This is a genomic window from Deinococcus taeanensis, assembly GCF_020229735.1.
Taxonomy (GTDB): Bacteria; Deinococcota; Deinococci; order Deinococcales; family Deinococcaceae; genus Deinococcus; species Deinococcus taeanensis.
In genome coordinates this window covers 1,505,002-1,618,113 of record NZ_CP083455.1, presented here as the reverse complement: position 1 = coordinate 1,618,113, position 113,112 = coordinate 1,505,002, and the positions used below count along the sequence as shown (strand labels likewise).

The window sequence follows — 113,112 nt, the reverse complement described above, 5'->3', positions numbered from 1 at the left end:
GCCAGGGCGTCCAGGGCCGCGATCAGTGGTCCCTGGCGCGGCTGGGCCGCCAGCCACGCGCTGAGGGCCTGCGGGTCGGCGCCCTGCGTGGCCGTGCCCAGCAGCGCGGCGTCCGGCACGGCGGGCGCTGCGCCACGCAGGGCGCCGATCAGGGCCGGCAGCACCCGCGTGGCCGGGCGGGAATCTAGGGGCAATAACGTCTGCGCGCCCGCCTGGGCGGCAAGCAGCGCAGCGACAAGAGCAGGAGCACGCATCTCCCGCACCCTAAGCGCCCAGCGTGAGGGACCGCTGGGTGTTTCATGGGTCGCAACGGCACTGTTGCCGTTCATGCCACCTGTCCCGGCGTGCGCGGCGTAGCCTGGGCGGCATGACCTTTACCGACCTGTGGCGACTCGCCTGGCGCGGCCTGACCCGCCGGCGGGTGCGCACCCTCCTGACCGCGCTGGGCATTACCGTGGCGGTGGCCAGCATGGTGATCTTCCTGTCCCTGGGCGAGGGGATCCGCAAGGTGTTCACCAGCGAGCTGGGCGGCATCGGCCCGGACATCCAGGTGAGCCTCACGCCGCTGTCACAGGGCATGGCCATGCACCCCAACCTGCCGCAGAGCACGGTCGCTGACCTGCAGAAACTCGCGCCGGACCTGGGCATCGAGTCGGTCACGCCGGTCGTGATGGCCGTGCGCGGCGGCCTGGACCCCACCCAGAGTGTCGTGCTGTACGGCCTGCCCGCCGCGGAGGGCATCGGCGCGGTGTTCCCGAATGTCACGGTCACGCAGGGCCGCGCCCTGCAGGGTACCGACGAGCAGACGGGCGGCGTGGTGGTCGGCGCCAAAGCCGCGCAGAACCTGAAGCTGAAGATCGGCAGCCGCCTGAACCTGAACCGCCGCAGCCGCGTGAACGTGGTGGGCGTGCTGGCCCCCGAGTCCGGGCTGGTGGACAACTTCATCTTCGTGCCGCTGTCCACCCTGCAGCGCAGTGAGGGCGCCGAGGACCGCGTGTCCCTGGTCGCCGTGAAACTACAGAATCCGCGCGAGGCCCGCGCCGCCGCCACCCGCATCAGCGAGCGCCTGAACCTGGAGGCGGCCACGCAGTCGGACTTTCTGAGTTTCATTGAGCGGGCCCTGCGGATCAGCGACGCGGTGCGGTTCGGCATCTCTCTGATCGCCCTGATCGTGGGCGGCCTGGCCGTGGCGAACACCGTGATGATGGGCGTCTTCGAACGCACCCGCGAGTTCGGCACCCTGCGGGCCATCGGCGCCCGGCCGGCCTTCGTACGCGCCCTGGTGCTCACCGAGTCGCTGCTGCTTTCCCTGGTGGGCGGCGTGGGCGGCGTGCTGCTGGGGCTGCTGGGCATCGTGGTCGTGAACGTGTACACCCAGAACCTCGCCGGAATCGACGCGGCGGCCCTCACGCCGCGCCTGACCCTGCTGGCCCTGGGCATCAGTTTCCTGCTGGGCCTGCTGTCCGGCCTGCTTCCCGCCCGGAACGCCGGGCGGATCAGCATCACCGACGCGCTGGGAAGGATCTGACGTGAGCGCCGCACCGACCCTCAGCGTGCACAGCCTGTCCCGCGTGTACCCCAGCGGCGACGGGCAGGTGCAGGCCCTCGCTCCTTTCACCCATACCTTCCCCCCAGGCCTGACCGCGGTCGTGGGACCCTCCGGCAGCGGCAAAAGTACCCTGCTGAACCTCCTGGCCGGCTTCGATACACCCACCACCGGGCACGTGCAGGTCGGAACCACCAACCTGACCGCACTGAGTGAAACGCAGCGCGCCGACCTGCGGCTGGCCCGCTACGGCTTCGTATTCCAGAACCACAACCTCGTGAACATCCTCAGCGCGCAGGAGAACGTGGAGTTTCCCCTCTCACTCGCCGGGCGTTCCCTGCGTGAGCGGCAGGGCCGCGCGCAGGAACTGCTGGCCCTGGTGGGTCTGGACCGCCGCGCGACGCACCTGCCCGGTCAGCTGTCCGGAGGGGAAGCGCAGCGGGTCGCCATTGCGCGCGCCCTGGCCGGAAACCCCGCGATCCTCCTGGCCGACGAACCCACCGGGAACCTCGACACCCGCACTGGGGAACGCGTGCTGGCGCTGCTGCGCGGCGCCGCTGACGAGGGACGCACCGTGATCCTGATCACCCACGACCGCGACGTGGCGGCGCAGGCCGACCATCACCTGAACGTGAAAGATGGTGTGGTAACCCCCAGCTGACCCTGACACGAGCGCCAGCCCAGAGCAGGGCAGCGCAGCGGCAGGGCCGGATTCCTTCAACCCGGCCCTGCCGCTGTCCGTTCCGTTTTTTAGGGCGCGGTTCCGACGCGGCTTTCATCGTCCCGCAGCCACAGGACGCGGCCCTGCACGTCCCGCAGGCGGACCACCACCTGCACCGGCTCCCCTGGCTGCACCCCCGGCGCGCCGCGGCCCCACGCACTTCCCTCGGCACCCTGCGCCGCCAGCGGCGACTTCCACAGCCCGCCCCCACTCACCACGAACACGCCGTCCAGGCGAAGGGCCGGCAGCGGCTCACGCGCGGCGTTCAGGCGAACCTTCACCCCGAACCCCCCGGTGCCCGCCGCTGAGGTCGTGTCCAGGGTCACCACCTGCCCGCGCACGTTCAGCGCGGTCGGGGCACTCAGCAGGTCCCCCACCAGCGGCGCCGGCGGCGCCTGCACGCCGCACGCCGCGAGCAGAGGCAGCAAGCACAGGACCCGTTTCATGCCCCCAGGGTACCGGACGGCTGCATGGGACACATGAACGCCGGACCCCACCCTCATCTGGCGGGCCACGCCGCTCACCAGCCCAGGTCCGGCGCGGTCACGACGCGGTCGGCCGGCTGGTCCGTCTGCAGCGTGTACGTCAAGGTGTACGTGCCGGGAATCACGCGAGAAAGCACGATACTGTCTCCTTCCACCCGCGGCGTGACGTTCGCCAGGCTGGGCCCCTGCACCTGCAGCGGTCCGCGCGTGCTGCCCGCCGGAAGCGGGTCGGTCAGGCGGACGTTTTCCAGCGTGCTGTCCACCGTCAGCACCAGGGTGACCACGAACCCCTGCACGCCAGCGTCCACAGTCTTGTTCAGGCTGGCGCGCGCGCCGCCCTGCACCGTGCGGGTCACGTTGGCGCCGCCAGGGTTGCGCACGCGCGCCTGCCCGGTCGTGCGCAGCCCGGTCGGGTCCAGGACCGCTTCGGCCGTGTCGGTGCGGCACACCCGCACCGGCACCTTCAGGCGCAGCACCTGCCCCTGCCCGAACTCCCCCGGCAACTCCAGCGGGTAGTCGGTGGTCCAGCCGCTCGGAAGGTTCAGGCTCAGGCGACCCGGCAGGCGGTAAGGGAAGTCCGTTTTCGCCTGGGCGGTCAGCAGGGTCACGTCACACATGTTCAGCACGTCCGGCGCCGTCAGCAGGCTCACTTCGCTCTGCACGCGGTACTCGATGGTCACGCGGCCCGACCCGCCGTCCGGCACGCGGCCCGGCAGCGGCGCCGCGACCGTGCTGCCCGGAACGGCCGACGGCGTCACCGGGTACTCCCCGGGGGTGAGGGGCACCGTGGCCGGCGTGTTCAGGGACCGGCCGGCCACCTGGAACGGCACCCCGGTCAGGGGAATACGCTGCCCGCCGTACACGGCCACGGCGTCTACCAGAAGCTGCCCCTCGGGCGGACGTGCCACGAACCGGACCTTCGTGAAGCCCGGCTGGTAGCGCACCTCGGTGGCGGAGACGACGTTCCCCGTGCCCTGAATGAGTGCGCTGCTGACCGGCACGTACCCGGCCGGCAACTGCGGGCGCACCACCGAGTCACCCACCAGCGCGTACGACGCGCCCGGCACCGGACGGCCCTGCGGGTCCACGACGTCCACGAGCAGCTGGTTGGCGAGTTTTGCCCCTTCAGGCGGCGCGAAGCCCCCCACGCGCCCCGTGACCGGCTGGTCATTCACGCGGAACGAGAAGCGGATGGCGTTGCTGTACTGCCGCGTGGTGCCCAGAACCCGGATGAACAGCTGCCACTCGCCCACCATCTCCGGCGTGATCCGGAAGGTGTCGGCGGCGGTCTTGCCGTTGTCACTGGGCGTGAGGTTCACGCGCTGCCCGCCCGGCAGGACCGCCCACAGTTCCGCCTCCTGCGGGCCGTCCACGTCGTAGTTCAGGAGGCCGAGTGTCTTGCCGGTCCAGTCCGCCGGGACGGTCACCCGGGCGGCGAGGAGCGGTCCCTCGTCCGAGGCGCGGGCGTTCACGCTGAAGTCACTCGTCTCCAGCGAGAAGGGCGGCGCGACCCGCAGCGCGAACGCGTTCTTGCCGTTTCCTTTGCTGGTGACCTTCAGGGTGTACGTCCCGGCGGCCAGACCGCCGCTGAACAGGCCCTCCCAGGTGTGCTCGCGGTTCAGGCCGTAGCGGCGCTCCGCGACCGGGCCGCCCGGGCCGGTGAGGGTGAACGTCGTCTCGAACGGTTCGTTCTTGGCGTACAGTTCATCCCCGAAGTACCCGTCGGCCCGCCGGCCATCCACGTAATCGGCGAGGTTGAACGTCGGCGAGAACACCTCCAGCCCCAGCGGCTTGCCCGCGTCCTGCGCGGAGACGCGAATCACGTACGTTTCCTGCGTCTGCGGCCAGCGGTCCCCCACCGACACCAGCGGCAGCGTGCCGCCGGTCTGCGCGGCGGCCGGAGCGGCGAGCAGCAGCAGGCCGCCCAGCAGAAGCAGGCGAAGGGACGCAGGGCGGGCAGGCAACACGGAAACTGGCATGACTGCCTCAGAGCATACAGGCCGCCGCTCCTGACGGTTCAGCTGGACACCCGCCGCGCACCCGGCCCGCTGCGGGGGTAGCATCCGCCCGTGACCCTCGCCGCCCGCGCCCGCGCCCTGATTCACCCGGACCACCTGCACGCCAACCTCACCGCGCTGGCCGCGCGCAGCGGCACGCCCCTGCTGCTCCCTGTAAAGGCCGGCGCGTATGGGCACGGGTTGCCTCAGATCGTGCCGCTGGCTGCCGCGCATCCCGACGTGTGGGGGCTGGCGGTCGCCACGCCCCGCGAAGCGCAGGTCGTGGCCGCCCTGGCCCCCGGCCGGCCCGTACTGCTGCTCACGCCGCCCACCCCGCCGGAGGTGGCGGTCCTCGCGGACCTGGGCGTGCGCATACCGGTCGCGTCCCTGGCCGAGGCGGACGCTCTGCCTGCGCATGCCCGCGCGCACCTGAAGGTGGACACCGGCATGAACCGGCTCGGCGCCCGGCCTGAGGAGGCTGTAGAGGTTGGGGTGCGCCTCGCTGAGCGGGGGCAGCTTGAGGGCGTCTACACGCACTTCGCCACGGCGGACGAACCGGACCTGAGATTCGCTCATGAGCAGCTGCGCCGGTTTCAGGCGGTCCTGGACGCCCTGCCCGCCACGCCCGAGCCGGTCCTGGCGCACGCGGCGAACGGCGGCGCAATCCTCTCCTTCGGCGCGCTGCCCGGCATGCGGCTCGCCCGGCCTGGCCTCGCGTCCTACGGCTACGTGCCGGCGCACCTTCGCGGCGTGCTGCCGCTGCGGCCAGTCATGACCCTGGAGGCACAGGTGACGCACCTGCACACCGCGCTCGCCGGGGAGACCGTCAGTTACAACGGCCTGTGGCGCGCCCCGCAGGACACGCAGGTGGCCACGATCGGTATCGGGTACGCCGACGGGTACCCCCGCAACGCCACCCGCCGCGCCCAGGTCCTCGTGAACGGCGAGCGGCGTCCCGTCCTGGGCCGCATCTGCATGGACCAGCTGATGGTGGACGTCACCGGCCTGAACGTGAGCCGCGGCGACTGGGTGACTCTCTGGCAGCCGGACACCCTCACCGTGACCGATGTGGCTGCCTGGGGGGACACCATCGAGTACGAGGTGCTTACCGGTCTGGGCGACCGTGTGGAACGGGTCCTGGCGCCCTGACATGGACAGACCCGGGGCCAGGGGGCAGTGTCGTCCCCTGGCCCCGCCGCGTTCAGAAGAACCGGCTGACGTCCCGCACAACCACAAAGGCCATCAGCAGCATCACGAACGCGAAACCCGCGAAATTGATCGCCTGCTCCTGCTGGAACGTCAGCGGCCGGCCGCGCAGGGCGCCCACCAGCACCAGCAGGATGCGCCCGCCGTCCAGGCCCGGAATGGGAATCAGATTGAAGAACGCCAGAGACAGGTTCAGCAGGATCGCGACCTGCACCAGCGCCCAGGGGCTGACCGCCGCCGCACGTGAAACGATCTCGGCCGTGCCGATCGGCCCGCTCACGCCCTCGTCCCGGGAGAGATCCAGCGTGAAGAACCGCTGGAACAGGCCCGCAAACGAGCGGAGCACCTGAGGCACCGCCTCACCTGTGACCTGCCAGGAGCGCACGAACGCCGGGCCGACCCCCACGGGCTGCACGTCCGGGCCGTACCGGATGCCCAGCAGCTGCTGCCTGCCGTTCACGACGGGTGTCCAGCCGAACCGCACGTCGCGCGTCTCACCAGCGCGGTCCACCGTGAAGGTGTGCGGGCCAGGCCGCGTCAGGACAGCGCGCACACTCTCCCACCCGGCGACCGTCTGGCCGTTCACCTGCGCCGCGTCCGGAATGTCCGTGCCGTCAATGGCAGTAATCACGTCTCCCACCTGCAGTCCCAGCGTCTGCGCGCGGGACCCGGCCACCACCTCCTCAATGCGCGCCCGGTCCGGGACGGCCACCCCCTGCGTACTGAAAGTCAGCGTCATCAGGGCGATGGCGAGAAGCAGGTTCATGACCGGTCCGGCCAGCAGCACCGCCACCTTCCCCCAGGCGGGCAGCGCCGCGAACCCCCGTGTAGGCTGGCGGTACCCGCCCTGCCCGTCCTCTTCAGGCGTCATGCCGTCAATCTCCACGTACCCGCCGATGGGCAGCAGACTCAGGCGCCACTCGGTGCCCCGCCAGTCGCGCCGCACCAGCACAGGCCCCATGCCCACACTGAACGAGTTCACGCGCACACCCTGCCAGCGGGCCAGCGCGTAGTGCGCCAGTTCGTGCAGGAACGTCGCAGCGCCGATGATCAGGACCGTCCACAGCAGGCCCAGCGGCGTCAGGGCCGCCGCGATGCCCTGCACGATGTTCATGCCCCCACCCCCAGAGACGCCAGTTCACGCGCCCGGGTCCGCGCCCAGGCGTCGGTGCTGCTCAGCGCGTCCCAGGTCAGGACGCCGGCGGGCGTCTCATCCAGCACGCGTTCCAGCAGACGCGGAATCTCCAGGAACCCGATCTGCCCGGCCAGGAAGGCCTCCACCGCAACTTCGTCCGCGGCGTTCAGGGCCACCGGGAGCAGCCCGCCCGCGTTTCCGGCCCGGTAGGCGAGACCCAGGCACGGGAAGCGGTTCAGGTCCGGTGCGAGGAACTCCCACGTGCCGCGCATCGGCCACCCCAGGTGCGCCCCGACCTCACGGCCGCGCCGCGCGCCGCGCACGTCCCCGGGATGCCGCATGCCGCCCGGCGCCGCATCAATGGCGTACGCAATAGGCAGGCGCATGTCCGCCGGGCCGAACTGCGCTTTGAGGCTGCCGTCCCGGAACCGCACCGCCGCATGAATCAGGCTCTGCGGGTGAACCACCACCCCCACCTGCGACAGCGGCAGTCCGTACAGGCTGGCGCACTCCATGACCTCCAGCCCCTTGTTCATCAGGGTCGCACTATCCACCGTGACTTTCGGGCCCATGCTCCACGACGGGTGCCTCAGGGCCTGCTCGGGCGTCACGCCACCCAGGTCCACTGGCCCTTCCCGGAACGGCCCGCCCGACGCCGTGAGGATCACCTCTGCAACGTCCCCCATGTGTTCCCCCGTCAGACACTGGTACACGCCGGTGTGCTCGGAATCCACCGGCACCACCCGCCCCCCGCCCGCGGCGGCGGCGTCCCACATCAGGTGAGCGGCGGTCACCATGGCTTCCTTGGTGGCGAGCGCCACAGCCTGCCCGGCCTCCAGTGCCGCGCGTGTGGGCGACAGACCGATCAGGCCGCTCATGGCATTCACCACCACATCCGTGGGCTGCGCGGCCACCTCGGCCGGGTCAGCAATGACCCGCACGTGGCCGAACCGGGCGCGCGCTGCCCCGAGCACCTCCTCGTGAACGCTGACCAGGGCCGGGCGGAACTCCCGCACCTGCGCCTCCAGGCGGTCCAGGTTGCGCCCGGCGGCCAGCGCCGTGACCTGCCACCCGCGTTCGCGCGCCACATCCAGTGCCTGCGTGCCGATACTGCCCGTGCTGCCCAGCACGGCGAGGCGCTGCACCCCGCCGCCCGCGCCGCTCTCCGTGTGGTGCGCCGAAAGACTCATCACTGCGCATGCTAGTGGACTGTCCGTGACAAGTGCGCGGGACCGCCCACGGTTCACGCAGGCAGGGCACGCAGAAGCTGGTCCCTGCGTGCCCTGCCTGCACCTGTTAACGCGTGAAGACGCTGATGTTCAGGAACAGGTACGTGGCCGGCACCGCAAACAGCAGACTGTCGATGCGGTCCAGAAAGCCCCCGTGCCCGGGCAGACTCGTACCACTGTCCTTGGTGCGCAGCGCCCGCTTGATCAGGCTCTCGGCCAGGTCGCCGAGCTGACTGGCGCTGGCCACCAGAATCGAGTACAGCAGCGCCTCGAACGGCGTCCAGATGTGGGTCAGGGTGGTCAGCCCCAGGACGATCAGAAAACTGAACGCCAGGCCGCCCACGGCGCCTTCCACCGTCTTCCCGGGACTGACCTCGGGCGCCAGTTTGCGCCGCCCGAAGAAGTACCCCACGAAGTACCCGCCGATATCCGCCGCAAAGGTCGCCAGCAGCGGCAGCGCAAAGTACAGCAGGCCGCTGTGCTCGTCCGGACTGTACCGCAGCATCAGGAAGTACCCCAGCAGCCACGGCACATACAGCAGCCCGAACATGGAGTACACGATGCGCTCCAGCGGCCGCTCCCCGGGACGGATAACCTCCACGACCAGGATGTACCCCAGCGCCACGGTCAGCACCGCCTCCCGCCACGACCCGCCCGGCCAGGGGGTCTGCGGCCACATGGGCAGGCTCGCGACCATCAGGGCCGCGGCGAAAACGCCCAGGCTGACGCGGCGCACGTCAATGTCGTTGCGGTCCAGCATGCGGATGTACTCGTACAGCGCCATGATCGCCACCAGGATCAGGGCGGGCAGCATGGCCCACCAGCCGATCCAGACAATCACGCTGAGAATCACGAAGCCCACCACACTCGTCAGGATGCGGCTGCTCAGTGACTCCACGCGCCCTCCCTTCGGGCCGGAACCCGGGGGGAAAGTGGAATGTGCCGCCGGCGAGTCCGGCGGTCACAGGCAGGGAAGGCGGAGGCAGCCCGCCTCACCCGAGGATTTCCTGCTCCTTCTTGTGGAAGGTCGTGTCCACCTTCGCAATGAACTCATCAGTGATCTTCTGCACCTCGGCTTCGCCGCGCTTGATCTCGTCATCACCGATGCCCTCGACCTTCTTCACCTCATCGAGCGAGTGCTTGCGGATGTTACGAATCGCAATGCGGGCGTCCTCGGAGTAGCTCTTGGCGTTCTTCACGAGGTCCCGGCGGCGCTCCTCGGTCAGCATGGGCAGACTGATGAAAATCGTGTCGCCCTTGTTGTTCGGGTTCAGGCCCAGGTCACTGTCGCGGATGGCTTTCTCAATGGGATTCAGCGCGCCGCGGTCCCAGGGCGTGATGACCAGCGTGCGGGCGTCCGGCGTGGTGATGCTCGCCACCTGATCAATCGGCATGGTGCTGCCGTAGTACTCCACCACGATCTTCTTCAGAATGCCCGGGTTGGCGCGGCCGGTGCGCAGCACCGAGAGGTTGTTTTCCAGCGCTTCGATGGCCTTGCCCATCTTCTCGCGGGTGTCGGCCTGGATGGATTTCATGTCAGCCATGGGAAAGTCTCCTTCGGGGAAAGTGGGCCTAGTCTACCTGATGAGCTGCGCCGCTCCCTCAGCTCTGAATCAGCGTGCCGACCCGTTCGCCCAGCAGCAGGCGGCGCAGATTGCCGGCCTGGAACAGATCAAACACCACGATCGGCAGGTTCTTGTCCATGCACAGGGTCAGCGCGGTGGCGTCCATGACTTCCAGGCGCTGCTCGACCACCTGCAGGTGCGTGGCCTGAGCAATGAACTTCGCGTCGGGATTCTTGCGCGGATCGCTGTCGTACACGCCGTCCACCTTGTTCTTTGCCATCAGGACGACGTCCGCGCCGATCTCCAGGGCGCGCAGGGTGCTCGTGGTGTCCGTCGTGAAGAACGGCGCGCCGTTCCCCCCGCCGAAAATCACGACGCGGCCCTTTTCCAGGTGCCGCATGGCGCGCCGGCGGATGTACGGCTCGGCCACCGCGGCCATCTGAATGGCGCTCATGACGCGGGTGGGCCGGCCGGCGCTTTCCATGGCGTCCTGCAGGGCCATGGCGTTCATCACGGTGCCCAGCATGCCGATGTAGTCGGCCGTGGCGGGGTCCATGCCCTGACCGTTGCGCGCGCCGCGCCATAAGTTCCCGCCACCAATCACCACGGCAAGTTCCACGTCGGTGCCGTCGAGCGCTTCCGTGATCCGCCGGGCGAGCGCCGCGGTCGTCTCGGGGCTGATGCCGAAGCCCGACTCACTGGCCAGGAACTCACCAGAAAGTTTCAGGAGTACACGCTTGAACATGATTACCTCGGTGTGGGGCCGGTACGCCGCGCGCACGGCCGGAAAGAAGGAGAGACGCAGGGAAAACCGGCAGCCGATCGGGCGGCTGCCGGGGAGGGAAGAAAGGGGCCGCGCGTGGAAAGGGCCCCGTGAGGGGCCCCGGGGTGCTTTACGCGCCGATCTCGAAACGCACGAAGCGCTTCACCGTCGCGCCGCCCAGGTACTTGGCGACGCTCAGGCTGTTGTCCTTCACGAAAGCCTGCTCGGGCAGCACCTTCTCGGAGTAGAACTTGCCGATCTGACCTTCGACGATCTTCTCCACGATCTGCTGCGGCTTGCCTTCGTTCAGCGCCTTGTTCGTCAGGATCTCGCGTTCCTTCTCGATGTCGCTGCTGTTCACTTCATCGCGCGTCAGGAACTGAGGACGCTCGGCGGCGACGTGCAGAGCCACGTCTTTCGCCTGGGCTTCCGTGCCGCCGTCGAGGTCGACCAGCACGCCAATCTTGCCGTTGCTGTGCACGTACCCGGCGACCGTGCTGCCCTCAACGAAGGCCACGCGGTTCAGCACGAGGTTCTCGCCGATCTTGCCGGCAGCGGCCGCCACGGTCGTGCCGACCGTTTCGCCGCTCGGCAGCGTGAAGTTCCGGAATTCCTCAACGTCGTTGGTGCCGGCGCTCAGGGCCGCCTGGGCCAGTTCGGCCACCAGCGCCTGGAAGTCACTGTTGCGGGCCACGAAGTCGGTTTCGCTGTTCACTTCGACAATGGCGGCCCTGCTGCCGTCCACGACGAAACGCACGAGGCCTTCCTTGGCTTCGCGGTCCGCTTTCTTGGCGGCCTTCACGATGCCACGCTCGCGCAGCAGCGCAACAGCCTTCTCCTCGTCGTTTCCGGCGTCCGCGAGGGCCTTCTTGACGTCCATCATGCCTGCGCCCGTAAGTTCACGGAGTTTCTTGATCGATTCCAGCATGTTCATGCCTCCTGTCGGCGGTGGTGGGGGTGAGCAGGGAAAAAGGGAGCGTCCTCAGGCGGCGCGCGCCGGACACTCCCTTCAATCCGGCAAGACTGGGTTTAGTTGTCGCTCTGCTCGGCGGTGGCGTCGGTCTGCTCGGCCTCTTCGGCCGCGCCGACGTCCTCGCCGCCACCACGCGCCTCGACGAGCAGGTCGCCGATGCGGTGGGTGATCAGCTGGATGCTGCGGATCGCGTCGTCGTTCCCGGGCACGATGTAGTCGATCACGTCAGGATCGCTGTCGGTATCGGCCAGGGCAATCACGGGAATCCCCAGCTTGTTCGCTTCCTGCACGGCGATGACTTCCTTGGTGGGGTCCACCACGAAAATCGCGTCGGGCAGACGGGTCATCTTGCGGATGCCACCCACGAAGCGCTGCAGACGCTCGCGCTCAGCGGCGAGCTTGATGCGCTCGGCCTTCAGACGGTCATTGATGCGGCCGGACTCGAACAGTTCGTCGAGTTCGTTCAGGCGGTCAATGCGGGTGCGCATGGTCTTGAAGTTCGTGAGCATCCCACCGAGCCAGCGGCTGGTGACGAAGGGCATGCCCGTGCGGCGCGCCTCGAGCTCCACGATCTCCTGAGCCTGCTTCTTGGTGCCGACGAACAGGATGACGCCGCCACGCTCGGAGAGTTCCTTGATGAAGTCGAAGCTGCGGTCCACCTGCTTGAGGGTCTTCTGCAGGTCGATGATGAAAATGCCGTTGCGCTCGGCAAAGATGAACCGCTTGAACCGGGGGTTCCAGCGCTTGGTTTCATGACCGAAGTGAACTCCGGCTTCCAGCAGCTGCTTCATGCTGATGTAGGACATGGTGACTCCTGAGCGTTGAAAGTGGGAAAAGTTTGCCGTCCTCGTGCCAGCCCGGCGTCAGCATCCCCAACGGGCAGTGACGCATGTTCAGGGCCAGGCCGCAGCGCGACGCTCGAGCGCGCAGGGCAGGATCACGGGGGCACCCAAACGACAACTATACGTCATTTCGCACTCCGGTGGGAGAGGGCCAGCGCAGCCGCCGCCACCTGAAGAGTCTGCTCCGCCTGCACAGGCTGCCCGTCCTCCAGGTGCCACGCCGCAGACAACCCCGCGTACGCCCCCACCCACGCCAGCAGCCGCCCGGCCTCCAACCCCGCTGTCCGGGCAATCACTCCCGCCTGCCGCTCCAGCCGCCCCGGGCGCAGCGCGTCCTCCAGGCCGGGATTGCACAGCATGTTCGCGAAATCAAAAGTGCGCTCCCCCAGTAGACCCTTCGGATCAATCAAGAGCCAGCCACGCTCCGCGCTTCGCAGCACGTTGCCGTGGTGAAGGTCCCCGTGCAGTGGCCACACGTCCCGCTGGTCACCCAGCAGCCCCTGCGCCGCGGCCCACGCGTCCGCGAACGTGCCGCCATGCCCGGCCGCCCCGGCCAGAGCCCTGAACCACGCCCTCAGCGGCAGCATGCCCGGCTCCTCCGGCCGCGGCCGGTGCACCCCCGCCGCCGCGCCGCACAGCACACGCGTCGCTTCATCATCCTGCCCGGAGGCCACCAGCGCCGCCAGACTCCCCGCCCCCTCCAGCCGCTCCATCAGCAGCGCCCGGCCCGCATGCCGGTACACCCGCGCCGCGCCCACCCCGCCCAGCCAGACCATCAGGGCATTCCCGCGCTCCTCCTCCACGCTGCGCGCCACCTTCAGCATCGCCGGGCGCCCCTCCCACCAGACCGGCAGCAAATCACTGCTGTGCGTGCAGCGCCGCTCCCCGTCCGGCGTGAGCGCCCACCGCGCCACATACCCCTCCAGATCCATGCGTCAGTCTGCACCGAAAGGGGGACGCACCCCGCCACACGATTGGCCCTACACTTGGCCCTTATGGACTGGTTCTACGCCCTCGTTTACGGCATCGTCGAAGGAATCACCGAGTTCCTGCCGATCAGCTCCACCGGGCACCTGATCCTCACCGGCAACCTGATGGGCGTGCCCTGGACCAAAGACGTCAAGGACACGTTCGAAGTGGTCATCCAGGGCGGCGCGATCCTCGCCGTGCTCGCCTACTACTGGAAGGACTTCCTGCAGATCCGCCACATCGGCCGCGACCAGACGCAGCAGACCCTCTGGCTGGGCGTTCTCGTCGCCTGCATTCCCGCCGTCATCCTCGGCCTCCTGTTCGGGGACACCATCAAAGCGCACCTGTTCCGCCCCAGTGTCGTCGCCTGGGCCCTCATCGTGGGCGGCATCCTGATGTGGCTCATCGAAAGCCGCCGGGTCACGCCGAGCGTGCACGCCATCGAAACCATCGGGGTGCGCCGCTCCTTCATGATCGGCGCGCTGCAATGCCTCGCGCTCCTGTGGCCCGGCTTCTCCCGCTCCGCCAGCTCCATCCTCGGCGGCATGGTCCTCGGCCTCGACCGCCCCACCGCCACCCGCTTCAGCTTCTACCTGGGCGTCCCCACCCTGGGCGGCGCCGCCCTGCTGGACTTCATCAAAAGCCGCGACATCCTGGCCGAGATCGGCGTGCTCAACGTGCTGCTGGGCGCCGCCGTCAGCTTCGCCGTGGCCTACCTCTCCATCGGGTGGCTGCTGAGGTTCGTGTCCACCAACAACTTCAAACCCTTCGCCATCTACCGCGTGATCGTCGGCCTCATTATCCTCACCCTGATCGCCACCGGCGTCCTCAACAACGGCAACCTCGCCTGACCCCACCCCACGGCGGGCGGCCCGGCCAGGCTGGGGCCGCCCGCCGCCTGTCTGCCAGAATCACCGTGTGGCACCCCCCACCCTCTACCGCCCGTTCATGACCGGAACGTACGCCGTCAACGCCGGCCTGTACCGCCTCGGCCACCAACCCATCCCGTGGCTGGACCCACCCGCACCCGAACACCACACCTTCACCCTGGACGACACGTACCCCGCCTTCATCGCCAGCAAGGCCGCCGCCCACCAGCGCGCCCCCCACCAGTACATGGGCGAAGCCGCCCTCACCCCCAACCTGCGCGAAGCGGCCCTGACCCACGTGGCCTGCACCCTCGCCACGAACAGCGCCGGCCTCATCACCTGGGACGGCCACACCCTCCGCAACGGCCTCCTGGGCTGGCAGGCCACCCTGCACCCCCGCTGGAACGCCCTGGACCACCTCCAGCGCTTCCCGGCCCCCCACGCACACCTCGTGCAGCACCTCACCCCCCTGCACGCCCTGGACTTCCTCGGCCTGAACATGCAAGAGGACCTCGCCCTCATCGCCCGCGACCCCCACACCCAGGCGGACTGGCTGGCCGCCACGCACGTCCTGAGTCCACAGCACTGGGACCCGCGCGACAAACTCGGGCGGAACTTCACCCACGTCCACGCGCCCATCCCTGGCAGCGCCCCCATGAACGCCACCGCGCCACGCCTCATGGACGCCGTCATCGACCGAGGCCCGTTCATCCGCTTCGCCTGGGGGCTCAGCATGACTGACCGGCTCGACCACCACCCCGCTGCGCCCCCCGACGCTGACCGCCACCCGCACACCCGCTTCGACCCCCACCACGCCTACCTGCGGGTGGAACGGCAGACCCTCACCGGCTTCCCGGACGCACACGGCGCCCTCTTCACCATCCGGCCCCTCACGCATCCCCTCACCCAGGCCGTGCAGACCCCCCACCACGCCCACGCCCTCGCGACCGCCATCCGCTCCATGACCCCCCAGCAGACCGAATACAAGGGATTAACCCACCTGCAAGACGACCTGCTGCGCTGGCTGGACAGCCGCAGCCTACACTGACCCCGTGAGCCACCGCCCCGCCCTGGCCCTGCTGCTCGCCGCCCTCCTGGCCGCCTGCGACACCCCCGCACCCCAGACGCAACCCAGCACCACCCCCCCACCCTCGTCACGCACAGCCCCAGCCCCCACCACCCGCAACGAGCGCAACACCATCGCAAGACAGGCTCTGCCCCGCGAAGGTCAGCAGATCCTCCAGCAGATCAGCCGGGGCGGCCCCTTCCGCTACGCGAAAGACGGCAGCACCTTCGGCAACCGCGAACGCCACCTCCCCCGGCAACCCAGCGGCTACTACCGCGAGTACACCGTTCCCACCCCCGGCGAAACCGACCGGGGCGCACGGCGCATCATCTGCGGCGGGCAACCCACCACCAGCCTGAACGACTGCTACTACACCGCCGACCACTACAACACGTTCCGGAGGATCCAGCCGTGATCCAGATCTTCAACGAACCACCGCAGGGCCTCCAGACCGCACCGAAAGAACCACGAATCATCGCCGCCGGGTACCAGATCACCCTGAGGGAAATTGACTTCGGTACCATCCACGACAAGGAATCGCTCATGCTCGCCTTTCTCAAGGGCCTGGGCCTCCGCGACACCTTCGGCCGCAACTGGGACGCCCTGTACGACGTCCTGACTGACCCCAACCAGACCCGACCACGCTACGCTCTTATTCTCTGCGACTACGCCCACTTCAAAAAACGCCACCCTCACCTCGCCCATGACGTCGAACAGGTCCTGCTGGACGCCCAGCACACTGCAGCTCAACAGGAGCGGCAACTCTGGCTGCTCCTTGAAGAACCCGACCACGATCTTAAGGGCTAGTGAAATACAGGTGGTACCTCTTGGCAAGGACAAAGCCCAGGTGACATTGCGGTCCCTGAGCCCCGAAGCTGAACGTTTATTGACGCGAGGTGACGATCACCTGTCCACCTGGGTAGAACTCCACTACACCTGTGGTGAGATCCTGAATCAGGAAGCTGTTCCGGTAAGTGCCTTCCTTCCCAAATGCAATGTTTCGAGTTGTGAATACGCTGCCAGCATTGACTTCTGGATTGATGCCAATCAGTGAGGGAGTTTCATCGGCGATTCCTGCATCGTTGGAGCTGTACCACAAGTCCAACACTCGAACCACGTTTACATTCGTGTTGTAGGTGGGTACACCGGTTACTGGATCCGGCCCGATATACCAGTTCGCGGTCGTCGGCGTGAGCTTGCTCCCGCCGTTATCCTCAATGTACGTGTGGTTTGACATCAGGTTTGCAATCCCTGCCTTGCTGCGGTCGACCACGACGTTCATCTCCTTGATGTTCGCGTGACCGGCCTGGTCGGTTGCTGTGACGCGTAAGACGTAGTTCCCGTTCTCAACGAAAGGTTGGCCGTCCATCAGGACTCCAGTGTTGAAAACCCGATAGAACAGACCGGCGCGCCCAATTGGGATGTTGTAGTTATATGCGTCGGTGTTGCATGTCTGGGTGGGAAGCTTGGTAAGCGCGTCGCAGACGAACTGCAGTTGTACCTGGCGGATCGCATCGCTGTCACTCACCTGGATGGCCACTGCACTTTTCCGAGTCAGAACTGGGCGCAGTGTGGCCTGTGGGTCGAAGAAGGAGGGCAGCAGGATGTTCAACGCGGGTGCCTCGCCGACCGAGGACTGATTGTTCACGGCGCTGGTGGCAGTCAGGTTGCGCGTGATCGTTTCATTCGCGAGTTTCACGTTCGCGCTTGCCCGCAGGGTATAGCCCGCGTTCAGGTACTGCGTGGCGTTGAAATCAACCGTGGTGGTCGCTTCCCACAGACCCTGGTTCGTGGGGACGATCGGGGCCGTCTGGGTTGTCACGACCGCGCCACGCGAGTCGATGATATCCAGCGTCATGGTGGCGGGCTGGAATGTAAACGCCGTGTTGTTCTGACGGAATTGCACCTTGACCTGTGTCGGGCCGCTGACGTTCGCGCCGTTGGTGGGTGAGACGACCGTGATGGTCGGGGCGACGCTGTTGGCGATCTGCACAGTCTTCACGGCGCTCTGCCCGCGCTTGTCGGTGCTGTCCACGACGAAGAGCTGCAGTTTCAGCGTGCCGTCCGGGTATTTGGTAGTGTCAATGTTGAAGGTGGCGTTCTCAGCCGTGCTGGTGAACGTGTTGGTGTCCACGATGCCCTTGGCATCAGTGATCTGCAGGATCATCTGTTTCACGCTGACGCCGGGGGCCACGCCTGCCGAAGCGGTGACGCTGAGAACGTTGCTGTACGGTTCGGCGTCGGTGTTGTTGATGAGCAGGACCGGGACGGGCGCGGCGGTCTCGGTGTTGGTCTGGGCGTAGTTGACCGTGAACGTCTGACTGACGCTGTTGCCGACGGCGTCGGTGCTGACGATCGTGTAAATGGCCGGACCAGCGTTGTTGTTCTTCAGATCAAAGGTCAGGGTACCCTGGTCGCGCGCGACCAGGGTGGTGCCGTTGTATACGCTGATGGTCGGGCTGCTGGTATTGTCCGTCGAAGTGACGGTCAGGATGGCGCTCTGATTCACGAGTCGGTCCAGGGTGGCGCCATTGGTGACGCCCGTCCCGTCAACCTTCACGCTCGTCAGCGAGGGGCGCTGGGCATCAACTATAAACTGGGCGGTGGCTGTGCCGGTCTTTCCGCTGTTGTCAGTAGCAGTGACTGTCAGCGTGTACGTTCCGGCGGGCAGGCTGGGCAGGTTCAGGCTCGTCACGGCCTTGATGTCCGCGCTGGCCAGCGTGCCCTGGGCGACGGTAGTGCCGCCCTGTGTGACGACCCATTTGACACCGGTGATCGTGCCGTCCTGATCGGCAAGGGTGAGGCGGAACTGAGCCACTGGCCCGGTCAGGGTTGTGCTGCTCAGGGTGCTTCCGCTGGCGGACATGATGTTCACGGTCGGTGCGCCGCTGCCAGCTCCGGTGCCGCCACCAGTGGTGCCTCCGGGGGTGGTGGGGACGTTGGGACCGCAGGCGGCCAGCAGGAGGGTGGTGGTGAGGGCCAGGGCCGGGATTCGTGTTCTGGTCATGGTGAGCGCTCCGGGGTTCACTTGGTGTTGCACGTGACCTGAATGGGGGCGTTGGTCACGGTGATGGGGGTGATGACTCTGTTCAGGTCGTTGTAGCCCGTGAAGGTGACGTTCATGCGCAGTGTGGGGCACATATCATCTGGGAAGGCCGAGACGAAGGTGTTTTGTGCTTCTCTCGAAATGGCGTCAACCAGGAGGGGAAGCTGGCCGAGCTGCACGGTACGGGCGTAGGGAACCTTGTTGACGAAGTCGCACTGGTCGGTGGTGTAGTCGACGGCCGTACCGTTCTTGCAGGCGTATCCGCCGGCAACGCGGGCGCTGAAGGACCGGGAGTACTGCCCTTCGGTTCCGGCGAACTGGGTCCCCGCGCTGTCCATGACCTTGACCTCGTAGCCGGTCAGGGTCATGCCCAGGCTGGACGGGGCGACATTGAAGTTAACGGTGGGCTGGGTCGTGGTGGTCAGCACACTGATGGAAGTCGGGTTGCCCGACGCGTCGTACGTCACGGTCGCGTCAACCTTGATATCGGCGCCGTTGATGCTGGGGGTCATGCCGACCTGAGGAGTGGCCGTGTTGGTGCACGCAGCCAGCAGGAGGGGGAGAGTGATCAGGGCAAATCGTTTCATGCGGGGTCCTCCGGGGTGGGAGCGTCTTTAAGGTGTGGGTTGAGGATGTAGAACGCGAGTCGTTTCATGCCGGCGAGGAAGTCGACGTTCTCCACGATCACGCCGCGCCACTCGTCGCTGACGTCCTGGTGGCCTGGGCGGTCGATGGTGCGGGGCTGGATGACGGTGGGAGCGAAGTTCAGGATGCCTTTGAGGCCTGCGTCTGCCAGTGCCTGCGCGGCGTCTTGGGCGCGTTCGGGGGGAACAGCGAGGAAACCCATGTCGACGGGGTTGGTGCGTGTGAAGTCCTGAAGGGCGTCAAGGTGCTGCACGGTGAGGCCGCGGACCTGCTGCCCGATGAGGGTGGGGTTCACATCGAACAGGCCGACGTACTGGAACTGGTAGTCGCTGGCGCCGGGGTAGTTGGCAATGGCCTGGCCGAGCCGGCCGACGCCGACGATCACGACGTTCCAGGTGCGGTTCAGGCCCAGCACGCGCACAAGTTCCCGTTTCAGGATGGGCACGGTGTAACCCATGCCGCGCGTGCCGAACCGGCCGAAGTACGCGAGGTCCTTGCGGACCTGGAAGGCACTGACGCCGGCACGTTCGGCCAGGTCGTTGCTGCTGGTGCGGCTGACGTCCTGCAGTTCGAGCTGTTCGAGAATGCGCAGGTACGTGACGAGGCGGCTGATGGCGGCGGTGGGAATTTCAGCCATCAACGAACCCGGAAGTGAGGCAGACCGTTGGCGTCGAGGCGCGCTTCAGTGCGGCTGAGGGGGTCGCCGGTGTACGGGCCGACGAGCACCGTGACCTTGCGGCCTTCGGGGGCATTCACGGTCGGCGCGTAGCCCAGATCGCGAAGCTGCTGGACGAGGTTCTGGGCGCTTTCCAGGCGGTCGAACGCCCCTACCTGCAGGTACGTCGGACCGTCGGCGGCGGGGCTGGGGGTGCTGGCGGTGGTGTCGGCAGGTGCTGCGGGCTCGGTGGCTGCCGGGGCGCTCGGGCTGGATGGAGAAGTAGAAGCGGCTGCAGCCGGAGTGGAGGTGCCGGTCAGGGAGCGGCCGCGTGGCGGGTAGAGGAGAGCGCCAGGGTAGGCACGCTGTACGTCGGCGAGGGCCTGACGAGCAGCCGCTTCGTCCGTGAAGGGCCCGATCTGCGCGACGACTTCACTGCCAAGGTCGATGGGGTACACGGTGTAGCCGAGGCCGCTGACGCTGGCGGTGCCGCTGCGGGCGGCGTCCTCGCTGCGGAAGCTGCCGAGACTGATGCGGTAGTCACTGCGTAGGGGGACGCGCTGTTCGCTGGCGGCAACGGCGCCGCCGCTGCGGGGAGTGACCTGTGCAGTGTCCGTGGCGGGGGTGGTGTTGTCGGTGGCCTTGTCAGCGGGGTCGGTGCTGGCCGGGTCGCTGGTGGCCTGTGTGGTGGTGCTGGTGTCGGTCGAGGGCGCGGGGTCGCTCAGAGCGGGGTCCGGTGCGCCGATGGGTGCGGCGGCGATGACGGGCGCTTCTTCGGTGGTGGGTTCAGCTGCCGTGGCGGTGCTGGCCGGGGACTCGGCTGCGGCCTCCGCACTTCCGGTGGGTGCGGCCGTCATGGGCGCTGTGTCGGTGGTGCTCTCCGCGGCAGTGTTGACGCTGGGCGCCGCGGGAATGTCGGTGGCCTCTGCGCTTCCGGTTGGGCTGGGAGCGGGGGTGGCGGTGGGCGCAGGGCGCAGGATGAGCGCGCCGAAGCCTCCCAGGAGCAGCACGACGAGCGTGCCGATCATCAGGTCCGGCCAGCGGCGGGGTCGGGCGGCGCCGCTCATTTCAGGGCCCCCTGGGCGCGGGCGTTGCCGAGTGTCGCCGCTGTTTTCAGAGCGGTGCGCCCCTCGGCTTCACGGCCCTGGGCGCGCTGCGTGAGACCCAGCAGGTACCACGCCTCGGCGTTCTTCGGATTTTCGCTGACGAGGCCGCGCAGCACGGCTTCAGCTTCGGGGTAGCGGGCACTGGCGAGCAGGGCGCTGCTGAGGTTCAGGCGGGCGGTGGGCGTGGGGTTGAGTTTCACGCTCTCACCGAGCGCGGTGGCCGCGGCCGGGTAGTCCTTGGCGGCGTAGGCGCTCAGGCCGAGCCACAGGACCGTGTCGGCGCTCGGAGCGCGGGTGTGGCTGGATTGCAGCGCGGCGCGTGCCTGGGCGTACCGGCCCTGGCGGTACGCGGCGACGCCCTGCACGAACAGCGCGCGGGCGAGCGTGGCGTCATCGGGGCGCAGGGTGAGGGTCAGCGCGGCGTCGCGCTGCGCGTCAGCGTTCTGCCCGAGGGTGAGGCGCACGGCGGCCAGAGCGGCGCGGTACGAGGCGGTCTGGGGGGCGAGCTTCACGGCGTTCAGGTACGCGGTGAGCGCTCCGGGGCGGTCGTTGCGCAGCACGCGGAGTTCGCCTTCACGGGCGAATGCGGCGGCGTTTTTGGGGTCCTGGCGGGTGGCGGCCTGCGCGGCGAACACGGCAGCGCGGGTGTCACCGGTCTGTTCGAGGATGCTGGCCTTGCGCAGCAGGAGGGTGGCGCGGCCTTCGCCGGTCTGCGCGCGGCTGGTGGCGGCGTCAAGTTCGCGCAGCGCCCGGTCGGGCAGGCTCTGGCCGACGTAGATGTCGGCCAGGAGGAGCGCGGCGTCCACACGGCCGGGCGCCTGTTGCAGCAGGGTGTACACGCCGGGGAGGGCGGCGGCGCCCTGGCCGCTGAGGGTGCGGGCCTGCGCGAGGCGGTACTGCACGTCCGGATCCTTCGGGTCCAGGGCATTCAGGGCGGTAAGCGTGCCGGTCAGGCCGGTGAAGTCGGCCTTGCGGGTCTGCTCGGCGGCCAGAGCTTCAAGGACCTGCCGCGAGGCCGCTGGGCTGGCCTGGTCTTTCATCAGCGTGGCTGCCTGCGTGAAGAGGCGCAGCGCCTCGTCGTGGTTGCCCTGGCGCGCGGCGATCACGCCGAGGTTGTAGGGACCTTCGAAGCGGGTGGGGGCCAGCGCCGTGAACTGCGTGAGTTCAAAGGTGGCGCCGCGCAGGTCGTTCTGGGCGACCAGGGTGAGCGCCAGGCCGAAGTGCGGGTCGGGGTTGGTGTAGTTCTGCGTGATCAGCGCTTCGAACAGCGTGCGGGCCTGCGTGAGGTTGTTCGCCTGGTACGCGGCGCGGGCCTGGGCCAGCTGGGCCTGCTGTTCGGCGGTGAGGGGGGTGACCACGGGGGCTGGCGTGCCGCTGGTGGGCGTGGTGGGGTCGGTGGCGCCCTGCGCGGCAGGGACCGTGACGTTGGGCAGTGCGGGGGTGCCGGTGGACTGCAGGGTGTTCTGAATGCCGATGGTGCTGACCGTTTCGATCATGGTCTGCGCCGCCCCGTGTGAGGCGAGGGTCAGCGTGAGCCCCAGCAGAACGGTACGTGTGTGTTGCGTCACCTTAGTGGCCTCCTGATGTGCGGAAACGTCTGTAGCCTAGCATTTAGCTCTCTCGTAACCCTTACTCATCTGTCGGAGGCTCAGGCAGGGGCCACGCCGGTGGTGGCGCCGGGGCGTTTCAGGGCCAGCTGGCCGCACGCGGCCCCTGCGTCCCGGCCGCGGGACCGCCGGACGCTCACGTCGACGCCCCGCGTTTCCAGCAGGTCGTAGAACGCCTGGATCTGCTCCTCGGTGCTGCTTTCAAACCCTGAGCCGGTCCAGGCATTCATGGGAATCAGGTTCACGTGGCTGACCAGGCCGCGCAGCAGTTCGGCAAGCAGTTCCGCCTGCCACAGGTGATCGTTGATGTCGCGCAGCATCGTGTACTCCATGGTGATGCGCCGGCCGGTCACCTCCTGGTACTCGCGGGCGGCCGCCATGATTTCCTCGATCGAATTGACGTTGCCGGTCGGGATGATCTTCCGGCGGGTGTCCTCATCGGGGGCGTGCAGGCTGATGGCCAGCTTGATGCCCAGGTCGTCCTCGGCCGCCAGGCGGCGGATGCCCTTGGCAATGCCCACCGTGGAGAGCGTCACGCGGCGTTTGCTCATGCCGAGGGCCTGCGGGTGCAGCAGGATGCGGGCGGCCAGCATGGTGTGGTCATAGTTCAGCATGGCTTCGCCCATGCCCATGAACACCAGGTTGCGGATCTCGCGCGGGGCGACGCCCTCGCCGCCGGCCACGGCCAGCACCTGCCCGACAATCTCGCCGGGCGTGAGGTTCCGGCCGAAGCCCATGGCTCCGGTGGCGCAGAACGCGCAGCGGGCCGGGCACCCGACCATGGTGGACACGCAGATGGTCTTGCGGTCCAGGTACGGCATGTAGACCGCTTCCATCTGCCGGCCGTCGTGCAGGGTGAACAGGTACTTCACGCTGCCGTCGGAGCTGCGCACGGTCTCGATGAGTCTGAACGGGTTCAGGGTGTAGCGCGCGGTGAGGTCCTGCCGGGTGGCGGCAGGCAGGTTGGTCATGGCGTCGAAGGTACCGACGCCCTGTTCGAACACCCATTCAAGCAGCTGACGGCGCCGGAACCCGTCAAGCGGATAGGCGTCTGGGTGAAGGTCGAGTAGAAGCTCCATGACGTCAGTCTACGGGCCGCCGCCGGCGTCTTCCGTGAGGCTGTCGCCTTCTGACGGCGCGGCCCTCAGGGGGTGTCGGGTGTGGCGGGGCCACCCACCCAGACGTCTGTGCCGCCGGTCGTGCGGGCGTACTGGGCGCTCAGGCGGGCGGGCTGTCCGGGGCGGCGCTGGGCGGCGCGGATCAGGGTGGCGCCCTCCGGCAGGTGGTTGAGGTGGTCAAGCACGCCGGTCAGGCAGGCGAGCATGTTGCTGCTCGCGGCGTCTTCCGAGAAGCCTTTCAGGGGTCCGAAGGCGCGGAAGCTGACCTCCGCGCGGGCCGGGCCGCCCGGGGTGAACAGGATCAGGCCGGTCGTGCCGGTGGCCCGGTTCACGGCGCTGATGGCCGCGTCATCCGGGGTGAAGGCGTCCAGGGCGGGCAGGTCGGCAACTTCCGCCACGAGGTTCGTGCGGTTCGTGGCGGCCACCCAGGCCGTTCCGGAGGTCAGGCCGAGAGGGGAGAGGTCCGCGTGGACGGCCTGCACGGTCACCAGGCCCTGACGCAGCAGCCACTCTCCGCCGCACAGCTGCGCCGGTTGCACTTCTGCGCCGGTCTGCGGGTCACCCTGGGTGACCTCAACCACGTCCAGCAGGAGGCCCGTTTCCTGCAGGGCGCTGAGGGCGGCAATGGCGGCGCTGTCACTGCTGCCTTTCTCGCCGTGCGGCGTGAAGACCCTCAGGGTCACGCTGGCCGGGTCGCTGGCCTGCACGAACACGCTCAGAGGCGTTCCGGCCTGCCTGGCGCGGTCCTGCTCGTCGCCGGGATTCAGGAACACGGTCACGGGTTTGCCACCGGCCCCCCGGTCTGCAAAGGCCCGGTAGCGGAGGGGCAGGGTCCGGGTGGCCGCATCGGGAGGAGTCATGGGGTCATTTTCCGGGACCGGCAGGAGCAGATCATGTGGTGGTCCGCACAGGGCACCTCACCCCCTGAAGTGGTCCGGTGCGTGCCGCGCAGGGTCAGGGCGGTGCTGGTTCCGGCGTCAGGCACTGACCCACTCCCGGAGCAGCTGCTCGAGGTGCGCGTCGTCCAGCTCGCCGTGCTCGGCGAGGGCCTTGATGTGATCAGTGACGCGCCGCAGGGCGTCCTCCCCGTAATGCAGCCCCAGTTCGCGGGCTTTGTACGCAATGGCGTGCTTGCCGGTCACCTTGCTCGCCGCCTGAATGCGGCGGCCCACGCCGAACACGCCGGGTGGGATGGCCTCGTAGGCCCCGGGGTTCAGGTAGATGGCCTTCAGGTGCATGCCGGCCTTGTGGTTGTACGCGAATTCGCCGGTCAGGTAGTTGTTCCACGGAATGGGCAGTCCCACCATGCGGGCGATCATGGCGTCCAGTTCGGGCAGCAGGTCCAGGTTGTATTTGTCGATCAGGCCCTGTGGGTCGAACGTGAACATGCGTGCCAGGAACCCGCCCAGAGGCGTGATGCCGTTGCGCTCCCCGATTCCGAGGATGGTGGTGTCGATGTGCGTGGCGCCGGCCTCCACCGCCTCGTAGGCGTTGCTGACCGCGCAGCCGGTGTCGTTGTGCCCGTGAAATTCAATGCCGCATTCGGCGTGAATGACCTTGCGGACCTCACGCACGAGGGTGTACACCTGCCGCGGCGTGGCGACCCCCACCGTGTCCGCCAGTCCGACGCGGTGAACGCCCAGGTCCGACACGGCGCGGTACACGGCCATCAGGTCGGCTTCCTCCGAACGGAAGGTGTCCTCGGCGCTGAAGCGGATCTGCAGGTCCGGATGGTGGGTCTTGATCCAGCTGATCACCTCCTGCGCCGCCTCGATGATCTGCCCGATGTTCTTGCCGTGGCTGAACTCGCGCAGGAACGAGCTGGTGCCGAACAGCAGGTCCAGGCCGTCCACGCCGGTGTCCACGGCGCGCTGCACGTCGTCCATGTGGCAGCGGACGTGCGTGAGGAACTTGGCCTTCAGGCCCAGTCCGGTGAGCCGGCGGATGTCGGCGTGCGTCTGGGCGCTGACCATCGGGGTGGTCACCTCAATGAACTCGGCGCCGAACGCGTCGAGGGCCCGGGCGATTTCAATCTTGTCGTCCGTTTTGAAGTTCCCGCGTGCGAACTGTTCGCCCTCCCGCAGGGTGGAGTCGATGATCGCCCACGCTGTTGCGGGGATCAGGGGGGCGGTCTGGTCGGGGGTCACGCTGGGGTCCTGGGTCATGAAGGCTGCCTCTTGTGCGGCATTCTGGCGCGCTGCTTGATAGATGTCAAGAAAAAATGAAAAATAGGTGCCAAATGAAAACATCAGCTGCCTATGGTCTGCCCGCTCTGACGGCTGGGCCAGATGGCCGATGTTGCCCTGACCGCCCGGGTGTAGGGTGGGGGTCATGTCTGCCGTGCACGCCTCTTCCCCGCCTCCATCTGAATCGATCAAGAGCCCGGCCCGTGAAATCGCCGCCATCGCGGTGCCCGTCAGTCTCGAAATGGTGATTCAGCTGGTCCTGACCTTCGTCAACCAGATTATCGTGGGCACCCTGGGCGCCGTCGCGGTCGCCGCAGTCGGACTCAGCGGCAGCCTCGGCTTCCTGTTCTTCATCACCCTGGGCGCCCTCGGCAGCGGCACCAGCATCCTCGTCGCCCGGCGCCACGGTGCCGGCGACCGCGCCGGCGTGAACCAGACCCTCACCACCAGCCTCCTGACCAGCCTGCTGCTCGCCGCCGTCCTGACCCTCCCCATCGTTCTGGGCGCCAGCTCACTGCTGCGCCTCGCGGGCGGTGAACCCCGCGTCACCCTCGCTGCGATTCCCTACATGCAGGTCAGCATGCTTGCCCTGATCCCTGGCACCCTCGCCTGGATGCTCAGCGGCGCCCTGCGTTCCCTCGGGCACGCCCGCACGCCCCTGGTCGCCACGGTCATTACCGTGATCGTCGAAAGTCTCACCGCGTACGGCCTGGTCTTCGGGGTCGGTCCACTCCCGCAGATGGGCGTGGTGGGCGCCGCGTGGGCCCTGGTGATCGCCAACCTGCTGAAACTCACGCTGCTGGCCGCGCAGATCTACGGGCCGCGTCACCTCGCCGCCCTGGCCCTCCCGGCCCGCGACAGCTGGCGCGCGATTGCCGGCCCCCTCCTGAGCATCAGCGCGCCCATTGCTTTCACCGAATTTGCCTGGAGTCTGGGCGGCTTCCTGTACGCCACCGTGTACGCCCGCGTCGGGACCGCCGCGCTCGCCGCCAGTCAGATCGTCGGAACGCTCGAAGGGATCTTCATCGTCGGCTCCTTCGGTCTGATGAGTGCCGCCACCGTGTTCATCGGCCGGGCACTGGGCGCTGGCGACCCGAACAGCGCGCGCCTGTGGCTTGCCCGCATCAGCCGCACCGGCCTCGTCACCGGCGTGGGCTTCGGCCTGCTGTTCGCGGCCAGCGCCTTCCTGGTGCCCGGTCTGTTCCCCCGTGTGGGCAGCGACGTGCACCACATCGCGCTGATTGGCATCCTGATCAGCGCGGTCACCCAGGTCGTGAAGGTCCGCAACATGATCATCGGCGGCGGGGTGCTGCCCGGCGCCGCCGACGGCAAGGGCGTCATTCTCGGGGACGTCGTGGGCGCCTTCGTGGTGGGCCTTCCCCTGGCCATCGGGCTGGGCCTGTACTCCCCGCTGGGTGTGTGGGGGGTGTTCCTGGCCCGCAGCGCCGAGGAGATCGCCAAGGTCATGATCTTCGAGTGGCGCCGCCGCCGCATCAACTGGGAGCGCCTCGCCCAGGAGCAGGCCGGGCAGACGCCGCAGGTCACCCACTGAGCGGCCACCCGGACGCCCCCGGTTCCACGGCGGGCGTACCATGGCGCGCATGACCACGCCCGCAGACCCGCACGCCCCGCGCCTCCTGACCTGCGACGTGCTGTACACCGGTATGGGCGGCGCGCAGAGTCCCGGCGCGGTGGTCGTGGTCGGCCGCACCGTGGCCGCCACCGGGCACCCGGACGCGCTGCGCGCCGCGTACCCGCACGCCACCCACGCCGGGCATCACGCCGTGATCGCTCCGCCCCCCGTGAACGCCCATACGCACCTGGACATGAGCACCTACGAATTCCAGGCCCTGCCTTACTTCCGCTGGCTGCCGGAAGTCGTGATCGCGCAGCGCGACCGGCGCGGCGCCCCCGCGGCGCAGGCAGGGGCACAGACGCTCGCCGCGCTGGGGGCGGGCGGCGTGGGCGACATCGTGTACATGCACACCCCGGACGTCATGGACACCCTGCTGGCCCGCGAGGACCTGCAGGGTGTTCTGTACTACGAGGCGCTCGGCGCCCTGCCTGAACGCGCCGACGAAACCTTCCGGCTCGTGCGCGAGCGGCTCGACCGCTGGCGCACGCTGGAGCGCCCCGGTGGGCCACGTGTGGGCCTCTCCCCGCACACGCCGTACACCGTCAGTCACCGCCTGATGCGCCTGCTCACCGAGTACGCCGCCGGTGAGGGCCTCCCGGTGCAGATTCATGTGGCCGAACATCCCGCCGAACTCGAACTGTTCGCCACCGGCGGCGGGCCACTCTGGACGCACCGTCTGCCCGTCTACTACCCGGCCACCTTCGAGTCCGTGATCGGCCGGCCACCAGAGCCCGAGCTGACCCCGGTGCGCTACCTCGACGACCTGGGCGCCCTGCGCGGCGCCCCCACGCTGGTGCACGTGGTGAACGTCACCCGTAATGACATCGCCCGCGTGGCCCGCGCCGGGAGTGCAGTCGTGACCTGCCCCCGCAGCAACCATCACCTGGAGTGCGGCGTGTTTCCCTGGGCCGCTTTCGCGGCGGCCGGCGTGGAGGTCGCGGTGGGCACCGACTCGGTGGCCAGCGGCGGAAGTCTGGACGTGCGCGACGAGGTGGCCTTCGCCCGCACCGTTCATGAGCGCCTGGATCCACGTGTGGTGGTGCGCGCGGCCGTAAAAGGCGGCCACCGCGTGCTGGGCACCCGCGCGCCCTTCATCCGGCGGGGTGAGGCCTGGAGTGACACCTACCTCTGGTAACGGTGTTGTGCCCCACGGAGGGTCGCCGCGCAGTGAGAATGCGCGGCGACCCTGGACCCTGACAGCTTAGGAACTCGTCGTGGCGGTGCAGGTGCCCATGGCTGTGGTCCCGGCACTTCTCAGGGTCAGGCGGCCGTTGTACGGCATGGACAGCAGCGTCTCGATCTGGCAGGAGTACACCCCGCCGTTCTCGGCGATCCAGTCGAACCGCAGCGTGCGGCGCGACGGGTCAAAGGTCGCGACCGTGAAACCCGCGCGGCCGCTGGAGAAGGCGTCCGCCTGGTCGCGGCCGTTCACGCTGGCGTTACCGTCGGGCACGTCGAAAAGATCCGGAATGTTCACGGTGGTTGTCACGGTGCGTCCGTCGATAGGGCCGCTCACCGTCCAGGTCTGCCCGACCGTAAGCGGGCCGGCGCGCCGGGGGGCGGGGCCGTCACTTTCTGCGTTCGCCAGCAGGGACGCAACGGGCCCGCAGGCCCCCAGCAGGGGCAGCAGGAGCAGGGCGGGCAGCACTTTCAGGTTCATGCGGGCAGGATAAGGGCCGCGCATGAGCGCCCTGCAGTCGTCCTTCACCTGCCCTGGAGCGCGCGTTCATGCTCCCTGAGCCGCGATCACTCAAGTTGCTTATGCGCGCCTCACTGAAATCACGCCGATGCCGCGCCGCGCCGCGCGTTATACTCGCTTGTCATGTTCCGTGTCCTGAACAAAATGTTCGATAACAACCAGCGCGACGTGGCGCACATCATCAAAACGATTGTGCAGCCCGTCAACGCGCTGGAAGAAGAAACCAAGCAGGTCGAGGACCTCGCCGCCGCTTTCATGGAGCTTCGCCGCCGCGTCACGGAGGGCGGCGAGTCCCTCGACGACGTCATCGTGCCCGCCTTCGCTCTCATCCGCGAAGCAGGCCGCCGCTCCATCGGGAAACGCCACTACGACGTTCAGCTGATCGGCGGGTACGCCCTGCACAAGGGCCGCATCGCCGAAATGCGCACCGGTGAGGGCAAGACCCTCGTGGCCACGCTCGCCCTTGCCCTCAACGCCCTTCAGGCGCGCGGCTGTCACCTCGTCACGGTCAACGACTACCTCGCCCGCGTCGGCATGGAGGAGATGGGGCTGCTGTACCGCACCCTGGGGCTCACCGTCGGCCTCGCCAGCCGCGAACTGCAACCCCACCAGAAGCAGGCCGCGTACGCCTGCGACATCACGTACGTCACCAACAGCGAACTTGGCTTCGATTACCTCCGCGACAACATGGCGCAGAGCCGCGAGGCGCTCTCCCTGCGCGCCGATCACCCGCTGAACTACGCCATCGTCGACGAGGTCGACTCGATCCTCATCGACGAGGCCCGCACGCCACTGATCATCAGCGGCGCCGCCGAGAAGGCCACCGACCTGTACTACGTGTACGCCAAACTCATCCGGCGCCTTCAGAAAGGCGAACCGGCCGAACCGGGCGTCCGCACCGAACCCACCGGCGATTACACCATCGACGAGAAGGGCAAGCAGGTGCACCTCACCGAAGGCGGCATCAGCAAGATCGAACGCCTGCTGTCCCTCAGCGACCTGTACAGCCCCGAGAACATGGACAAGGCCCACATGATCACCCAGGCCATCCGCGCCCGCGAGTTGTACCAGCGCGAGAAGGACTACATCGTGAATGCCGAGGGCGAAGTGGTGATCATCGACGAGTTCACCGGCCGCTCCATGCCCGGCCGCCGCTACGGCGAAGGCCTGCACCAGGCCATCGAGGCGAAAGAAGGCGTGAAGATCGAAAACGAGAACCAGACGCTCGCCACGATCACCTACCAGAACTTCTTCCGCCTGTACAACAAGTTCGCCGGCATGACCGGCACCGCCAAGACCGAGGAGAAGGAATTCCTCGACATCTACGGCAGTGACGTGCTCGTGATTCCCACCAACAAGCCCATCCTGCGCAAGGACGCCGAGGACCTCGTGTACCGCACCCGCAACGGCAAGTACAACGCCGTCGTGGAGGAAGTGCGCGAGATGCACGCCACCGGCCGCCCTGTCCTGATCGGCACGGCCAGCATCGTCACCAGTGAGCAGCTCAGCGACCTGCTCACGCAGGCCGGCATTCAGCACAGCGTCCTGAACGCCAAGTTCGAAGCGCAGGAAGCCAGCATCGTCGCGCAGGCCGGCCGGTCCGGCACCGTCACGATCGCCACCAACATGGCCGGCCGCGGCACGGACATCATGCTCGGCGGGAACGCTGAATTTATTCTCGGGGAAGCCATCGAGCAGAACTTCGGCATCAGCCGCTTCGCCCCCGAAGCGGAGGACTTCATCAAGGCCGTCAGCCGTCAGGATGCAAGCGCCGCGCAGACCGGCATGCTCATCCCCGGCATGACCGAGGCCTTCGCGCAGCAGGCCCTGCAACTTCAGGCGGACATCCTCGCCGACCGCGCCCGGGTCAAGGAACTCGGCGGGCTGCACATCATCGGCACCGAACGCCACGAATCCCGCCGCATCGACAACCAGCTGCGCGGCCGCGCCGGCCGCCAGGGCGACCCCGGCAGCAGCCGCTTCTACGTGTCCTTCGAAGACGACCTGCTGCGCCTGTTCGCCAACGACCGCGTGGTTGCCATGATGGACCGCCTCGGCATGGACGACACCCAGCCCATCGAAGCGAAGATGGTCACCGGCGCCATCGAGAAAGCCCAGGCGCGCGTGGAGGACCGCAACTTCAGCACCCGTAAACAGCTGCTGGAGTTCGACAACGTCATGAGCAAGCAGCGTGACACCATCTACGCCCAGCGCCGCGAAGTGCTGCTCGGGCCGGACCAGGACGTCGAGGAAAGCACCGAAGGCATGATTGCCGACTTTGTGGACGCCCAGCTTGCCACTTACCTCCCCGTCGACCAGCCTCACGAAACGTGGGATATCGAGGGCCTGCGCGCCGCCATCACCGACGCCGTGCCGCCGCTTGAAAGCTTCGACTTCGAGGCGCTGCGCACCCTGAGCCCCGCCGCAGCGCAGGACACCCTGCTGGCCGCCGTGGCCGACGCCTTCGATGCACGCCGCGATGAACTGAGCCCCACCATGCTCAACAGCCTCTCCCGCTACGTGCTGCTCCAGGTCGTCGACCAGCACTGGAAGGAGCATCTGCACTCCATGGACGTCCTGCGGCAGGGGATCGGCCTGCGCGGCTACGGACAGCGTGATCCGTTCACCGAGTACAAGTTCGAGGCCACGAACATGTTCAACGAAATGATCGACAACCTCAAAGCGGACGTCACCAAGTTTATCTTCCGGATGCAGTTCGGCCAGACGGCCTGAGCGGACCGAAATCACAGGCGCGTTCCCGGAGTGGGTACGCGCCTGTTCGCTGGTGATTTACACCGGCATTCCTTGAGCCTCGTTCGGGAGTCGCGCGCCTCCCGGCCCAATACGGGCGAGGTCGCCAGTGCCCTCAGGCGGGCAGGGCCCTAACGGTACAGACCCACCACCACGTAGTTCTCTCCAACGGTCGACGGCACGGTGTTCATGGGGGCCATGAAGTACCAGACGTCGTCCACCTCGGCGCCCAGCGTTCTGGGGACGGGGCCCGACGAGGTGGCGTCCATGACCTCGACCAGCCAGTCTGCGTCCACGGCAATAATGGCCTGAATGGTCCATTCCTGCCCACGCTCACCCGTCGCCAGCGCAAAATCCTGCTCCGTGAGGCTGGCGAAGTCGAAGTTCACCACGGTGCCCTTGGGCTGCAGCACGGCCGTCTTTCCATTGAAGGACTGGGCTTCATAGCAGGGCACGTCGATCACCCCGGCCTTCGGGACGGTGGTGCTGGAGATCCGGTAGAAGACGGGGTACATACCGCTGAGGGTACCTTCCCGGAACCGGCACGGCGGGAAGCATGAACCAAACCTCACCGTCAGGGTGAGGGCCCCTGCGGACAGGGGGCCGTTCAGATGAGGAACTGACCGTTCTCCTGCACAACCTCACCGTCCAGGCTGAGGCGGCCGCCCTGGCGCAGGTCGGTGATCAGGTCCCAGTGCACTGCGCTGGCGTTCACGCCGCCGGTCTCAGGGTAGCTTTTGCCGATGGCGAGGTGCACGGTCCCGCCGATCTTCTCGTCAAAGAGGATGTTGCCGGTGGGCACCTGAATCCCCCCGTTCGTGCCGATGCCCAGTTCCCCGAGGCGCCGCGCGCCGGGGTCGGTGTTCAGCGCCGCCTGCAGGGCGCTTTCGCCTTCGTCTGCGCTGGCGTTCACGACCGCGCCGTTCCGGAATTCCAGGCGGGCGCCGCGCACCATCTGGCCCTGGTACTCGGCCGGAACGGTGAACGTCACGGTGCCGCTGGCGCTGTCCTCCAGGGGGCCGGTGAAGACCTCGCCACTGGGCATGTTGCGTTTTCCGTCGCTGTTCGCCCAGGTGCGGCCGCCCACACGCAGGGTCAGGTCCGTGCCGGGCGCCTCGATGCGGACCACGTCCGCCCGGGTCAGACGTTCGATCAGGCGGGCCTGCGTGGCGCGCACCTCACCCCACGCGGCCACCGGGTCGGCGCGGTCCAGGAACATGGCGCGCATCACGAAATCCTCGAACTGCGCCTGGGTCATGCCGGCCTGCGCGGCGGCGTGCACGGTGGGGTAGAGGGTCAGGCTCCATTTTTTCCGGGCGCGCGCAGCGGCAATCGGCGCCTGCGCGGCCAGCATCCGGGCGCGCCGGGCGGCGTCTGCGCCCTGCGGGACTTCCGGCGTAAGGATGCGCAGGCTGCCGTCCAGGGCTTCCACGTCTGCAAGATCGGCGGGATGAATGGCGTCCAGAACGGCGTCACTTGCCAGCGCCGCAAAGTCGTCGAGTTGCCCGGGGTACTCCATGCGCACGGTGGGCCGGGCGCCGCGGGTGAGCAGGGCACGGGTCACCTCGCGGATGAGGGGCGCCGCACTCTGTCCGCCAGCCACGAGGAGCCGCTCGCCGGGCGCGGCACCCAGGCAGTAATCGGCCAGCAGGGCCGCGTGGAGGTCCGGGGCGTAGGGAATCAGGGAGTTCGTCTGCACGTCCGCGAGCGTAGCACCGGGCAGGGGCGGTATTCTCGCCGGATATGACGGTGCCTGTCCCTGCCGCGCTTGACCCCCTGAACACCGCTGTGCTCACGATCACCTGCCCGGACCGGGGGGGATCGTGGCGGCAGTGTCGCAGTTTCTGCACAATCACGGCGCGAACATCATTCACAGTGATCAGCACAGCACGGACCCTTCGGGCGGAACGTTCTTCATGCGGATGGAGTTTCACCTGGCGGGCCTGGATCTGGCGCGCGATCAGTTCGAGCGGGCGTTCGGGAACGTGGTGGCCGGTCCGTTTGGCATGGCGTGGCGCGTGAGCTACACCACGCAGCCTAAACGGATGGCGCTGCTGGTCAGCCGGTACGACCACTGTTTCCTGGATCTGCTGTGGCGCAAGCGGCGCGGTGAACTTGGTGTGGAGATCCCGCTGATCATCAGCAACCATGAGGACCTGCGGCGGGACGCGGAGATGTTCGGGATTCCGTACCACGTGGTGCCGGTCACGCGGGAGAACAAGGCGGAGGCGGAGGCGGAGCAGGTGCGTCTGATGCTGGAGGCGAACGTGGAGTTCGCGGTGCTGGCCCGGTACATGCAGATTCTGAGCGGCGAGTTCCTGCGGTCGTTCGGGCGGCCAGTGATTAACATTCATCATTCGTTCCTGCCGGCCTTTGTGGGGGCCAATCCCTACCGCGCGGCGTTTAACCGGGGGGTCAAGCTGATCGGGGCGACCAGTCATTACGTCACGGAGGAACTCGACGCCGGTCCGATCATCGCGCAGGACGTGATTCCAGTCACCCACCGTGAGACGCCGGACTCGCTGATGAGGCTGGGGCGGGATGTGGAACGTCAGGTGCTGGCGCGCGCCGTGAAGGCCCATGTGGAGGACCGCGTGCTGGTGTACGGCAACAAGACCGTGGTGTTCTGAGCGGTCAGCCGGGCGGGGTGGGCAACGCTTGAGCTGACCGATCGGTCAGGGGTAGGCTGGGCCGTATGGCGACCCTGTACCTCACCCTGCTCACCTTTCACAACCTCAACCGGTGGCTGATTCTCCTCGCGGGAGTCTGGGCCCTGGTCCGCACCATTCCAGGCGCCTCGGGCGGCCGGACCTTCACGCCCGCCGACCGCCGCCCTGTGGCGATGTTCATGGGCACACTGCACCTGCAGGTGGTCCTGGGCCTGCTGCTGTTCGCGTTCATGGGCATGCAGAACATTCCCCTGTTCGCGGGCGCACCCCGCAGCAGCTTCCAGTGGGAACACCTGGGGCTGGGGGCTCTCGCCGCCGTCTTCGGCACTCTTGCGAGCGTTCAGAGCCGGAAGGCACCCACCGACCCCGCGAAATTCCGCGCCGCAACCCTCTGGACGGCCCTGTCACTTGTCGTGATTCTGCTCGCCATTCCGTGGTGGCGGCCGCTGCTGCGCGTCTTCACTCAGTAGGCCCCACGGAGGAAACCCGGGTCGTTCACCTGCACCTGGGCTTTCGTTCTGAGGTCAGTGGGCTTGCTGCCCGCAGATGCAGGGGGCGTCCAGGCATCTGCCCCTGACCCCCCCCTGCACGCCTGAGCTTCAGCGGCCAGGTTCGATAATGACCTTGCCGGTCGTGCGCCTGTTCAGCAGATCCTCGAACGCCTGAACGCTCTGGGCGAGGGCGTAGGTGGGCCCCACCTGTGGAACGACCCGGCCGCTGGCCACCAGCTCGCCCAGCACGCGCGCAGCTTCGGCGGTGACGGTCGCGTCTGTCATCAGGCTGGTGAGCCACAGGCCCGTGACCGTCAGGTTCCGTTTCATGAGTTCCACCGGGCGCAGGTTCGCCTGCTCACGGCTGGCGTTCCCGATAACAATGATCCGGCCCCGGCTGGCGGCCATCTCCAGACTCTCCTGGAACCGTTTGCCGCCCACAACCTCCAGAATCAGGGGGACGCCCCGGCCGCCGGCGGCGTCACGGACTTTCTTCACGCGGTCCGGATCGTCCTGCAGCAGCGTCACGTCCGCGCCCAGGCGTCGGGCGATGTCCAGTTTCTCCTCCGTGCTGGCCAGAGCAATCACGTTCAGGCCGAGCGCGCTGGCAAGCTGGATGCTCGCGGTGCCCAGTGCGCCGGCGGCAGCCTGCACGAGGACCCATTCGCCGCTCTCGCCGCGCCCCAGGGTCTGCAGGGCGTGGTACGCCGTGAAGTAAGACACCGGAAAGGCCGCGGCCTGCGCGCCTGTGAGGGTCTGCGGCACGGGAACCAGGCCCGCGGCATTCACGGTGGCGTAGCGGGCCAGGGCGCCGCTGCCCCCGAGCGCCGCAACGCGCTGCCCAACCTGCACGCCGCTTACGCCTTCGCCCAGGGCGTCCACGATACCGGCGAATTCCATGCCGGGTGTGTAGGGCACGCGGGTGCGGGTCAGGTACTCTCCGGCGACCGCCAGGGCGTCCGCGAAGTTGATGCCCACCGCTTCAACCTCGATGCGGACCTCACCGGGACCCGGGCTCGGTACGGCCACGTCCTGGAGCTGCATCACGTCGGGCGGGCCGAGTCGGTCCACGCGGATGGCCTTCATGGTGTCGGTCATGCCGGGCAGCATACCCTGTGTTCCTCAGAAAGTGAACGTCAACGTACATCTTGAACGTGAACGTGTTTGACCCCCCCGGGCTTTCGTGGAAAGCTGGGGGCCGCAAACGCAATTCAACCCGCCTGACAGAGGAGGCCCCTATGAGCATCGTCGAACAGTCCCGCCATGATGACGTTCTCGTCCTGACCATCAACAACCCGCCCGTGAACGCATTCTCCCCCGGCGTCCCCGAGGGCCTGAAGGCCGGCCTGGACGCCGCGGCCGCCGACAACACCGTGCGGGCCGTCGTGATCATCGGCGGAGGCCGGACCTTCATTGCCGGGGCCGACATCCGCACGTTCAACCTGCCCCGCGAGCAGGCGCCCGACCTGCGCGGCACCATCGAGAAGCTCGACGCCTTCCCGAAACCCACCGTGGCGGCCATTCACGGCACCGCGCTGGGCGGCGGTCTGGAACTCGCCCTGGCCTGCGCGTACCGCGTGGCCGTCCCGGCCGCGCAGCTGGGCCTGCCCGAGGTGAAACTGGGCGTCCTGCCCGGCGCGGGCGGCACGCAGCGCCTGCCGCGCGTAGTGGGTGCCCGCAAGGCGCTGGACATGATGCTCAGCGGCACGCCCATCGGCGCAGCGGAGGGCGCGCAGCTGGGCCTGATCGACCGCCTCGTGGACGGCCCCCTGCTGGAGGGCGCCGTGACGTTCGCGCGCGAGGTGGCCGGCACCCGGCCTCTGCCGCGCATCAGTGATCGCAGCGTCACCGACGGCAGCCCTGAGGTGTTCACGGCTGCCCGGCAGGCCATTCAGAAAACCCACCGGGGCCAGCTGTCCCCGGCTCTCATCATTGATCTGGCCGAGATGGCGGCCACCGCGCCGTTCCAGGACGGCTGGACAGCCGAAGCGACGAAGTTCATGCAGGCCAAGGACTCGCCGCAGTCGCGTGGTCTGCGGCACATCTTCTTCGCTGAACGCGAGAGCGCCAAGATCGCGGGCCTGAGCAGGGACACCCCCACCACCGAGATCCGCTCGGCAGGCATCATCGGGGCGGGCACCATGGGCGGCGGCATCGCCATGAACTTCCTGAACGTCGGTATTCCCGTCACGATCGTGGAAACCGCCCAGGACGCCCTGGACCGCGGTCTGGCGGTGATCCGCCGCAACTACGAGAACAGCGCGAAAAAGGGGCGCATGAGCATGGAGGATGTCGAGACCCGCATGGGACTCCTGACGCCCACCCTGGACATGCACGACCTCCGGGACGCCGACATCATCATCGAGGCAGTGTTCGAGAATATGGACGTGAAGAAGGACATCTTCACGCGCCTGGACGCCATCGCCAAGGACGGCGCCATTCTCGCCTCGAACACCAGCACCCTGGACGTGAACGAGATCGCCAGCGTCACGGGGCGCCCTGAGAGTGTCATCGGACTGCACTTCTTCAGCCCCGCCAACGTCATGAAGCTGCTGGAAATCGTCCGGGCCGCCAAGACCAGTGACACGGTGCTGGCGACCAGCATGGCGCTCGCCAGGCGGATCAGGAAGGTGGGCGTGGTGGTCGGCGTCTGTGACGGTTTCGTCGGCAACCGCATGGTGCACCGGTACGGTGACGAGGCCCGCCGGATCGTGGAGGAAGGCGCCCGGCCCGAGGACGTGGACGCCGCCATGAACGCCCTGGGCCTCCCCATGGGCCCCTTCCAGATGAGCGACATGGCCGGCCTGGACATCGGGTACGCCATCCGCCAGCATCAGGCGAAGGTGCGCGGCCAGCCGCAGCCGGACGGGTGGCTGGACCGCATCGTGCAAGCCGGCCGCAAGGGCCAGAAGACGAACGGCGGAATCTACGACTACGACGAGAACCGCCGGCCCCGCCCGAACGCCGACATGCAGCGGCTCATCGAAACCTACCGCGCCGAGAAGGGCATCACGCCACGCGAAATCACCCAGGATGAGATCACGCGCCGCCTCACCGCCTCCCTGGTGAACGAGGGCGCGAAAATTCTGGAAGAAGGCATCGCCCAGCGTGCCGGGGACATCGACGTGATCTACATCTATGGGTACGGATTCCCCGCGTACCACGGCGGCCCCATGCAGTACGCCAGCGAGCAGGGCCTGCCCAGTGTGGTGGCCGACCTGGAACGCTACGGTCAGACGCCCGCGCCGCTGCTCAAACGCCTGGCCGACGAGGGACTGACCTTCGCCGATTACGACGCGCGTCGCCTGCAGGCCTGACGCCGCCGGCCGGGTCAACCCCGGCCCGGCACGCTCAGTTCGCACCCCCGGCGGCCCCCGCCGCCAAGGAGTTCCCTATGCGTGAAGCTGTCATTGTTTCTACTGCCCGCACCCCCATCGGCAAGGCGTACCGCGGAGCGTTCAACGCCACGCCCTCACCCACGCTCGCTGCGCACGCTATTCGCGCCGCCGTGGAGCGCGCGGGCGTGGAAGCCGGCGAGATTGACGACTGCGTGATCGGCGCGGCCATGCAGCAGGGCGTGCAGACCACCATAGGCCGCAACGCCGCGCTGCGGGCCGGACTGGGCGTCGGGGTGGCCGGCATGTCCATCGACCGGCAGTGCGCTTCGGGCCTGATGTCCATCGCCACGGCCGCCAAGCAGATCATCGTGGACCGCATGGACGTCTGCGTGGCGGGCGGCGTGGAGAGCATCTCGCTGGTGCAGACCAAGGAGATGCGGGTCGGGCCTGACCCGGAACTGCTGTCCATGCATAACGGCGTGTACATGCCCATGATTGACACGGCCGAGGTGGTCGGGCAGCGCTACTCGGTCAGCCGGGAACGCTGCGACGAGTATGCGTTTCGTTCGCAGCAGCGCACCGCCCGCGCGCAGGCACAGGGTCTGTTCGATGATGAGATCATTCCGGTCACGACCCGCATGGCCGTGACGGACAAGGAAACGGGCGAGGTGACCATGCGTGAGATCACCATCACGCGTGACGAGGGCAATCGTCCGGACACCACGCTGGAGGGGTTGCAGTCCCTGAAGGCCGTGCGTGGTGAAGGCAACCAGATCACGGCCGGGAACGCCAGTCAGCTGTCGGACGGCGCTTCGGCGTGCGTGGTGATGGAGGCCGGCCTGGCAGAACGCCGCGGCCTGAAACCGCTGGGCCGGTACCTGGGGATGGCGGTGGCCGGCACGGATCCGGACGAGATGGGAATCGGCCCGGTGTACGCGGTGCCGAAACTGCTGTCCCGCTTCGGACTGGACACGGAGGACATCGGCCTGTGGGAACTGAACGAGGCGTTCGCGGTGCAGGTGCTGTACTGCCAGGACCGCCTGGGGATTCCGGATGAGCGCCTGAACGTGAACGGCGGCGCGATTTCGCTGGGCCACCCGTACGGCATGAGTGGCGCGCGGCTGGTGGGGCACGCCCTGATTGAGGGGCGGCGCCGCGGCGTGAAGTACGTGGTGGCGACCATGTGTGTGGGCGGCGGAATGGGCGCGGCGGGGCTCTTCGAGGTGCTGTAAGCCGGGCAACAGAGCGGGTCGAGGGGGCGGGTGGGGGAGACCTGACCCGCCTCCTGTGCGGCCAGGCGCCGGAGAACGGGTGTCGGCTCATCACAATCACTTAACATCAAACGATTAAACTGAGGACATGACCCCACCTCTCATCCCCCACGGCCTGCACCACGTCACCGCCGTCACCGCCAACGCCCGCGAGAACCTCCGCTACTACACCGACACGCTCGGCCTGCGCCTCGTCAAGAAAACCGTCAACCAGGACGACGTCACCGCCTACCACCTCTTCTACGCCGACCGCAACGGCACGCCCGGCAGCGACCTCACCTTCTTCGAGTGGCCCGTTCCCCGCGAGGAACCCGGCAACCACTCCATCAGCCGCACCAGCCTCCGCATCCCTGAGGGCACCCTCGAGTGGTGGCACGAGCACCTCAGCGCCAGCGGCCGCGCCCCGCAGCGCGTCACCCGCGCCGGCCGCGCCCACCTCGACTTCACCGACCCTGAAGGCCAGCGCCTCAGCCTCGTCGAAGGCGGCCCTCAGGGCACCCCCTGGGAACACAGCCCCATCCCGGCTGACAAGCAGATCCACGGCCTGGGCCCCAGCGAACTCACCCTGCCCAACCTGTTCCCCACCACCCGCGTCCTTGAACGCGCCTACCACCTCACCCCCAGCGGCACGTACCCCGACCCGGAACAACCCGCGCGCATCATTCACGTGTACCAGATGGGTGAGGGCGGCCCACACGCAGAACTGCACCTGCGGATCGACCCCGCCCTGCCTGCCGCCCGGCCCGGCGCAGGCGGCGTTCACCACCTTGCCCTGCGCGTCCAGGATGACCAGTACCACGCCTGGAATGACCACCTGAGCGGCCTGGGCCTGCGCACCAGCGGCGAAGTGGACCGGCACTGGTTCCACAGCATCTACTACCGCGAACCCCAGGGCGTTCTGATTGAACTCGCCACCGACGGCCCCGGCTTCGCCGTGGACGAACACCCCGACCACCTGGGCGAGACGCTGGTTCTCGCGCCCTTCCTCGAACCGCGCCGCACACAGATCGAAGCGGGCCTCACGCCCCTGAAATAACGCCCGAAATGGCATGAACCGGGGCGGCCCCCAGCATCTTCTGGGGGCCGCCCCGGTTCACGCCTGCAACGCGTCAGGAACTGCGCAGCGCGGGCTCCTGGGACACGCCGCCGGGTCCCTCCCCATCCTCCGGCAGCCGGTCATCATGACGCACGCTCTTGTACCAGCCCCGCTGCCCGGTAAAATGCCGCCAGTACGCCATCGGCAGGCTCAGCAGCAGCACAAACGAGTACACCGGCAGGCTCAGCAGCGTGTACGGCACCGCTGTCCAGGGCAGCTGCCGCTCCAGCGTGTACCGCACCGCCCAGTTCAGCTGAAACGCCAGGGGCAGCACCGTGAGCAGCGCCCCCACAGCGCCCGGCAGCGCCAGCCCTTCCCAGCCGAACACCCGGCGCAACCCCTGACTGACGATACTGGACAGCAGAATCACGTTCAGCCACGGCGCCAGAATGAAGTAGCTGAAATCCAGCCGGGTCACCACGGACCCCGGCCGCTGCCACAGGCGCGGCAGGTACGACAGGCACTCCATCGCCCCCTGCGTCCACCGCACGCGCTGCCGGATGAACCCCGGCAGTTCCACCATGCCCTGCTGTCCCACCTGCGCCGTCAGGTATGCCACCCGGTGGGCGGGGGCGTGCAGCCGCACCTCCACCGCACTCGCGAAATCCTCCAGCAGCACGTGCGGCCACGGGCTCACGCCACGCGCCAGCTGGTCCTGCACGTAACTGGCCCGCATGCACTGCCCGTTCCCCGTCAGGGACGCCGTGCCTCCCCGGTGCCGGTAGCGCTGGATATGCCCGGTGATGAACGCCTCCAGGTCCTGCTGGAACAGCATCATCCGCTGCACGACACCAAACCATCCTGGTCCTGAACCGGTCTGCCGGAACCGCATCCAGCCCTGCGCCGCCATGACGTTCGGATCGTGGAAGGCGCCGCGCACCTGACGCGGAAACTCCGGCCCGATCCGTCCGTCCGCGTCCAGCACCACCATCACGTCCTGCTCCGGGTGCTGGAAGAACCCCTCAGTCAGGAGCCGCTGCACCGCCCAGTTCATCGCGCTGGCCTTGTTCTGCCGCGCTTCGGGCAGCGTCCGCCGCAGCAGCACCACCATCGGATCGCGCTCCGCGAACGCCGCGACGATCTGCGCCGTGCGGTCATCACTCGCGTCGTCAATCACGACGACCCGCGCGGCAGGCACGGTGGCGCGCAGGTTCTCCAGCGTCGCGTGAATCACCTGCGCCTCGTTCAGCGCCGGAATCAGGAAGGTCATGCCCACCCCGTGCTCCTGCTCGGGCGGGGTCGGGCGCGGCTGCGTGGCCGCCGCAAACTGCTGCGCAACATACAGGGAGAACACCACCAGCGCGGCGGCATCAACAGCACTCAGAACAGTCGACAAGATTCACCTCAGGACCGGCGCCGTCGTGGCGTCCGGCATAACCCTGCCACTATGCCCTGTTTCCCCCATAAACGCCACTCATGAAGGCCCCGTCACCGGGGGAAGTGAACGCCGCCCCCCTTGCCAGTAAGGGAGCGGCGCAGTGGCGGGAGATTACACGGAGCAATCGGCAATCGGGAGCGCCTGGACGCTCTTACGGACCGGGCTGACCGTGCCGTCCGAGGACGCCGCCTGCACGTCAACGAACGTCGCGCCCTTCACGGTGAAGGTGTTCACAGGCGTCACCGTGATTGCCTGCGCGCCCAGCATGGGTGTGCCCACACGCTGGGGGGCCGTGCCTGCGCCCACCGTGAACTCGTACGTGGATGGATGCGCGGAGTACGCGTCGCCCAGCGGGTTGGAGTACACCGTGCGGGTGGTACCGGTATCCCGGCCAACCAGGCGCACCCCGACCGTGCTGATCGTGCCTTCCCAGTCCAGGGTCACGCTGAGCCGGGTGCTGAGGTTGTCACAGATGATGGACGTGCCTGCCGGATAGGTGGTGCCCGTGGAGCTGTCCGTATAGGCGGTGGGCAGCGTGTACTGGCTCTGGTAGGCGAGCAGCTGGAAGTTGCGCACGGGGTCCGTGGTCCCGACAACCACCGAGCTGCTGCAACCTGCAAGAACACCGGTCAGGCCGAGGGCGGCGAGCATTCTCTTTTTCATACCTCTCACTGTGCCCGCCGAACCTGACCCTTTCGTGACGCGCCCTTAAGGGCGTCTGAGGAAAGAAAAACCCCCGCCGGAGCAGGGGGACAGCCGCAGAGACGTAACCGGACTCAGCGGTTCAGGGGCTGCGCCGTATTTGCCAGGGTGCAGTTCCGGTAAACCGCGATGTTGCCGGTGCTGCCCAGGTTCTTGCTGGTAATGGTGAATGCGGCGCCCGTGGTGGTGTAGACCTTCAGGTCCGCATAGAACGACCCGACACGATCAGTCGTGTTCACGGTGACCGGTTTTACGGTCCGGATGGCCGGAGGAGTGGGGGAAACCACGATACTGGCTGGCAGGTAGTCACCGGTCGCGGAGCGGAAATCGAAGACGGCCTTGTAATCGCCGTTTGCGTCGCGGACGAGTCCGCTGCCCTGAATGGTCTGCGTTTCGTCGTACTGGCTGCTGGTGGTGCCGCGCAGCGTCACGTCTACCTTGGAGATACTGCCTGCCGCCGCGAAGGTCACGACGACCTGGGTACTCGTGGCCCGGGTGGTGTCGGTGGGATTGGTGATGACATCACAGCCGACGTACTGCGCCGGGCTGGTCCCGGACAGGGTGTACTCCGTGCTGACCCCGGAGACCCGGGCATTGGCACTGCCGTCCGGCGCAGCGCCGAACGAACCGCAGCTGGTGAGGAGGCCGAGGGCACCTGTGGCGACGAGCAGCATCTGTTTCATGACTCTCACTCTGGAGCGTGAGCCTGACGGAATCGTGATGGTTTCCTGAGCGCGCTTGCACAGATCAAGAAAAGCCTCTGGTGCCAGCCCGCCTGCATGAGACACGCATGAAAGGCATGCGTTGCACAGCAACAGCACCTGACCCAGAGGGTCGGCAGGCCCCGATAAAAACCACCCCTGAACAGAAGTCAGGGGTGCGACAGGGCAAGAATGCTCAGGCTTTCGTGCAGCTGGCGTACACGTTGATGGGCGTGTCGTTCTTCACCGTGACGCTCGAACGACTGCGGGTGATGATGACCTCCGCCGTAAGGGCGGCGGTGGGGGCTGCCCCCACCGTCACGGCGCCCGTGGGACGCACGGTGGAACTGACCGTGAGGCTTTTGGAAGCAGTGCGGTCCAGCGCGATGAGGTACTGACCGTCCTGGGCGCCCTTCAGGAGGCTTCCGCCGGGCACGTCGGTGGTGCTCACAACGGTTCCGGCGCTGTCCTTGAGATTCACCTTGACGTTCTGAATGGTGCCGCTGGCGCTCAGGCCGATCACCAGCTGGCTTTTGCTGGCCGCGCCGTTGAGCTGATCGCACAGGGCAGGCGTGGCGGGCGCGCCCGTGGTGTACTCGGTGGTGACGCTCAGGAGTTTCTCGGAGCCGTCCGGGCCGCTGCTGAGGCTGCCGCAGGAGGCAAGAAGACCGGTAAGGGAAAGTGCAGCGAGGGTCACTTTATTCATGCGGCTCACTTTCGCGCTTCCTGAGGGCAGGAACATGATTGTTCCCTGAGAACCTGGAGGGCAGGTGCCCTCAGGCCATGGTGAGTGGCGTGCTCAGCGCAGCCGCCTCCGGATGCAGCGTGGGCAGTTCCGGCAGGTCGCGCCCCTCAGCGTCGATGAGGTGGCCGTACATCATGTGGGGGGTCGCGTGACTGATCCGGACACGGTACACGCCCGGCTGGTTCGCGCCGATCGCTTTGGGCACCACGGTCGGGTGGTTGCCGCGCGTGTGCCCCTCCAGGAAACTGGGGTCGTGCGCGTCGCCGCGCAGCAGCACCTCCTGAACGGTGCCCACCTTCCGGGCGTTCAGCCGGGCGCTCCAGTCCTTCTGCCGGGCGATCAGGCGGCCCAGGCGTTCGGTCTTCACCTCGCGCGGCAGGTCATCAAAATGCTTGTAGCTGGGCGTGCCGGGGCGCGCGGAGTACGCGAACATGTACGCGCTGTCGTACCCGACCTCGTCGTACAGACTGAGGGTCTCCTGGAAGTCCTCCTCAGTTTCGCCCGGGAAGCCCACGATGATGTCCGTGGCGAGAACAGCGTGCGGCAGGTGCTGGCGGATGGCGGCGATGTGCGCAAGGTACTGCTCGCGGGTGTACTCACGGGCCATGCGGCGCAGCACGCGGTTGCTGCCACTCTGAACCGGGAGGTGCACGTACTCGCAGATGGCGGGGGTGTCGGCCATGGCGGCCGCCACGTCCTCCGTGAAGTTCATGGGGTGACTCGTGGTGAACTTCACGCGCCGCACGCCGCTGCGCCCCACCAGCCGCAGCAGGTTCGCGAAGCTGGGGTAACCGCCGAGCTTCGCACCCTGGTCCACGCCGTAGGCATTCACGTTCTGGCCCAGCAGCGTGACTTCCTGAACGCCCGCGGTCAGCAGGGTGTCCAGTTCACGCAGGATGTCGTCGGGGTGACGGCTGACCTGCGGGCCGCGCGTGGTGGGAACGATGCAGTACGTGCAGTGGTGGTCGCAGCCCCGCATGATCGTCAGGTGCGCCTGCAGCTTCCCGGTGGGCGGCGGCGGAATGTGGTCGTGCAGGTCGTCCTTGAACGCCAGACCCCAGAAGCGTTCGTTGCTTTCCAGGGCCCGGCCGATGTCCAGCAGGCTGCCCGGGCCGAGCAGGACGTCCACGCCGAATTTGCGGGCCATCTGCTGCCCTTCATCGAGCTGCGCGAGGCAGCCCATCATGCCAACCACGAGGGGACGCTGCGCTTTGACTTTGCGCAGGTTGCCCAGCAGACTGCGAACCTTCTCGACCGGTTTGCCCCGCACGGCGCAGGTGTTGATCAGGATGAAGTCCGCTTCGTCAGCGCTGTCCACGATGGCCGCGCCGAAACTGACCAGCTGTGACTCCACGAGGTGCGTGTCGTACTCGTTCATCTGGCACCCGTAGGTGATCAGGTGAGCTTTCATGTGTGCCTCCACTGGGCCTGACGGATGGATTCCGGGGCCTTGATCTCGCGCCTGCACGGGGCAGACGCAACGCCGGATTGTACCGCGCCGCGGACTGCGTTCTTCAGGGAGTCCCGGCGCCCTGGGTGGGGTGCAGGGTGAGGGTGTAGCCCAGTGCCTCACGGCCCAACAGAACGGTGCGCAGGTGTCCGTCCAGGCGAGCCTGCCCGTCATGCTCGCGGTGCACGAGGTACAGGTTGGCACGAGCCGCGCCGTTCTCGTACAGATTCATGGTGAGCTCCGTACCGTCCTGAAGGCGTTTGAAGGTACCGTTCCCGGCGTACGTCTTGCGGCTTTCCAGATTCACGAGGCTGCCGCTCACGCGACCGTCGCGTTCCACCACGCTCAGCGCAAGACGGTATGGCACGCGGCCGGTGGGCCCCACACCCACGCCCTCGTACACGCCGTTCACCTGCTGTTCCAGGGCGGTGACGGGCGGGAAGTACGCGCCCCACGCGCAGCTTCCCAGCAGCGGAGCGCTCAGGAGGAAGGGGGCGAACTGAACGGGACGGAGGAGGGAGCGCATGCCTGCCAGCGTAAGCAGCGCTCATGAAGCGGGCCTGACGCCTGAGCGCCGCCGGGGAGTCCGGGCACGGCCGGGGCGGCGCGGCGGGGAGACGCCTCAGCGTTCAGCGCGCAGCGTGAACGGGTACGCTAAGCCGTTGACCCTCAGGGTGCCCGTCAGCGTCTCGCCGGTCACCGTGCCGGTGAGCAGCCCAGCCGCTTTCAGGGGCACGTTGCTCACCCCAAACCCCAGGAGACTGGCATTCAGGCGCGGCGTCTCTCCGGGGTCGATGGTGGCCGTCAGGACCGCGCCGGCTGGACCGGGGAGCTGCGTGCCGCGCAGCGCGAAGCTGTCACCACTGCTCAGGTTGCGGTACTGCCCCCGCGCGTCGTGCGTCACGGGATTGACGGTGTACGTGACGCGGACGCGCTGCGGGCGCAGCAGCACGCGCACCTCTCCTGCGTACGTGAGGGTGGGATTCGCCTGCGTGACGGGGGCGCACGCCCCCAGCAGCGTGCCCAGCGGCAGCAGCGCCGCCAGGGCGGTCCTCACGCGCGTTTCAGCGTGCCGGCCAGACCCAGCAGGCGGTCATCCTCGCCGTGCGGGGCGACCAGTTGCACGCCCACGAACGGCGTCGCCGTGGGGAGGGCCAGTGTTGGCGCGCCCAGCAGGCTGAACGGCGCGGTGAGCCGCAGCACCGCGCGCCGCAGCGTCTCCGGTCCGCCGGGCAGTGCCACCTCGTCCTGCTCCGCCAGAGGAGGCGGGGCAGGCACGGCCGGCGCGAGCAGCAGGTCGAACTGCCGGAACAGGTCGTCCAGCAGCGCGCGGTAGGCGGCGCGCCGCGCGTGCGCCGCCGTGACCTCCGCCCCGGTCAGTGCGGCGCCCTGGCGCAGGGCCGCGAGCGTGAACGGCAGGAACCCCGGGTTCTCCAGGCGCAGGGCCTCGCGGTGCACCGCCGCCGCCTCGCTCAGCACGATGGGCGTGTAGGCGTCGAGCACCTCCGGGAAGTCCACCGGGGTCACGGTCAGCCCGGCGGCCTCCAGCGTGCGGGCGTAGGCGTGCACGGCGGCGTGCACGTCCGGCGTGACCCAACCGTCCGGCAGCCACAGCCCCACGCGCAGCCCAGCCGGGGTCACCGGCGGGACCAGCGTTCCAGTCAGCGCCTCGTGGACGCGCGTGATGGTCCGCACGTCACGGGCCAGAGGCCCGGCGTGGTCGCACGTGCCGGAAAGCGGCAGCACACCGGTCGTCGGCCACGCCGGGTGATCCTTGGTGGGTTTGAAGCCCACCACGCCGCACCACGCGGCCGGCACGCGGATGCTGCCGCCGGTGTCGGTCCCCAGTGCGAAATCGACCTGCCCGAGTGCCACAGTGACGGCCGCGCCGCTGCTGCTGCCGCCCGGAACCCGCCCAGGCTGCGTGGGGTGGACGGTGCCGCCGTACCCGTTCCGGCCTGTGATGCCCAGCGCGATCTCGTGCAGGTGCGTTTTACCGGTCGCACTAGCGCCCAGCGCGAGCAGGTGAGCAACGAGGGGACTCACCCCAGGGTCCGGGACGGGCGCACGGGTGCTGGCGCCCAGCGGCCAGCCCGGGACGCCGAACAGGTCCTTCACGCTGAAGGTCAGGCCGCTCAGCGGGCCGCCCGGGCGGCCGGGCAGGGGAGAGGCCGGCCGGTACGCCCAGGCGCGCGGCGCGTCCAGGAACTCGGCAGAAGCGGACTCGGGGGTGACGTCACTCACCTGCCCAGCGTAGCGCGCCTTTCAGAACGGAATGATCGGCGCCTGCTTCCACTGTCCCTGCGACAGCGTGAACGGCCCGAAGTTCTGCAGTCCCAGCGGCCCGAAGTCCGCGGTGAACCCCCCGTCCACGCGGTACGTGACCAGCTGGCCGCGCGCCACTTTCAGGAAGGCGGCGGCGGTGTTCAGCGTGACGGGCAGGGTGATCTGCGCGACCTGCTCGGCGCTGCCGCGGGCGGGCAGGTCCACGTTCGGGAAGGTCACGTCGCCCACCGGCGCGCCGTCGATCACCAGGCTGCCGGCGAGGTTCGCCAGGCGCAGCGGCAGCGGGTTGGGGTTCGTGACCCTCAGGGTCATGGTGAGCTGGGCCACGGGCGCACGGCTGAACCCGCCGGGAAGGGTCAGGCTGGTCAGGCGCACCTGCTGCACGTCCACCTGCGGGACCTGCACAACCTGATTCAGTGGGGCGCAGGCGCTCAGGGCAAGGGCGGAAAGAGCCAGGGCCGCTGCGGGAACACGTCGCATGAGCGCAGCGTAGCCCGCGCGGCTCACGTGAACCTGACCGGACGGGGGCGGGCTGCTACGCTGCGCGCATGGCCTCCTCCTCCCGTCACGCGGCTTTCCGCTTTGCCCTGCTGGGCACGCTGCTCTCCGGCGCGGCCCACGCGGCCACCCTGAATTTCGGTGTGGCGTACGCACGGCCCGCCGAGCCGTGGACCTGGAGCACCTGGGGCACGCTGGGCGTCAGTGACCTCGACGCCCTCGGGGGGACCGTCTCGGCGGGCGTCAGCACCCGCGCCTTCACTGTGACGTACGCCCGCGGGCTGAGCCTGCCCCCTCTGGCGGCCGTGAATGCCCGCACTGCCCTCACCGTGACCGGGCAGGGCGGCGTTCACCTGGACACCCGGGTGTCCGGCAGCGCCGGTCCGGTGGCGGTGACCGGCGGCGCCGCGTTCTTCACGGTGCCGGTCACGGCGGCGGACCCGCTGGCCACGTTTGCCCTGGCACCCGCAGACCTGCGCCCCAGCGGCCGCAGTGGCGACCTGACGGTGCGTTACCGCGTGAACCGTGACCTGGTCGCGGTGCTTGGCGGTGAATTCGGCGCGCAGGATCACGCGCTGCTGGGCGTGGAGGGCCGCCGGGTTCTGACGCGCGCGCTGCCGCCAGAGGAGGAGGACGGAGAGGGCGCGCCCGCAGGGGACGCGGACCCGGCGGCGCATGAGGCCGAGGCCCCTGCCGTGGAGGGGGACCTGCCGGAGCCCACCGGACCGGAGGCGCCTGTCGAGGCCGGGCCGGCCGAACCGGAAACGGAGCCGGTGGGCACGCTGTCCTGGCGATTGGGCGCGCGCGCCGGGCGGGACATGCTGGCCGCCACAGGGGGTGTCGGGTACGCCACGCCGGCAGGACTGAGCCTGAATCTTGACGCACTGATTGGCGTGAGTGACTGGACGACCGCCGCCACCTTCGATGCCCGGCGCAGTTGGGGCGTGACCGGCAGTGTCGGCGCCCTGGACGTACTGGGTGAGGGCAGCAGCGTGCGGGTGTATGCCGCGTACGAACCGTGGCGCCTGGCCAGTGCGCCGTTACGGGCGGGCGCCGAGGCCACGCTGGTGGCCGGCCCGGGCAACGTGACCCTGAACGTGAATGGTGGCCGGACCCTGACCGGGCAAACGGGCTTCGGGGTCAGGGTCTCGTACGCGCTGCCTCTGGCGCCCAGCCCGAAGTGAACCTGACGTGAATATGACAGGAAATCTCGTCTGGGCGCATGAATAAAGCCGTGGTCAGCCGCAGGCTTCCCTTCTCATGAGTCAGGGCGTGATACTGCCGGACATGACCAGACGCCTGACCCTGACCCTTCTGGCGGCCCTTCTTCCGGCCGCCGGAGCCCAGACTGCCCAGGACATCATCGGCAAGGTGGACGCCACCCAGAAAGCCGCCCGGGATGTCACGTTCCGCCTCAGTGGCACCGCCTCCCTGGATACGTCCGCCCAGAAAGTGGACCTGACGATCAAGGCCATCCCGGCGCAGAGCCTTGCCCGCGTGCAGTTCGCCGCGCCGGACGCCCTGGCCGATAACGTCGTCGTGGCTGATAAGAACGAGATTCGGCAGTACATGTACCTCACCAACCAGATCACCGTGACCAGCGCCCAGAAGGCCGCCAGTCAGGCGGGTCTGGGTCTGGATTTCACGCAGCTGAGCAACACTGCGGACCTGCTGTCGAATTACAACGTGAAACTCGTCGGCACCACCGGTGCTGCTGGCAAGCGGCTGTACCAGCTGGAGGCCACCGCCAAGAGCGGCGGCACGGACCGCACCCGCGTGTGGATCACGGAGGCCGGCTGGCGTCCCACCCGCATTCAGCTGGTCGGCAGCAATGGCAGGACCCTGGCGGACCTGACGGTCTCGAACTACAAGGTCAACAGTGGCCTGACCGCCAGCGCGATCCGGATGCTGCCCAAGGACGCACAGATCATCAAGCAGTAACAGCCCTTCGTTTCGCCGCCTGCGCCGAACTCTGGCGCAGGCGGCTGCTGTGTGAACCACAGGGAAGTAGGTAAAGCAGAGCCCCCCGCCGGTGGGGCGGGGGGAGTCGGTGAACGCTCTGCGATCTGGTGGTCAGTTCAGGACGCGGCGGGCGCCGTCGTAGCGGCTGGCCCAGTAGGCGTTGCCGAACAGCGGCTCGATCAGGGTGCGGCCGTGGTAGCTGTTGGCGTTGGCCATCATGCCGTCGCCCATGTAGATGCCGACGTGGCTGGCGGTGCGGCCCATGGTGTTGAAGAACACGAGGTCGCCGGCGCGCAGGTCGCGGCGGCTGACGGCACTGCCAGTGTGCCACTGCTGGGCGGCGGTGCGGGGCAGGTTCACGCCGAGCTGGCGGAAAACGTTCAGGGTGAAGCCGCTGCAGTCCAGACCGCCGTTGCCCGTGGCGCCCAGCACGTAGCGGACGCCCAGGAAGCGTGTGGCGGCGGCGCGGATGAAGGAGCTGCCCTGCTGCGTGGGGGCGGTGACAGCGCGGGGCGCCGACTGGGCCGGGGCGCCTGAACCGCCAGTGCTGAGTTTCTGCCCGACCTGGATGGTGGAGCTGCCGAGTCTGTTGAGCTTCAGCAGGGTGGCGGCGTCAACACCGGTGGCGCGGGCGATGGAGTACAGCGTGTCACCGGGTTTGACGGTGTACGTGGCGGCGTGAGCCGTTGCGCTGAGGGCCAGGAGGGTCAGGAAGATTCGGGAGGCGTTCATCGACCCTTGAAGTTTAACGCATCTTTATTTATTCGCCCTTAATTCATCTGCAAACGGCACCTGTTTATGCACCCATACGGACTCTATGCGGGCTGTGTGGAGGCCTTGTGAGAGGCCCTGGTCCAGGTCTGGTCAGGATTCTCAGAAAGCCACTCACATTCAAAAGACGGAGATTTAACCTGCCTGTAACGTCAGAAGCCCCCATTGAGGGTTTTTCGTCATCCTCACAGTTCACACGGTTTCGGCTTGCCAAAAACCCCCGCGCCTCATCGGCTCAATCGTGTCAGGCGGATGGTGACGCTCGCGTTCGCTCAGCTGACCTTCTGTGCAGATAGCGCGTTTATGCATGATGATACGCACGAGACACATGTACCTCAGTTCACTCGCCTGAGTGTCCATCCAGCACGCGCACCCGACGCCTGCCCCCAGGTACTCTGGGAAGCGACATGAAGGAACTCCTGTCCACCGAGCAGATTCAGACGGGTCTGAAACACTACCGCCGCATCGCCCGACAGGACATGCTGCGCGCCAGTGAAACACCTCACCCGGACGCCTTCCTGAAACACGCCGAAAGCCGGCGCGAAATCTACACCAGGCTCGGCGCCTACGCTGACGAACACGGCCCCGACGAGGTCATCGAGCACGCCCTGGATCTCTACCGCACCCTGCCGTTCGTCACCGGCACCCCCGAACATGAATACGCCGACATCAAAGGGCAGGAAAACGCTCTGGAGAACTTCTTCCTGCTGATCGGCCTGGACCCCAAAACCCGCCGCGAAGCCCGCAGTAAACGCCCCCGCCTCACCCCCTGACGCGCCCGCAATCAGCCCGCCCCGGTCGCCCTGGGGAGCGCAGCGGTACACTGCCCGTCATGCCCCACCCCGATTTTGTCGGACTCGTGAACTCCCTCCAGGCCACGGCCGAAGCGGCGCTGGGCGACCTGAACGCCGCCACAGCCAGCGCCGCCCGCGACGGCCTGCTCGACGAACGACGTGCACGGCAGACGGCCGAACGCAGCCTGAAACTCCTGGCCATGCTCGCCGAAAAAACCCGCGGAAACCTGGACTTCACCGAGGCGGACCTCCTCACGAACGCCATCGCCAGCGTTCACGAACGCCTGCAGGCCCCCACGCCGGACACCAACTGAAGTGCGCGCCACCCTGCAGCGCGTCACCCGCGCCACCTGCACCGTGAACGGCGAGGTCACCGGCCAGACCGGACCGGGCCTGCTGGTGCTGCTGGGCGTCGCGCCCGGCGACACGGACCTTACCGCCCGCACCCTGGCCGGCAAGATTGCCCGGCTCCGGATCTTCGGCGATGACCGGGGCCGGATGAACCGCAGCGTGCAGGACATCGGCGGCGGGATCCTCAGCGTCAGCCAGTTCACGCTGTATGCCGACACCCGCAGCGGCAACCGCCCCAGTTTTACGGGCGCCGCCGCACCCGAACACGCCCGCGCCCTGTACGGCACCTTCAACGCGGCCCTGCGCGACCAGGGCCTCCCGGTGGGCGAGGGGATCTTCGGGGCACACATGGTCCTGGACCTCACGAACGACGGCCCCGTGACGCTCACCCTCGACCTCGACTGACGCCACCTGCACCCGCCCGCCGGTTTCTCACGTCCAGGTCATACCCTGAAGGCCATGACGCGCCGATTCAGCACCCTGGCCGCCCTGCTGCTCCTGGGCAGCGCAGCGGCCTACACCGTCCGGCCCGGCGATACCCTCTACTCCATCGCGCGTGCCAGCAGCACCACCGTCGACGCCCTGATCCGCCTGAACAACCTTAAGAGCACCACCCTGGAGGTCGGACAGGAACTCCAGCTCCCCCCGCAGAGGCCCACCCCTCCCGCCTCCAGCACCCCCAGCCTGCCCCCACCACTGGACGACCAGCAACTCGCCCCCACGCCTCCCACCGCCCGGATCGCCGGCGTGAACATCACCGTGCCCGCGAGCCTGCGCATGGGGGAGGCGTTCACGGTTCAGCTCAGTGGCCCCCGTGCCGCGCAGGCCACCGTCCGCTTCCCCAGTGAAGTCGGCGAGGACGTCCGCCAGCCCAACGAGATCCTGCGCCCCACCGGCGGAGCGGGCGAGTACGTGGTGCTCGGCCGCGTGGTCCTCGGCAAGACCACCCCGCTGGTGTACGAGGTGACCCTGAACGGCGAACTCGTCCGCGGCCGCATTCCGGTCATCGCGCTTGACGATCCCATCCAGCACCTGAACCTCCCGTCCAGCATCAGCAAGGTCCTCGTTGACCCGGCCCGGCAGAACGAGGACGCACTGGTCGAAAAGGCGTACGCCCGGCGCACCCCGCAGGCCTGGACGCGGCCCTTCGCCCCTGCACTCAAAGGCGTCACGCCCAGCAGTTCCTCCTTCGGTCAGCCCCGCACCTACGTTGCCGGCGGTCCCGTCGCCTACCACTTCGGCACCGACTACCCCGCCCGGGCCGGTACGCCCGTCCTGGCGGTCAATGACGGAACGGTCGTCATCGCCGGGCGCTACCCCGTACGCGGTGGCCTGGTCGTCATTGATCACGGCGCCGGACTCGTCAGCCTGTACTTCCACCAGAGCAGGGTCACGGCGAAAGTCGGGCAGACAGTCAGGCGCGGCGACAAGATCGGTGAGGTCGGCACCACCGGTCTGAGCGCCGGCCCGCACCTGCACCTCGAACTGCGCGTGCGGGGCGAGGGCACCAACCCCGCCGGGTGGATGGGCCGCGTCTGGCCCCGCTGACCCCACCCGGCCCGCTGCCCCGCAGCGGTATGCTCGGCGCGTGACTGACGCTCCTTGCACGCAGCCCGCAGCCCTGCTGGTGGTCACCCCGCACGCCTCGGGCGCCCTGCCCGCCGACATCCTGCACGACATGCTGGGCGACGCCGCGCAGCACACCGCCACCCGGGACCGGCACCTGCGGCGCGTATTCCTCGACGGCGACCCCTACACCGACCTGATCTACCACGTGCCCGGCGCCCGGCACGTCCAGGCGCCCTGGAGCCGCTTCGCGGTCGACCTGAACCGGACCCGTGACGACCAGGAGGACAACGGCGTCATCAAACTCACCACCTTCGACCGACAACCTCTCTACCCCCCCGGTTTCGTCCTCACCCCCGAAGCGCGCGAACAGCGCCTGCGCCGCCACTGGGATCCCTTCGACGCCCTGATCACCAGTGAACTTCAGGGCGCCGCGCTGATGATCGTCGGTCACTGCATGGCCGCCACCGGCCCGGCCCTCGGGCCAGACCAGGGCGCGCCACGACCCGCCGTGTGCCTCATGACCGGAACGGATCATGCCCCCACCTTCCCGCGCCAGCACTGGGCAGCGCTGCGTGACGCCTGCGCGCAGCACTTCACGCCGGTCCTGCCGGAGCATGCCCCGCGCGACGTGACCATCGGGGTGCCCTGGCAGACCGATACGCTCAGCGCCACCCACCACGCCCGCAGCGCCGTGCCCGCCTTCGGGATCGAGGTGAATGCCGGCCTGTACCTGCGCGGCACCGGCCCTGACACTCACCCGGACGACCACATGATCAGCGACCTGAACCGCGCGTTCCGTGATTTTGCGCACGCTGCCCTGACCCTCCTGACCTGAACCGCCGGGTCAGGTCGAAAAGCCCCCACGCCCCTCACGCTGAAGTCAATGATCGCGGGAGGCGAGCGTGCGAACCGTGCGCAGCAGCGCCGCAGCCGCGGACGGATCCGGCACCCCCGCCAGGGCGTCCTCCAGCAGGGTCAGACCCACCTGCGCCTCCCGGTCCGCGAACGCCTGCGCGTACGCGACGCTGCCACTCTCTAGCAGCCAGCGGTGAATCTGCGCAATGACAGCCGCGTCCTTTGCCGGCCGGTCGCGGCGCATCTGCTCCAGAAACACCTCGCGCTGAGGGGCGGGCGCCCCGGCCAGCCAGTGCAGCACGATCAGCGTCCGCTTGCCCTCCAGCAGGTCCCCACCAATCTCCTTCCCGTACGTCCCGGCATCCCCATTCAGGTTCAGCACGTCATCACGGATCTGGAAAGCGGCCCCCAGCGCCAGCCCTGCCGCACCGAACGCCTCGCTGGGCACCACACCCGCCGCCAGCGCCCCCAGCTGCAACGGCACGACCACCGTGTAGTACGCCGTTTTCAGGCGCACCATATCCAGGTAGTCCTCCTCGCGCAGCGCCCAGGTGCGGCCCTCCACCCAGCACAGGTCCAGGTGCTGCCCCTCCGCCGTGCGGTGAATCATGTCCAGGAACGCCGGCACCGCGCCGCTCACCCCCGAACGGTGCACGGCCGCCCACATGTACGCATGCAGCCCATCACCCACGTTGATCGCCAGGGGCACGCCGTGCAGGCGGTGCATGGCCGGCCGGCCCCGGCGCTCCTCACTGTCATCCTCGATGTCATCATGAATCAGCACCCAGTTCTGGAACAATTCCAGCGCTGCGGCCAGCCACAGCGCCCCCTCCCACGCCGCCGTGCCCTCCACCACCCCGTGCGCGCGCGCGCTGGCGAGCAGCAGCTCACTGCGAATGCCCTTCCCGCCCCGCTGCGGATAGTCGCGCAGCATGGCGTAATACTCATCAAGTTCCGGTCGGACCGCCGACTCGGGCAGCAGGGACAACACGCGGGACAGCAGCTCAGGACGCATCGCCGGGCAGCATAATGCATCCCTCCAGGCCGTCCGGCCGGAAGAAGGCGGAGAGAAGAAAGTGCAGGCCGCCGGACAGCCACGTGCAGGAATGCCGCCGGCCACGGCCTCATGCCGCCCGCCCCTTAACCTCCCCGGAGCGGCAAACGGCGCCACCTGACCCTGCCGTGATTCGGACATAGCGCGTCCTGCGCCAACCTGCAGGGCACCAGCCGCCTTCGCATCCAGACCAGCAGCGGAACTGCCGCCCGCGCCCACAACGTGAACCCCTCTGCGACACGGAAGTCAGCCGGCGGCCCGTGGCGCCCAAGCGCCTGCGTTCGACAACAGCGATCGCCTCTCCGTTCGTGACCTCATGAGTGGTGTACGGCGGGCACTGCAAGACCGCGGGGCGAAGGTCGGCGGGAGCCCCTTGAGCATCCAGAGTGAATCTGCCACTCCCACTCGGGAATCACCGTCTCCATCCGCTTGCCCTGATCGTTCCAGGCGGCCTCCGTCAGGCCTGCGGCACTATCACCGACGGGTCCGGCACAGAGCTTGAGCCTGACGGCCGCACCACACAAGCACTGCCCCCTGGACCTGCCAGGCCGGTGACCCCGCGGGCCAACGCAGTGCCCACCTGAGCCTGGATACCGCGGGGGTGGGTGACAGCGCCGCACGCCACGGCGGTGAAGGTTCGTCCTGCTGCGCAGCAGCCCAGGCGCAGACCGCTGAGCACCTGCCATGCCCCGGTTCTGCCCAGTTCCCTTGAGCGGACGTCCAGCCCCACCTGAACAATTCGCTCGGCAACGCACCCACCTGCATTGCGCAGGGCTGCCTGACAAGACAGGCCTGTAGGCGTGAAGTGAACCGGCTGCAATGTCATCCGCCCTGCTGATGACAGGCGGCCCACGTATACGGCAGTGGATGGGCACCCCATGAGAGGGTCATTCCCTTGCCCTGGCTTACAAGTGGAAGGCGGCGGGGAACAGGGGACTGAATTCCTTCACCGGACGCTGGAGCCCGCCGGTCTGTCCTCTTGTCAGGGCCGTTGTCTCTGACCTGACCACCTTCCTCACCTCTTGACATCAAAGTGAAGGTCTCTTCACCAGAATCAAGAAGGACGCACAATCAGGTCACCACCTCAATCATGCCTCTGTCATGTCGGGTTCGCTTCAACGCGCGACAGTGAACACGTCGCGCAGCCACCGCGGACAATGCACCCGGCCCCGGCACCCCAAGGAGGTACCAACATGACCAGCAACAACAGAACCAACGGCAACGTCCGGCGCGGTTTCGCCGGCATGGACCCCGCCCGCCAGCGCGAAATCGCCTCGAAAGGCGGCCGGGCCGCTCATGAAAGCGGCAACGCCCACGAGTTTACCAGCGAAGAGGCGCGCGAAGCGGGTCGAAAAGGCGGGCAGGCTGTCAGTTCCAACCGGCAGCACATGGCTGAGATTGGACGCAAAGGCGGCGAAGCCTCTCACGGCAGCCGCAACCAGATGCGCAACCAACGCAACGACACGGACGACACCCAGCAGAACCGGAACAACTGACTGCACAGCTGCAATACGAACGACCTTTAGCACTCACAAGGGTGGCTAGTCCAGCGTCCAGCTCACTTTGTCTAATTGTCAGACTCTCCCTTTGGGAAGCGTTCCGTGGCTGAACCAAACGATGCTACGTGGCTCGGAACGAAAACATGGTAGTCCGTTGACTGGCTGAAACTTGATGGATAGAGCCCGTGCTCAGTACCCGACAGTTTCTCTGGGAGGTTGCAAAACCGCGAGTAACACGCGAGAACAGTGTGCGTCTCCCGATGTCCTGGCCAAACTGACCCGCTGCTTCACCGCGCACTTTCCGGAGTTCCGCAAGAACCAGGTGGAGCTGCTGTCGCTGATGGTGCTCGCGCTGCTTCAGGCCAAAGATGTCCGGCACGCTGAACTTGCGGCGCGCTTCTCTGGACGCGCGCAGACCAGCTCGGTGATTCGCCGCGTGGAGCGCTTTTTTGATCGCCATCCACTGTGTCCCGCCGATGTGGCCCATGTCGTCTTGGCGCTGCTCCCACAGACGCGGCCTCGCGAGTTCATCATCGACCGTACGAACTGGAGATACGGTCAGACGGACGTGAACGTCCTGATGCTGGCGGTGCTGTGGCGCGGTGTGGCGGTCCCCTTGCTGTTCGAGCTGCTGCCCCACGGGGGCAGCAGCGATACAGCGGTGCGCCACGCCCTGATGGATGACGCGCTGTGCCTGCTCACGGCGTCACAGATTCGCGTGCTGTACGCGGATCGTGAGTTCGTCGGACACGACTGGATTCAGGGCCTGGCGCAGAAAGGCATTCCGATCTGTGTGCGCTTGCGACGCGACAGTCCAATGGACGAGTGGTCTGCTCAGGACTGGCTGGGCCGTCTGCAGACCGGCAGTGCCGGTCTGCTGGTCGAGCACGCCGAGGTCGACGGGCAGCCGATGAACGTCGTGTTGACGTCCACACCGGACGGAGACGCCCTGATCATTGCCAGCAACACCGGCGCCGTGACCGCCATTCAGGCGCAGTATCGTCATCGCTTCCGAGTCAAGTGTCTGTTTCGGGCCCTCAAAAGCAAGGGCTTCAAGTTGGAAAATACGCCTATGACGCTCCACGATCACGTGGAGCGCCTCCTGTGCCTGCTGACCCTGACCGACGTCTGGTGCGTGCTGGCGGGCATCCCCGAGATCTGCCCGAACAAACAGCATGGTCGCCGGGCCTGGAGCGTCGTGACGCTGGGCTTACGGGCCCTGGTTCGCGCCATCAGCCGGAAGGTTGATCACGAAGAGCTGCCCCTCCTACGACTGATTGACCTGTTCATGCCGTCCAAGACGCACATCTGAGAAACTGTCGGGTACTGAGGAGCCCGTGTTTCTGGGTCCAGCGAGAAACTCAAGAAGTCGAAATTAGCTGTGTTCATCGTCAATACTACCAGACCCAACAGACTACCAATAATATTGCCCGGAATAGAGCTAAGATCGTGAACAGTAATAAGTTTGTGAGAGAGGGTGGATAATATGGAGATGTGAGAGGGGGAACCACCCATTCTCCAACGCCATCCCCAGCCCGCTGGAATTTATCTTATAAGTGCATACCAGGGGCCCACAGGAGTACACCATGAAGAACAGCACCCAAGGCTTCACCCTGATTGAGCTCCTCATCGTGATCGCGATCATCGGCATCCTGGCCGCCGTGTTGATCCCCAACCTGCTCGGCGCTCGCAAGAAAGCGAACGATGCCGCCGCTCAGAGTGTCGGCCGGCAGATCCTAACGGCGATGGCCGCCGTCGAAACTGGGAACGCCACTAGCACGGGTCAGGATGCAGTCTGCAGCGCGCGCTCCACTGCCGGTGTTGTGACTGTGACCTCTGGCAGTGAGACCGCTAGCGTGAACGCCCCCGCTCCTATCACAGCGGTAACCTGCACCAGCAACACGAGCCAGTACAGCACTACAATCACCTACAACGGTGGCAGCAACGCGACCGCGACCTACACCTCTGCCAAGTAATTTACTGGCCCCAAAGGACCGCCCTCTGGGGCGGTTTTTTTATCTTCGTAAGCTTTACAATGGAGGTGCTCATGAGCCTAAATCTTCGTGATTTCGCTGCATTCGGCACTGCGGCAACACTTCTTTTCATTCTTCCGATCTCCCTTCCTGGAGGTTTCTTCGCTCTTCCAAAACTTCTCGTGACCGCGCTATGGTTGACGGTGCTTGCAGCAACTCTGTTTCTCGCACGAAAAAATTTAGAACTGAGCATTTCACGACCTGTTGTGGCTTTAAGTACGGCTTATATAGGTTGGATCGCTTTAGCTAATCTTAGCTTCTCTCCATATCGAGCATTCACGCTGGTTGGCTGGCCCAACTGGTACACAGGACTCACTCAAACTGTATTAATTGTAGGAATCTTTATTTTAGTAAGTATGATACAAAAGGACGATTCATCTGACGTGCCGTTTTACATGCATATATTCTTTATAACAAGCTTGATTATTACTATCATATCCGTATTAGAAAGAATTGGATTTAATCCATTAATTGGAAGTGAATGGTTTGTAATTCCAGATCTACAAAAAGAGGTTAGTGCTTTCTATCCTATTGCAACTGTCGGCAACTCCGGCTGGATAGGTGGATTCTGGCTGCTTATGCTTGCTCTTCCATTAATCCTGATACGGTATCGGTGGTTATTCCTGCTTTGGTCTTTGACTAATGCAATTGGAATTGCCACAACTAATAATAAAACCGCTCTTTATCTAGCGCTTATATACCAAGTAGGAATTTTAGGGTGGATTTCTTTTAAAAAAAGAGATCGCATCATTGGACTAACAATTATAATCTCATTTCTCGTATTAATTATAGGGTCTTCTGCTCTAACAAAAATAAACATTCTTCTTTTTAAAACTGGGGTCGTTTCCAGAGTCACTTCAGTCGCAAAATCCGATGCTTCTGCAGGCGGCTCTAGCTTACAAGGTCGCATCATCATCTGGAGAGGTACTCTCCGATTGGCTGGCGAGCGACCATTAACCGGTTGGGGGTTAGATACTCTACAAATGAACTTTTTCCGTTCTCTATCACATAAAGAGTATATTGATCTCATGAAGCCTGTGTTAGGATTGAAATTGGACGAAACAGCAAAGAGCTTAGGATTTTTGCACATGGTGTATGGTCCTGACATGGAATTCAAAAGGATGAAGTTTTTTATTATGGTGAAGCCCCATAACGCTATTCTGGAAGAACTTTACAGCCATGGAGTTGTTAGCCTGCTGATTCTTATATTGCTTTTAGGATACTGCGGTCAAATAATTATAAAATGGGGGGGATACAAGGAAAAAATACTCTTAACCGCCTGCACCTTGTATGGTATATATCTACTCGCTTGGTTCACTACGATTGCCGTGACCCCTATCGCGGCTGTACTCCTGGGTTTTGCCATCGCGGGTAGTTATAGCAAGCATTCCCCTGTAGGCTATGCTTTAGGTCGAGACCTAACAATTGAATAAATCGTCAAAATGCGCTTTCAGATGTAAGAACTAGGTAACTGCTCAGCACGGTAGATCGCTACTACTATGAAAAGTTGCATTTCTTTAGTTAACAACAATGATTCCTTCCATAAAATCGTCGATTTAAGGAGAAATCCATTCTTACCCTTCGCAAACGACGTGATATCTTATCACTATACTGCTTTTAAAGCCAACCGAAGTTATCACCTTACATCTTCTGCCAGCGATTTCTGCCTATTTATTCCTGACGTTAGTAGACAGAACAAGCACATGCTTAAATATTTCTTCTCTGTGCCGGACATCTTCAGTTTGAAGTTGTGCTGCTCAGGACCTGACAGGTTGAGGTAAATGTCTTCCAGAACGCGGAAAAGCAGGATAAAGGGCAACAAATGGGGGTGTGATCCGTCCCAGTGTTGCCTTTGCCCATGTTGACACGTTCGCCGCGTACCTCAAAGAACGCCTGCCGCACCACCGCTCCGACACCCTCCGCCGCCTGACCGAGGTCCTGTTCGGCATCCTTCAGGCCGAGTCCACGCTGCATCGCAAAATTGCGGTGCATAGTGACCGCGATGCGACACCCAGTTCGATCATCCGCATGGTCGCGCGGACAGTCCACGAAACGAACCTTATTGATAGCGGCGTAGCGTATCTGATTAGCGCCTCCAGGCGTCGGGTCGCAACAGCGCATCGAATAGGATGATCGGCATGACCGCGCCGCTGACGGAACAGGATCTCCACGAGATCATCCGTCGGCAGGCCGAGCAGATCGAACAGCTCCAGAAGCGCATCGAGCAGTTGGAGCGTCTGCAACGCAAGTATGCCGCGCCGCACAGTCGTGGCAGCCGAAAGGCTCACCCGAAGACCGCCGGTCGTCGTGCGGGTGAGGGGGTGTTCACATACAAGCGTCCTCCTGCTCGGGAGCAGGAGGACCGCGTCATCGACGTCCCCGTGCCCAATACGTGCACCGCCTGCGGATATGTCGGTGAGTTGATCTTCACGCGCCATGACCGCGCCTGGATCAGTGATCTGCCCGCTCAGACCGTGCAGATCACCGCGTATCACGTGCCGGTGATGGCCTGCCCGCAGTGCGGGCAGGCCGTGCGTGGCGCGCATGCCGATCTCCGACCGGACCAACGCGGGGCCACGGCCCACCGGTGCGGCCCCCGTCTGGCGGCCACCATCCAGGCGCTGCATCACGAGGTCGGTCTCCCGCAGCGCCGCATCGCCCGGGTGTTGCGTCTGACGACCGGGTTTCAGGTGACTCAGGGCGCCATCACCCAGGCGGCACAGCGTCTGGCGCGTGATGGGAGCCCACTGGCGACGCACGTCACGGCGCTGGAACGGGCGCTGCGGGCAGCACCCTACGTACACCACGACGACACCGGCTGGCGAATGGACGCGACTCAGGCCTGGGTGAGCACCTTCCGGTCGGCAGATACCGTCGTCTTCCGGGCGAACCTCCAGCACACGAATGCGGAGCTGCGCGCGGTGATCGGCAACGACTTCGGGGGCGTGCTGGTGTGTGACCGCTTCACAGTGTATGACAGTCACACGCTGGCAGGTGTCCAGCAACAGAAGTGCCTGGCCCATGTCCTGCGCAATGCACAGACCACCAGCGAGCAGGTTCAGGGGAAACGGGGACGCGGCCGGGACTATGGGCAGCGTCTGGCGGAGGTGTGTCGGGCGTTGATGGCGCTGCATGCCCATCACCGTCGTGGAGGATGCAACCGGGACGAGTACCGAGTGCAGGGTGAGGCACTCACCCTGCGCCTGGAGGCGCTGCTGTATCGGCGCCCACTGAAGACCCCGGGGAACGAACGCCTGCGGCTGGGCCTGCTGAAGCAGCATCGACAGGGACGGTTGCTGAGATTTCTGGTCGACCCGGATATCCCGCCGACGAACAATGCGGCGGAACGGAGCCTGCGGTCGGTGGTGATCGCCCGGAAAGTCTCGCAGTGCAGCAAGAATGCACTGGGCGCGCAGACGTACATGCGCATCAAGTCCACCGTGGAGACCGCGCGGTTGCGTGGTCAGGACCCCGTTGACGTCCTGATCAGCCTGCGTCGCTAATCACATACGGCGTAGCTTTGTATCGGTTGCCGTCAGACTTCAGGTGTCTGGGTGACCTTTATCGCCGACCGGTCTGGACGGGAGCAAGGCGAACCTGTGCCGTTATCAATAAGCCGCAGGACGTCACAGACGTCCTGCTTCCACTCTTGCCACCTGGCAAGCTGACCTTCGTCCTCGACCGGACACACTGGCAACTGGGGCAACAGGACCTCACTCTGCTGGTGCTGGGCGTGGCCCTCGGGGATGTGGGGCTTCCTCTGATGTGGAACGTGTTGCCGCATGGCGGCAACACTGACATGCGGGTCCGGATGCTCCTGGTCGGCCTGCTTCTGAAGCGTCTTCCCGCTCGACGCTGGGCGGTCCTGATCGCCGACCGAGAGTTTGTCGGGCGGGAGTGGTTCAGTGTTTTGCGAGACCGACAGATCAAGCGATGTCTCCGTATACGAGAAAACACTGTATTGGACGAAGAACCTGCGCGCGATTCCTTCCAGAATCTCAAGCCAGGAGAGATTCGTGAACTACTCGAACGGATCTGGGTGGATGGCCGTTGGATGCGCGTGGTGGCGACGCTCTCCCCACAGGGAGAGCGCCTTCTCGTCGCCTCGGATTTGTCCCTCTGGAACACCCTGACGACCTATGGTTTGAGGAGGGGCATCGAATGTACGTTCTCAGCCATGAAAACACGGGGGTTGAACCTCGAGCAGACCCACATGACCCAGCCAGATCGCCTCTCCCGCCTCTTTGGTCTGCTCAGCTTGGCGCTGGCCTGGATCGTCCGCATCGGGATATGGCGGACTGAGCAGCAACCCATCCTCACCAAGAAGCATGCTCGCCGGGCGAGCGATGGACGAGAACTGCTGTGTCCTGCGCTCCGGTGGGGGAAAACCACGTTCTACACGTACTTCGATCTGCTTAAAGCCCCTTTCCCCGCTCCTAGACAGCAAAAAACCCAACCTGTCAGGTACTGAGGGAGACGCCGATATCCGAACCGGGGACGCTCGCACGCGAGCGTCCGGAGCTTGTCCGCCAGGTCACGGTCATCTCTCGTGGCGCGATGACGCCGTGTCGAACGATGAACACCAAGGACACGACAGGCCCGCCGCTCACTGATCCCGAACAGGTGCCGCACCTCCCGGATGACCCGCTTTTTGACGGGCGTCTGGGATCGCGGTGACTGGTCGGGGTTCACCACGTTCTGCCGGTGGCACCTGGTCTGCCCTCCGAAAACTGGACGGGACGTAATAGAAACGCAGGCTCGGACCCAGCGGTAGGCTGGAAAGCGAGGCCGTCCTATGAAGACACGCCAGTTCACCGAAGATCAGATCATCAAATTGCTCCAGGAGGCCAAGAAAGGCGAGAAGCCCATTGACGAGCTCTGCCGAGACTTCGGCTGCAGTCCCGCCTCCTTTTACGGCTGGAAGAAGAAATACGGCGACACGACCGTAGACGAAGCCAAACGGCTTCGTCAGCTCGAAAGGGAAAATGCTCGTTTCCTGCGGATCGTCGGCGAACAACGCTTGGAGATTGATGCCATGAAAGGCGTGGTCCAGAAAAAGCGGTAACGCCCACCGAGAAACGCACTGTGGTCCAAGATCTGGTCACAGCGCGGGTCAGGCCCAACCGGGCCTGCCTGCTGGTGGGCCTCCCGAAATCCTCCTGGCACTATCGTCCGAATCCGCGCCAGGACAGCGAACTTCGGCAACGGATCCGCGAGTTGGCGCTACTCCACCCTCGACGGGGTTGCCGGTTCATTCACGCCCTGCTGGTTCAGGAAGGTCAGCACATCAACCGGAAGAGGGTCCGGCGCATCTGGCGGGAAGAAGCCCTCACCATTACACCGAAGACCAGCAAGAAAATCCGCACGGGGACGTCGATTCCAATGAACGCCGAGTCTCCCAAACACGTCTGGACCTACGACTTTATCTTCGGCCAGACCCTGAGCGGCAGTTGAGTGGAACTGGACCGACCCCTTATCCTCCTCGTCCCTGCTTGGCTATAGGATGACAATACGGTGGTCAACCTCTACGAGCTCGCCCTCAACCAGGAGTGGGAGCGCCTTCGACAGGAGGTCTCCACGCATAGATACCCAGTGGAAGACTTGACGAACGCACTTGTTCGAGCGGTTTTCTTCCAGAACTTCGACGTGTCAGCGTTCCTCCTCACAGCAGGTGCAGACCCGAACGGCAGTTACGACGACACTGGATTCCCGCCGATGAGCGCCGCCGTCGAGAACGCCTGGCGAGAGGGCGTGGAACTCCTGCTGACTCATGGTGCGGACATCAATGTGCGCAAATACGGCGGTTGGACACCCCTGATTCATGCCGTGGATGTCGAGTACGACGGCGCTGTGCAAAATGACGAAGAGCCAAGCCTGGACTTCCTCCAGTTCCTGCTTGAACGTGGCGCCGACCAGAAGTTACGCGACGATCAAGGCCACACCGCAGCCGACCACGCACGTCTCTACGGCTGGAGCAAAGGGGCTGAATTTCTCTCGTCAGTCTGAAAACTGCGCCTGACCAACAGCCGTCAGCAGGAGATGGGAAAGCTCAGCAAGTCGGCCACGGACCAAACTCGTGTTGCGATGCCTATCGCCATAGCTGGGGAACGCTGGTGGTACTGCCTTCTCCCTTGCGGCTCAGGCAGCTTGGTACGAAGCCCGCGCTGCTCGTTACACCAGTTGTAGATCCCCATGCACAGCTGACTCAGCGCACGACGTATCAGCGGTGTACGGGCAAAGGCCAAGCTCCTCCTGGCCTCAAAGGCGTTCATTCGTCTGGCGGTGCCGTTCTGGCGCTCCACCGCTGAGGTGTTCGGCGTCTGGTACCCGAGGTGTGTGACTTCGGCGTCAACGCGTTTCCAGGATCCGTGAGCAACACGTTGAAGTACTTCCACCACGCGGCCTCCCTCCCGCCGCTTGATGATCAACACATGTGCCAGCGTGCGGGGCACCCGAAACCGCAACTTCTTGAAGCGTCCCTGCGATCCTTTGCGTGGTGGTTGGTACGGCACCCCGAAGACTTCGGAGAACAACGACTCATACACTGCCCAGCCATCGGTAAAGAGCACCAAGTCATGCGGGTTGGCCAGTCGTTTGAACTGGATAGAGTTTGGTGGAGGGTAAGTTCAGTGTGATCCACACTGGAGGACAGAATGTCCGTACCCAAGCAGAAATTCACCGCTGAGTTCAAACAAGAAGCCGTCCGGCTGGTCCGCACGACCGGAAAGAGTTGCGCCCAGATTGCCCGTGACCTTGGCGTTCCCCCTCACTACGTGGTCCGGTGGAAGCAGCAGCAGGACACCCAGACGGCCGCTGGCCGCCCAGCCTTCACCGGGCGGGGAATCCCCGCCCTTTCACCACAGGAGGCTCGACTCAAGGAACTGGAGCGGGAACTGGAAATTGCACGACAGGAACGGGATATTCTGAAAAAAGCACTGGCCTTCTTCGCGAAGCAGCCCTGATCTTCAAATTCATCGAGGGGCACCAGAACGAGTTCCCAGTGGAACTGATGTGCCGGGTTCTCGAGGTGGGCATCAGCGGGTACTACGCTTCGCGGGGAAGGCCGGAGAGCAAGAGGATCACAAAAGACCGCGTGCTGATCGAGAAAATCAGGACCAGCTTCGAGGAAAGCCGGGGAACATACGGGGCGCTGCGCATCCAAGCCGACCTGAAGGCACAGGGAGAGCAGGTCAGTCGTCAGCGGATCAGGCGGCTCATGCGACAAGCCCTGCTTGTCGCACGTGGGAAACGGAAGTTCCGTACGACGACCAAAACGAAATCTTCGCGTCCAGTCGCAGAAAACATTCTTGATCGGGCATTCACTGCGGATGCCCCGAACCAGAAGTGGGTCACGGATATGACGTACCTACCCACCCGTGATGGCTGGTTGTACTTGGCAACGGTCATGGACCTGTACTCGAGGAAAATTGTCGGCTGGGCGCTGAATGAGCGACTTCAGACGCCGCTGGTCACAGCGGCGTTGGAGATGGCCGTAGCGCGTCGGAAACCACCAGGCGGACTCCTGCATCACTCGGATCGAGGGAGCCAGTATACGAGCGATGTGTACCAGCAGGCGCTGGACAGACTGCAGGCCGTTCAGAGTATGAGCGAGGCGGGGGATTGTTGGGATAATGCTGTCCAGGAAAGCTTTTTTGCGACATTGAAGACGGAGATGGGGCTTGGTGAAGCGCAGTGGGACCGTGCCCAGACACGGACAGAGGTGTTCGAGTGGATTGAAGTGTTCTATAACCGTCGCCGTCGTCACTCGTCGTTGGGGTATCAGTCACCGACGGCCTTCGAGGAGCAGGCTTACATCCTGAACTGAGGCTCCACCAAACCCTTGACAGATCAGTTGCCGAGCGCCGAGCAACAGGCGGCGTCCCAGATCCTCGTTCCGCTGACCGAGTTCGCTTTGCACCAAGAACTTGCTCCTGGGTTCGATGACCGTTGCTTCCCACAGCTGCTGGTCTTTGCGTTCAACGAAGCCGTAGCGTTCATCGGCCTGCAAGGCGCTGAGCTGAAGGTCCTTGGCGTGCTGGTCATGAATGCCTTGAGCGTGGAGGCCAGTTAGGATGGCCAGTCGCCGGACGGTGGGGCGACTCAGTTTGGTCAACTTCGCCGTGGTTTTCAGGGCATTCCCGGCACCCAGGTGCTCCACGGCGCTGATCAGCTGATGTTCGGGAGCACGGGTGTTCCAAAGCGGCGTGCCCTTTCGTTCGCTGAACTCAGTGCCACAAACTTGGCACTTCAGCAGGCGGCGTTGCTCATGGCCGTAGAGCTTACGGACGCGGAGATTGCCGTGCCCGCGCTGGCCGTGCTGTTCACAGTGTTGAGCGGGGCAGGCAAAGCTTTCCAGGGGAAGGAGCGCTTTCGACATGTGCTGCCTTCTCTCCTACACGCATCCCCCTCACCGTGTGGTAGGTCTGGTTCCACCCAACTGCCCCCTGAGCGGGGTCACCCTAAAAATCCTGACCTTGACCGACGAGTTCACGCGGCAGTCACTGGCAGTGCGGGTCCGCGAGTCCTTCACGTCCACGGACGTGAAGGACGTCCTGAACGAGGTCATCGCTGAACGTGGTGCACCAGGATTCATCCGCAGCGATCACGGTCCCGAGTTCATTGCCCATGACCTGGGGATCTGGCTGGCGGTCCAGGAGATCGGCACACGGTTCATTCAACCAGGGAAACCGTGGCAGAACGGCTTCGCCGAGAGCTTTCACTCTCGGCTGCGCGAGGAGTGTCTCAACCAGGAGGTGTTTTATTCGGCCAAGCACGCCCAGGTCCTCCTGGACGGGTACCGAACGTTCTACAACGCCAGCAGGCCCCATTCCTCCCTGAAGTACCGCACACCCGACGAATGTGCCCAACTGGCCAGGCGTCAGGCCGCCGTCCCCCTCTGCGGAAAGGGCACCGCAGAGACGGCCGTCATTCCGCCACCGGGGTGAGCACCGGCGACCGATGGTGTACCCTTCTTTTGAGCCGAGTCTCTACTCGCGATCGTCCAAACTTTGGGGCCAGCCCACACCTCCTTCAGGATGCTGTGATCGAGCGTCAGATCTGCCACCAGCTTCTTCAGGCGACGGTTCTCTTCTTCCAGCTGCCGGACGCGCTTCGCGTCGTCCTTGGTCATGCCGCCGTACCGTGCCTGCCAGCGGTGAATGGTGGCCTTAGAAACTCCAGACAACCGAGCGACGTCACCGACCGCGGTGCTCGCCTCGACCTGCGCCAAGACATCAAGGATTTCATTTTCGCTGTACTGCTTGCGCTTCATGACCCCTCCCTGGAGACGATCTTGTCTCATTCAGAGTGGGCCGACCAACCGGGGTCACGTCACCACAGGAACACCTGCTCGGGTCCACCAAGTGGGAGATCGCCCTGCGAGAAATCGATGACCTCTCGGGCACAATTCAGTACGGGATGGTGCTCGCGGACGCCGGATATGGCGTCAATGCGGCACTCCGGCGAGCCCTTACGGCGCGTGGCCTCCGTTGGTCGGTTGGGACCATGAAGACGCAGCGTGTGTCTCCCGCGCACGTCCGCCTGATTCCGATTCCACAACATTTCCGAGACTGTCCTCCTCGACATCCAACGCCTTCAGAGGAGACCGAATCTATTGAGGCGGTTCTCAGTCGGAAACGCTGGACACGGGTCATGTGCCGCCATGGCACGAGAGGACCACTGATCGGCACGTTCGTAGCGACGTATGTTCGATTGGCGGACGGCACTGGACCACTTTGAAGGCCAAAGCTGGCAGAGCTTGCACCATCACGGCGTCCTCTGCTTGGTGGTCTTGCTCTTTCTGCAACGGCTGCGTCTATCACAACCTGATGGTTTGTTCGGAGAGATGGTGCCACCGATTCGGAGGGAAATCGCCGGGGAATATCCCCAGCGATCCAGTGCCCCTCTTGGATATTGTTCGTGCTGCACAGCTGTATTCAGTGGACCCTGAATTTCCCCGAAGTACAGCTAAGAGATGGAAAATATGACATGCTCCGCCTCGACCACAGCTGAAGCGGAGCAGTTTTTACAAACCTTCAGCGAACCACGATATTGATGATCCGGCCCGGAACGTAGATCTCTTTGACGATGATCTTGCCCTCGATGAACCGGGCGACGTCAGGATTGGCTTTTGCGGCCTCCAGAGCCTCCTCGTTCGTGGCGGTTTTGCTGATCGTGACCTGCCCGCGCACTTTGCCGCTGACCTGCACGCCCATGGTCACGGTGTCTCGTGTGGCGGCCTGTTCGTCCGTGGCAGGCCAGGACTGGGCGTGGACGCTGCCGGTCCCGCCGCGTTCCGTCCAGATTTCCTCAGCGATGTGCGGAACAATGGGGGCCAGCATCAGGTTGAAGATGTTCAGCGCTTCGTCCCAGGCGGCCGTACCGAATGCCGGAGCGCGCTTGGCCTTGACCAGGGTGTTCGTCAGTTCCATCAGTGCGGCGACGATGGTGTTGAAGCTCAGGCGGTCAAAGTCCCCAGCGACTTTCTTCAGGGCGCTGTGCAGGGCGTAGCGCAGGTCCGCTTCACTGACCGTCTCGGCCGGGCCGACGGTTTTCTCCTCGAAGTACAGGTTCCACACGCGGCTCAGCCACTTGGCGGGGCCATTGATGCCCTGCGGGTCCCACGGGCCGCCCAGTTCCCACGGGGCGATGAACATCAGATACGTGCGGACGGTGTCGGCGCCGTACTCGCGGACCAGGTCGTCAGGGTCCACGACGTTGCCCCGCGACTTGCTCATCTTTTCGTTGTCCTCGCCCAGGATCATGCCCTGGTTACGCAGCCACGCGAACGGCTCGCTCTGGGTGGTCAGGCCCATGTCGCGCATGACCTTCGTCCAGAAGCGTGAGTACAGCAGGTGCAGGATGGCGTGCTCAATCCCGCCGGTGTACAGGTCCACGGGCAGCATGCCTGCCTTCGCCGGGTCGAAGGGATGCTGATCGTCCTGGGGGCTCAGGAAGCGGTACATGTACCAGCTGGAGTCCACGAAGGTGTCCATGGTGTCCGTGTCCCGTTCGGCGGGGCCCCCGCAGACGGGGCAGGTGGTCTGCGTCCACTCGGTGTTCAACTTCAGGGGACTCTGGCCGGTTGGGGTGAACTCCACGCTGTCGGGCAGGCGCACCGGCAGCTGGCCGGCCGGGACGGGTTGCGCGCCGTGCTCGGCGCAGTACACGATAGGAATCGGGGTGCCCCAGTACCGCTGGCGGGAGACCAGCCAGTCACGCAGGCGGTACGTGGTTTTCGCCTTTGCGATGCCCTGGGCTTCCAGGCGCCCGACGATCGTGGCGATGCTGGCCTTTCCGCCGGGCAGGCCGTCGAATTCACCGCTGTTTACGATGACTCCCTCACCCGTGTACGCTTCCGTGGCGTCGGCGGGCATGGGGTCGTGGCCCTGGGGACGGATGACTTCGATGATGTTCAGATCGAACTTGCGCGCGAAGGCGAAGTCCCGCTCGTCGTGGGCGGGCACCGCCATGATGGATCCGGTACCGTACGTGACCAGCACGTAGTCCGCCACCCAGATCGGCAGCTGGTGTCCGCTGATGGGGTGCGTGGCGTACGACCCGGTGAACACGCCGGTCTTGTCGCCGCTGTCCTGCTGGCGTTCCACGTCCGTCTTGCGGGCGGCGGCGGCCACGTACGCCTCGACCACGTCGCGCTGTTCGTCGGTGGTCAGGGCCCTGACCTTGCCGTGCTCGGGGGCCAGCACCATGAAGGTGGCGCCCATCAGGGTGTCAGGGCGGGTGGTGAAGACGGTTTCCGGGCCGGCAGGGGTGGCGAAGGTCACTTCTGCCCCCACGCTCTTCCCGATCCAGTTCGTCTGCATCAGGCGGACCTTCTCAGGCATGTCGGTGTGCGTGAAGTCCAGCAGTTCGTCGGCGTACTCCGTGATCTTCAGGTACCACTGGCTCAGGTTGCGTTTTTCTACGGCGGTGCCGCAGCGTTCGCAGTGGCCGTTCACGACCTGTTCGTTCGCCAGGACCGTCTGGTCTTTCGGGCACCAGTTCACCAGGCCGTCTTTTTTGTAGGCCAGGCCGCGCCGGAAGAACTCAGTGAAGAACCATTGGTTCCAGCGGTAGTACTCCGGGTCGCACGTGGCGAACTGCCGGGACCAGTCGATCATGGTGCCCATCCGCTGGAACTGCCCGGTCATGTGCGCGATGTTGCTGTGCGTCCACTGTGCGGGGTTCAGGTTGTTCTTGATGGCGGCGTTCTCGGCGGGTAGGCCGAACGCGTCGAAGCCCATGGGGAACAGCACGTTGAAGCCGCGCATGCGCATCCAGCGCGCGCGGGCGTCCGGCGCGACGTTCGCGTACCAGTGCCCGATGTGCAGGTTCCCGCTGGGGTACGGGAACATCGTCAGTGCGTAGAACTTCTCGCCCGGCGCATCCTCGTTGAAGATGTACAGGCCGCTTTTTGCCCAGGTGTCCTGCCACTTGCCTTCAATGGCGTGGGGGTTGTAGCGCTCCATGCGCGGTTCGGTGATGCTGATGCCCTGCGTGTCGTCAGTCTGCGTCATGAGGTACTCCTTGGAAAGCAAAAAAATCGCCCCGGCACGCAGCCGGGGACGCCCGAATCTGAACCTGACGGTCAGTCGAGTCGTCCCCGGGTGGTAAGCGCAGAGCGGATCATGCCGCCCAGCATACTGCAAGCGGCCCTACCCGTCACCCGGTGTCTGCTCCGGGCCCTGGGTTCAGTCCCGGCCCACACGGCTCAGGGTCACGAACGTGCCCTCACCCTGGTGCGCCGCGGTGTACAGCACCCGCTCCTGGCCGCGTGTCAGGATGGCCTCCACCTGCACCCCGTCATCCGGCAGGGCCCGCAGCACGGTGAACCCCCCGGCCAGCAGGGGCCGCATCAGGGTGTCCGGCGCCCAGCCGGGCAGCGTGAACTGCTCCAGTCTGGCCCGGCCGGCCCGGACTTCCGCTCGCACGGTCCGCGATTCCGGGCAGGACGCCGCCACGCCCGCCGGGATGGGGGAGAGGCCCCACACCAGCCCCGCCTGCTCGAAGCAGTACAGCGGGCCGCGCCAGCGCGCGCCGGTCTGCCACCACCCGGCCGCCCCGGCCACCAGCAGCACGAACGCCAGCCCTGCACCCCATACGGAAGAACGCATGACGCGCAGCCTACCGCAGGCCCAGCCGGGCCCACAGGGCCAGCAGACCTACCAGCAGAACCGGCGGCGTGAGCTTCAGGCCGGCGCGCAGGTACTCCCCCCAACCCACATGGATGCCGCGGCTGCGGAGGACGTGCAGCCACAGCAGCGTGGCCAGACTGCCGACCAGGTTGAGCTTCGGGCCGATATCCGCGCCGACCACTGCCCCCAGGGCCAGCGCCTGCCGCGCCGGGCCGCCCACACCGCTTCCCTGAATGCCCAGAATGGCGGTCAGCAGGGCCGGCAGGTTGTTCAGGCCTGCGCTCAGCGCCGCGGCACTCAGGCCCGACGCGAGGACGGCGCCGCCCGTGCCGTGCGCCGCCCACCCCGCCAGCCACGCTCCGTATACCCCGGTGACTCCCGCGCTTCGCAGACCGTACACGACGGTGTACATGGCCAGACTGAACGCCACCACGTTCCACGGAGCCGCCCGCAGGACCGCCCGGCTGCCCACGTTCCCGCTGCGCGCCGCGACCACCCACACCACCAGCGCGCACCCGCCCACCACCGCACTCAGCGGCAGGCCCAGGTCCTGCGCCAGGAACGCGCCAGCCAGCAGCAGCGGCGTGACCAGCCACCCGGTACGGAACACCCCCCACGACCGCACTGCGGACGCCGGGGTGGGCAGTGCGCTCAGGTCGTAACGGCGCGGCAGGGTCCGGCCGTACAGCAGGTGCAGAACCCCCAGGCACGCGCCGACCACAGTGAGGTTGACCGGAACCATCACGCCCGCGGAGGGTCCGAACCCCAGGTGAAAAGCGTCCGCAGTGAGGCTGTTGGTCAGGTTGCTGATGGTCAGGGGCAGGCTCGCGGCGTCTATCACGAAACCCACCGCGAGCGCCAGCGTGAGCGTCGCCGCGCGGCTCACCTTCAGCGTCGCCGCGACCTCCAGCACCAGAGGCGTGAGGATCAGGACGCCACCGTCATTTGCAAACAGGGCGGCCACCACCGCGCTGAACACGATCAGCAGCGACAGCAGCCGGCGGCCGCTGCCACCCCCCCTGCGGGCCACATGCAGCGCCGACCAGCGGAACAGCCCCGCGGCGTCCAGCAGCAGGCTCAGCACGATCAGGCTCACCAGTGTCAGCGTGGCGTTCCACGTCGCAAGCCACAGCAGTGGCAGGTCCGCCAGGCGCACCACGCCACTCGACAGGGCCAGAACCGCACCCAGGGTGGCCGCGCGGGCGGCGCCCACTCCCCGCGGCTGTCACACCACCAGCGCCACGGTCACAATCACGATCAGCACCGCCGGCATCTGCGCCACGCTAGAGCGCCGGGCCGCCCCGAACCCCGGCCCGCGCTGTCCGGAGGCCCTGACGAACCTGGGGGCGGGGTGTCAGGGAAAGCAGCGCTCCGCGGGGCTGCCATTCCCGTATGCTGCGCCCACCATGAACCGAATCGTGACGCGGTGGCTGCCGCGCCTGCTGGGTGGACTGCTGGCCTTGGTGGCCGTCCTGGCGGGCCTCGTCTACGCCCTGACTGACCACCCCGGGCCTGTACAGGCGGCCGATCTGACCTGCCCGGCCACAGCACCGGCCCTGCGGCCTGGGCAGGACGTGCGGGTGCTGAGCTGGAACGTGCAGTACCTCGCGGGGCGCGGGTATGTGTTTTTCTACGACACGCTGGCCGGGGACGGCCCGGACGCCCGGCCCACCGCCGCAAGTCTCGCGCGGACACTGGAGGAGGTCGTGGGCGTGATCCGCGAGGAGCGTCCGGACCTGGTGCTGCTGCAGGAGGTCGACCGGGACAGCCGCCGCACGGACCGGCAGGATCAACTGGCGCTGATTCAGGCGCGGCTGGGCGGGGTGTACCCGTGCTCGGCCACCACCTACTACCACCGCGCGGCGTTCGTGCCGCACCCGAAGATCATGGGGAAGGTCGGCCTGAGTCTGAGTGCCTTGAGCCGCTACCGCATGTCATCCGCCACGCGTTACCAGCTGCCCCGCATCTGCGGAGATCCGGTCACGGTGGCGTTCAACTTCAAGCGGGCGGTCCTGGGCGTGACGCTGCCGGTACAGGGTGGGAAGCCGCTGACCGCGTTCCAGACGCACATGGACGCGTTCGCGCAGGGGTGCGACACGATGGGGCGGCAGGTGGCGTTCGTGCAGGACCTGCTGGGACGCACGCCGGCCCCGTGGGTCATGGCGGGGGATTTCAATCTGCTCGGGACCCGCGGTGCGTACGACCGTCTGCGGGCCCGGGAGCGGGCGTACTTCAATCCCCGGACGGAGCTGACTCCCCTGATGGAGCGCTACGCGTCGTTTCCCAGCCGGGCGCAGATTGATTCCGGGGACACGCGGTTCATCACCCATTTTCCGAACGACCCGGCGGTCGGGAAGCCTGACCGGACCATCGACTATTTCTTCTACTCGCCCGGCCTGAAGCGCGCGCAGGAACGGGTGCGGCAGGACGAGCCGAAAATCAGTGACCACTACGCCATGCTGACCACGCTCACCCTGCCGTGAAGGCCGGAGGGGTGATGGATGGGCACAGCCCCTTCCATCACCCCTCCGGCGCCGGGGTTACTCCTGACTGGTGATGAACGGCAGGTTCCGGTCGAACTGCGCGCGGTCCAGGCCGTACCCGTACACGAACGCATCCGGAATGGTGAAGCCCAGATACTCCACGGGAATCTCCACCTTGCGGCGGCTGGGTTTGCTGAGCAGCGCCGCGATCTTCAGACTCTTCGGACCGCGGCCCTCCAGGTAGTGCAGCAGGTAGTTCATGGTGATGCCGGTGTCCACGATGTCCTCCACCAGAACCACGTGCCGGTCACTGATGGGAAACTGCAGGTCCTTGATGATCCGGACCTCGCCGCTGGACTGCTTGGCATTCCCGTACGAGCTGGCCTGCAGGAAATCAATGGTGCAGGGCAAGTTCAGGGCGCGCACCAGATCCGCGTGAAACATGAACGCGCCGTTCAGAACGCAGATGAGGTGCGGTTCCAGTCCCCGGTAGTCCTCGCGGATCTTCGCGGCAATTTCGTGAATGCGGGCCTGCAGTTGTTCCTGCGTGATCTGGACGGGACCGGTGCCGGGGGCGAGACTCATAGACCCGTAGGCTAACACGCCCGCCCCGCTCCGGGCGCCCCCGCGGTATGCTCGCGCGGATGTCTGTTCCTGACCTGACTGGCCTGCCGCTGACCCTGAACCGCGTGCCGGGCGTGCTGGGCCGCATCGTGCATGAACGCGCCGCCGACTACCAGGGCGCCGACCCGGCGCTGGGCGCCGCCCGGCCTCCGCGCCGGGCGTTCGAGGCGGCGCTGCGCGCCCCCGGCCTCACCTTGATCGCGGAGGTGAAGCGGGCCAGTCCCAGCCAGGGGGCCATCGCGCCGCTCGACCCCCGGGACGCCGCGCGCGCGTACGAGGCGGGCGGGGCAGGCGCCATCAGTGTCCTGACCGAACCGCGGCACTTCGACGGAAACGCACAGGCGCTGCTGGACGTGGTGAGCGCCGTGACCCTGCCGGTGCTGCGCAAGGATTTCGTGGTGCATCCCGCCATGCTGCGCGAGGCGGCCGAGTGGGGCGCGGCCGCGGCCCTCCTGATGGTCAGTGTGCTGCACGAAGCCACCGCCGCTTACCTGGACGCCGCCCACCACCTGGGCCTGGACGCCCTGGTGGAGGTGCACGATGAGCGGGAACTCGATGTGGCGCTCGCAGCCGGCGCGCGGATCATCGGCGTGAACAACCGCGACCTGACCACGCTGCACATCGACCTGGCCGTCAGCCCGCGCCTGATCCGCCGGGCCCGGGACGCCGGGTTTACCGGCGTGCTTGTCGCCGAGAGCGGCTACCGAGCCCCCGGTGACCTCGCGCCCGTGCGGGGCCTCGCAGACGCGGTGCTGGTGGGCAGCAGTCTTGCGGGCAGCGCCGACCTGACCCGCGCGGCCCGGGACCTCATGACCGCGCCTTGAGGGCCACCCTGACCTTCCTGGGCACCGGCGACAGCAAGGGCGTGCCGCGCTTCTGGTGCAGCTGCCCTGTGTGCACCGAGGCCCGTACGGGCAGCGTGAACCGCCGCGGGCGCACCGCCACGCTGCTGCGTACAGGGGACAGGGCGGCGCTGCTGGACGCCGGACCGGACACGCACGCCGCGCTCGCCCGCCTTGACGGTCCGCTTGTGCCGGACCTGGTGGTGCTCTCGCACGCCCACAATGACCACATCCTGGGTCTGGGTGACCTGCTGGACTACGTGAGGTACGCGCAGGGCCGCCTTCAGGTGTACGCTCCGGCCGAGGTGATTCCCGCCCTGCGCGTCCGCTTCCCCTACGCCTTCACGCACAGCGACCCGGTTCTGGCCCTGCCGGACGAGGGCGTGAGCCTGGGGGCTGTGCGCGTGCGCGCGTTCCGGGTGCCGCACGGTGCGAACGGGCACAGCCACGCCTTCCGCCTGGACGGCCCCGACTGGACAGGCGCGGTCATCACCGACGCCCTCGACGTGCCCCCCGGCACCGCAGCCCGGTGGCTGACCGGCCTGGACCTGCTGGCGCTGGGCACCTCCTTTGAGGACGAATCCGGTCAGGCACGCACAGGGAGAAGCGTGTACGACGTGCGCGAAGCCCTGGAACTCCCCTGGGCCCGCTCGGCGCGGCAGGTGGTGCTCACGCACCTGTCGCACGGCGTGGACGTGCGCCGCACCCACCTGCTCCCGCCGGGCTGGACCTACGCGAGTGATGGCCTGACCCTGTCCCTCACCGCCGGACCTGCACCTTTGGCAGGGCGAAACTCACGCCCCCGGTCCCTAGACTGAGCGCCGATGACCGTGGCCTCCCACCCCCCCCGCTACCTGCGCTGGCTGATCCTCGGTGGGGCGCTGCTGCTCCTGGTGGGTACCGCCCTGCTGCCCGACGTCCGCGCCTTCCTGATCCGCGCCTACGCCGCGCTGAGCAGCACCGACCCGGGCGTCACGCAGGTGTTCGTGGATGACCTGGGCTGGGGGGGGCCGCTGGCCCTGATTGCAGGCTTCGTTCTTCAGGCGGTGCTGCCGGTCCTGCCGGCCCTGGTCATGACGGCCGTGACCGCCCGCGCGTACGGCCCGTACGAGGGGTTCCTGATCGTGTACGCCGGGACGCTGCTGGGCGCCGCAGCCGGGTATGGCCTGGGCCGGCTGCTGGGCGACACGCTGGTGCGCACCCTGGCCGGCGAGCGCGCGCGCCGGGCGGCGCACGATTTCGCCCGGCGTTACGGCCTGCAGGGCGTTCTGATGGTGCGCCTCATGCCGATCCTGTCGGCCGACGTGATGAACCTCGTGGCCGGTGCGGCCCGCATGCGTTTCCGGCCGTTCATGCTGGCCACCGCCGCCGGGGCGCTGCCGGTCACGGCGCTCGTGGTGTGGCTTTCCGGCAGCGGCGAGCGGCTCCTGTGGGGCGTGGGCATCCTGTCCGCGGCCGTCGGGGCGGTGGCCGCCGGACGCTGGCTGATCGAGCGTCACCGTACGGCCCGCACCCTCGGGTAAACTGAATGCCCGAAGTTCACCCCTGGCGGTGAATACGGGAGGCTCATGACCAGACAGAATCAAGACGCGCCGGCGTCCGCGTACGAACGCGCGGGCGTCAGCATTGACGCGGGGCACCGCGCCGTGGAACTCATGAAGGGCGCCGTGGCCCGCACCCACACCCCGAACGTACTGGGCGGCCTGGGCGGGTTCGGAGGGCTGTTCCGCGCCGCCTTCGGCCACATGGAAGACCCCGTGCTGGTCGCCAGCACCGACGGCGTCGGCACGAAAACCAAGGTCGCAGTCCGCACCGGCAAGTACGCCGGGCTGGGCGGCGACATCGTCAACCACTGCGTGAACGACATCCTGGTGCAGGGCGCCCGGCCCCTGTTCTTCCTGGATTACGTCGCCATGGGCCGCCTGCTGCCCGAACGCGTGGCCGAGGTCGTCACCGGCGCCGCCCAGGCCTGCGAGGCGCTGGGCGTGGCCCTGCTGGGCGGCGAAACCGCAGAGATGCCCGGCGTGTACGTGGAAGGTGAACTGGACATCGTGGGCACCATCGTGGGCGTCGTGGACCGCCCGCGCCTGATCAACGGCAGCCGCATCCAGCCAGGAGACACCGTGATCGCGCTGCCCAGCAGCGGCCTGCACACCAACGGCTTCTCCCTGGCCCGCCTCGCCCTGGACGACCTGGACTGGGCGGAAGCCCGCGCGGACCTGCACGGCCAGACGCTCGCGGACCTGCTGCCCGTTCCGCACCGCGCGTACCTGCACGCCTTCGCCACCCTGGAAGGCGGCGGCATGGACGTGCGCGGCATGGCGCACATCACCGGCGGCGGCCTCGTGGACAACCCTCCGCGGGTGTTCCCGCAGGGCGTCGGCATGCAGATCGACACCGGCAGCTGGACCGTGCCGCCCGTCTTCGAGCTGATTGTGCAGCGCGCCCAGGTCACGCGTGACGAAGCGTTCCGCGCGCTGAACATGGGCGTGGGCTTCCTGTTCATCCTGCCTGCCCAGCAGCAGCAGGCGGCACTGGACCTGCTGCGCGCCGCGGGCGAGCAGCCCTGGGTGATCGGCCGCATGACCGTGGGTCAGGGTGTCACGTTCACCGGGAGCGCCGTTTGACCAAGCGTCTCGCCCCGACCGGGTTTGCCGCGCCGGACCGCGCCACCGCCACGGAATTCTGGGTGGTGCGGCACGGCGAAAGCACCTGGAACGCCGACGGCCGCTACCAGGGTCAGGCGGACGTTCCGTTGAGCCCGGTGGGCGTGCTGCAGGCCGCCAGCCTTGCCGAGCGCCTCACCGGGCAGCAGTTCGGCGCGGTGTACTCCAGCGACCTGACCCGCGCCGCCCGCACCGCCGAGATCGTCGCCGAGCGCCTCACCGGCCCGCCGCCCGTGCAGCTGGATCCGGGCCTGCGCGAAATCGACGTGGGCGAACTGTCCGGCCTGGTCATCACAGAGATCCGCGAACGGTACCCGGAGTACCTCTCGGCCCTCACCACCGAACCCTGGAGCACCCGCCGTCCGGGCGGGGAGAGCATGGAGGACCTGTACGCCCGCAGCGGCGAGGCGTTCAGCGCCATCCGCCGCCGCCACCCGGGCCAGCGGGTGCTGGTGTTCACGCACGGCGGCGTGGTCCGCGTGGCGGTGGGCCTGGCCCTGGGCGGCGTGCCCGCGAACGCCTGGGCGCGGCTGAGCGTGGCGAACACTTCCGTGACGCGCGTGCTGCTGGGGGAGGGCAGCGGCATGCTGCTGGGCTTCAACGACGACGCCCACCTGGAAAGCCTGCTGGACGCCACCGAAGCGGACGACGTGCTCGGCCAGGCCCCCTGAACAGGCCCCCGCACGCTCCCAGCGCGGCCCGCCCCACCCGGCGGGCCGCAACGTTTGAAGGCCAGAATGTCCTGACGGGTGTGCCAGAGCGTCGCGGTCTCACCCGCCGCCCGGCCTGGGTTCGCGTCACTGCTCTCGGTCGGGGCTCTCGTTCAGGGGGTTGGGACCCGGTGCAATCGTGCACCGCGTTCCGCGCCGCGCCGGGCGGCGGGGTCCGGGACGACACTGGGGGCATTGCCCGCGGTGCCAGGCGCCCCGGAACGCCCGGCCGCGCCCCTTTCCCCTGCGGCGCGAGGTACACCATGACTGACTCCCGCCTGTCCGCTTCATCTGCCCGCCTGCCCCGCATCATTCAGGGAGGGATGGGTGTGGCCGTGTCCGACTGGTCGCTGGCACGCGCCGTGTCGGCCGCCGGAGAACTGGGCGTGGTGTCCGGCACCGGCATCGACACGGTACTGCTGCGCCGCCTGCAGGACGGCGACCCGGGCGGAGAGATGCGCCGCGCCCTGGCCCGCTTTCCGAACGCGCCGCTGGCGCAGGCGTGTCTGGACCGTTACTTCCGCCCTGAGGACCGGGCGCCCGGCGGGGCGTACGCGCGCATTCCGCTGCCCACTGCCGAGCGGCACCGCGAGGCGTGGGTGATGACCCTGCTGGGCAGTTTCGTGGAGGTAACCCTGGCCCGCGAGGGCCACGAGCGTCCCGTGGGCCTGAACCTGCTCACGAAATTGCAGCTGCACACCCTGCCGGCCCTGTACGGCGCGATGCTGGCCGGTGTGGGCACGGTGATCATGGGCGCCGGCATTCCCCGTGAGATTCCCGGCATCCTGGACGCCTTCGCTGCCGGGCGCCCCGGCACGCTGAAACTGGACGTGAAGGGAGGAGAGCCCGTCACCCTGACTTTCGATCCGGCCGAGTTCGGGCTGCCCGCGGCGGTCCTGCCCCGCCCGAACTTCTACCCGGTGGTGTCCTCGCACGTTCTGGCGGGTGTCCTGGCGAAGAAGGCCAGCGGTCCCGTCCAGGGCTTTGTGGTGGAAGGACCAACCGCAGGGGGGCACAACGCCCCGCCACGCGGCGCCCTGACCCTCGATGCCCGGGGCCAGCCGGTGTACGGCGAGCGGGACGCCGCGGATCTGGGCGCCATGCGCGCCCTGGGCCTGCCGTTCTGGCTGGCGGGCGGGTACGGCGGTGCCGGCGGCCTCCGGGACGCCCTGGCGGCTGGCGCGGCCGGCATTCAGGTGGGGACGCTGTTCGCGTACGCCGAGGAATCCGGGCTGCGCGCGGACCTGAAAGGCGCCGTCCGTGCCCAGGCGCACGCCGGTCAGCTGGACGTGCTGACCGACCCGCTCGCCTCACCGACCGGCTTTCCGTTCAAGGTGGTCACCCTGCCCGGCACGCTGTCCGAGCCGGAGGTGTACGCCGGGCGGGAGCGGGTGTGCGATATCGGGTACCTGCGCGAGGCGTACCGCACGCCGGACGGCAGGGTGGGCTGGCGCTGTCCGGCCGAGCCGGTCGACGCGTACTGCGCCAAGGGAGGCGCGCAGGCTGACACGCTTGGCCGCAAGTGCCTGTGCAACGCCCTGATGGCCGACGCCGGGTATGCACAGACGCAGCGGGGCGCGCAGGTCGAGCCGGGCCTGCTGACCAGCGGGGACGGCCTGAACGACCTGAGTCACTGGCCTGAGGGCGGGTACCGCGCCGCGGACGTGCTCCGCGTCCTGCGCGGCTGAACTCCCCTCACGGTGCGTGCGGTAGGGTGGGGCACCATGCAGCCTCGTTCACCACGTTTCACGCGGGGAGCGGCATGACCGCCCGCCCTGTGCCGCCCGCCGGTCCGCTCCTGGACCGTTACCGCGCCGGGGATCTGCGCGCCCTGGCCCGCGCCGTCACCCTGGCTGAGGCGGGCCTGCCGGCCGCCCGGCCCCTGCTGCGCGCCGCCCGGGAGCAGGGTGCGCGCGCCGTGGTGCTGGGCGTGACTGGCAGTCCCGGCAGCGGCAAAAGTACCCTCTCGGACGCCCTGATCGCGCAGTTGCGTGCCCGCGGGCAGCGGGTCGCGGTGCTTGCCGTGGATCCCAGCAGTCCGTACAGTGGCGGCGCGATCCTGGGCGACCGGATCCGCATGCTGCGCCACCACGCGGACGAAGGGGTGTTCGTGCGTTCCCTCGCGAGCCGTGGCGCGCTGGGCGGCCTGTCCGAGCGGACCATGGGCGTGCTGGCGCTGATGGAAGGTGCCGGGTTCGACTGGGTGATTCTGGAGACCGTGGGTGTCGGTCAGTCTGAGGTGGACGTCGCGGCCGCGTGCGATCACACGCTGCTGGTCCTGACGCCCGCCGGCGGGGACGGCGTGCAGGCCTTCAAGGCGGGCATCATGGAGATCGCGGACGTCATCGCGGTGAACAAGGCCGACCTGCCGGGGGCGGACCGCACCGTGCGTGAACTGATGGCCGCTCAGGGCCTCGGCGCGCACGACGAGCACACCTGGATGGCGCCCATCCGCAAGACCATCGCGTCAAAAGGCGAGGGCGTGGAGCGCGTTATTGAGGCCGTTGAGGCCCACCGCACGCACCTGGGTGAAGCGGGGTTGCAGCGCCGCCGGGAAGCGCGCGCCGCGTTTGAGGTGCGGACGCTGGTGCAGGAGCGCCTGCTGCGCCGCGCGCGGGAGGTCAGCGGCGACCTGTATGCCCGCGTGGCCCGCGGGGAAATGGACGCGGACGAGGCCGCCGACCGGCTGCTGCTGGGTGAGGCGTGAAGGCCCGCACCGCGGCCGGTGGGCTCTTTGCGTTCCTGGTGGTGCAGCGCCTGCTGGAGTTGCGCTTGGCCCGGGCGAATGAACGGTGGGCGCGCGCGCGGGGCGCCGTCGAGTCCGGGCAGGAACACTACGCGCTGTTTTTCGTGCTGCACCCCGCGTGGATGCTCCTGACGCTCGCGGAAGGCCGCGCGAATGCCGGGCGTGTGAACGTGCCGGCGCTGCTGCTGTTCGTGCTGGCGCAGCCGCTGCGGTACTGGGTGATCCGCACGCTGGGCCGCTACTGGAACACCCGCATCCTGATCGTGCCCGGCGCAGAGCGGGTGACGGGCGGGCCCTTCCGGCTCATGAAACACCCGAACTACGCGGTGGTGGCGCTGGAGATTGCGGCCGCGCCCCTGGCGGTGGGGGCGTGGCGTACGGCCGCGCTGTTCACCCTGCTGAATGCCGCGCTGCTGCTGGGCCTGCGCATTCCTGCCGAGGAGCGGGCGCTGGCGGAGTACGGCCGCACGGCACGCTGAGCGGCGTCAGGCGGACGGCAGGAAGCGCCGTTCGAACACCAGCCCGGAGGGGGTGTCGGCCAGCACCACCGGGCTGAGGAGGGGCACGCCCTGCAGAGACAGGCGCACGTGTCCGGGCGCGTCGGTGCGGATCACCGCGGCCGCGACCGCGCCCACGCGCCACCCCTGGTGGGCGGCGAGATGCATGGCGCGCAGTTCCGGCAGGCCGTCCGTGACGTCCAGGCTCACGAGCGCGGCCTGCACGCCGTGACGGCCCGCCTGAATCTCCCCCGGCGTCTGGAGCGCCGACCCCTGAAGTCGGTCACGCCCGTCGGCGTCTGGGGTGGCCCGCACGAACGGCAGGCCGCGCAGGGCCTTCAGGACCCGCGTGAGGTCCTCCGCGCCGGGCAGCGCGATCAGGACGTCCACGTCGGGGAGCTTCACGGTGAAGTACTCGGCGACTTCCAGGAGTTCCTGCCGGGTGAGGTGATTCAGCCGCGCCCGCACGCTCTGCGCACTGGGGAGCGCGTGCGCTATGGCGGTCCGGAATCCCTCAATCATGATTGACTATACCGGCGGTCATCTCACAGCGTTCTGACAGGCGCGGCTCGCCCGGCGGGACGCCCCACACCAGAGGTCTTCCCCCGCCGCAGTAGGGTGCAGGACATGCAGGCCAGCGTCACCTCCACCGCCGCCCGGCACGCCGCTGCCATCGCCGTGGCCGTCACCGCCGGACATTTCATCAATGACGCGTACAGCGCCATGCTCACCCCGCTCACCCCCGCCCTGCAGGCCAAGTACGGCGTGAGCATCGCCGCCGTGACGTTTCTCTCCAGCGTGTACTCCCTGACGAGCAGCGTCCTGCAGCCCCTCCTGGGAATCCTGGGCGAACGCATTGACCGGCGCTACGCCGCCGCGCTGGGCCCGCTGATGACCGGCGTGGGCCTGACCCTCATGGGTTTCGTGCCCTGGTTCGGGGGCCTGGTGCTGCTGGTCGCCGTGGCCGGCTTCGGAAGCGGCTTCTTCCATCCGGCCGGCGCGGCGTACGTCGCGCAGCACAGTCCGCCCGACAAGCGCGGCCTGTGGGCCAGCCTGTTCAGTGCGGGCGGCACGGCCGGCATGGCGCTGGGGCCGGTGTTCGCCGGGGTGGGCCTCCCGCACCTGCCGTGGTTCGCCCTGATCGGCCTGGTGATTGCCGCGGTCACCTTCGCCGTGACGCCCGGCGGGGTGCAGAAGGCCCGGCGCGTCTCCCTGGCTGAGTACGCCGGCATTTTCCGCGGGCCGCTGGTGTGGCTCTGGGCCATGGCCGTCCTGCGGTCCCTGGCCAGCATGGGTTACAACGCCATGCTGCCGTTCATGATGCTCGCCCGCGGCTTCGGGGCGCGTGAGGTCGCGATCACGCTGGCCGTGTACTCCGTGGCGAGCGCAATCGGCGGCATCATCGGGGGGCGTCTGAGCGACCGGTACGGCCGCACCGCGGTGCTGCGCGGCGCGATTCTCAGCACCATTCCCTTTTTCGCCGCGCTGATTCTCTCCAGCCCCGCCCACTGGTGGTTCTATCCGCTGACGTTCATCGTGGGGGCCGCCGTGAACGCCAGCATCCCTGTCGGCGTGGTCGCCGCGCAGGAGTACGCCCCCGGCCACGTGGCGGTGGCCAGTTCCATCATGATGGGGTTCTCCTGGGGCTTCGCGGGCCTGCTGGTGTTCCTCGTGGGCGCCCTGGCAGACGCCACCACGCCGACCACCGCCGCGCTCACGAGCCTCGCGCTGCTGATTCCCAGCGCCCTCATCGCCGCGCGCCTGCCCGAACCCCAGAAAACCCGGTTCGACTGAACTGAAGGCAAGAGGGCGCAAGAGGCGGGCGCAGGTTATTCAGGCTGTGCCCGCCACTCGCTGGGCGACAGGGTCCGGCTCCGCCGTGTTGCCCGGCGTTCGCCTGGACGGTGCGGCGCTGGGGCGTGACCCCGGCCTGCAGACGCCACACGGGACCGGGGCGACGAGAGGCCATCAGACCGGGGTGACCTCACGCGCCTCGTGGGCGCGCACGGCATTCATCACGAGGACCAGAGCCCGCTGGCGCAGGGCCGGGTCGGGAATATTCACGCTGATGATCAGCTCATCGGCCCCGGTGTCGCGCGCCAGGGCGCACAGGCGGGCGGCCACGCTGGCCGGGTCGCCGATGACTGCGCGCCGGCGCAGGCTGTCGGCCAGCGCCCGCTCCTGAGTGCTGTACGGGTAGGCGCGGGCTTCGGCCACGCTGGGGTACGGGGCGCTCTCGCCGCGGGTCAGGCGCAGGAACATCAGGCCCAACGGCAGGCTCAGGTCCTCGGCTTCCTCGGCGGTGGGGGCGGTGACGACGCTGGCAGCCACCAGCACGCGCGGCTGTGGGAACGCCGCGGACGGCTGGAAGGCCGCCCGGTACGCGTCCGCGGCGGCGCGGGCCTGGGCGGTGTCCGGGTTGATGTGCCAGGCGAAGGCCAGGCCTGCGCCCACGTGCGCCGCCACGTGCGCTCCGTAGCCGCTGCTGCTCAGGATCCACAGGGGCGGGAACAGCCCCTCGCCGGCCGGAGCGGCCACGGTGCCCGCGAACGGGTGCCCGGCCGGGTACTCGCCGGTGCCGAAGGCCATCAGGTCCGCGAGCTGCCGCTCGAACGGTTCTTCCAGAAGTCCCGGCGCGCCGCGCAGGGCGCGGGCGGTGCGGCCGTCGGTGCCGGGCGCGCGGCCCAGGCCCAGGTCTACCCGGCCGGGGGCGAGGGCCGACAGCAGCCGGTACCCTTCGGCCACGCTCAGGGGGGCGTGGTTGGGCAGCATGACTCCGCCTGAGCCGAGCCGGATGCGGGTGGTGCGCTGGGACGCGGCGGCCAGGACGGCCAGGGGAACGCTGGAGGCCAGGGCGCCCATGTTGTGATGTTCGGCCACCCAGTAGCGGTGGTAGCCGAGGCGCTCGGCCTCCGCAGCGTACGTGAGGGCGTCTTCGACCGCCTGGGGCGCGCCGGTGCCCAGGGGGACGGGCACCAGGTCAAGCACGGACAGGGGCAGCGCACGGGAACCGGTCATGCGGGGCAGTGTGCGCCTGCCGGGGTGGGGAGATCTTGCTGCGCGTTACGAACACGCGCCGTGCCTGCGGGTTCTCTGGGTCCGTGGGGGAGGCGGAGCACACTTCTTGACATTTAGTCGGCTTATAGATAATCTGTATGCAGATCAAAAGGAGAACCTATGTGGAACGAACAATTTACCGCCACGAGCACCGCCGCGCCTGAACGCCTCTACGCCCTCTGGGCCGACGTGACCACCTGGCCCGCATGGAATGCCGACGTGACCCGCGCCGAGCTGCACGGTCCTTTCGCCACGAACAGCGTCATTCACATGACCACCGGCGACGGCACCCTCGAACTGCGCCTCGCCGACGTCCGCGCGAACGAACAGTTCACCGACGAGGTCCTCATGGACGGCCTGACCATCCGCACCACCCACCAGCTCCAGCGGCTGCCCGGCGGCCACACCCAGGTGACCTACGCGCTGCAGATCACCGGTGAGAACGCCGCGCAGGTCGGCCCGGAACTGGGTCCCGCCATCACGCACGACTTCCCCCAGACCATCGCCGCACTTATCCGCCACGCTGAACAGTAATGCCGCTCGAACCCGGCAACAGCCCAGGTTTTCTGCTGTGGCACGCCACGTTGCGCTGGCAGCGTGAGCTGGCGGCCGCGCTGGACCCGCTCGGCCTCACCCACGTGCAGTTCGTCCTGCTGGCCTGCGCGTGGTGGCTGAACACGAAGGGCGTGCAGCCCAACCAGCTGACCCTGTCCCAGCAGGCAGGAATTGACGTGAAGATGACCTCACAGGTGCTGCGCGCCCTGGAAGACAAGGGGCTGATCGAGCGGCACACCGACCCGCTGGATACGCGCGCCAAACGACTGCACGTGACAGACCGGGGCGCCGCGCTTGCCCCGCGCGCCATCGAGGTGGTCGAGCAGGTCGACCACGCCTTCTTCCACCCGGCGCTGTCCGCAGGGAACCTTCAGTTCCTGCGGGAGCTCGCGCGGCACGGCGAGCGCTGAGGCCCCGAGCCGGGCCGGCGCTCGCCTAGCCTTCTGTCACCCGGCGCCGGTTTGCCGGAGGGGGCCGACCCTATCCTGTGCCCTATGAGGGTGCCCCTGTGAACAACGACATTCCCGTGCAGGCCCTGGGCGGCCAGGGCGAGATCATGGCCCACGCGGTGGACGCCTGCGTGCACTGCGGTTTCTGCCTGCCGGCCTGCCCCACGTACGCCCTGCTGGGCGATGAGATGGACAGCCCGCGTGGCCGGATCGTGCTGATGAAGGAGGTGCTGGAAGGCCAGCTGCCCCTTATGGACGCCGCGCCGCACCTCGACCGCTGCCTGGGCTGTCAGGCGTGCGTCACCGCCTGTCCCAGCGGGGTGCCGTACGGAGAACTCATCACGGCGTTCCGCGGCTGGAGCGAACCGCAACGCGACCGCAGCGTCTTCGACCGGGCCAAACGCTGGGCGATCCTCAAGGCCCTGCCCGCCCCGAAGGTCTTCAGCGTGGCCGCCCGCGCCGGACAGTTCGCCAAGCCACTGGCGCCCGCACTGCCAGCGGCGCTGCGCGGCCCGCTCGATCTGCTGCCCGAGCGGGTGCCGGCCCTGCAGCCCAGCCCGGCCTTCACGCCTTCACAGGGCCCACGCCGGGGACGCGTGGCGTTCCTGGTGGGGTGCGCGCAGCAGGCGCTCGCCCCGAACTTCAACGCCGCGACCCTGCGCGTGCTCAGCCGCAACGGCATCGAGGTCGTGATTCCTGAAGGGCAGGGCTGCTGCGGCGCTGCGGCGCTGCACACCGGGGCGCGTGAAGAAGCACTGAAACTCGTGCGGGCGAACCTGAACGCCTTCCAGCCCGAGGAATTCGACGCGATTCTCTCCAACGCGGCCGGGTGCGGCGCGGGACTCAAGGAATACCCGGCGGTGCTGCACGGCGAGAGCGACGAGGCGCGCGCCAGGGCCTTCGCGGCGAAGGTCATGGATATCAGCGAGTACCTGAACGCCCTGCTGCAGAGCGGCGACCTGGCCCCGCCCATGCCGGCCCGCCGCCCCCTGAACGTGGCGTACCACGACGCCTGCCACCTCGCGCACGCGCAGGGCGTGCGAGCGGCGCCTCGCGCGCTGCTGCGCGCCATTCCAGGTGTCAGCGTTCTGGAAGTTCCCGAGGGGGACCTGTGCTGCGGGTCCGCCGGCACGTACAACCTGGAGCAGCCGGAACTGGCCGGTCAGCTGGGACAGCGCAAGGCGCAGAACATCCTCTCCACCACACCGGACCTGATCGCCAGCGGGAACATTGGCTGCCACACGCAGATTCAGAGTCATGTGCGCCGACAGGGAAGTCCCGTGCCGGTCATGCACACCATTGAGGTGCTGGACCTCGCCTACCGGGGCGAACTGTGAGGCGGCAGGTGAAGCCGGAGAAGCAGGCGCTCACGACCACGTCCCGCGCGCCCAAACCTGCCTCAGCCGGAGGCTCCCACAGCGCCCTGGCCGCAGAGCTGACCCGGCTGCTGGGGCCGCGCAGGGTCCTGTCGAACCTGTCCGAACGGCTGAACTACCGGTACGACGCCATTCAGTTCGGCGCGACGCCCCTGGCCGTGGTGCTGCCGGAATCGACGCAGGACGTCATCACGGCCGTGCGGGCGGCGCGCGCGGCGGGCGTGCCCATCGTGGGCCGCGGCGCCGCGAGTGGCCTGTCGGGCGGCGCCGCGCCGCTGGAACCGGGACTGGTGATCTCGTTCACCCGCATGACCCGCCTCTCGATTCACCCGGAGCGGCGCGAGGCGACCGCCCAGGCGGGCGTCGTGACCCTGGCCGTGAGCGAGGCCGCCAGACCGCACGGGCTGATCTACCCGCCGGACCCGGCGAGCCTGCGCACCAGCACCATCGGCGGGAACCTCGCGGAGAACGCGGGCGGCCCGCTGTGCTTCAAGTACGGCGTGAGCGGCGATTACGTGCGCGCCCTGGAGTTTGTGGACGCCGACGGCGGCGTGCATCACCTCACGCGGGACGCCTTTGATCTCGCCGGGCTCCTCATCGGTTCGGAAGGCACGCTGGGCCTCATCACGGAAGCCACGCTGCGCCTGATTCCCCCGCCGCGTTTCACCCGGACCCTCATGGCGCACTTCCCGGAAGTGGGCGCCTGCGCCGAGGCGGTCAGCCGCGCCATTGCGGCGGGCGCAGTGCCGAGCAAACTGGAGTTCATGGACCGCGCCTGCACGAACGCCGTGGAGGACTACCTGCACCTGGGCCTGCCGCGCGAGGCGGAGGCCGTGCTGCTTGTCGATACGGACGGCGAGGACCTGGACACCGTTCAGGATGAACTGCGGCTGGTGGAGGCCGCGTGCCTGGAGGCGGGCGGCACGGTGCGCCGCGCCGCCACCGACGAGGAGGGCGCGGCCCTGTGGCGCGCGCGCCGCAGCGTCAGCCCGGCGCTGGGCCGCATCCGTCCTCAGCGCATGAACGAGGACATTGTGGTGCCCAGGTCGGCGCTGCCGGAAGTGGTGCGCGAGATCCGCGCGCTGGGAGACGCCAGTCCGTTTCCCGTGGTGCAGTTCGGGCACATCGGGGACGGGAACCTGCACCCGAACATCCTGTTCGACCCGCGCCGTGAAGACCCGCACGCCGTGCATGACCTCGCGCACCGGATTGCGCTGGTCGCCATCCGGCACGGCGGCGTGCTGAGCGGCGAGCATGGCATCGGCAGCATGAAACGCGAGTTCATGACCGACGCCGTGGACCCCGAGACGCTCGGAGCGCTGCGCCGCGTGAAACGCGCCCTGGACCCGCACGGCGCCCTGAATCCCGGCAAGATCCTGCCCCTGGAGGAGGCCCCACATGCCCATCCTTGACCTGTCGCCCGGCGACCAGACCGTTACCGTGACCGGCGACACGCCCCTGATGAGCGTGTACGCCGCGTTGCCCGCAGGACTCTTTCCGCCGTTCCCGCCGGTGCACCTGCCGGGCGGCGTGGGCGGCCTGATCCTGCGCGGCGGGTTCGCCCAGACCTTCCCGTTCGCGTCGGACGTCCTGGGCGTGACCTTCCGCGCGCCGGGCGGCCGCGTGATCCGCGCCGGCGGCCGCACCGTGAAGAACGTCCAGGGGTACGACCTGACCCGGCCTTTCGTGGGCAGTTTCGGTCTGCTGGGTGACCCGCTTGAGGTCACGCTGCGCCTGCGGCCGGGGCTCAGCCACGCTCACGTGGTGCACCCGGGTCCGCTGGCCCCGTGCGCGGCGCGCTTCACCTGGGCGGCGCCGGACGGCACGCACGTCATGCACTTCGGGCACGCGCGGGAGGTGCAGCAGGCCGTGACCTGGCCGGGCGCACGTCCTGTCACGGCCCCGCCCGAGTACGCGCCGCTGTTTCCCGCCGGTATGGGCGTAGGGGAGGGCGGACCGCTGCGGGACCTGCGCTTCGCCTGGGCCGACGGCGCGCCGCTGCCGGAACCACCGGCCCTGTTCCGCACGCTGGCCGCGAGTCTCTGACCCGGCCGCCGGGACGCCGGGCCGCAGAACGTGCATGGCCGGGCAGATGCGGCCATGACGGTTTTCGCTATGCTATAGGGCGTGCTGAAACACATTCCCCTGATGACTGCCCTGCTGCTCGGCGCAGCCGGCGCGCAGACCGTTGAACTGCGCATCCTCGAAACGACCGACCTGCACACCAGCGCCCTCGGGTACGACTACTACCAGGACAAGCCCACGGGCGAGTTCGGCCTGGAGTACACCGCCACGCTCGTGCAGAACGCCCGCAAGGAAAAGCGCAACAGTCTGCTGTTCGACAACGGCGACCTGATCCAGGGCAACCCCCTGGGTGACTTCGTGGCCCGGGTCAACCCCCTCGCCGAAGGGCAGCGTCACCCCATGCACGCGGCCATGGCCGTGCTCGGCTACGACGCCGGGAACCTCGGCAACCACGAGTTCAACTACGGCCTGCCGTTCCTGAACAAGGTGCTGAAGGCCGCGCCCATGCCGTACGTCAGTGCCAACGTGTACGTTGACGACGGCGACGGCAACCCCAACAATGACAGGAACGCCTTCACGCCGTACCTGATTCAGCGCAAGCTGGTGTTCGACACCACCGGGCGCCCCTACTACATCAACGTGGGCGTCATCGGCCTGCTGCCCCCGCAGATCATGGCGTGGGACAAGGCGAACCTGGACGGCAAGGTCACCACGCGTGACATGGTCGAAACGGCCCGCAAGTTCATTCCTCAGATGAAGGCGCAGGGCGCGGACATCATTGTGGCCATCGCGCACAGCGGCATCAACGCCGACTACGTGCCCGGCGCAGAGAACGCCGTGACCGAACTGACCAAGGTGCCTGGCCTGGACGTGGTGCTGTCCGGGCACAGCCACCAGGAGTTCCCGGGACCGGTGTACAAGAGCATCCCTGGCGCAGACATCACCAAGGGCACCATCAACGGCAAGGCCGTCGTGATGGCCGGCTTCTGGGGCAACGACCTGGGGATTATCGACCTGAAACTGAACTACGACCGCAAAACCCAGAAGTGGAGCATTCAGGACACCCAGTCCGCCGTGCGGCCCATCTGGGACAAGGCCGCCAAGAAGAACCTGGTGCAGCCCGACGCGCGCATCGCCGCGGCCGTCAAGCAGGCGCACGAGGGCACCCTGGCGTACGTGCGCGGCAAGGTTGCCGACCTGACCGCGCCGATCAACTCGTACTGGGCGCTGGTGCAGGATGACCCCAGCGTGCAGCTGGTCAGCAACGCCCAGATCGCGTACGTGAAGAACGCGCTGAGCAGCACCCAGTACAAGGACCTGCCGGTGCTATCGGCGGCCGCGCCGTTCAAGGCTGGGGGCCGCGCGGGGGCGAGTTACTACACCGATATTCCCGCCGGAACGCTCGCCATCAAGAACGTCGCGGATCTGTACGTGTACCCGAATACTGTTCAGGCCGTGGTCGTTACGGGAGCGCAGGTGCAGGAGTGGCTGGAGCGCAGCGCCGGTCAGTTCAAGCGGATCGACCCCAGCAAGACCGAGCCGCAGGCGCTGGTCGATGAAAGCTTCCCCACGTACAACTTTGACGTGATCGACGGCGTGACCTACGAGATCGACGTGACCCAGCCCAGCCGGTACAACAGCAAGGGCGAGGTGGTCGATGCCGGAGCGCACCGCATCAGGAACCTGATGTACCAGGGCAAGCCCATCGACCCGGCCCAGAAGTTCGTGGTCGCCACCAACAACTACCGTGCGAGCGGCGGCGGGTCCTTCCCGGGTCTGACTGGAAAGAACATCGTGTTGCAGGCCCCCGACGAAACCCGTCAGGCGCTCATCGGCTACTTCAACGCGCAGAAGACTGTGAACCCCACGGCGGACGGCAACTGGAAGCTGACGCCTGTTCCCGGCGTGACCCTGCTGTACACCAGCAGCCCGAACGCGCAGAAGTACCTGCCGGCTGGCGCCACGCTGGTCCGGACCCGCGAGGACGGTTTCGCGGAATACAACATCAGATTCTGAGCTGAGTGCTGCCGGGCCGCCCCACGGTGCTGGGGCGGCCCGCTTTGTGCGCTGCTGGGGGCTGTGAGGGTGCACGTGGCAGTCTGGACAGGTGTTGGAACTGTTTCCATTGACAGGCCGAAAACAGCAGTGTACGCTGGCTTCATCAGTAATCGAATACGTGGAACCGCTTCATGGAAAGCGGGCCGGGCCTGTCCGGCGCCCACCAAGGGGGATGCATGAAAAAAGTCATCGCACTTATCACTCTTACCGCCGCCATCACCGCCACCAGCAACGCCAGCGCCGTGACCCTGACCCTCGCCTGCGGCGCCGTGGGCCAGGAACTCCAGCTGTGTAAGGATGGCGCCGCCCGCTGGGCCAAAAAGACCGGCAACGAAGTCAAGATCTTCGAAAGCCCCAACCTCACCAACGACCGCCTTGGCCTGTACCAGCAGCAGCTGGCCGCCAAGAGCAGCGATATCGACGTATACCAGCTTGACGTCGTCTGGCCCGGCCTGCTCTCCCAGCACTTCGTGGACCTGAAAGGCAAGGTGCCCGCCGCTGAGGTGAGCGCCCACTTTAAAGGCATCATCGACGCCAACACCGTCAACGGCAAACTCGTGGCGCTCCCCTGGTTCACCGATGCCGGGCTGCTGTACTACCGCACCGACCTCCTCAAGAAATACGGCTTTACCGCCGCGCCCAAAACCTGGACTGAAATGGCCCTGATGGCCAAGAAAATCCAGGACGGCGAACGCAAGAGCAACAAAGCCTTCACCGGCTTCGTCTTCCAGGGCAAGAACTACGAAGGCCTCACCTGCGACGCCCTCGAATGGGTCGTGTCCTTCGGCGGCGGCACCATCGTCGACAGCACCGGCAAGGTCACCATCAACAACCCCCAGGCCGCCAAGGCCCTCGACACTGCCGCCAGCTGGATCAAGAGCATCAGCCCCGCCGGCGTCACCACGTACGACGAGGAAGCAGCCCGCGGCATCTTCCAGGCCGGCAACGCCGCGTTCATGCGCAACTGGCCCTACGCCTGGGCCCTCGGGCAGGGCAAGGACAGCAAGGTCGCCGGGAAGATCGGCGTCGCGCCCCTCCCCAGCGGCGGCAGCCGCAACGCCGCCACGCTCGGCGGCTGGCAGCTCGGCGTGAGCGCGTACTCCAAGAACCAGGCCGCCGCGATTGACCTCGTGCGCTACCTCGCCGGTCCCCAGGAGCAGAAGGTCCGCGCGATCGAAGGCGCCTACAACCCCACCATCCAGAGCCTCTACAAGGACCAGGACGTCCTGAAGGCCAACCCCTTCTTCGGCAGCCTGTACAGCGTGTTCACCAGCGCCGTGGCCCGCCCCTCCGGCCCCACCAAAGGCAAGTACAACCAGGTGTCCCAGGCCTTCAGCTCCACCGTCAGCGACGTGCTGAACGGCAAGAGCAAAGGCCAGGCCGCCGTGGCGAAACTCGCCGGTGACATCAACCGCATCAAGGGCCGCGGCTGGTAAGCGTCCGCCGCCTCACCCAGGCCTGACCGGGGGACGCCCACCACAGGGCGTCCCCCTTGACCTTGCCTCTTCATTCATTCACCGGCCTCAAGCGCCCTATGGCCTACACTGAACCCACCTTTCAGCACCCCCTGGATCAGTCTGGCCGCGCTCAGCACCCCCAACCCCACACTTCACGACACACCGAAGGAGGGCTTCCGGAATATGACCGTCAAGGCTTCTACTCCCGTCCAGCCGGTGCGCGCCCGCGGTATCGAAGCCGCCCGCGCGCGGCAGGCCATCTGGCTGCTGCTGCCCACACTGATTGCTATCGCGCTGGTCGCCGGGTACCCCCTGTACCGCACCTTCTACTTCTCGCTGTTCGAAGCCAACCTGACCTCCCCGGACCAGCGCAGCTTCGTTGGCCTGGGTAACTTCTGGTTCACCACCGAAGACGGCGTCGCCCTGGGCTTCCTGCAGGACCCCAAATGGTGGGGCGCCGTGAAGAACACCCTGCTGTTCACGGTGGTGTCCGTCTTCCTGGAAACCGTGTTCGGCATGATCATCGCCCTCGTCGTCAACAGTGCGTTTAAGGGCCGCGCCGTGCTGCGAACCGCCATGCTGGTTCCCTGGGCCATTCCCACCGTTGTGTCCGCGCAGATGTGGGCGTACCTGTACAACGACTCCTTCGGCCTGATCGGCCGCGGCATCCTGGGCGGCCAGGCCGTCCTGGCCAACACCGATACCGCCATCTGGGCGCTGATTGCGGTGGACGTCTGGAAGACCACGTCCTTCATGGCGCTGCTGATCCTGGCCGGTCTGCAGAGCCTCCCCGGTGACATGTACGAAGCGGCCGATATGGACGGCGCCAGCAAATGGACCCAGTTCTGGCGCCTGACCCTGCCCCTGCTGCGCCCCGCGCTGCTCGTCGCCCTGGTGTTCCGCAGCCTCGACGCGCTGCGCGTATTCGACATCATGTCCGTGATGCTCGGCAACGTGAATGCCGCCACCACCAGCATGACCGGCTACGCCCGCCAGGCACTGATCGACAACCAGCTGCTGGGTCTCGGCAGCGCCGTGAGCGTCGCCGTGTTCGTGCTGATCATGGTGATTGTCGTCATCTACGTCACCGCGTTCCGCGTGAAATTCGACTGAGGGAGAGGGCCGCGCATGAACCTGAAAACCACCAACCCCGCCCTGTACTACCTGCAACGCACCGCGTTCTACCTGCTGGTCCTGGTGATCGCCGCGTACCTGCTCGCGCCCTTCTTCTGGGCGGTGCTGACCAGCCTGCGTGCCCCCGGCGACCTGTTCCTCGCGCCCGGCGATTTCATCGCTGCCAAGACCACCTTCAGCAACTACACGCAGGTGTTCTCCAACCCGAACTTCCAGCGCGGCCTGCTGTACTCCGTGGTGGTTGCCGTCGGGTCCGTCCTGATCAGCCTGCTGCTCGGCAGCTTCGCCGCCTACGCCCTGGGCCGCTTCAAATTCAAGGGCAAGACCATGGTGTTGTACGTGATCCTGGCAGTCAGCGTGTTCCCGCAGATCGCTGTGCTCAGCGGCCTGTACACCCTGATCAACAACCTGAACCTGTACAACAACCCCCTGGGCTTGATCCTCTCTTACCTGATCTTCACCATTCCGTTCACCGTGTGGGTCCTGACCAGTTTCGTGCGCGACATTCCCGGGGAACTTGAGGAAGCGGCCCTTGTGGACGGCGCCTCGCCTCTGCAGACGCTGTTTCAGGTGCTGTTCCCGGTCATGATGCCCGCCCTCGTCACCACGGGGCTGCTGGCGTTCATCAACGCCTGGAACGAGTACCTGTTCGCGCTGACCTTCACCAGCACGAACCGGACCGTCCCCGTGGTGATTGCCAACTACTCCGGCGCCACGCAATTCGACCAGCCGTGGGGGCCGATCATGGCTGCCAGCATCGTCGTGACCGTGCCGCTCATCATCCTGGTGCTTGTGTTCCAGCGCAACATCGTGTCCGGCCTGACTGCAGGCGCAGTCAAAGGCTGACCAGCCGGAGCCTGCACAGCTCGCGCGCCGACCCAAGCGGTCGGCGCGCCTTTCATCTGCTCCGCGCCTGCATGGATGAGCAGGCTGACGCAGAGTCCCGCCCGGCCCGGCCCCTTCCGGCGGCCGTGAGCCGGCTCAGTTCAGGTGCGCCGCGTTGTCCGGCCCGCTGCCGTACATGCCGGCCACGTCACGCAGCAGCTGCCGCGCGAGCGCCAGCAGCTCGTCCTCTCCGGTGACCTCCAGGCGGAACACACCACTCACCCCGTACTCGCCCTGAAACGCGCCCTCCAGGCGGCGCACACGGATGAACACCTCGCACAAGCCCAGCCGCAGCCACGCCGCGTGAAAGCTGCCCAGCGGTGCGGGCCGCAGGCGCGCGTCCGGGTCCGCCGTGAAATCCAGCGTCACGTTGTTCAGCGGCAGACCCGGCCCGCTCGCCGTGCGCAGCGCATGGTACAGCGCGTGCAGGAACGCCTCGCAGGTCCGCTGCTCGGCCTGCCGGGCCTGCGCGTGGCGGCGCACGGCGCGCTGAACGTCATCGAACTCACCCACTGTGCCCTCCGGTCAGGCCCAGATGCCGAAGGTTCACCGGACCCTCAGCTCATACGCAGCGTCACGGGTCCCGGTGCCCAGCTTGCGCAGCAGGTCCTCTTGCACCAGCCGGCGCAGGGTGCGCCACGCCTGCTGTGTGCTCACGCCGCACACCTGTCTCAGGTCCACGTTCCGGACCTGCCCCCGTTCGCGGGCCAGGGCCAGCGCAATGGCGCGGACCTCAGCGGCGCTCGGACCATTCACGTCCCGCCGGACGCGGGCGGCCCGCGGCGGCGCAGCTGCCGGCGCAGTCCGCGCCAGCTCATGAAGCTCACTGCGCTCGGCGCCTCCCGCGCCAGCTGCCCCGGGCAAGGCCGGCGCAGGGGGCGTGGGGACGGCGCGGCCCAGGGCGCAGCGGACCTCTTCGCTCAGCAGGTACGCGATGCCGCGGCCCACGCCAGCCCGGACGATCAGGCCGTGTTCCTCCATGCCCCGCAGCAGCCGTGGCGTACGGTCCTCAGCGAGCTGCAGCGCCCGGGCAAGCGCGGCGCGGGTCGCTTCGCCCTCGCGGGCCAGCAGGCTCAGGACGATCAGCACGTCCAGCGACAGGGTCTGCATGTCTTCCTGCTTCCTCGCCACGAAACGCACGAACTCCGCGTCGAAGCCCGGGGAGTGCAGGGCCAGCGTCACCGAATCCGGGTACGTGGTGTACTCCGGCGGTTCCTTGCCGTGCCGCAGCATCAGGGAGTACATCTTGTCCACGCCCACGCCCGCGCGCTCCACGAGGCCCAGGCGGGCCAGGGATTCGGCCAGCAGCGGATTGCGCCGCTTCGGCTGGTGGCGCAGGATGTTCCCCGGCGTGATGCCGCCGGGCAGACCGCCCGGGTTCATGATCTCCAGCCGGTCCGGATAGTGATGCACGTGCACCGCGTCGCGCAGCATGTAATCCCGGTGCGTCAGGGCGTTCAGCAGCGCCTCGCGGTACACCACCTCATCCTGATCCCACACCTCCACCCGGAACAGCCCCACCTGAACCGGCGTGAAGCGGTTTCGGGCCTGGATCAGCTCGGCAAGTCGCGTCAGGAGGGACGGAATGGGACGCAGCAGGTCCTCACGGAACTGAAACTCCACGTCCGCCGTCTGGTGATGGTAGAAGCACACCTCTGCCTGCGGCACGTGCGCGCGCAGGGCCGCGGGCGTGCCGGCCAGCAGAATGGCCGCGAGCGTGGGGCGCAGCGCCCCGCCGCTCGGCACGAGCAGCCCCAGCTCCCGCAGAAAATCCAGGTCCGGGAGGTTCGACGCGCTCGCCCGGCGGCCCAGCCCGCGCAGGCGCGCCACCTCTGCCGGATCCAGGTCGGCGAGTGACGCATCTGGAGGTACCGTCGCCGTGAAATCCTGGTCTGCAACCGGTTCCGCCTCGGACGGCGCGACCGGCACGAGGTGAGCGCCGTCCCAGGCGATCACGGAGCCGTCGGGCGCAGCCAGCACGTACGGGGCGTGCGGCACGAACACGGCCAGCACCCTCGCCCCGCCCGGTAGGCGGTGATGCTGCACGTTCACCGTCAGGCGCCCGCCCGACAGTTCAAAGATGGCGTGCGTGACCATCAGGGGGTGTAGCTCCCCGGCGTCCCGCTCGGCGCCTGGCCGGTCCAGGATGTCCACGCCAACCAGCACCGTGCCGCCCCGCGCATTTGCGAGGCCCACCGCGTACCGCGCAAGGTCCTGGGGACTCACGTTCAGGGGCAGGTGAATGCAGGTGGGTCCCGCGGGAGGCAAGACCCCCAGCGGCGAGATGGCGTCCGTCGCGTCCAGCGTCACAACCGGGCAGTATACCCTGCCGCGTCAGGCAGAGGCCGCCACCAGAAACGCTCAATCTGCGCTGCGGGGCCGTCCAGCCACACCAGAGCGGCGCGGCGCCCCACACCCCACACCACGGCCACCTGCCCGTAGGCATAGCCGAGCCGCACGGCCTCCTGCAGCGGCGTACCCCGCACAATCAGGGTGTCCTCCCGCCAGGGCCCTTCCGCGTTCCAGCCGGGCAGGGGAGACCAGCAGGCCACCTCACGGTGCAGGGCCGCCTGGGCCTGCGCGTTCTGCCCGGCGGGCACCCGCTGTGCCTGCGGATTCCAGGCGGTCAGGATGGCCCACGGCTGACCCGGAGCACTCCACGCGGGCCGGGAGGCGGGGCCGGTCACGCACAGCTGTCCCCGTGCGCCGGCGCAGCCGTAGGAGGACGCCAGGAACGCCTCCCGGAGGGTCGCGGAACGCACGCCCGTCAGCGGGCCACGGTGGCCATCAGATTCATGATCTGAGCGTTGCGCAGCCGCAACACCAGACTCACCTTCTGCCCGGCCCTGAAGGTGCCGCCCAGCACCACCCGGTACCCGGTGTCCTGCCCGAGCACCAGCGTGCCCGACACCGGAATGGACGTCACCACCTCGCAGCGCGGCGTGCAGCGCATCAGCCGCGCGCGCCCCACGCTGCTCCAAACGCCCATCAGTTCATCGGCGCGCGGCAGTTTCAGCGCCCCTACCACCAGCGCGCCCCCATGCGTGGCTTTCAGCGACACAGTGGCGGGCGTCGCGCCCCGCCCCTGCCCGAGTGAGAGGGCCAGCACCAGCGCGGCGTTCACAGCGCCACGGCGAACAGCGGCGCTGTTCATTCGTCACTTCCTTCCGGGCTCCCGTCCACAGCGTCGGACGATGGTGCGTCCAGGTCCGCGGCGGCATCCACACTGGTTTTCATCAGTTCCCTCAGCACGCTCGTGGCAAAACTGCCCTTCGGCAGCGTGAACGCCACCGTGTACCCGTCCTCCTCAGGGTGTACGGAGGCGTCTTCCAGAAAAATGCGGGTCAGGCGACGGTCCCCCTTGCGCGAGGAGAACATCGCGGGCGTGAGCCCCAGGGCCGCCAGCGCCTGCTGCTCAAGCTCGCCGGCTGCGCCGGTCAGCGGCTTGACTTTCCGCCCGAACAGCGTGCCGGTGGCGCTCACCTCGCCCCGCTCGGCGCGCGCAGACTCCGCCTGGGGATCCTGCACCATGAAAACGCCGCCCGTGTCGTGCTTCTTCGCCATGTCACCCTCCAGCAGGCCAGCGAACAGCCCACCCTGCAGGCGCAGGCTCACAAAGCCGTTAAAGACAGTGCTCTGAAGCGCCGTGGTCAGAAACCGCCGCACCCGCGGGTCCTTCACGCGCGACTCACCGCGCACGACGCGCAGGCCCTCCTCGGCGTTCAGGCCGCCCAGCCCGAACCGCTGCGGCCCGAAGTAGTTCGGCACGCCCCGCGCCGTCAGGACATCCAGGATCCCGGCGGCCTGCGCCGCCTGCCCCTGCGCCTCACGGACGCGCACCACGAAGCGGTTCCCCCGGAGGTGGCCCATGGCCAGCTTATTGCCGTGCCGGGTCACGTTCAGAATCCGCACCCCTTCCAGGCTGAGGGACGGCAGGCGCGCCTCGGCTCTGGCGGGCAGGCTCAGCCACTGGGTGGTGACGGCGTGGCGGTCCTTGAGCCCGGCGACCCCCACATCCCGGTCGCGGACACCTAGCTGCGCGCACAGTTCGCGCACCACATGGGCCGTGGTGTGCCCCGTCTTCTCCAGCTGCACAAACACGTACTCGCCCTCCCCGGACAGGGCGTACGCGGGCACCTCTTCCACGCGGAAATCCGCAGCTTCACGCCGCAGAACTCCGCCGGTTCCCGGTCCATCCGTCAGGGCGCGCAGCGCCGACCAGTCAAACACCAGACTCACGATCCGATCACCATAGCCCGGCAGCGCGAGATTGGCGTGAGAACTCTGGGATTCCTCAGGTCAGCTCAATCAGGCGGTGCCTGGGGAGGGGCCGCTCAGTTCAGGACCCGGTCCTCGGCCCGGGCCGGGGGCGTCCAGTCCGCGCGGAACAGGCGCGTCACGTCGCCGCGGGCCGGCGCGTACCACACGCGCACGCCCGAATCCCGTTCGGTCACGGGCAGCAGCGCCTCCTGCCCGGCCCGCAACTCCCGCAGCACCTCCCCGGACGGGCCACGCACCGACAGCCACGCGTTCACGCCCGCCGGGGACCACCCGGCCAGCCGCAGCGGCCCGCCCGACACGTTGCGCAGGAACGCGCCCTGCTTGCCCAGCGTGACGCTCAGCTCCGGCCAGTCGGGCGTCACGGCGCGTTTCCAGCGCGCACCGAACCCGAGGGCGGCCGGAACAGGCCGCGTCCGGAACAATGCCGAGGCCACCAGCCCACCCGCGCCGCACAGCAGCGTCATGACCGCCGCCACAAACGCCAGTGGGTCTGCGCCCCCACGCAGCACATTCACGCTGAGCGCCGCGCCGATCACCCCCGCCACCACCGGCCACCCCACCCCCGGACGAACCCGGGCCGGAAGGAACGCCGCCGGCCAGTACTCGGCCAGCAGCAGCAGCGCCGCCCCCACGCCGAACAGCGCCGGAACGTCCAGCAGCGGCGCCAGCAGCAGCGCCCCCACCCCCGGCACCGTCCACCAGGTGACGCGCGGCACCTGCTGCCGGCGGGCCGCCTGACCCACACGGACCAGCCAGTACGCGCACAGCGCCCCCAGGGCCAGGGCGAGCGGGCCAGTCAGGTCACCGGCGGTCTGCGGGCCCAGGGTCAGACGCCCCCACCTTTCTTGTGGCGGCCCAGACCGGCGGCCACGCCCCCACCCGCGCCCGGCAGGGGCGGCGTCACCGGCGCGGCGCCCGGGTGGGCCAGCACGCCCGGTTGCCCATGCCGCTCCACCTCGAAGGCCAGGTGTCCGATCTCATCTTTCAGCAGGCCCGTCCAGGCGGTCTGCACGGCGTTCAGGCTGCCGGGCATGGCAAACACCACGGCGCCGCGCACCAGGCCCGCAACGGCCCGTGACAGCATGGCCGCGCCCCCCACCTGCTGGAAGCTGAGCATCCGGAACAGCTCCCCGAACCCCGGAATGGGCTTGGTGATCAGGGACTCCACGACCGGCACCGTCACGTCCCGCCCGGTAATGCCGGTGCCGCCGCTGGACAGCACCACGGTCGCTTCCCGCGTGAACGCCACGAGGGCCGAGCGGATCTCCAGGGCGTCGTCCTTCACCACGCGGTAGGCGACGACCTGATGCCCGCCGGCTTCCAGCTGCGCGATGAGGTACTGGCCGCTGGTGTCGGTCTCCGGAGTGCGGGTGTCGCTGACCGTCAGGACCGCCACGCGCACCGAGCGGGGCGAGACGTCACGGTGGGACCCGGCGGACCCGGCCTGCACCGGGCTGAGTTCGGCGGTGGGCTCAGGGCGACCGTGAGGTTCCGTCATGCGGTCAGCATAATGCGCCCGGCGCGGGTGTGCTCACGCATCTCCACTCCCACGGCCGGCACTCAGGACGCTGCGCGCTCCATCCGGCAGGGCCGTGAAATCTGCCCGGCGCAGGCCCGCGCGCGGCCGACCCAGGGTCAGGGCCAGAAACACGCGGGCCTGCTGTTCGAGGAACTCCCGGTAGCCGTCATCGTGACCGCTGCGCACGCACTCCAGGGCCAGCAGGTTCAACTGGTCTTCAAGCTGCCGCAGCGCCAGGTGCCGTGCGGCGTGCACCCCGCTGTTTCCGATGGTGTCGCGCAGCGCCTCCAGGCGTTCCGGCTGGCGCATCAGCGTGCGGGCTGCGCGACGCACGTTCGGGTCGTCGAGGGTCAGGGTGCAGGCCCGGCAGGGCTGTTCCCGGCTGGCCTCCCCGCAGACCGGGCAGGGCCGCCAGCCCTGCTCCTCACGCCACTTGCGGGCGCGGGTGATGGCCTCGGCGGCCCGCAGCGCCGCGCTTTTCAGGTCGTCCGGGACGTCCTGCACGAGTTGCCGGGCGCGCGCGCGGTCCGGCGCGGGCAGGGGAGAGACGGCCGCCGGCGGCGTGGGTTCCCGGACCGTGCCCACACTGAAACGGATTTCGGTCAGTGGCGCGTCGGGCAGCAGGGCGTTCAGCGCCTTCAGGAAGTGGTGGCGCTGCATGCTCAGGTGATGCGCGGTGGCGCTGTCACGGACCTCCACGAACAGGGTCGTGCCCTGCTGCGTGCGCGGCCGGGTCATGCGCGCAATGTCCGGGCCGACCGCCTGCGGCCACAGCAGAATGGCGCGCGCCCGCCGAATCCCGTACGTGAGTTTCGCGCTGCCCAGCGTGGCGCCCATCAGGTCGCCCAGGCGCAGCGGGCCGCTCATGCGCCGGCCGCGGCTCACGCGCCCACCCCCGCCACGCCCGTGGGTTCCAGTGTGGTCTCCGGCGCCGCCGGGTCGTCGGGCGTGAAGCGCCCGGAGTGGGCGCGCAGCGTGAGGGCCGCGCCGGGGGCGCGGTCGGTGCCGGTCACGATGGCCTGCGGCACGCTGCCCGCCAGGTCCAGCAGAAACGCCCGGCGGCCCGGGTCGAGTTCCGCGGAGAAATCATCAATCAGCAGCACGGGCCGCTCCCCGAACCGCTCGGCGAGCAGCTCCAGTTCCGCGCGGCGCAGCGCGAGCGCGACCGTGCGGCCCTCGCCGCGGCTGGCGTACTCGCTGGCCGGGAAATCGCCCAGCGTCAGCACGAGGTCGTCGCGGTGGGGGCCGGTCACGGTGCTGCCGCGCGCGAGTTCCTCGGCGCGGCGCGACGCCAGGTCGTGGGCGTACGTTTCGGGCGTGGTGGATTCCGTGAGACTCAGCGTGAGCGGCTTGCGGCTGCCCAGCGCGGCGTTCGCCTCGGCGGCCAGTTCGTTCAGGCGCACCAGGGCCCGGCGGCGCACCGCCATGATCTCGCTGCCCAGGCGCACGAGCGCTTCATCCCAGACGTGCATGGCCCATTCCTCCCCGCCGCGCAGCGCCGCGTTGCGCTGCGACACGGTCCGCTCGTACCGCGCGAGGTGCTCGGCGTACCGCGCGCTGATGCGTGAGAGCAGCGAATCCAGAAACGCCCGGCGGCCCGACGGGGACCCGAACACCAGTTCGCTGTCCTCTGGCCGGATCCACACCGCGCTGCCACGCGGCAGGTCCCCCGTGCGCACGCGCACGCCATCGAGCTTCAGCTGCCGCCGCCCGCGCCCCAGGCCCACCTCCTGCACGCTCAGGCTCCCGGCGGACTCCAGGTCGGCGCGCACGTACGCTTCCGTTTCGCCCTGCTGCACCAGCTGCTCCAGGCGCGTGACGTCCGTCTGTCCGGTCAGGGCCAGGTACGCGGCTTCAAGAAGGTTCGTCTTTCCGGCCCCGTTCTCCCCGAACACGCCCGTCACGCCCGCCGGGAACTGCAGCGTGCACGGCGCAAGATTCCGGTAATTCAGGGTGGAAAGCGAGTCCAGACGCACCCACCCATTCTAGGCGCCCGCAGCTTCTGGACAGGGGGGGCGGCCCCAATCCCCTGAGCGCGCCGCGCACGGTAGGCTGGCGCCATGCCTGACGCGCCCCCCGCCCTGACCGTGGAGACCCTGAACGCCCTGGGTGAGGGTCACCTGCCCGGCCTGATCGGCATCCGGTTCACCCACGCCGAGCCGGGCCTGCTGCGCAGCGAACTGACCGTCCGGCCCGAACTGCTCGCCCCAAACGGCTTCCTGCACGCCGCAAGCGTGATCGCCCTGGCCGACACCACCTGCGGGTACGGCACGCGCATGCTGCTGCCCGACGCGGCCAGCGGCTTCACGACCATTGAACTCAAGAGCAACCACCTCGGGACCGCCCGGGAGGGAACCGTTACCTGTGAGGCGCGCAAGGTGCACGCCGGGCGCACCACGCAGGTCTGGGACGCCGAGGTGCGTGATCCCAGCGGCAAACCCATGGCCCTGTTCCGCTGCACCCAGGCCGTGCTGTACCCCCGCTGACGTGCCCGGCGCCCACACCTTCCTGACCCACCGCGACCCCCTGACCCGGCAGGTGGCGCGCGCCTACGCGCAGGGCGCTTTCCTGATGGACAACGGGGACGGCGTGCAGTTCTACAGCGTCGAGAGGCGCGCCCTGGTGCCCCTTACAGAAGCGCAGGGCCTGCACGTGCCCCGGCGGCTGCGCCGCGACCTGAAGCACTTTCAGCTCAGCGTGAACGTCGCCTTTGACGAGGTCGTGCAGGGCTGCCGCGGTCGGCTTCCCGGCAGCCCACCCCGGGACGGCGAGTGGATCAGTGACGAACTTGCCGCGCTGTACCACCACCTGCACGGCACGGGACTGGCCCACTCGTTCGAGGCCTGGCGGAACGGCGAACTGGCCGGCGGGGTGCTGGGCCTGACGCTGGGCGGCGCGTTCATCGCGGAGAGCAAATTCCACCGCCTCACCAACGGCAGCAAGGCGGCGCTGATCGGACTGGCCGGCCACCTGCACGCGCGCGGCTTCACGCTGCTCGACGCGCAGATCCAGAACCCGCACCTCGCCACGCTGGGCGTGCAGGAGGTGAGTGCCGCCACCTACCGCGCGCAACTGCAGGCGGCACTGGCGCTGGCTCCCTCCTTGTAGGCCGCCCCGGGCTTACGGCCCGGCGCCCTCCGGGAACGTGACGGTGAAGATGGTGCCCTGACCCACCTGGGTGTTCACGGTAATCTCCCCGCCGAAATGCCCGGTGACGATGTCATGAATGATGGACAGTCCCAGCCCGGTGCCCTGCCCGACCGGCTTGGTGGTGAACATCGGCTCGAAGATGCGGCCCACGACTCCTTCCGGAATGCCGCTGCCGGTGTCCTCGACCTCCAGGGTCCGCACGGCGCCGCGCTGACCGAAGCGCACCGTGACGTCCGCGCCGGGCGGGCTGGCGTGAATGGCGTTCACGACCAGATTCGTGACCACCTGCGTCAGGCGCCCCGGTTCACCGCGCAGCAGCACGGCGTCACGCGGCTGCTCGAACATGAGGTTCACCCGCGCCGCCCGCGCCTCGTGCGCCAGCATGGTCAGCGTGTCCTCCACCCCGGCGGCCGCATCGAAGACGCGCCGCTCCGTGACCGTGTCGCGCGTGTGCCCGCGGATCTTGCGGATGAAATCGCCGATCCGCGTGAGGTTCCGCTGCGCGGCCTCCACCACTCCGCCCAGCTCCCGCGCGATCTCGCGGTGGTCCGCGTCGGTGACGTCCGCGTGACCCACGGAATCGTGGTACTCCTGCACCAGCCGGGTGGCTTCATGCAGTTCGTTCAGGGTGGCCGCCAGGGGCGTGTTGATCTCGTGCGCGAGCCCGGCCGTGAGCCGGCCCAGGCCTGCGAGCTTCTCGGTGGCGATCAGCTGCGCCTGACTGCTCTTCAGGGCCTCCTCGGCCGCGCGGCGCTCCGTGATGTCCCGCTCGACGCACAGCAGCAGTTCCCGCCCGCCCTGCGTCAACAGTGCGAGGTTGATCTCGACCGGGTAGACGCTGCCGTCCTTGCGCAGGTGCTCGGCCTCGAAGCGCAACTTGCCGTTCTCCCGCACGCGCGCGCGGAAGGCCTCGTCCCCGGCCGGGTCCGCGAGCAGCTCCTGCCCGTTGGGCAGCGACGCGTACGTGCTCATACCGAGCAGTTCCTCGCGCGTGTACCCCCGCATGCGGGCCGCCACCTCATTGCACTGCACGATCGGCATCGTTCCTGCGAAGTCCACCAGCAGCACCCCGTCCGGTGACGCCTCGAACAGCCCCTGGAAGGTCTCGCGGCCCTCCTGAAGGGCCTGTTCGGACTGCACGCGTTCCGTGACGTCCCGGGAGTTCATGACCATGCCGCGCACGTGCGGGTCATCCTGCCGGTTGGTGGCCACCCATTCCAGCCAGCGGTACTCGCCGTCCTGCCGCCGGAAGCGGCTGGTGAGGCGCGCCGTGGCGCCCGCCCCGCCGAACACCGCCCGTGAGAACGCCGCGCGGATCGCGTCGTGCTCGTCCGGGTGCATGTGATTCAGGACGTTTTCACCCAGGACGGCCTCATCGTCGTGGCCCAGCACCTCGCGCATCGCGGGACTCGCGTACAGCAGCGCCCCGACCGGGCTGACCACGGTGAGCAGGTCACTGCTGTGCTGCACCAGCGCCCGGAAACGGCTCTCACTGGCCCGCAGGCGCGCCTCGGCCTGCACCCGCTCGGTTTCATCCTGCACCATCAGCAGCGCCGTGCCGCTCGCCGCGTCAAGAACCTCCGTGGACAGGCGCACGTCCCGCACCTCGCTGGCGCCGCGCCACTGAACCGGGAGGTCACGCACGCCCTGCCCGGCCTGCACTGCGCTGCGCAGCGCCTCGGCCTGCGCGGGATCGGGCCACACCGCGCCGCAGTACAGGCTTCCGCTGCCTTCCAGCGTGCCCTGGGGGGTTCCGGTCAGGGCCATGAAGGCCGGGTTGGCGTTCAGGACCGCGCCACTTTCTGCATGCAGCAGCGCCATGCCCAGCGGGCTGGTCTGAAAGACCTTCTCGAACCGGTCGCGCGCGGCGCGCAGCGCCTCCTCGCTCTGGCGCTGCGCGGTGACGTCCAGCATGACGCCGCCCAGCGACGCGAGGCGCCCGCCTTCCATGATGGGCGTCACCAGGTCGCGCAGCCACACCTCGCGCCCGTCTGCCGCCAGGAACCGGTACTCCAGCGCGAGAGGCTCGCCGGTCGTCATGCTGCGCTCGTGCGCCGCCATCACCCGGTCGCGGTCGTCCGGGTGCAGCCGCGACGCCCACAGGCCCGGCGTGGACAGCCACGCCTGCGGCGTGAACCCCAGCATGGGTGTCAGCCACTCGGACACGAACGTCGCCCGGCGCGTGCGCGGGTCGGCCTGCCACACCACACCCTGCACCAGCGCCGCCAGTCGCGCCAGAATCATCTGCTCCTCAAGGAGGACGGGTTGAGCGTTCACGTTCAGCCCTCCGCGCCCGCCAGTGACAGGGCCGGCCCGGCGGCTTCCAGCACGCGGTTGCGGCCTGCGGCCTTGGCGGCGTACAGGGCACTGTCGGCGCGGGCCAGCAGCGCCGCGCTGGTCGGCACGCTGTGCGCGCCGCCCAGGTCGGTCGCCAGGCCCACGCTGGCGGTCACCTGCACATGCTGGCCGTTCCAGTCCAGGGCCAGCGCGGCGATGCGTTCGCGCAGGCGCTCCGCCAGTATCCGCGCCCCGGCGGGCTCCGTGTGAGGCAGCAGCACCGCGAGTTCCTCTCCGCCGTAGCGGCCGGCCAGATCGGTCGCGCGGACATGGTCGCGCAGCGTGGCGCCCAGCGCGCGCAGCAGCGCGTCGCCCGCCAGGTGTCCATAGGTGTCATTCACGGACTTGAAGTGATCCACGTCGATCAGCATCACGCTGGTCGGGTGGCCGTGCCGGGCACCCAGCTGCAGCGTCTCCTCCAGCCGGCCGGTCCAGGCGCGGCGGTTCATCAGGCCGGTCAGGTCATCGGTGGTGGCCAGTTCAAACAGCTGCACGTTCTGGATCGCCACGGCGGCCTGAGCGGCAAACACTTCCAGCAGCGTGAGGTCCGCATCGGCGGCCGCCTGGGGGTCCAGTTCCACCAGCACGACGCCCACGTTCCGTTCCCCGGCCTGCAGGGGCAGCGCCGTGAGAGGCGTCCGGGCGGGCCGGCCACTGTGGGCGGCCCCGATGATGGCGTTGCGCTCCGCCGTGTCCAGGTCCGGCCACGCGCGGCCCTCAAACCGGCCGGTGGCGACCCGCACCTCGAACACCTGCGCGCCGGGCACCGCCACCAGTCCGCTACCGGTGGACGAGCCGGGCAGGACAGCCACGCACGCGCCAGAAAAGCCCAGGATGCCCTGAAGTTGCAGCAGGATGCCGCGCAGCAGGTCATCCAGGGACTGCAGGCGGTGCAGTTGCGGCGCCGCCTGCAGGATGTGATTCAGGCCGTCTCGCGAGGCCATGATGGCCCGCACGTGCCGGTGCGCCTTCAGGGCGGCGTCCACCCAGACGAGCAGCTTGTCCGGTCCTTCGGACTTGTCGTGATAACCCTGGATGTCCAGGTCCCGCAGCATGTCGCGCGGGGGGCGCTCAGAGGCGTACCCGGTCTGTAGCACCACCTGCAGTTCGTGACCACGAAGGCGCAGTTCCCGCACAACGTCCTCGCCGGTCATGCCGACCATGAAGTAGTCCAGGAGCATCAGGTGAACGTCATGCGCGGCCACGAGCTGCAGCGCCTCCTCACCGTCGGCGGCCGTCAGGACCGTGTGCCCACAGCTGCGCAGGAGCCGCGCGACCGTGCCGCGTAATTCGCCGTCATCGTCCACGACCATCACGGTGTGGCCACTGCTGGTCTGTTGCTGGCTCAGGCGGGCCACAGGGACCTCCGCTGGGTAGAGACGCTGATCATGCCTGCACTGTAGACGGGGAACTCTGCCACTGTTCTTGCAGGCCGGAGCTGGTTGTGAACGTGAAGCCCGGCCCGACTGAACGGCCGAACCCCCCACAGATGCAGGGGGCTGGCAGCGTGTGGGACGGACTTTAACCCGTGAACGCGCCCCAGAGCAGGTACGCGTTCAGGCCAATGATGATGCTCGCGAATAGCCAGCCCAGGCCCGTGACCAGTGGCCGGCTGGTCAGGACACCCATGATGTCACGCCGGGCCGTGAACAGCAGCAGCGGGACCAGGGCGAACGGCACCCCGAACGACAGCACGACCTGTGACAGCACCAGCACGCTCGTGGGATCCAGGCCCAGCAGGATCACGATGAAAGCCGGCAGCATGGTCACGGTGCGGCGCACCCACAGCGGAATGTTGAACTGCACGAACCCCTGCATGATGACCTGCCCGGACATGGTCCCCACGGCGCTGCTGCTCAGTCCGCTGGCAAGCAGCGCAATGGCGAACGCGGTGGCGGCAGCCGGCCCCAGCAGCGGCGTGAGGGTCCGGTACGCGGTCTCCAGGTTCCCGGCGTCCTCGATGCCCTTGCCGTGGAAGGTGGCAGCCGCGACGGCCAGCATGCTCATGTTGATCAGCCCGGCGACACCCATGGACACGATCACGTCCACACGGTTCAGGCGGCTCAGGCGCACGCGTTCCTCGTCGTTGCGGGTGGGGACCCGGCCCTGGGTCAGGGCCGAGTGCAGGTAGATCACGTGCGGCATGACGGTCGCGCCGATGATCCCCACCGCCAGGTACACACTGTCCACGCCCTGGAAGCCGGGCACGAAGCCGCGCCCCAGTTCCGCCAGTTGGGGGCGCGCCAGAATGAACTGGGTCAGGTAGGCTACGCCGATCACCGCCACGAAGCCACCAATGACCAGTTCCAGTGGCCGGAATCCGCGGCGCTGAATGGTCAGCAGCCAGAAGGTCAGCACCCCCGTGATGGCCGCGCCCCAGATCAGCGGCAGGCCGGTGAGCAGCCCGATGGCGAGCGCGGCGCCCAGAAACTCGGCCAGGTCCGTGGCCATGGCAATGATTTCGGCCTGCACCCAGTACAGCCACACCAGCGGGCGGGGCCAGCGGTCGCGGATGGTTTCCGGAAGGTTGCGGCCGGTGGCAATGCCGAGTTTGGCGCTGAGATTCTGGATCAGCATGGCCATCAGGTTGGCGGCCAGGATCACCCAGAGCAGCGCGTACCCGAACTGTGCGCCGCCCTGGATGTTCGTGGCGAAGTTTCCGGGATCCATGTAGGCGATCGAGGCGATCACGGCGGGTCCCATGAACGGAAGGATGCGGGCCACGCCGCGCCGGTTGCCGCGGCGGGCCAGGATCTCCTCGGCGCGGAGGGTCATGCGTTCGTCAAGGCTGCCGCCTGGGGACGGCGCGGCGGTGTGCTGGGGGGGCAGGCTGGACATAACCCTATATTAGGCACACCTAAAAATCATTGTCCATCCCTCCCACCGACTCACAAGACCACTTCATCTGCCGCGGCCTCTCCGGCGGCGGCCCCTCCCCACGCCAGAACGCCCCACCGGAAACGACAGGAGCACCCTGACCTCAGACACCGGCACACCAGGCACAGCAGAACGGAGCTCCGTCTGCAAGGCCCAGCGCGAAACCCGGGAACACCAGCCGGTTTCAGGACCTGCCCGGGACCTCCCAGCCACACGGGAGAAAGCCTTGGCTGGCCTTTTTCTACAGCCGTGCACGTCGTGCAGAGAGGTCGATTCCGCCCCACTGCCACCCTGGCTGCTCCTGCCTCCACTCGAACGGTCCGGACGAGCTTGAGTTCTGATTCACCGCGGGCGATCCCCCGTCACTTCCGGGAACGACCGCCAGACTCAGCCCAACCTGGGGATTCATGTGCCCCCCGCCGAGTGTCAGCAGACGCACCATGAAGAGGTACGTGCTGGATCCCCCTGGTCTGCCCGGGACTGCTGAACAGAGCGCCGCGGGCCAGCGGCGCAGGTCCGCACGGGGACGAGCAGGCCGACACGCCAGGCCTCCCACGTGCCCCTCCGGTTTTCAGAGGGGGGTCAGACTGGCCTGTTCCCGCCTCCCACTCCGCTTCCGCACCCGCTGGGTGCAGGACCGCGCGCCGCAGCAGGCCGAACGGTGCTCCGTTTCGCCGCATGCCCCTCCTCACCCCCAGCGTGGCGTTCCTGCGGGGGCCCTGAACTCCCCCGGTGAAGAGCCCGCACCCCTGCGACGGGGTTAAGCGCTGGAGGAAGGTCGCAACCTTCTCCTGCCCGGCTCACTGGGTTGCTCCGGCCCGGTCTTCCGAGTGGCCGGGCGTCCCCCTAGCCAAACCACGCCCCGGTGCGCGGCGCGGCGCGTACCCTCTGAGCATGACCGCCACCGCCCCCACCCAGGCAGATCAGGACCACGCGGCGCCGCTGCGCGTCCTGATCTGCGACGAGATGAACCCCGGCGACCTGAACCACGCCGGTTTCCAGATCGACTACCAGGGCAACATGGACCGCGCCGAGACGCTGCGCCGCCTGCCGGAGTACGACGCGCTGATCACACGCAGCCGCACGAAGGTCGACCGCGAACTGATTGACGCGGCCGGCCCGCGCCTGAAAGTCATCGGGCGTGGTGGCGTGGGCGTGGACAACATCGACCTGGATTACGCCAGTCTGCGCGGCCTGCTGGTCCTGAACGCCCCGGAAAGCAACAACGTCTCTGCGGCGGAGCTGGCCGTGATGCACCTTATGGCCGCCGCGCGCGGCCTGACCCGCAGCGACAGCAAAACCCGCGCCGGTCAGTGGGACCGCAAGTACCTGGGCCTGGAACTCAAGGACAAGACGCTGGGCATCGTGGGCCTGGGCCGCATCGGGTCCATCGTCGCCGACCGCGCGCAGGGACTGCGCATGCACGTCATTGCTTTCGACCCGTACGTCCCGGAAAGCAAGTTCGAGCGGCTCGGCGTGACCCGCGCTGAGACCCTCGATGACCTTCTGGAGCGGGTGGACGCCATCACGGTGCACACCCCGCTGACCGACGAGACGCGCGGGATGATCGGCGCGCCGCAGCTGGCCCGCATGAAGAAAGGGGCGATTGCCGTGAATGCCGCCCGCGGCGGCATCATCGATGAGCAGGCCCTCGTGGACGCCCTGCACAGCGGTCACCTGTTCGCCGCCGGAGTGGACGTCTTCGTGGATGAACCGCCGGCGCCGGAGCACATCTTCCTTGGCGCTCCGAACCTCGGCATCACGGCGCACCTGGGGGCCAACACCTTCGAGGCGCAGGAGCGCGTGGGGGCCGAAATCGTCTCCCGCGTGCTCGACGCACTGAAAGGTGACGTCAGCAAGGGGGCCGTGAACGCTCCGGCCCTGGACGCCAAGACCATGGAAGCGCTGGGCGGTCACCTGACCCTGGGTGAGAAACTCGGCCGGATTCTCGCGCAGCTGCTGCCCGGCGCGCACGACGTGGAGGTCACGTTCCGCGGTGAATTCCCGGCGGATCCCGCGCCGGTCGTCACGAGTGTGCTGGTGGGGTACCTGTCGGGCCGCACCGACGAAACCCCGAACATGATCAACGCCCGCGCCCTGGCCAAAGAACGCGGCGTGAACCTGGCCGTGCGCGAGGAGCAGACCAGCCCCGACTACCAGACGGAAGTCATTGTCAAAGTCACGAGCGGCGGGCAGGGCGAGAAGGAACGCACGCGCACCGTGGGCGGCACCGTCTTCGGCCGCAGCCCCCGCCTGACCCGCCTGCGCGACTACCGGGTGGAACTGGAACCTGTGGGTTTCATCCTGATTGCCAGCAACCAGGACAAGCCGGGCGCGGTTGCCAAACTCAGCAACCTGCTGGGCACCTGGGGCATCAACATTGCCGGGATGGCGCTCGGACGGGCCGAAAAAGGCGGACAGGCGCTGTTCACCCTGACGCTGGACGACAGCCTGAGCCCGGAACAGTTGCAGGCGATCCGCGACCTCGACGTCATTGACAGCGCGTACCTCGTGCGCGTCTGACCTGCCCGGTGAGGCTGGTGACCGTCTGGTCACCGGTCTCAGGGCTGCGCGGCCCTGGGTGTCTTGCGGCAATTGCGGTTGCTTTCCTTGGGAAACAGAGCACACTGGCTGGTATGGAAGGACTGATCTGGCCGGTGGCCGTGGTGCTGAGCCTGCTCGCGACCCTGCACGTCGCCTGGGGCCGTGGGGCCGCCTGGCCCGGACGGAATGTCCCGGACCTTGCGCAGAAGGTGGTGGGCGGACCCCGCACGGACCGGATGCCGTCACCCGTCGCGTGCTACGCCGTGGCGGCCGCCCTCCTGAGCGCCGCGGCCATTCTCACGCTGGCCGCGGCGCCAGCCGTTTCCAGCCCGGTGATTCGTTTCATGGCCTTCACGGCGGCCGGCGTGTTTCTTCTCAG

The 113,112-nt window shown here is 67.6% G+C and carries 107 protein-coding genes and 5 pseudogenes (2 of these 112 cut by a window edge); 58 read left to right on the top strand and 54 right to left on the bottom strand.

The annotated features are described in order from the left end of the window. Positions 1-254: the beginning of a DUF4127 family protein gene (locus tag LAJ19_RS07850; protein ID WP_225475224.1), read on the bottom strand. It extends 1,009 nt beyond the left edge of the window; the window shows 254 of its 1,263 coding nt (coding positions 1-254); it begins with the start codon at positions 252-254; the stop codon falls past the left edge of the window. Positions 255-367: 113 nt separating this feature from the next. On the opposite strand from LAJ19_RS07850, the gene LAJ19_RS07845 reads away from it, so the two are divergent. Together LAJ19_RS07845 and LAJ19_RS07840 are read left to right on the top strand one after the other, a co-directional pair. After that, the gene (locus LAJ19_RS07845) at positions 368-1,528 is read left to right on the top strand and encodes an ABC transporter permease (protein ID WP_225475223.1); all 1,161 of its coding nucleotides are present in this window, start codon (positions 368-370) and stop codon (positions 1,526-1,528) included. 1 nt (position 1,529) lies between these two features. Then, positions 1,530-2,207: an ABC transporter ATP-binding protein gene (locus tag LAJ19_RS07840; RefSeq protein WP_225475222.1), complete on the top strand. Its 678-nt coding sequence runs from the start codon at positions 1,530-1,532 to the stop codon at positions 2,205-2,207. An 89-nt stretch (positions 2,208-2,296) separates the two neighbouring features. On the opposite strand, the gene LAJ19_RS07835 is transcribed toward LAJ19_RS07840, so the two are convergent. After that, positions 2,297-2,713: a hypothetical protein gene (locus tag LAJ19_RS07835; RefSeq protein ID WP_225475221.1), complete on the bottom strand. Its 417-nt coding sequence runs from the start codon at positions 2,711-2,713 to the stop codon at positions 2,297-2,299. Between the two features lie 74 nt (positions 2,714-2,787). Next, positions 2,788-4,731, bottom strand: coding sequence for a hypothetical protein (locus LAJ19_RS07830; RefSeq protein WP_225475220.1), 1,944 nt, complete (start codon positions 4,729-4,731; stop codon positions 2,788-2,790). Positions 4,732-4,821: 90 nt separating this feature from the next. On the opposite strand from LAJ19_RS07830, the gene alr reads away from it, so the two are divergent. Next, positions 4,822-5,898: an alanine racemase gene (gene alr, locus LAJ19_RS07825; RefSeq protein ID WP_225475219.1), complete on the top strand. Its 1,077-nt coding sequence runs from the start codon at positions 4,822-4,824 to the stop codon at positions 5,896-5,898. Between the two features lie 52 nt (positions 5,899-5,950). Here the strand turns inward: alr and LAJ19_RS07820 are convergent, their stop codons facing one another. From LAJ19_RS07820 to LAJ19_RS07785, 8 genes are all read right to left on the bottom strand, one after another. Beyond that, the gene (locus LAJ19_RS07820) at positions 5,951-7,069 is read right to left on the bottom strand and encodes a M50 family metallopeptidase (RefSeq protein WP_225475218.1); all 1,119 of its coding nucleotides are present in this window, start codon (positions 7,067-7,069) and stop codon (positions 5,951-5,953) included. Beyond that, positions 7,066-8,280, bottom strand: a complete 1,215-nt coding sequence (dxr, locus tag LAJ19_RS07815; RefSeq protein ID WP_225475217.1) for a 1-deoxy-D-xylulose-5-phosphate reductoisomerase — start codon at positions 8,278-8,280, stop codon at positions 7,066-7,068. The genes LAJ19_RS07820 and dxr overlap by 4 nt, the downstream gene beginning before the upstream one ends. 106 nt (positions 8,281-8,386) lie before the next feature. Beyond that, positions 8,387-9,217, bottom strand: a complete 831-nt coding sequence (locus LAJ19_RS07810; RefSeq protein ID WP_225475216.1) for a phosphatidate cytidylyltransferase — start codon at positions 9,215-9,217, stop codon at positions 8,387-8,389. A gap of 94 nt (positions 9,218-9,311) precedes the next feature. Then, positions 9,312-9,863: a ribosome recycling factor gene (gene frr, locus LAJ19_RS07805; protein WP_225475215.1), complete on the bottom strand. Its 552-nt coding sequence runs from the start codon at positions 9,861-9,863 to the stop codon at positions 9,312-9,314. A 58-nt stretch (positions 9,864-9,921) separates the two neighbouring features. Further along, on the bottom strand, positions 9,922-10,629 hold the full coding sequence (pyrH, locus tag LAJ19_RS07800) for a UMP kinase (RefSeq protein WP_225475214.1): 708 nt from the start codon (positions 10,627-10,629) through the stop codon (positions 9,922-9,924). 148 nt (positions 10,630-10,777) lie between these two features. Next, on the bottom strand, positions 10,778-11,575 hold the full coding sequence (tsf, locus tag LAJ19_RS07795; protein ID WP_225523225.1) for a translation elongation factor Ts: 798 nt from the start codon (positions 11,573-11,575) through the stop codon (positions 10,778-10,780). A gap of 101 nt (positions 11,576-11,676) precedes the next feature. Then, entirely contained in the window at positions 11,677-12,426 is a 750-nt protein-coding gene (gene rpsB, locus LAJ19_RS07790; protein ID WP_225475213.1) for a 30S ribosomal protein S2, read from the bottom strand. Between the two features lie 161 nt (positions 12,427-12,587). Then, positions 12,588-13,394 carry an aminoglycoside phosphotransferase family protein gene (locus LAJ19_RS07785; protein WP_225475212.1) on the bottom strand — a complete coding sequence of 269 codons (807 nt, stop codon included), beginning with the start codon at positions 13,392-13,394 and terminating at the stop codon, positions 12,588-12,590. A gap of 63 nt (positions 13,395-13,457) precedes the next feature. On the opposite strand from LAJ19_RS07785, the gene LAJ19_RS07780 reads away from it, so the two are divergent. From LAJ19_RS07780 to LAJ19_RS07765, 4 genes are all read left to right on the top strand, one after another. Further along, a complete protein-coding gene (locus tag LAJ19_RS07780; RefSeq protein ID WP_225475211.1) occupies positions 13,458-14,282 on the top strand; it encodes an undecaprenyl-diphosphate phosphatase in 825 nt (274 codons plus the stop codon). Positions 14,283-14,349: 67 nt separating this feature from the next. Then, on the top strand, positions 14,350-15,348 hold the full coding sequence (locus LAJ19_RS07775) for a heme-dependent oxidative N-demethylase subunit alpha family protein (protein ID WP_225475210.1): 999 nt from the start codon (positions 14,350-14,352) through the stop codon (positions 15,346-15,348). 4 nt (positions 15,349-15,352) lie between these two features. Then, the gene (locus LAJ19_RS07770; RefSeq protein ID WP_225475209.1) at positions 15,353-15,781 is read left to right on the top strand and encodes a guanyl-specific ribonuclease; all 429 of its coding nucleotides are present in this window, start codon (positions 15,353-15,355) and stop codon (positions 15,779-15,781) included. Continuing rightward, complete coding sequence (locus LAJ19_RS07765) at positions 15,778-16,173, top strand: barstar family protein (protein WP_225475208.1); 396 nt, start codon at positions 15,778-15,780, stop codon at positions 16,171-16,173. The genes LAJ19_RS07770 and LAJ19_RS07765 overlap by 4 nt, the downstream gene beginning before the upstream one ends. A 76-nt stretch (positions 16,174-16,249) precedes the next feature. On the opposite strand, the gene LAJ19_RS07760 is transcribed toward LAJ19_RS07765, so the two are convergent. The 8 genes from LAJ19_RS07760 to lysS all read right to left on the bottom strand — a co-directional run bounded on the left by LAJ19_RS07760 (position 16,250) and on the right by lysS (position 25,708). After that, positions 16,250-18,373, bottom strand: a complete 2,124-nt coding sequence (locus LAJ19_RS07760; protein ID WP_225475207.1) for an Ig-like domain-containing protein — start codon at positions 18,371-18,373, stop codon at positions 16,250-16,252. A gap of 17 nt (positions 18,374-18,390) precedes the next feature. Continuing rightward, positions 18,391-18,999 carry a hypothetical protein gene (locus LAJ19_RS07755; protein WP_225475206.1) on the bottom strand — a complete coding sequence of 203 codons (609 nt, stop codon included), beginning with the start codon at positions 18,997-18,999 and terminating at the stop codon, positions 18,391-18,393. Next, positions 18,996-19,694 carry a redox-sensing transcriptional repressor Rex gene (locus LAJ19_RS07750; protein WP_225475205.1) on the bottom strand — a complete coding sequence of 233 codons (699 nt, stop codon included), beginning with the start codon at positions 19,692-19,694 and terminating at the stop codon, positions 18,996-18,998. The genes LAJ19_RS07755 and LAJ19_RS07750 overlap by 4 nt, the downstream gene beginning before the upstream one ends. After that, on the bottom strand, positions 19,694-20,779 hold the full coding sequence (locus tag LAJ19_RS07745; RefSeq protein ID WP_225475204.1) for an SPOR domain-containing protein: 1,086 nt from the start codon (positions 20,777-20,779) through the stop codon (positions 19,694-19,696). Before LAJ19_RS07745 ends, LAJ19_RS07750 begins: the two co-directional genes overlap by 1 nt. Then, entirely contained in the window at positions 20,776-22,386 is a 1,611-nt protein-coding gene (locus LAJ19_RS07740) for a tetratricopeptide repeat protein (RefSeq protein WP_225475203.1), read from the bottom strand. Before LAJ19_RS07740 ends, LAJ19_RS07745 begins: the two co-directional genes overlap by 4 nt. Before the next feature lie 80 nt (positions 22,387-22,466). Continuing rightward, complete coding sequence (gene rlmN, locus LAJ19_RS07735; RefSeq protein WP_225475202.1) at positions 22,467-23,504, bottom strand: dual-specificity RNA methyltransferase RlmN; 1,038 nt, start codon at positions 23,502-23,504, stop codon at positions 22,467-22,469. Between the two features lie 65 nt (positions 23,505-23,569). After that, on the bottom strand, positions 23,570-24,403 hold the full coding sequence (locus tag LAJ19_RS07730) for a PhzF family phenazine biosynthesis protein (protein WP_225475201.1): 834 nt from the start codon (positions 24,401-24,403) through the stop codon (positions 23,570-23,572). Positions 24,404-24,520: 117 nt separating this feature from the next. Beyond that, positions 24,521-25,708 (bottom strand): homocitrate synthase, encoded by a 1,188-nt coding sequence (gene lysS / locus LAJ19_RS07725; RefSeq protein ID WP_225475200.1) that lies wholly within the window; start codon positions 25,706-25,708, stop codon positions 24,521-24,523. Between the two features lie 166 nt (positions 25,709-25,874). Between lysS and LAJ19_RS07720 the strand changes: the two genes are divergently transcribed. Further along, the gene (locus LAJ19_RS07720; RefSeq protein ID WP_225475199.1) at positions 25,875-27,281 is read left to right on the top strand and encodes an MATE family efflux transporter; all 1,407 of its coding nucleotides are present in this window, start codon (positions 25,875-25,877) and stop codon (positions 27,279-27,281) included. A gap of 49 nt (positions 27,282-27,330) precedes the next feature. After that, positions 27,331-28,500: an amidohydrolase family protein gene (locus LAJ19_RS07715; RefSeq protein WP_225475198.1), complete on the top strand. Its 1,170-nt coding sequence runs from the start codon at positions 27,331-27,333 to the stop codon at positions 28,498-28,500. A gap of 66 nt (positions 28,501-28,566) precedes the next feature. On the opposite strand, the gene LAJ19_RS07710 is transcribed toward LAJ19_RS07715, so the two are convergent. Then, a complete protein-coding gene (locus LAJ19_RS07710; protein ID WP_225475197.1) occupies positions 28,567-29,025 on the bottom strand; it encodes a hypothetical protein in 459 nt (152 codons plus the stop codon). 162 nt (positions 29,026-29,187) lie between these two features. Here LAJ19_RS07710 and secA point away from each other — a divergent pair, with 162 nt between their 5' ends. After that, positions 29,188-31,797, top strand: coding sequence for a preprotein translocase subunit SecA (gene secA, locus LAJ19_RS07705; protein WP_225475196.1), 2,610 nt, complete (start codon positions 29,188-29,190; stop codon positions 31,795-31,797). Positions 31,798-31,946: 149 nt separating this feature from the next. On the opposite strand, the gene LAJ19_RS07700 is transcribed toward secA, so the two are convergent. Continuing rightward, positions 31,947-32,330 (bottom strand): hypothetical protein, encoded by a 384-nt coding sequence (locus tag LAJ19_RS07700; protein ID WP_225475195.1) that lies wholly within the window; start codon positions 32,328-32,330, stop codon positions 31,947-31,949. Positions 32,331-32,422: 92 nt separating this feature from the next. After that, entirely contained in the window at positions 32,423-33,514 is a 1,092-nt protein-coding gene (locus LAJ19_RS07695; protein ID WP_225475194.1) for an aminopeptidase, read from the bottom strand. A 44-nt stretch (positions 33,515-33,558) separates the two neighbouring features. Here LAJ19_RS07695 and purU point away from each other — a divergent pair. Together purU and LAJ19_RS07685 are read left to right on the top strand one after the other, a co-directional pair. After that, positions 33,559-34,445: pseudogene (gene purU / locus LAJ19_RS07690) on the top strand (formyltetrahydrofolate deformylase). A gap of 65 nt (positions 34,446-34,510) precedes the next feature. Continuing rightward, the gene (locus tag LAJ19_RS07685; RefSeq protein ID WP_225475193.1) at positions 34,511-34,954 is read left to right on the top strand and encodes a hypothetical protein; all 444 of its coding nucleotides are present in this window, start codon (positions 34,511-34,513) and stop codon (positions 34,952-34,954) included. A gap of 129 nt (positions 34,955-35,083) precedes the next feature. Here the strand turns inward: LAJ19_RS07685 and LAJ19_RS07680 are convergent, their stop codons facing one another. Next, positions 35,084-36,073 carry an NADPH:quinone oxidoreductase family protein gene (locus LAJ19_RS07680; RefSeq protein ID WP_225475192.1) on the bottom strand — a complete coding sequence of 330 codons (990 nt, stop codon included), beginning with the start codon at positions 36,071-36,073 and terminating at the stop codon, positions 35,084-35,086. A 140-nt stretch (positions 36,074-36,213) separates the two neighbouring features. Between LAJ19_RS07680 and LAJ19_RS07675 the strand changes: the two genes are divergently transcribed. The 3 genes from LAJ19_RS07675 (at position 36,214) to LAJ19_RS07665 (ending at position 40,620) form a co-directional block, all read left to right on the top strand. After that, positions 36,214-38,292: a 3-hydroxyacyl-CoA dehydrogenase NAD-binding domain-containing protein gene (locus tag LAJ19_RS07675; RefSeq protein WP_225475191.1), complete on the top strand. Its 2,079-nt coding sequence runs from the start codon at positions 36,214-36,216 to the stop codon at positions 38,290-38,292. 77 nt (positions 38,293-38,369) lie between these two features. Further along, positions 38,370-39,545 carry an acetyl-CoA C-acyltransferase gene (locus LAJ19_RS07670; protein WP_225475190.1) on the top strand — a complete coding sequence of 392 codons (1,176 nt, stop codon included), beginning with the start codon at positions 38,370-38,372 and terminating at the stop codon, positions 39,543-39,545. Between the two features lie 127 nt (positions 39,546-39,672). Further along, on the top strand, positions 39,673-40,620 hold the full coding sequence (locus tag LAJ19_RS07665; RefSeq protein WP_225475189.1) for a ring-cleaving dioxygenase: 948 nt from the start codon (positions 39,673-39,675) through the stop codon (positions 40,618-40,620). Positions 40,621-40,693: 73 nt separating this feature from the next. Here LAJ19_RS07665 and LAJ19_RS07660 read toward each other — a convergent pair whose 3' ends face one another. The 9 genes from LAJ19_RS07660 to LAJ19_RS07620 all read right to left on the bottom strand — a co-directional run bounded on the left by LAJ19_RS07660 (position 40,694) and on the right by LAJ19_RS07620 (position 48,422). After that, positions 40,694-42,016: a glycosyltransferase family 2 protein gene (locus LAJ19_RS07660; protein ID WP_225475188.1), complete on the bottom strand. Its 1,323-nt coding sequence runs from the start codon at positions 42,014-42,016 to the stop codon at positions 40,694-40,696. A 153-nt stretch (positions 42,017-42,169) separates the two neighbouring features. Beyond that, positions 42,170-42,721, bottom strand: coding sequence for a hypothetical protein (locus tag LAJ19_RS07655; protein WP_225475187.1), 552 nt, complete (start codon positions 42,719-42,721; stop codon positions 42,170-42,172). Positions 42,722-42,834: 113 nt separating this feature from the next. Continuing rightward, the gene (locus LAJ19_RS07650) at positions 42,835-43,443 is read right to left on the bottom strand and encodes a hypothetical protein (RefSeq protein ID WP_225475186.1); all 609 of its coding nucleotides are present in this window, start codon (positions 43,441-43,443) and stop codon (positions 42,835-42,837) included. Positions 43,444-43,657: 214 nt separating this feature from the next. Next, a complete protein-coding gene (locus tag LAJ19_RS07645; RefSeq protein ID WP_225475185.1) occupies positions 43,658-44,167 on the bottom strand; it encodes a hypothetical protein in 510 nt (169 codons plus the stop codon). A gap of 70 nt (positions 44,168-44,237) precedes the next feature. Beyond that, positions 44,238-45,617 carry a tRNA (N6-isopentenyl adenosine(37)-C2)-methylthiotransferase MiaB gene (gene miaB, locus LAJ19_RS07640; protein WP_225475184.1) on the bottom strand — a complete coding sequence of 460 codons (1,380 nt, stop codon included), beginning with the start codon at positions 45,615-45,617 and terminating at the stop codon, positions 44,238-44,240. A 103-nt stretch (positions 45,618-45,720) separates the two neighbouring features. Beyond that, a complete protein-coding gene (locus tag LAJ19_RS07635; protein ID WP_225475183.1) occupies positions 45,721-46,182 on the bottom strand; it encodes a hypothetical protein in 462 nt (153 codons plus the stop codon). 96 nt (positions 46,183-46,278) lie between these two features. After that, positions 46,279-46,713, bottom strand: coding sequence for a hypothetical protein (locus LAJ19_RS07630; protein WP_225475182.1), 435 nt, complete (start codon positions 46,711-46,713; stop codon positions 46,279-46,281). After that, positions 46,710-47,900, bottom strand: coding sequence for an amidase (locus LAJ19_RS07625; RefSeq protein WP_225475181.1), 1,191 nt, complete (start codon positions 47,898-47,900; stop codon positions 46,710-46,712). The genes LAJ19_RS07630 and LAJ19_RS07625 overlap by 4 nt, the downstream gene beginning before the upstream one ends. Before the next feature lie 21 nt (positions 47,901-47,921). Further along, the gene (locus tag LAJ19_RS07620) at positions 47,922-48,422 is read right to left on the bottom strand and encodes an LEA type 2 family protein (RefSeq protein WP_225475180.1); all 501 of its coding nucleotides are present in this window, start codon (positions 48,420-48,422) and stop codon (positions 47,922-47,924) included. Positions 48,423-48,490: 68 nt separating this feature from the next. On the opposite strand from LAJ19_RS07620, the gene LAJ19_RS07615 reads away from it, so the two are divergent. Together LAJ19_RS07615 and LAJ19_RS07610 are read left to right on the top strand one after the other, a co-directional pair. After that, positions 48,491-49,624: a hypothetical protein gene (locus LAJ19_RS07615; RefSeq protein ID WP_225475179.1), complete on the top strand. Its 1,134-nt coding sequence runs from the start codon at positions 48,491-48,493 to the stop codon at positions 49,622-49,624. Between the two features lie 103 nt (positions 49,625-49,727). Further along, the gene (locus LAJ19_RS07610; protein ID WP_225475178.1) at positions 49,728-50,381 is read left to right on the top strand and encodes an outer membrane lipoprotein carrier protein LolA; all 654 of its coding nucleotides are present in this window, start codon (positions 49,728-49,730) and stop codon (positions 50,379-50,381) included. Between the two features lie 132 nt (positions 50,382-50,513). Here LAJ19_RS07610 and LAJ19_RS07605 read toward each other — a convergent pair whose 3' ends face one another. Then, entirely contained in the window at positions 50,514-51,134 is a 621-nt protein-coding gene (locus LAJ19_RS07605; RefSeq protein ID WP_225475177.1) for a C40 family peptidase, read from the bottom strand. A 446-nt stretch (positions 51,135-51,580) separates the two neighbouring features. On the opposite strand from LAJ19_RS07605, the gene LAJ19_RS07600 reads away from it, so the two are divergent. Genes LAJ19_RS07600 through LAJ19_RS07580 form a run of 5 tightly spaced genes read left to right on the top strand, consistent with a single transcriptional unit; the run spans position 51,581 to position 54,722 of the window. Further along, the gene (locus tag LAJ19_RS07600; RefSeq protein WP_225475176.1) at positions 51,581-51,946 is read left to right on the top strand and encodes a hypothetical protein; all 366 of its coding nucleotides are present in this window, start codon (positions 51,581-51,583) and stop codon (positions 51,944-51,946) included. 59 nt (positions 51,947-52,005) lie between these two features. Continuing rightward, complete coding sequence (locus LAJ19_RS07595) at positions 52,006-52,281, top strand: DUF1844 domain-containing protein (RefSeq protein WP_225475175.1); 276 nt, start codon at positions 52,006-52,008, stop codon at positions 52,279-52,281. Between the two features lies 1 nt (position 52,282). Continuing rightward, positions 52,283-52,723 carry a D-aminoacyl-tRNA deacylase gene (gene dtd, locus LAJ19_RS07590; RefSeq protein ID WP_225475174.1) on the top strand — a complete coding sequence of 147 codons (441 nt, stop codon included), beginning with the start codon at positions 52,283-52,285 and terminating at the stop codon, positions 52,721-52,723. A 54-nt stretch (positions 52,724-52,777) separates the two neighbouring features. After that, positions 52,778-53,866 carry a LysM peptidoglycan-binding domain-containing M23 family metallopeptidase gene (locus tag LAJ19_RS07585; RefSeq protein WP_225475173.1) on the top strand — a complete coding sequence of 363 codons (1,089 nt, stop codon included), beginning with the start codon at positions 52,778-52,780 and terminating at the stop codon, positions 53,864-53,866. A 40-nt stretch (positions 53,867-53,906) separates the two neighbouring features. Then, positions 53,907-54,722: an N-formylglutamate amidohydrolase gene (locus LAJ19_RS07580; protein ID WP_225475172.1), complete on the top strand. Its 816-nt coding sequence runs from the start codon at positions 53,907-53,909 to the stop codon at positions 54,720-54,722. 45 nt (positions 54,723-54,767) lie between these two features. Here LAJ19_RS07580 and LAJ19_RS07575 read toward each other — a convergent pair whose 3' ends face one another. Beyond that, positions 54,768-55,757, bottom strand: a complete 990-nt coding sequence (locus tag LAJ19_RS07575; RefSeq protein ID WP_225475171.1) for a polyprenyl synthetase family protein — start codon at positions 55,755-55,757, stop codon at positions 54,768-54,770. 1,232 nt (positions 55,758-56,989) lie between these two features. Between LAJ19_RS07575 and LAJ19_RS07570 the strand changes: the two genes are divergently transcribed. The 11 genes and pseudogenes from LAJ19_RS07570 (at position 56,990) to LAJ19_RS07515 (ending at position 67,153) form a co-directional block, all read left to right on the top strand. Beyond that, positions 56,990-57,292 (top strand): KGG domain-containing protein, encoded by a 303-nt coding sequence (locus tag LAJ19_RS07570; protein ID WP_225475170.1) that lies wholly within the window; start codon positions 56,990-56,992, stop codon positions 57,290-57,292. A 175-nt stretch (positions 57,293-57,467) separates the two neighbouring features. Continuing rightward, a complete protein-coding gene (locus LAJ19_RS07565) occupies positions 57,468-58,607 on the top strand; it encodes a transposase (RefSeq protein WP_225475169.1) in 1,140 nt (379 codons plus the stop codon). A 274-nt stretch (positions 58,608-58,881) separates the two neighbouring features. After that, positions 58,882-59,271 carry a type II secretion system protein gene (locus LAJ19_RS22055; protein ID WP_432804199.1) on the top strand — a complete coding sequence of 130 codons (390 nt, stop codon included), beginning with the start codon at positions 58,882-58,884 and terminating at the stop codon, positions 59,269-59,271. Positions 59,272-59,342: 71 nt separating this feature from the next. Then, the gene (locus LAJ19_RS07555; RefSeq protein ID WP_225475168.1) at positions 59,343-60,761 is read left to right on the top strand and encodes an O-antigen ligase family protein; all 1,419 of its coding nucleotides are present in this window, start codon (positions 59,343-59,345) and stop codon (positions 60,759-60,761) included. Between the two features lie 397 nt (positions 60,762-61,158). After that, positions 61,159-61,404 (top strand): annotated as a pseudogene (locus LAJ19_RS07550) (IS4 family transposase); the annotation flags it as partial. A 62-nt stretch (positions 61,405-61,466) separates the two neighbouring features. Continuing rightward, on the top strand, positions 61,467-62,831 hold the full coding sequence (gene tnpC / locus LAJ19_RS07545) for an IS66 family transposase (RefSeq protein WP_225475167.1): 1,365 nt from the start codon (positions 61,467-61,469) through the stop codon (positions 62,829-62,831). 113 nt (positions 62,832-62,944) lie between these two features. Then, positions 62,945-63,799, top strand: a pseudogene (locus LAJ19_RS07540) (transposase); the annotation flags it as partial. 324 nt (positions 63,800-64,123) lie between these two features. After that, complete coding sequence (locus LAJ19_RS07535; protein WP_225475166.1) at positions 64,124-64,393, top strand: transposase; 270 nt, start codon at positions 64,124-64,126, stop codon at positions 64,391-64,393. Between the two features lie 20 nt (positions 64,394-64,413). Next, positions 64,414-64,782: an IS3 family transposase gene (locus tag LAJ19_RS07530; protein WP_225475165.1), complete on the top strand. Its 369-nt coding sequence runs from the start codon at positions 64,414-64,416 to the stop codon at positions 64,780-64,782. Positions 64,783-64,842: 60 nt separating this feature from the next. After that, positions 64,843-65,334, top strand: coding sequence for an ankyrin repeat domain-containing protein (locus LAJ19_RS07525; RefSeq protein ID WP_225475164.1), 492 nt, complete (start codon positions 64,843-64,845; stop codon positions 65,332-65,334). A 647-nt stretch (positions 65,335-65,981) separates the two neighbouring features. Next, a pseudogene (locus LAJ19_RS07515) lies at positions 65,982-67,153 on the top strand (IS3 family transposase). On the opposite strand, the gene LAJ19_RS07510 reads toward LAJ19_RS07515, so the two are convergent. Beyond that, complete coding sequence (locus tag LAJ19_RS07510) at positions 67,112-67,705, bottom strand: hypothetical protein (RefSeq protein WP_225475163.1); 594 nt, start codon at positions 67,703-67,705, stop codon at positions 67,112-67,114. The pseudogene LAJ19_RS07515 and the gene LAJ19_RS07510 overlap by 42 nt on opposite strands. Between LAJ19_RS07510 and LAJ19_RS07505 the strand changes: the two genes are divergently transcribed. After that, positions 67,704-68,273, top strand: a complete 570-nt coding sequence (locus tag LAJ19_RS07505) for an integrase core domain-containing protein (RefSeq protein ID WP_225475162.1) — start codon at positions 67,704-67,706, stop codon at positions 68,271-68,273. The two genes, LAJ19_RS07510 and LAJ19_RS07505, sit on opposite strands and share 2 nt — an antisense overlap. On the opposite strand, the gene LAJ19_RS07500 is transcribed toward LAJ19_RS07505, so the two are convergent. Next, positions 68,207-68,599 carry a transposase gene (locus LAJ19_RS07500; protein ID WP_225475161.1) on the bottom strand — a complete coding sequence of 131 codons (393 nt, stop codon included), beginning with the start codon at positions 68,597-68,599 and terminating at the stop codon, positions 68,207-68,209. The two genes, LAJ19_RS07505 and LAJ19_RS07500, sit on opposite strands and share 67 nt — an antisense overlap. A gap of 62 nt (positions 68,600-68,661) precedes the next feature. On the opposite strand from LAJ19_RS07500, the pseudogene LAJ19_RS22050 reads away from it, so the two are divergent. Further along, positions 68,662-69,277: pseudogene (locus LAJ19_RS22050) on the top strand (transposase); the annotation flags it as partial. Between the two features lie 85 nt (positions 69,278-69,362). Here the strand turns inward: LAJ19_RS22050 and leuS are convergent. The 3 genes from leuS to LAJ19_RS07480 form a co-directional block, all read right to left on the bottom strand. Continuing rightward, positions 69,363-71,843: a leucine--tRNA ligase gene (gene leuS, locus LAJ19_RS07490; RefSeq protein WP_225475159.1), complete on the bottom strand. Its 2,481-nt coding sequence runs from the start codon at positions 71,841-71,843 to the stop codon at positions 69,363-69,365. A gap of 174 nt (positions 71,844-72,017) precedes the next feature. After that, on the bottom strand, positions 72,018-72,440 hold the full coding sequence (locus tag LAJ19_RS07485; RefSeq protein WP_225475158.1) for a hypothetical protein: 423 nt from the start codon (positions 72,438-72,440) through the stop codon (positions 72,018-72,020). A gap of 10 nt (positions 72,441-72,450) precedes the next feature. Further along, positions 72,451-73,674: an ArsB/NhaD family transporter gene (locus tag LAJ19_RS07480; protein WP_225475157.1), complete on the bottom strand. Its 1,224-nt coding sequence runs from the start codon at positions 73,672-73,674 to the stop codon at positions 72,451-72,453. A 193-nt stretch (positions 73,675-73,867) separates the two neighbouring features. Here LAJ19_RS07480 and LAJ19_RS07475 point away from each other — a divergent pair, with 193 nt between their 5' ends. Next, positions 73,868-74,944 (top strand): endonuclease/exonuclease/phosphatase family protein, encoded by a 1,077-nt coding sequence (locus LAJ19_RS07475; protein WP_225475156.1) that lies wholly within the window; start codon positions 73,868-73,870, stop codon positions 74,942-74,944. 57 nt (positions 74,945-75,001) lie between these two features. Here the strand turns inward: LAJ19_RS07475 and hpt are convergent, their stop codons facing one another. Continuing rightward, positions 75,002-75,529 carry a hypoxanthine phosphoribosyltransferase gene (gene hpt, locus LAJ19_RS07470; protein WP_225475155.1) on the bottom strand — a complete coding sequence of 176 codons (528 nt, stop codon included), beginning with the start codon at positions 75,527-75,529 and terminating at the stop codon, positions 75,002-75,004. Between the two features lie 59 nt (positions 75,530-75,588). Here hpt and trpC point away from each other — a divergent pair, with 59 nt between their 5' ends. The 8 genes from trpC (at position 75,589) to LAJ19_RS07430 (ending at position 83,011) form a co-directional block, all read left to right on the top strand. Then, the gene (gene trpC, locus LAJ19_RS07465; RefSeq protein ID WP_225475154.1) at positions 75,589-76,392 is read left to right on the top strand and encodes an indole-3-glycerol phosphate synthase TrpC; all 804 of its coding nucleotides are present in this window, start codon (positions 75,589-75,591) and stop codon (positions 76,390-76,392) included. Next, on the top strand, positions 76,389-77,228 hold the full coding sequence (locus tag LAJ19_RS07460) for an MBL fold metallo-hydrolase (RefSeq protein ID WP_225475153.1): 840 nt from the start codon (positions 76,389-76,391) through the stop codon (positions 77,226-77,228). The genes trpC and LAJ19_RS07460 overlap by 4 nt, the downstream gene beginning before the upstream one ends. A gap of 6 nt (positions 77,229-77,234) precedes the next feature. After that, a complete protein-coding gene (locus LAJ19_RS07455) occupies positions 77,235-77,933 on the top strand; it encodes a TVP38/TMEM64 family protein (RefSeq protein ID WP_225475152.1) in 699 nt (232 codons plus the stop codon). A gap of 45 nt (positions 77,934-77,978) precedes the next feature. Beyond that, positions 77,979-79,037 (top strand): phosphoribosylformylglycinamidine cyclo-ligase, encoded by a 1,059-nt coding sequence (gene purM, locus LAJ19_RS07450; RefSeq protein WP_225475151.1) that lies wholly within the window; start codon positions 77,979-77,981, stop codon positions 79,035-79,037. Continuing rightward, positions 79,034-79,747, top strand: coding sequence for a histidine phosphatase family protein (locus LAJ19_RS07445; protein ID WP_225475150.1), 714 nt, complete (start codon positions 79,034-79,036; stop codon positions 79,745-79,747). The genes purM and LAJ19_RS07445 overlap by 4 nt, the downstream gene beginning before the upstream one ends. A 302-nt stretch (positions 79,748-80,049) precedes the next feature. Further along, positions 80,050-81,474 carry a beta/alpha barrel domain-containing protein gene (locus tag LAJ19_RS07440; protein ID WP_225475149.1) on the top strand — a complete coding sequence of 475 codons (1,425 nt, stop codon included), beginning with the start codon at positions 80,050-80,052 and terminating at the stop codon, positions 81,472-81,474. Between the two features lie 74 nt (positions 81,475-81,548). Next, a complete protein-coding gene (gene meaB, locus LAJ19_RS07435) occupies positions 81,549-82,493 on the top strand; it encodes a methylmalonyl Co-A mutase-associated GTPase MeaB (RefSeq protein WP_225475148.1) in 945 nt (314 codons plus the stop codon). Next, entirely contained in the window at positions 82,490-83,011 is a 522-nt protein-coding gene (locus tag LAJ19_RS07430; RefSeq protein ID WP_225475147.1) for an isoprenylcysteine carboxyl methyltransferase family protein, read from the top strand. The genes meaB and LAJ19_RS07430 overlap by 4 nt, the downstream gene beginning before the upstream one ends. A 6-nt stretch (positions 83,012-83,017) precedes the next feature. Here LAJ19_RS07430 and LAJ19_RS07425 read toward each other — a convergent pair whose 3' ends face one another. After that, on the bottom strand, positions 83,018-83,551 hold the full coding sequence (locus LAJ19_RS07425; protein WP_225475146.1) for a hypothetical protein: 534 nt from the start codon (positions 83,549-83,551) through the stop codon (positions 83,018-83,020). A 105-nt stretch (positions 83,552-83,656) separates the two neighbouring features. On the opposite strand from LAJ19_RS07425, the gene LAJ19_RS07420 reads away from it, so the two are divergent. Beyond that, a complete protein-coding gene (locus LAJ19_RS07420) occupies positions 83,657-84,823 on the top strand; it encodes an MFS transporter (protein ID WP_225475145.1) in 1,167 nt (388 codons plus the stop codon). Between the two features lie 174 nt (positions 84,824-84,997). On the opposite strand, the gene LAJ19_RS07415 is transcribed toward LAJ19_RS07420, so the two are convergent. Further along, a complete protein-coding gene (locus LAJ19_RS07415) occupies positions 84,998-86,047 on the bottom strand; it encodes an LLM class flavin-dependent oxidoreductase (protein ID WP_225475144.1) in 1,050 nt (349 codons plus the stop codon). Between the two features lie 159 nt (positions 86,048-86,206). On the opposite strand from LAJ19_RS07415, the gene LAJ19_RS07410 reads away from it, so the two are divergent. The 9 genes from LAJ19_RS07410 (at position 86,207) to LAJ19_RS07370 (ending at position 95,986) form a co-directional block, all read left to right on the top strand. After that, positions 86,207-86,620, top strand: coding sequence for an SRPBCC family protein (locus tag LAJ19_RS07410; RefSeq protein WP_225475143.1), 414 nt, complete (start codon positions 86,207-86,209; stop codon positions 86,618-86,620). Next, positions 86,620-87,051, top strand: coding sequence for a MarR family winged helix-turn-helix transcriptional regulator (locus tag LAJ19_RS07405; protein WP_225475142.1), 432 nt, complete (start codon positions 86,620-86,622; stop codon positions 87,049-87,051). Before LAJ19_RS07410 ends, LAJ19_RS07405 begins: the two co-directional genes overlap by 1 nt. A gap of 98 nt (positions 87,052-87,149) precedes the next feature. Continuing rightward, positions 87,150-88,427, top strand: a complete 1,278-nt coding sequence (gene glcF / locus LAJ19_RS07400; RefSeq protein WP_225475141.1) for a glycolate oxidase subunit GlcF — start codon at positions 87,150-87,152, stop codon at positions 88,425-88,427. Between the two features lie 8 nt (positions 88,428-88,435). Further along, positions 88,436-89,878: an FAD-binding oxidoreductase gene (locus LAJ19_RS07395; protein ID WP_225475140.1), complete on the top strand. Its 1,443-nt coding sequence runs from the start codon at positions 88,436-88,438 to the stop codon at positions 89,876-89,878. Beyond that, on the top strand, positions 89,865-90,512 hold the full coding sequence (locus LAJ19_RS07390) for an FAD-binding oxidoreductase (RefSeq protein ID WP_225475139.1): 648 nt from the start codon (positions 89,865-89,867) through the stop codon (positions 90,510-90,512). Before LAJ19_RS07395 ends, LAJ19_RS07390 begins: the two co-directional genes overlap by 14 nt. A 102-nt stretch (positions 90,513-90,614) precedes the next feature. Then, on the top strand, positions 90,615-92,507 hold the full coding sequence (cpdB, locus tag LAJ19_RS07385; protein WP_225523223.1) for a 2',3'-cyclic-nucleotide 2'-phosphodiesterase: 1,893 nt from the start codon (positions 90,615-90,617) through the stop codon (positions 92,505-92,507). A gap of 218 nt (positions 92,508-92,725) precedes the next feature. After that, complete coding sequence (locus LAJ19_RS07380) at positions 92,726-93,985, top strand: ABC transporter substrate-binding protein (RefSeq protein ID WP_225475138.1); 1,260 nt, start codon at positions 92,726-92,728, stop codon at positions 93,983-93,985. Positions 93,986-94,189: 204 nt separating this feature from the next. After that, on the top strand, positions 94,190-95,119 hold the full coding sequence (locus LAJ19_RS07375; protein WP_225475137.1) for a carbohydrate ABC transporter permease: 930 nt from the start codon (positions 94,190-94,192) through the stop codon (positions 95,117-95,119). A 15-nt stretch (positions 95,120-95,134) separates the two neighbouring features. Continuing rightward, positions 95,135-95,986, top strand: a complete 852-nt coding sequence (locus LAJ19_RS07370; protein WP_225475136.1) for a carbohydrate ABC transporter permease — start codon at positions 95,135-95,137, stop codon at positions 95,984-95,986. Between the two features lie 135 nt (positions 95,987-96,121). On the opposite strand, the gene LAJ19_RS07365 is transcribed toward LAJ19_RS07370, so the two are convergent. The 9 genes from LAJ19_RS07365 to recF all read right to left on the bottom strand — a co-directional run bounded on the left by LAJ19_RS07365 (position 96,122) and on the right by recF (position 103,801). Further along, a complete protein-coding gene (locus LAJ19_RS07365; protein ID WP_225475135.1) occupies positions 96,122-96,538 on the bottom strand; it encodes a hypothetical protein in 417 nt (138 codons plus the stop codon). Between the two features lie 33 nt (positions 96,539-96,571). Further along, positions 96,572-98,335: an AlbA family DNA-binding domain-containing protein gene (locus tag LAJ19_RS07360; protein WP_225475134.1), complete on the bottom strand. Its 1,764-nt coding sequence runs from the start codon at positions 98,333-98,335 to the stop codon at positions 96,572-96,574. Continuing rightward, positions 98,332-98,787, bottom strand: coding sequence for a DUF3293 domain-containing protein (locus tag LAJ19_RS07355; RefSeq protein ID WP_225475133.1), 456 nt, complete (start codon positions 98,785-98,787; stop codon positions 98,332-98,334). The genes LAJ19_RS07360 and LAJ19_RS07355 overlap by 4 nt, the downstream gene beginning before the upstream one ends. Before the next feature lie 5 nt (positions 98,788-98,792). Further along, positions 98,793-99,179, bottom strand: a complete 387-nt coding sequence (locus tag LAJ19_RS07350) for a hypothetical protein (RefSeq protein WP_225475132.1) — start codon at positions 99,177-99,179, stop codon at positions 98,793-98,795. Continuing rightward, positions 99,176-100,264 carry a tRNA pseudouridine(13) synthase TruD gene (gene truD / locus LAJ19_RS07345; RefSeq protein WP_225475131.1) on the bottom strand — a complete coding sequence of 363 codons (1,089 nt, stop codon included), beginning with the start codon at positions 100,262-100,264 and terminating at the stop codon, positions 99,176-99,178. Before truD ends, LAJ19_RS07350 begins: the two co-directional genes overlap by 4 nt. 95 nt (positions 100,265-100,359) lie before the next feature. Beyond that, positions 100,360-101,049, bottom strand: a complete 690-nt coding sequence (locus tag LAJ19_RS07340; protein ID WP_225475130.1) for a hypothetical protein — start codon at positions 101,047-101,049, stop codon at positions 100,360-100,362. Positions 101,050-101,132: 83 nt separating this feature from the next. After that, entirely contained in the window at positions 101,133-101,804 is a 672-nt protein-coding gene (locus LAJ19_RS07335; RefSeq protein WP_225475129.1) for a MogA/MoaB family molybdenum cofactor biosynthesis protein, read from the bottom strand. Between the two features lie 33 nt (positions 101,805-101,837). After that, on the bottom strand, positions 101,838-102,710 hold the full coding sequence (locus tag LAJ19_RS07330; RefSeq protein WP_225475128.1) for a DciA family protein: 873 nt from the start codon (positions 102,708-102,710) through the stop codon (positions 101,838-101,840). Continuing rightward, positions 102,707-103,801 (bottom strand): DNA replication/repair protein RecF, encoded by a 1,095-nt coding sequence (gene recF, locus LAJ19_RS07325; protein ID WP_225475127.1) that lies wholly within the window; start codon positions 103,799-103,801, stop codon positions 102,707-102,709. Before recF ends, LAJ19_RS07330 begins: the two co-directional genes overlap by 4 nt. A gap of 84 nt (positions 103,802-103,885) precedes the next feature. Between recF and LAJ19_RS07320 the strand changes: the two genes are divergently transcribed. Together LAJ19_RS07320 and aat are read left to right on the top strand one after the other, a co-directional pair. Further along, positions 103,886-104,311: a PaaI family thioesterase gene (locus tag LAJ19_RS07320; protein WP_225475126.1), complete on the top strand. Its 426-nt coding sequence runs from the start codon at positions 103,886-103,888 to the stop codon at positions 104,309-104,311. A 1-nt stretch (position 104,312) separates the two neighbouring features. After that, positions 104,313-104,933, top strand: coding sequence for a leucyl/phenylalanyl-tRNA--protein transferase (aat, locus tag LAJ19_RS07315; protein ID WP_225475125.1), 621 nt, complete (start codon positions 104,313-104,315; stop codon positions 104,931-104,933). A 12-nt stretch (positions 104,934-104,945) separates the two neighbouring features. On the opposite strand, the gene LAJ19_RS07310 is transcribed toward aat, so the two are convergent. The 3 genes from LAJ19_RS07310 to LAJ19_RS07300 form a co-directional block, all read right to left on the bottom strand. After that, positions 104,946-107,252: a PAS domain-containing sensor histidine kinase gene (locus LAJ19_RS07310; protein ID WP_225475124.1), complete on the bottom strand. Its 2,307-nt coding sequence runs from the start codon at positions 107,250-107,252 to the stop codon at positions 104,946-104,948. Between the two features lie 2 nt (positions 107,253-107,254). Next, positions 107,255-108,670, bottom strand: a complete 1,416-nt coding sequence (locus LAJ19_RS07305) for a GGDEF domain-containing response regulator (RefSeq protein ID WP_225475123.1) — start codon at positions 108,668-108,670, stop codon at positions 107,255-107,257. A 163-nt stretch (positions 108,671-108,833) separates the two neighbouring features. Beyond that, entirely contained in the window at positions 108,834-110,087 is a 1,254-nt protein-coding gene (locus LAJ19_RS07300) for an Nramp family divalent metal transporter (protein WP_225523222.1), read from the bottom strand. 996 nt (positions 110,088-111,083) lie between these two features. Here LAJ19_RS07300 and serA point away from each other — a divergent pair. Further along, positions 111,084-112,712 (top strand): phosphoglycerate dehydrogenase, encoded by a 1,629-nt coding sequence (gene serA / locus LAJ19_RS07295; protein WP_225475122.1) that lies wholly within the window; start codon positions 111,084-111,086, stop codon positions 112,710-112,712. Positions 112,713-112,825: 113 nt separating this feature from the next. Continuing rightward, on the top strand, positions 112,826-113,112 hold the 5' portion of the coding sequence (locus LAJ19_RS07290) for a DUF3995 domain-containing protein (RefSeq protein WP_225475121.1). It continues 124 nt past the right edge of the window; the window shows 287 of its 411 coding nt (coding positions 1-287); the start codon lies at positions 112,826-112,828; its stop codon lies off the right edge, out of view.

Excerpts from the sequence above, each read along its gene's own strand:
- LAJ19_RS07845 (WP_225475223.1), top strand. The coding sequence starts at position 368 with ATGACCTTTACCGACCTGTGGCGACTCGCCTGGCGCGGCCTGACCCGC.
- LAJ19_RS07835 (WP_225475221.1), bottom strand. The coding sequence starts at position 2,713 with ATGAAACGGGTCCTGTGCTTGCTGCCTCTGCTCGCGGCGTGCGGCGTG.
- LAJ19_RS07830 (WP_225475220.1), bottom strand. The coding sequence starts at position 4,731 with ATGCCAGTTTCCGTGTTGCCTGCCCGCCCTGCGTCCCTTCGCCTGCTT.
- LAJ19_RS07820 (WP_225475218.1), bottom strand. The coding sequence starts at position 7,069 with ATGAACATCGTGCAGGGCATCGCGGCGGCCCTGACGCCGCTGGGCCTG.
- dxr (WP_225475217.1), bottom strand. The coding sequence starts at position 8,280 with ATGAGTCTTTCGGCGCACCACACGGAGAGCGGCGCGGGCGGCGGGGTG.
- frr (WP_225475215.1), bottom strand. The coding sequence starts at position 9,863 with ATGGCTGACATGAAATCCATCCAGGCCGACACCCGCGAGAAGATGGGC.
- pyrH (WP_225475214.1), bottom strand. The coding sequence starts at position 10,629 with ATGTTCAAGCGTGTACTCCTGAAACTTTCTGGTGAGTTCCTGGCCAGT.
- tsf (WP_225523225.1), bottom strand. The coding sequence starts at position 11,575 with ATGCTGGAATCGATCAAGAAACTCCGTGAACTTACGGGCGCAGGCATG.
- rpsB (WP_225475213.1), bottom strand. The coding sequence starts at position 12,426 with ATGTCCTACATCAGCATGAAGCAGCTGCTGGAAGCCGGAGTTCACTTC.
- LAJ19_RS07785 (WP_225475212.1), bottom strand. The coding sequence starts at position 13,394 with ATGGATCTGGAGGGGTATGTGGCGCGGTGGGCGCTCACGCCGGACGGG.
- LAJ19_RS07780 (WP_225475211.1), top strand. The coding sequence starts at position 13,458 with ATGGACTGGTTCTACGCCCTCGTTTACGGCATCGTCGAAGGAATCACC.
- LAJ19_RS07760 (WP_225475207.1), bottom strand. The coding sequence starts at position 18,373 with ATGACCAGAACACGAATCCCGGCCCTGGCCCTCACCACCACCCTCCTG.
- LAJ19_RS07755 (WP_225475206.1), bottom strand. The coding sequence starts at position 18,999 with ATGAAACGATTTGCCCTGATCACTCTCCCCCTCCTGCTGGCTGCGTGC.
- LAJ19_RS07750 (WP_225475205.1), bottom strand. The coding sequence starts at position 19,694 with ATGGCTGAAATTCCCACCGCCGCCATCAGCCGCCTCGTCACGTACCTG.
- LAJ19_RS07745 (WP_225475204.1), bottom strand. The coding sequence starts at position 20,779 with ATGAGCGGCGCCGCCCGACCCCGCCGCTGGCCGGACCTGATGATCGGC.
- rlmN (WP_225475202.1), bottom strand. The coding sequence starts at position 23,504 with ATGGAGCTTCTACTCGACCTTCACCCAGACGCCTATCCGCTTGACGGG.
- LAJ19_RS07730 (WP_225475201.1), bottom strand. The coding sequence starts at position 24,403 with ATGACTCCTCCCGATGCGGCCACCCGGACCCTGCCCCTCCGCTACCGG.
- lysS (WP_225475200.1), bottom strand. The coding sequence starts at position 25,708 with ATGACCCAGGACCCCAGCGTGACCCCCGACCAGACCGCCCCCCTGATC.
- LAJ19_RS07720 (WP_225475199.1), top strand. The coding sequence starts at position 25,875 with ATGTCTGCCGTGCACGCCTCTTCCCCGCCTCCATCTGAATCGATCAAG.
- LAJ19_RS07715 (WP_225475198.1), top strand. The coding sequence starts at position 27,331 with ATGACCACGCCCGCAGACCCGCACGCCCCGCGCCTCCTGACCTGCGAC.
- LAJ19_RS07710 (WP_225475197.1), bottom strand. The coding sequence starts at position 29,025 with ATGAACCTGAAAGTGCTGCCCGCCCTGCTCCTGCTGCCCCTGCTGGGG.
- secA (WP_225475196.1), top strand. The coding sequence starts at position 29,188 with ATGTTCCGTGTCCTGAACAAAATGTTCGATAACAACCAGCGCGACGTG.
- LAJ19_RS07700 (WP_225475195.1), bottom strand. The coding sequence starts at position 32,330 with ATGTACCCCGTCTTCTACCGGATCTCCAGCACCACCGTCCCGAAGGCC.
- LAJ19_RS07685 (WP_225475193.1), top strand. The coding sequence starts at position 34,511 with ATGGCGACCCTGTACCTCACCCTGCTCACCTTTCACAACCTCAACCGG.
- LAJ19_RS07680 (WP_225475192.1), bottom strand. The coding sequence starts at position 36,073 with ATGACCGACACCATGAAGGCCATCCGCGTGGACCGACTCGGCCCGCCC.
- LAJ19_RS07675 (WP_225475191.1), top strand. The coding sequence starts at position 36,214 with ATGAGCATCGTCGAACAGTCCCGCCATGATGACGTTCTCGTCCTGACC.
- LAJ19_RS07670 (WP_225475190.1), top strand. The coding sequence starts at position 38,370 with ATGCGTGAAGCTGTCATTGTTTCTACTGCCCGCACCCCCATCGGCAAG.
- LAJ19_RS07665 (WP_225475189.1), top strand. The coding sequence starts at position 39,673 with ATGACCCCACCTCTCATCCCCCACGGCCTGCACCACGTCACCGCCGTC.
- LAJ19_RS07655 (WP_225475187.1), bottom strand. The coding sequence starts at position 42,721 with ATGAAAAAGAGAATGCTCGCCGCCCTCGGCCTGACCGGTGTTCTTGCA.
- LAJ19_RS07650 (WP_225475186.1), bottom strand. The coding sequence starts at position 43,443 with ATGAAACAGATGCTGCTCGTCGCCACAGGTGCCCTCGGCCTCCTCACC.
- LAJ19_RS07645 (WP_225475185.1), bottom strand. The coding sequence starts at position 44,167 with ATGAATAAAGTGACCCTCGCTGCACTTTCCCTTACCGGTCTTCTTGCC.
- miaB (WP_225475184.1), bottom strand. The coding sequence starts at position 45,617 with ATGAAAGCTCACCTGATCACCTACGGGTGCCAGATGAACGAGTACGAC.
- LAJ19_RS07635 (WP_225475183.1), bottom strand. The coding sequence starts at position 46,182 with ATGCGCTCCCTCCTCCGTCCCGTTCAGTTCGCCCCCTTCCTCCTGAGC.
- LAJ19_RS07620 (WP_225475180.1), bottom strand. The coding sequence starts at position 48,422 with ATGCGACGTGTTCCCGCAGCGGCCCTGGCTCTTTCCGCCCTTGCCCTG.
- LAJ19_RS07615 (WP_225475179.1), top strand. The coding sequence starts at position 48,491 with ATGGCCTCCTCCTCCCGTCACGCGGCTTTCCGCTTTGCCCTGCTGGGC.
- LAJ19_RS07610 (WP_225475178.1), top strand. The coding sequence starts at position 49,728 with ATGACCAGACGCCTGACCCTGACCCTTCTGGCGGCCCTTCTTCCGGCC.
- LAJ19_RS07605 (WP_225475177.1), bottom strand. The coding sequence starts at position 51,134 with ATGAACGCCTCCCGAATCTTCCTGACCCTCCTGGCCCTCAGCGCAACG.
- LAJ19_RS07600 (WP_225475176.1), top strand. The coding sequence starts at position 51,581 with ATGAAGGAACTCCTGTCCACCGAGCAGATTCAGACGGGTCTGAAACAC.
- LAJ19_RS07595 (WP_225475175.1), top strand. The coding sequence starts at position 52,006 with ATGCCCCACCCCGATTTTGTCGGACTCGTGAACTCCCTCCAGGCCACG.
- LAJ19_RS07585 (WP_225475173.1), top strand. The coding sequence starts at position 52,778 with ATGACGCGCCGATTCAGCACCCTGGCCGCCCTGCTGCTCCTGGGCAGC.
- LAJ19_RS07575 (WP_225475171.1), bottom strand. The coding sequence starts at position 55,757 with ATGCGTCCTGAGCTGCTGTCCCGCGTGTTGTCCCTGCTGCCCGAGTCG.
- LAJ19_RS07570 (WP_225475170.1), top strand. The coding sequence starts at position 56,990 with ATGACCAGCAACAACAGAACCAACGGCAACGTCCGGCGCGGTTTCGCC.
- LAJ19_RS07565 (WP_225475169.1), top strand. The coding sequence starts at position 57,468 with ATGGATAGAGCCCGTGCTCAGTACCCGACAGTTTCTCTGGGAGGTTGC.
- LAJ19_RS22055 (WP_432804199.1), top strand. The coding sequence starts at position 58,882 with ATGAAGAACAGCACCCAAGGCTTCACCCTGATTGAGCTCCTCATCGTG.
- LAJ19_RS07555 (WP_225475168.1), top strand. The coding sequence starts at position 59,343 with ATGAGCCTAAATCTTCGTGATTTCGCTGCATTCGGCACTGCGGCAACA.
- tnpC (WP_225475167.1), top strand. The coding sequence starts at position 61,467 with ATGACCGCGCCGCTGACGGAACAGGATCTCCACGAGATCATCCGTCGG.
- LAJ19_RS07535 (WP_225475166.1), top strand. The coding sequence starts at position 64,124 with ATGAAGACACGCCAGTTCACCGAAGATCAGATCATCAAATTGCTCCAG.
- LAJ19_RS07505 (WP_225475162.1), top strand. The coding sequence starts at position 67,704 with ATGTGCTGCCTTCTCTCCTACACGCATCCCCCTCACCGTGTGGTAGGT.
- LAJ19_RS07510 (WP_225475163.1), bottom strand. The coding sequence starts at position 67,705 with ATGTCGAAAGCGCTCCTTCCCCTGGAAAGCTTTGCCTGCCCCGCTCAA.
- LAJ19_RS07500 (WP_225475161.1), bottom strand. The coding sequence starts at position 68,599 with ATGAAGCGCAAGCAGTACAGCGAAAATGAAATCCTTGATGTCTTGGCG.
- leuS (WP_225475159.1), bottom strand. The coding sequence starts at position 71,843 with ATGACGCAGACTGACGACACGCAGGGCATCAGCATCACCGAACCGCGC.
- LAJ19_RS07485 (WP_225475158.1), bottom strand. The coding sequence starts at position 72,440 with ATGCGTTCTTCCGTATGGGGTGCAGGGCTGGCGTTCGTGCTGCTGGTG.
- LAJ19_RS07475 (WP_225475156.1), top strand. The coding sequence starts at position 73,868 with ATGAACCGAATCGTGACGCGGTGGCTGCCGCGCCTGCTGGGTGGACTG.
- hpt (WP_225475155.1), bottom strand. The coding sequence starts at position 75,529 with ATGAGTCTCGCCCCCGGCACCGGTCCCGTCCAGATCACGCAGGAACAA.
- trpC (WP_225475154.1), top strand. The coding sequence starts at position 75,589 with ATGTCTGTTCCTGACCTGACTGGCCTGCCGCTGACCCTGAACCGCGTG.
- LAJ19_RS07455 (WP_225475152.1), top strand. The coding sequence starts at position 77,235 with ATGACCGTGGCCTCCCACCCCCCCCGCTACCTGCGCTGGCTGATCCTC.
- purM (WP_225475151.1), top strand. The coding sequence starts at position 77,979 with ATGACCAGACAGAATCAAGACGCGCCGGCGTCCGCGTACGAACGCGCG.
- LAJ19_RS07440 (WP_225475149.1), top strand. The coding sequence starts at position 80,050 with ATGACTGACTCCCGCCTGTCCGCTTCATCTGCCCGCCTGCCCCGCATC.
- meaB (WP_225475148.1), top strand. The coding sequence starts at position 81,549 with ATGACCGCCCGCCCTGTGCCGCCCGCCGGTCCGCTCCTGGACCGTTAC.
- LAJ19_RS07425 (WP_225475146.1), bottom strand. The coding sequence starts at position 83,551 with ATGATTGAGGGATTCCGGACCGCCATAGCGCACGCGCTCCCCAGTGCG.
- LAJ19_RS07420 (WP_225475145.1), top strand. The coding sequence starts at position 83,657 with ATGCAGGCCAGCGTCACCTCCACCGCCGCCCGGCACGCCGCTGCCATC.
- LAJ19_RS07415 (WP_225475144.1), bottom strand. The coding sequence starts at position 86,047 with ATGACCGGTTCCCGTGCGCTGCCCCTGTCCGTGCTTGACCTGGTGCCC.
- LAJ19_RS07410 (WP_225475143.1), top strand. The coding sequence starts at position 86,207 with ATGTGGAACGAACAATTTACCGCCACGAGCACCGCCGCGCCTGAACGC.
- LAJ19_RS07405 (WP_225475142.1), top strand. The coding sequence starts at position 86,620 with ATGCCGCTCGAACCCGGCAACAGCCCAGGTTTTCTGCTGTGGCACGCC.
- LAJ19_RS07390 (WP_225475139.1), top strand. The coding sequence starts at position 89,865 with ATGCCCATCCTTGACCTGTCGCCCGGCGACCAGACCGTTACCGTGACC.
- cpdB (WP_225523223.1), top strand. The coding sequence starts at position 90,615 with ATGACTGCCCTGCTGCTCGGCGCAGCCGGCGCGCAGACCGTTGAACTG.
- LAJ19_RS07380 (WP_225475138.1), top strand. The coding sequence starts at position 92,726 with ATGAAAAAAGTCATCGCACTTATCACTCTTACCGCCGCCATCACCGCC.
- LAJ19_RS07375 (WP_225475137.1), top strand. The coding sequence starts at position 94,190 with ATGACCGTCAAGGCTTCTACTCCCGTCCAGCCGGTGCGCGCCCGCGGT.
- LAJ19_RS07370 (WP_225475136.1), top strand. The coding sequence starts at position 95,135 with ATGAACCTGAAAACCACCAACCCCGCCCTGTACTACCTGCAACGCACC.
- LAJ19_RS07350 (WP_225475132.1), bottom strand. The coding sequence starts at position 99,179 with ATGAACAGCGCCGCTGTTCGCCGTGGCGCTGTGAACGCCGCGCTGGTG.
- LAJ19_RS07335 (WP_225475129.1), bottom strand. The coding sequence starts at position 101,804 with ATGACGGAACCTCACGGTCGCCCTGAGCCCACCGCCGAACTCAGCCCG.
- LAJ19_RS07320 (WP_225475126.1), top strand. The coding sequence starts at position 103,886 with ATGCCTGACGCGCCCCCCGCCCTGACCGTGGAGACCCTGAACGCCCTG.
- LAJ19_RS07300 (WP_225523222.1), bottom strand. The coding sequence starts at position 110,087 with ATGACCCTCCGCGCCGAGGAGATCCTGGCCCGCCGCGGCAACCGGCGC.
- serA (WP_225475122.1), top strand. The coding sequence starts at position 111,084 with ATGACCGCCACCGCCCCCACCCAGGCAGATCAGGACCACGCGGCGCCG.